The sequence below is a fragment of the Bradyrhizobium sp. USDA 4452 genome, assembly GCF_054063575.1.
This window is the reverse complement of the sequence record NZ_JBSSGK010000001.1, coordinates 2,263,297-2,377,659: the sequence shown is the minus strand read 5'-3', so window position 1 is coordinate 2,377,659 and position 114,363 is coordinate 2,263,297. Positions and strand designations below refer to the sequence as shown.

105 protein-coding genes and 1 pseudogene (2 of these 106 cut by a window edge) are annotated in these 114,363 nt (G+C 65.4%); 64 read left to right on the top strand and 42 right to left on the bottom strand.

Annotated features, from left to right (window positions below; all coding sequences use genetic code 11):
• Positions 1-16 carry the 3' portion of a phospholipid carrier-dependent glycosyltransferase gene (locus tag ACVISU_RS11355; protein ID WP_456707001.1) on the top strand. The gene continues 1,289 nt to the left of window position 1, outside the view, so only the last 16 of its 1,305 coding nucleotides appear in the window; its start codon lies off the left edge, out of view; it ends in the stop codon at positions 14-16.
• A gap of 67 nt (positions 17-83) precedes the next feature.
• Here ACVISU_RS11355 and ACVISU_RS11350 read toward each other — a convergent pair whose 3' ends face one another.
• Positions 84-716 (bottom strand): OmpA family protein, encoded by a 633-nt coding sequence (locus tag ACVISU_RS11350; RefSeq protein WP_050401711.1) that lies wholly within the window; start codon positions 714-716, stop codon positions 84-86.
• Between the two features lie 171 nt (positions 717-887).
• On the opposite strand from ACVISU_RS11350, the gene ACVISU_RS11345 reads away from it, so the two are divergent.
• From ACVISU_RS11345 to ACVISU_RS11240, 22 genes and pseudogenes are all read left to right on the top strand, one after another.
• Positions 888-2,051 (top strand): winged helix-turn-helix domain-containing protein, encoded by a 1,164-nt coding sequence (locus tag ACVISU_RS11345; RefSeq protein WP_050401712.1) that lies wholly within the window; start codon positions 888-890, stop codon positions 2,049-2,051.
• A 160-nt stretch (positions 2,052-2,211) separates the two neighbouring features.
• Positions 2,212-3,537, top strand: a complete 1,326-nt coding sequence (locus ACVISU_RS11340; RefSeq protein WP_456707000.1) for an MFS transporter — start codon at positions 2,212-2,214, stop codon at positions 3,535-3,537.
• A 342-nt stretch (positions 3,538-3,879) separates the two neighbouring features.
• Positions 3,880-4,986, top strand: a complete 1,107-nt coding sequence (locus ACVISU_RS11335) for an efflux RND transporter periplasmic adaptor subunit (RefSeq protein WP_050400661.1) — start codon at positions 3,880-3,882, stop codon at positions 4,984-4,986.
• A 121-nt stretch (positions 4,987-5,107) separates the two neighbouring features.
• On the top strand, positions 5,108-8,245 hold the full coding sequence (locus ACVISU_RS11330) for an efflux RND transporter permease subunit (protein WP_456706999.1): 3,138 nt from the start codon (positions 5,108-5,110) through the stop codon (positions 8,243-8,245).
• A gap of 21 nt (positions 8,246-8,266) precedes the next feature.
• Positions 8,267-8,875 carry a TetR/AcrR family transcriptional regulator gene (locus tag ACVISU_RS11325; protein ID WP_050400663.1) on the top strand — a complete coding sequence of 203 codons (609 nt, stop codon included), beginning with the start codon at positions 8,267-8,269 and terminating at the stop codon, positions 8,873-8,875.
• Positions 8,876-9,036: 161 nt separating this feature from the next.
• Positions 9,037-9,660, top strand: a complete 624-nt coding sequence (locus tag ACVISU_RS11320) for a flavin reductase family protein (RefSeq protein ID WP_456706998.1) — start codon at positions 9,037-9,039, stop codon at positions 9,658-9,660.
• A 267-nt stretch (positions 9,661-9,927) separates the two neighbouring features.
• A complete protein-coding gene (locus tag ACVISU_RS11315; protein WP_456706997.1) occupies positions 9,928-11,172 on the top strand; it encodes an SMP-30/gluconolactonase/LRE family protein in 1,245 nt (414 codons plus the stop codon).
• Between the two features lie 215 nt (positions 11,173-11,387).
• Entirely contained in the window at positions 11,388-13,655 is a 2,268-nt protein-coding gene (locus ACVISU_RS11310) for an acyl-CoA dehydrogenase (RefSeq protein ID WP_456706996.1), read from the top strand.
• Positions 13,655-14,938, top strand: coding sequence for an acetyl-CoA C-acetyltransferase (locus ACVISU_RS11305; protein ID WP_456706995.1), 1,284 nt, complete (start codon positions 13,655-13,657; stop codon positions 14,936-14,938). Before ACVISU_RS11310 ends, ACVISU_RS11305 begins: the two co-directional genes overlap by 1 nt.
• Before the next feature lie 2 nt (positions 14,939-14,940).
• Positions 14,941-17,037 carry a 3-hydroxyacyl-CoA dehydrogenase NAD-binding domain-containing protein gene (locus tag ACVISU_RS11300; protein ID WP_456706994.1) on the top strand — a complete coding sequence of 699 codons (2,097 nt, stop codon included), beginning with the start codon at positions 14,941-14,943 and terminating at the stop codon, positions 17,035-17,037.
• Between the two features lie 89 nt (positions 17,038-17,126).
• The gene (locus ACVISU_RS11295; protein WP_063270682.1) at positions 17,127-17,480 is read left to right on the top strand and encodes an acyl-CoA thioesterase; all 354 of its coding nucleotides are present in this window, start codon (positions 17,127-17,129) and stop codon (positions 17,478-17,480) included.
• A 166-nt stretch (positions 17,481-17,646) separates the two neighbouring features.
• Positions 17,647-17,841, top strand: coding sequence for a hypothetical protein (locus tag ACVISU_RS11290; RefSeq protein ID WP_456706993.1), 195 nt, complete (start codon positions 17,647-17,649; stop codon positions 17,839-17,841).
• Positions 17,842-17,922: 81 nt separating this feature from the next.
• Positions 17,923-18,597 (top strand): HAD family hydrolase, encoded by a 675-nt coding sequence (locus ACVISU_RS11285; protein WP_050400654.1) that lies wholly within the window; start codon positions 17,923-17,925, stop codon positions 18,595-18,597.
• A gap of 183 nt (positions 18,598-18,780) precedes the next feature.
• The gene (locus tag ACVISU_RS11280; protein ID WP_050400653.1) at positions 18,781-19,611 is read left to right on the top strand and encodes a DeoR/GlpR family DNA-binding transcription regulator; all 831 of its coding nucleotides are present in this window, start codon (positions 18,781-18,783) and stop codon (positions 19,609-19,611) included.
• Between the two features lie 336 nt (positions 19,612-19,947).
• Positions 19,948-21,492, top strand: coding sequence for a glycerol-3-phosphate dehydrogenase (glpD, locus tag ACVISU_RS11275; protein ID WP_050400652.1), 1,545 nt, complete (start codon positions 19,948-19,950; stop codon positions 21,490-21,492).
• Positions 21,489-22,577, top strand: coding sequence for an ABC transporter ATP-binding protein (locus tag ACVISU_RS11270; RefSeq protein ID WP_050400651.1), 1,089 nt, complete (start codon positions 21,489-21,491; stop codon positions 22,575-22,577). The genes glpD and ACVISU_RS11270 overlap by 4 nt, the downstream gene beginning before the upstream one ends.
• Before the next feature lie 12 nt (positions 22,578-22,589).
• On the top strand, positions 22,590-23,675 hold the full coding sequence (locus ACVISU_RS11265) for an ABC transporter ATP-binding protein (RefSeq protein WP_456706992.1): 1,086 nt from the start codon (positions 22,590-22,592) through the stop codon (positions 23,673-23,675).
• A complete protein-coding gene (locus tag ACVISU_RS11260; RefSeq protein ID WP_050400649.1) occupies positions 23,675-24,577 on the top strand; it encodes a carbohydrate ABC transporter permease in 903 nt (300 codons plus the stop codon). The genes ACVISU_RS11265 and ACVISU_RS11260 overlap by 1 nt, the downstream gene beginning before the upstream one ends.
• On the top strand, positions 24,577-25,383 hold the full coding sequence (locus ACVISU_RS11255) for a carbohydrate ABC transporter permease (RefSeq protein WP_456706991.1): 807 nt from the start codon (positions 24,577-24,579) through the stop codon (positions 25,381-25,383). Before ACVISU_RS11260 ends, ACVISU_RS11255 begins: the two co-directional genes overlap by 1 nt.
• Before the next feature lie 8 nt (positions 25,384-25,391).
• Entirely contained in the window at positions 25,392-25,718 is a 327-nt protein-coding gene (locus tag ACVISU_RS11250) for a DUF2160 domain-containing protein (protein ID WP_050400648.1), read from the top strand.
• 110 nt (positions 25,719-25,828) lie between these two features.
• Positions 25,829-27,572 (top strand): annotated as a pseudogene (locus ACVISU_RS11245) (ABC transporter substrate-binding protein).
• Between the two features lie 173 nt (positions 27,573-27,745).
• Positions 27,746-28,456: a hypothetical protein gene (locus ACVISU_RS11240; RefSeq protein WP_456706990.1), complete on the top strand. Its 711-nt coding sequence runs from the start codon at positions 27,746-27,748 to the stop codon at positions 28,454-28,456.
• On the opposite strand, the gene ACVISU_RS11235 is transcribed toward ACVISU_RS11240, so the two are convergent.
• Complete coding sequence (locus ACVISU_RS11235) at positions 28,445-29,257, bottom strand: tetratricopeptide repeat protein (protein ID WP_456706989.1); 813 nt, start codon at positions 29,255-29,257, stop codon at positions 28,445-28,447. The genes ACVISU_RS11240 and ACVISU_RS11235 overlap by 12 nt on opposite strands.
• Positions 29,258-29,330: 73 nt before the next feature.
• Positions 29,331-30,500, bottom strand: a complete 1,170-nt coding sequence (locus ACVISU_RS11230) for an FAD-dependent oxidoreductase (protein WP_456706988.1) — start codon at positions 30,498-30,500, stop codon at positions 29,331-29,333.
• A gap of 73 nt (positions 30,501-30,573) precedes the next feature.
• On the opposite strand from ACVISU_RS11230, the gene ACVISU_RS11225 reads away from it, so the two are divergent.
• Positions 30,574-31,047 (top strand): MarR family winged helix-turn-helix transcriptional regulator, encoded by a 474-nt coding sequence (locus ACVISU_RS11225; RefSeq protein ID WP_456706987.1) that lies wholly within the window; start codon positions 30,574-30,576, stop codon positions 31,045-31,047.
• 145 nt (positions 31,048-31,192) lie between these two features.
• Here the strand turns inward: ACVISU_RS11225 and ACVISU_RS11220 are convergent, their stop codons facing one another.
• The 4 genes from ACVISU_RS11220 to ACVISU_RS11205 form a co-directional block, all read right to left on the bottom strand.
• The gene (locus tag ACVISU_RS11220) at positions 31,193-32,296 is read right to left on the bottom strand and encodes an alkene reductase (protein ID WP_456706986.1); all 1,104 of its coding nucleotides are present in this window, start codon (positions 32,294-32,296) and stop codon (positions 31,193-31,195) included.
• An 86-nt stretch (positions 32,297-32,382) separates the two neighbouring features.
• The gene (locus ACVISU_RS11215) at positions 32,383-33,237 is read right to left on the bottom strand and encodes an SDR family NAD(P)-dependent oxidoreductase (protein ID WP_456706985.1); all 855 of its coding nucleotides are present in this window, start codon (positions 33,235-33,237) and stop codon (positions 32,383-32,385) included.
• A gap of 107 nt (positions 33,238-33,344) precedes the next feature.
• Positions 33,345-33,848 carry a DUF1993 domain-containing protein gene (locus tag ACVISU_RS11210; RefSeq protein ID WP_050400642.1) on the bottom strand — a complete coding sequence of 168 codons (504 nt, stop codon included), beginning with the start codon at positions 33,846-33,848 and terminating at the stop codon, positions 33,345-33,347.
• Between the two features lie 356 nt (positions 33,849-34,204).
• Entirely contained in the window at positions 34,205-35,551 is a 1,347-nt protein-coding gene (locus ACVISU_RS11205; protein WP_456706984.1) for a lytic murein transglycosylase, read from the bottom strand.
• A gap of 183 nt (positions 35,552-35,734) precedes the next feature.
• Here ACVISU_RS11205 and ACVISU_RS11200 point away from each other — a divergent pair, with 183 nt between their 5' ends.
• Positions 35,735-37,387 (top strand): ATP-binding protein, encoded by a 1,653-nt coding sequence (locus ACVISU_RS11200; RefSeq protein WP_050403996.1) that lies wholly within the window; start codon positions 35,735-35,737, stop codon positions 37,385-37,387.
• A gap of 151 nt (positions 37,388-37,538) precedes the next feature.
• Entirely contained in the window at positions 37,539-38,471 is a 933-nt protein-coding gene (gene htpX, locus ACVISU_RS11195; RefSeq protein ID WP_456706983.1) for a zinc metalloprotease HtpX, read from the top strand.
• A 268-nt stretch (positions 38,472-38,739) separates the two neighbouring features.
• On the opposite strand, the gene ACVISU_RS11190 is transcribed toward htpX, so the two are convergent.
• Entirely contained in the window at positions 38,740-39,690 is a 951-nt protein-coding gene (locus ACVISU_RS11190; protein WP_050403994.1) for an aldo/keto reductase, read from the bottom strand.
• Positions 39,691-39,926: 236 nt separating this feature from the next.
• Positions 39,927-40,298 carry a cupin domain-containing protein gene (locus tag ACVISU_RS11185; protein WP_050403993.1) on the bottom strand — a complete coding sequence of 124 codons (372 nt, stop codon included), beginning with the start codon at positions 40,296-40,298 and terminating at the stop codon, positions 39,927-39,929.
• Between the two features lie 432 nt (positions 40,299-40,730).
• Here ACVISU_RS11185 and ACVISU_RS11180 point away from each other — a divergent pair, with 432 nt between their 5' ends.
• The 4 genes from ACVISU_RS11180 (at position 40,731) to ACVISU_RS11165 (ending at position 43,300) form a co-directional block, all read left to right on the top strand.
• Entirely contained in the window at positions 40,731-41,066 is a 336-nt protein-coding gene (locus tag ACVISU_RS11180; protein ID WP_050403992.1) for a GYD domain-containing protein, read from the top strand.
• Positions 41,067-41,530: 464 nt separating this feature from the next.
• Positions 41,531-42,331 (top strand): S1 family peptidase, encoded by an 801-nt coding sequence (locus ACVISU_RS11175; RefSeq protein ID WP_456706982.1) that lies wholly within the window; start codon positions 41,531-41,533, stop codon positions 42,329-42,331.
• Positions 42,332-42,392: 61 nt separating this feature from the next.
• The gene (locus ACVISU_RS11170) at positions 42,393-42,824 is read left to right on the top strand and encodes a hypothetical protein (RefSeq protein WP_456706981.1); all 432 of its coding nucleotides are present in this window, start codon (positions 42,393-42,395) and stop codon (positions 42,822-42,824) included.
• 218 nt (positions 42,825-43,042) lie between these two features.
• Positions 43,043-43,300, top strand: coding sequence for a hypothetical protein (locus tag ACVISU_RS11165; RefSeq protein WP_063695703.1), 258 nt, complete (start codon positions 43,043-43,045; stop codon positions 43,298-43,300).
• A 3-nt stretch (positions 43,301-43,303) separates the two neighbouring features.
• Here the strand turns inward: ACVISU_RS11165 and ACVISU_RS11160 are convergent, their stop codons facing one another.
• Positions 43,304-44,746 (bottom strand): helix-turn-helix domain-containing protein, encoded by a 1,443-nt coding sequence (locus ACVISU_RS11160; RefSeq protein WP_456706980.1) that lies wholly within the window; start codon positions 44,744-44,746, stop codon positions 43,304-43,306.
• A 240-nt stretch (positions 44,747-44,986) separates the two neighbouring features.
• Between ACVISU_RS11160 and ACVISU_RS11155 the strand changes: the two genes are divergently transcribed.
• The 3 genes from ACVISU_RS11155 (at position 44,987) to ACVISU_RS11145 (ending at position 46,759) form a co-directional block, all read left to right on the top strand.
• Positions 44,987-45,196, top strand: coding sequence for a DUF4170 domain-containing protein (locus tag ACVISU_RS11155; protein WP_016839740.1), 210 nt, complete (start codon positions 44,987-44,989; stop codon positions 45,194-45,196).
• A gap of 209 nt (positions 45,197-45,405) precedes the next feature.
• Entirely contained in the window at positions 45,406-45,981 is a 576-nt protein-coding gene (locus ACVISU_RS11150; RefSeq protein ID WP_456706979.1) for a hypothetical protein, read from the top strand.
• 22 nt (positions 45,982-46,003) lie between these two features.
• Positions 46,004-46,759, top strand: coding sequence for a glycine-rich domain-containing protein (locus ACVISU_RS11145; RefSeq protein ID WP_456706978.1), 756 nt, complete (start codon positions 46,004-46,006; stop codon positions 46,757-46,759).
• Positions 46,760-46,762: 3 nt separating this feature from the next.
• Here the strand turns inward: ACVISU_RS11145 and ACVISU_RS11140 are convergent, their stop codons facing one another.
• Complete coding sequence (locus tag ACVISU_RS11140; protein WP_456706977.1) at positions 46,763-47,650, bottom strand: metallophosphoesterase family protein; 888 nt, start codon at positions 47,648-47,650, stop codon at positions 46,763-46,765.
• Positions 47,651-47,797: 147 nt separating this feature from the next.
• Between ACVISU_RS11140 and ACVISU_RS11135 the strand changes: the two genes are divergently transcribed.
• From ACVISU_RS11135 to ACVISU_RS11125, 3 genes are all read left to right on the top strand, one after another.
• Positions 47,798-48,286, top strand: coding sequence for an NUDIX domain-containing protein (locus tag ACVISU_RS11135; RefSeq protein ID WP_456710803.1), 489 nt, complete (start codon positions 47,798-47,800; stop codon positions 48,284-48,286).
• A 39-nt stretch (positions 48,287-48,325) separates the two neighbouring features.
• Positions 48,326-48,838: a GNAT family N-acetyltransferase gene (locus tag ACVISU_RS11130; RefSeq protein ID WP_456706976.1), complete on the top strand. Its 513-nt coding sequence runs from the start codon at positions 48,326-48,328 to the stop codon at positions 48,836-48,838.
• Between the two features lie 113 nt (positions 48,839-48,951).
• Positions 48,952-49,269 (top strand): EthD family reductase, encoded by a 318-nt coding sequence (locus ACVISU_RS11125; protein WP_456706975.1) that lies wholly within the window; start codon positions 48,952-48,954, stop codon positions 49,267-49,269.
• 60 nt (positions 49,270-49,329) lie between these two features.
• On the opposite strand, the gene ACVISU_RS11120 is transcribed toward ACVISU_RS11125, so the two are convergent.
• The 6 genes from ACVISU_RS11120 to ACVISU_RS11095 form a co-directional block, all read right to left on the bottom strand.
• The gene (locus tag ACVISU_RS11120) at positions 49,330-51,696 is read right to left on the bottom strand and encodes a TonB-dependent receptor (protein WP_456706974.1); all 2,367 of its coding nucleotides are present in this window, start codon (positions 51,694-51,696) and stop codon (positions 49,330-49,332) included.
• Between the two features lie 101 nt (positions 51,697-51,797).
• On the bottom strand, positions 51,798-52,220 hold the full coding sequence (locus ACVISU_RS11115; protein WP_456706973.1) for a DUF2946 family protein: 423 nt from the start codon (positions 52,218-52,220) through the stop codon (positions 51,798-51,800).
• 171 nt (positions 52,221-52,391) lie between these two features.
• On the bottom strand, positions 52,392-54,455 hold the full coding sequence (locus ACVISU_RS11110) for a hypothetical protein (protein WP_456706972.1): 2,064 nt from the start codon (positions 54,453-54,455) through the stop codon (positions 52,392-52,394).
• A gap of 1 nt (position 54,456) precedes the next feature.
• Positions 54,457-57,267 carry a DUF4159 domain-containing protein gene (locus ACVISU_RS11105; RefSeq protein ID WP_456710802.1) on the bottom strand — a complete coding sequence of 937 codons (2,811 nt, stop codon included), beginning with the start codon at positions 57,265-57,267 and terminating at the stop codon, positions 54,457-54,459.
• Positions 57,267-58,208, bottom strand: a complete 942-nt coding sequence (locus ACVISU_RS11100; protein WP_456706971.1) for a DUF58 domain-containing protein — start codon at positions 58,206-58,208, stop codon at positions 57,267-57,269. The genes ACVISU_RS11105 and ACVISU_RS11100 overlap by 1 nt, the downstream gene beginning before the upstream one ends.
• Positions 58,208-59,212 carry an AAA family ATPase gene (locus tag ACVISU_RS11095; RefSeq protein ID WP_050403979.1) on the bottom strand — a complete coding sequence of 335 codons (1,005 nt, stop codon included), beginning with the start codon at positions 59,210-59,212 and terminating at the stop codon, positions 58,208-58,210. The genes ACVISU_RS11100 and ACVISU_RS11095 overlap by 1 nt, the downstream gene beginning before the upstream one ends.
• 229 nt (positions 59,213-59,441) lie before the next feature.
• Here ACVISU_RS11095 and ACVISU_RS11090 point away from each other — a divergent pair, with 229 nt between their 5' ends.
• From ACVISU_RS11090 to ACVISU_RS11075, 4 genes are read left to right on the top strand one after another with little or no spacing between them, the layout of a single operon-like run.
• The gene (locus ACVISU_RS11090; RefSeq protein ID WP_244522230.1) at positions 59,442-60,098 is read left to right on the top strand and encodes a DUF1285 domain-containing protein; all 657 of its coding nucleotides are present in this window, start codon (positions 59,442-59,444) and stop codon (positions 60,096-60,098) included.
• A 32-nt stretch (positions 60,099-60,130) separates the two neighbouring features.
• Entirely contained in the window at positions 60,131-60,766 is a 636-nt protein-coding gene (locus tag ACVISU_RS11085; protein WP_394329917.1) for a CoA pyrophosphatase, read from the top strand.
• Positions 60,763-61,026, top strand: a complete 264-nt coding sequence (locus ACVISU_RS11080) for a DUF6111 family protein (RefSeq protein ID WP_050403977.1) — start codon at positions 60,763-60,765, stop codon at positions 61,024-61,026. Before ACVISU_RS11085 ends, ACVISU_RS11080 begins: the two co-directional genes overlap by 4 nt.
• Positions 61,023-62,279 (top strand): CCA tRNA nucleotidyltransferase, encoded by a 1,257-nt coding sequence (locus tag ACVISU_RS11075; RefSeq protein ID WP_050403976.1) that lies wholly within the window; start codon positions 61,023-61,025, stop codon positions 62,277-62,279. The genes ACVISU_RS11080 and ACVISU_RS11075 overlap by 4 nt, the downstream gene beginning before the upstream one ends.
• A gap of 132 nt (positions 62,280-62,411) precedes the next feature.
• On the opposite strand, the gene ACVISU_RS11070 is transcribed toward ACVISU_RS11075, so the two are convergent.
• The 6 genes from ACVISU_RS11070 to ACVISU_RS11045 all read right to left on the bottom strand — a co-directional run bounded on the left by ACVISU_RS11070 (position 62,412) and on the right by ACVISU_RS11045 (position 65,948).
• Positions 62,412-62,684, bottom strand: coding sequence for a YodC family protein (locus ACVISU_RS11070; protein WP_050403975.1), 273 nt, complete (start codon positions 62,682-62,684; stop codon positions 62,412-62,414).
• 111 nt (positions 62,685-62,795) lie between these two features.
• Positions 62,796-63,536 carry an HAD family hydrolase gene (locus tag ACVISU_RS11065; protein WP_050403974.1) on the bottom strand — a complete coding sequence of 247 codons (741 nt, stop codon included), beginning with the start codon at positions 63,534-63,536 and terminating at the stop codon, positions 62,796-62,798.
• The gene (gene hemF, locus ACVISU_RS11060) at positions 63,527-64,423 is read right to left on the bottom strand and encodes an oxygen-dependent coproporphyrinogen oxidase (protein WP_456706970.1); all 897 of its coding nucleotides are present in this window, start codon (positions 64,421-64,423) and stop codon (positions 63,527-63,529) included. Before hemF ends, ACVISU_RS11065 begins: the two co-directional genes overlap by 10 nt.
• 2 nt (positions 64,424-64,425) lie before the next feature.
• Entirely contained in the window at positions 64,426-64,791 is a 366-nt protein-coding gene (locus ACVISU_RS11055; RefSeq protein WP_050404001.1) for a 6-pyruvoyl trahydropterin synthase family protein, read from the bottom strand.
• A 34-nt stretch (positions 64,792-64,825) separates the two neighbouring features.
• The gene (gene queE / locus ACVISU_RS11050; RefSeq protein ID WP_456706969.1) at positions 64,826-65,458 is read right to left on the bottom strand and encodes a 7-carboxy-7-deazaguanine synthase; all 633 of its coding nucleotides are present in this window, start codon (positions 65,456-65,458) and stop codon (positions 64,826-64,828) included.
• 10 nt (positions 65,459-65,468) lie between these two features.
• Positions 65,469-65,948 carry a tRNA (cytidine(34)-2'-O)-methyltransferase gene (locus ACVISU_RS11045; protein WP_050403973.1) on the bottom strand — a complete coding sequence of 160 codons (480 nt, stop codon included), beginning with the start codon at positions 65,946-65,948 and terminating at the stop codon, positions 65,469-65,471.
• 278 nt (positions 65,949-66,226) lie between these two features.
• Here ACVISU_RS11045 and petA point away from each other — a divergent pair, with 278 nt between their 5' ends.
• From petA to ACVISU_RS11030, 3 genes are all read left to right on the top strand, one after another.
• Positions 66,227-66,757: a ubiquinol-cytochrome c reductase iron-sulfur subunit gene (gene petA, locus ACVISU_RS11040; RefSeq protein ID WP_050403972.1), complete on the top strand. Its 531-nt coding sequence runs from the start codon at positions 66,227-66,229 to the stop codon at positions 66,755-66,757.
• A gap of 72 nt (positions 66,758-66,829) precedes the next feature.
• On the top strand, positions 66,830-68,905 hold the full coding sequence (locus ACVISU_RS11035; protein WP_050403971.1) for a cytochrome c1: 2,076 nt from the start codon (positions 66,830-66,832) through the stop codon (positions 68,903-68,905).
• A gap of 203 nt (positions 68,906-69,108) precedes the next feature.
• Entirely contained in the window at positions 69,109-69,783 is a 675-nt protein-coding gene (locus tag ACVISU_RS11030) for a dienelactone hydrolase family protein (RefSeq protein ID WP_050403970.1), read from the top strand.
• 160 nt (positions 69,784-69,943) lie between these two features.
• Here the strand turns inward: ACVISU_RS11030 and ACVISU_RS11025 are convergent, their stop codons facing one another.
• Entirely contained in the window at positions 69,944-70,846 is a 903-nt protein-coding gene (locus tag ACVISU_RS11025) for a LysR family transcriptional regulator (RefSeq protein WP_456706968.1), read from the bottom strand.
• 130 nt (positions 70,847-70,976) lie between these two features.
• Here ACVISU_RS11025 and ACVISU_RS11020 point away from each other — a divergent pair, with 130 nt between their 5' ends.
• Together ACVISU_RS11020 and ACVISU_RS11015 are read left to right on the top strand one after the other, a co-directional pair.
• Positions 70,977-71,756, top strand: coding sequence for an SDR family oxidoreductase (locus tag ACVISU_RS11020; protein WP_456706967.1), 780 nt, complete (start codon positions 70,977-70,979; stop codon positions 71,754-71,756).
• A gap of 37 nt (positions 71,757-71,793) precedes the next feature.
• A complete protein-coding gene (locus ACVISU_RS11015) occupies positions 71,794-72,858 on the top strand; it encodes a glutathione S-transferase family protein (protein WP_456706966.1) in 1,065 nt (354 codons plus the stop codon).
• A gap of 56 nt (positions 72,859-72,914) precedes the next feature.
• Here ACVISU_RS11015 and ACVISU_RS11010 read toward each other — a convergent pair whose 3' ends face one another.
• Complete coding sequence (locus ACVISU_RS11010) at positions 72,915-73,913, bottom strand: VOC family protein (RefSeq protein WP_456706965.1); 999 nt, start codon at positions 73,911-73,913, stop codon at positions 72,915-72,917.
• A gap of 330 nt (positions 73,914-74,243) precedes the next feature.
• On the opposite strand from ACVISU_RS11010, the gene ACVISU_RS11005 reads away from it, so the two are divergent.
• On the top strand, positions 74,244-76,409 hold the full coding sequence (locus ACVISU_RS11005; protein ID WP_456706964.1) for an anthranilate synthase component I: 2,166 nt from the start codon (positions 74,244-74,246) through the stop codon (positions 76,407-76,409).
• A 114-nt stretch (positions 76,410-76,523) separates the two neighbouring features.
• A complete protein-coding gene (locus ACVISU_RS11000; protein WP_018273383.1) occupies positions 76,524-77,063 on the top strand; it encodes an adenine phosphoribosyltransferase in 540 nt (179 codons plus the stop codon).
• A 158-nt stretch (positions 77,064-77,221) separates the two neighbouring features.
• On the opposite strand, the gene ACVISU_RS10995 is transcribed toward ACVISU_RS11000, so the two are convergent.
• The 8 genes from ACVISU_RS10995 to ACVISU_RS10960 all read right to left on the bottom strand — a co-directional run bounded on the left by ACVISU_RS10995 (position 77,222) and on the right by ACVISU_RS10960 (position 87,147).
• On the bottom strand, positions 77,222-77,890 hold the full coding sequence (locus ACVISU_RS10995) for a hypothetical protein (RefSeq protein ID WP_456706963.1): 669 nt from the start codon (positions 77,888-77,890) through the stop codon (positions 77,222-77,224).
• 106 nt (positions 77,891-77,996) lie between these two features.
• A complete protein-coding gene (locus ACVISU_RS10990) occupies positions 77,997-78,740 on the bottom strand; it encodes a P-loop NTPase family protein (RefSeq protein ID WP_050403965.1) in 744 nt (247 codons plus the stop codon).
• Between the two features lie 164 nt (positions 78,741-78,904).
• Positions 78,905-80,146, bottom strand: coding sequence for a M48 family metallopeptidase (locus ACVISU_RS10985; protein WP_456706962.1), 1,242 nt, complete (start codon positions 80,144-80,146; stop codon positions 78,905-78,907).
• A 35-nt stretch (positions 80,147-80,181) separates the two neighbouring features.
• Positions 80,182-80,742 carry a LemA family protein gene (locus ACVISU_RS10980; protein WP_050403963.1) on the bottom strand — a complete coding sequence of 187 codons (561 nt, stop codon included), beginning with the start codon at positions 80,740-80,742 and terminating at the stop codon, positions 80,182-80,184.
• Positions 80,743-80,956: 214 nt separating this feature from the next.
• Entirely contained in the window at positions 80,957-81,952 is a 996-nt protein-coding gene (locus tag ACVISU_RS10975) for a small ribosomal subunit Rsm22 family protein (protein WP_050403962.1), read from the bottom strand.
• A gap of 125 nt (positions 81,953-82,077) precedes the next feature.
• The gene (gene smc, locus ACVISU_RS10970; protein ID WP_456706961.1) at positions 82,078-85,542 is read right to left on the bottom strand and encodes a chromosome segregation protein SMC; all 3,465 of its coding nucleotides are present in this window, start codon (positions 85,540-85,542) and stop codon (positions 82,078-82,080) included.
• A 346-nt stretch (positions 85,543-85,888) separates the two neighbouring features.
• Positions 85,889-86,545 carry a DsbA family protein gene (locus ACVISU_RS10965; RefSeq protein WP_050403998.1) on the bottom strand — a complete coding sequence of 219 codons (657 nt, stop codon included), beginning with the start codon at positions 86,543-86,545 and terminating at the stop codon, positions 85,889-85,891.
• A gap of 122 nt (positions 86,546-86,667) precedes the next feature.
• Entirely contained in the window at positions 86,668-87,147 is a 480-nt protein-coding gene (locus ACVISU_RS10960) for a DUF721 domain-containing protein (RefSeq protein ID WP_456706960.1), read from the bottom strand.
• A 135-nt stretch (positions 87,148-87,282) separates the two neighbouring features.
• On the opposite strand from ACVISU_RS10960, the gene mutY reads away from it, so the two are divergent.
• Positions 87,283-88,401 (top strand): A/G-specific adenine glycosylase, encoded by a 1,119-nt coding sequence (gene mutY / locus ACVISU_RS10955; RefSeq protein WP_050403960.1) that lies wholly within the window; start codon positions 87,283-87,285, stop codon positions 88,399-88,401.
• Positions 88,402-88,474: 73 nt separating this feature from the next.
• Entirely contained in the window at positions 88,475-88,948 is a 474-nt protein-coding gene (locus tag ACVISU_RS10950) for a PaaI family thioesterase (protein WP_347336852.1), read from the top strand.
• A 176-nt stretch (positions 88,949-89,124) separates the two neighbouring features.
• Here the strand turns inward: ACVISU_RS10950 and ACVISU_RS10945 are convergent, their stop codons facing one another.
• Positions 89,125-90,396 (bottom strand): flavin-dependent oxidoreductase, encoded by a 1,272-nt coding sequence (locus tag ACVISU_RS10945; RefSeq protein WP_456706959.1) that lies wholly within the window; start codon positions 90,394-90,396, stop codon positions 89,125-89,127.
• Between the two features lie 171 nt (positions 90,397-90,567).
• Here ACVISU_RS10945 and ACVISU_RS10940 point away from each other — a divergent pair, with 171 nt between their 5' ends.
• Positions 90,568-91,188, top strand: a complete 621-nt coding sequence (locus ACVISU_RS10940) for a glutathione S-transferase family protein (RefSeq protein WP_456706958.1) — start codon at positions 90,568-90,570, stop codon at positions 91,186-91,188.
• A 78-nt stretch (positions 91,189-91,266) separates the two neighbouring features.
• Here ACVISU_RS10940 and ACVISU_RS10935 read toward each other — a convergent pair whose 3' ends face one another.
• Positions 91,267-92,181, bottom strand: a complete 915-nt coding sequence (locus tag ACVISU_RS10935; RefSeq protein ID WP_456706957.1) for a LysR family transcriptional regulator — start codon at positions 92,179-92,181, stop codon at positions 91,267-91,269.
• 151 nt (positions 92,182-92,332) lie between these two features.
• Between ACVISU_RS10935 and ACVISU_RS10930 the strand changes: the two genes are divergently transcribed.
• Together ACVISU_RS10930 and ACVISU_RS10925 are read left to right on the top strand one after the other, a co-directional pair.
• Positions 92,333-92,776 carry a nuclear transport factor 2 family protein gene (locus ACVISU_RS10930; protein ID WP_456706956.1) on the top strand — a complete coding sequence of 148 codons (444 nt, stop codon included), beginning with the start codon at positions 92,333-92,335 and terminating at the stop codon, positions 92,774-92,776.
• Positions 92,760-92,957 carry a DUF1127 domain-containing protein gene (locus tag ACVISU_RS10925; protein WP_456706955.1) on the top strand — a complete coding sequence of 66 codons (198 nt, stop codon included), beginning with the start codon at positions 92,760-92,762 and terminating at the stop codon, positions 92,955-92,957. Before ACVISU_RS10930 ends, ACVISU_RS10925 begins: the two co-directional genes overlap by 17 nt.
• A gap of 70 nt (positions 92,958-93,027) precedes the next feature.
• Here ACVISU_RS10925 and ACVISU_RS10920 read toward each other — a convergent pair whose 3' ends face one another.
• From ACVISU_RS10920 to ACVISU_RS10910, 3 genes are all read right to left on the bottom strand, one after another.
• A complete protein-coding gene (locus tag ACVISU_RS10920; RefSeq protein WP_050403955.1) occupies positions 93,028-93,714 on the bottom strand; it encodes a glutathione S-transferase family protein in 687 nt (228 codons plus the stop codon).
• Between the two features lie 132 nt (positions 93,715-93,846).
• Positions 93,847-94,173: a hypothetical protein gene (locus tag ACVISU_RS10915; RefSeq protein WP_456706954.1), complete on the bottom strand. Its 327-nt coding sequence runs from the start codon at positions 94,171-94,173 to the stop codon at positions 93,847-93,849.
• A gap of 223 nt (positions 94,174-94,396) precedes the next feature.
• Positions 94,397-95,530: a site-specific DNA-methyltransferase gene (locus ACVISU_RS10910; protein ID WP_050403953.1), complete on the bottom strand. Its 1,134-nt coding sequence runs from the start codon at positions 95,528-95,530 to the stop codon at positions 94,397-94,399.
• 381 nt (positions 95,531-95,911) lie between these two features.
• Between ACVISU_RS10910 and ypfJ the strand changes: the two genes are divergently transcribed.
• Complete coding sequence (gene ypfJ, locus ACVISU_RS10905) at positions 95,912-96,847, top strand: KPN_02809 family neutral zinc metallopeptidase (protein ID WP_050403952.1); 936 nt, start codon at positions 95,912-95,914, stop codon at positions 96,845-96,847.
• Positions 96,848-97,009: 162 nt separating this feature from the next.
• Entirely contained in the window at positions 97,010-97,573 is a 564-nt protein-coding gene (gene moaB / locus ACVISU_RS10900; protein WP_456706953.1) for a molybdenum cofactor biosynthesis protein B, read from the top strand.
• 126 nt (positions 97,574-97,699) lie between these two features.
• Here moaB and ACVISU_RS10895 read toward each other — a convergent pair whose 3' ends face one another.
• Together ACVISU_RS10895 and ACVISU_RS10890 are read right to left on the bottom strand one after the other, a co-directional pair.
• A complete protein-coding gene (locus tag ACVISU_RS10895; protein WP_456706952.1) occupies positions 97,700-98,641 on the bottom strand; it encodes a bifunctional helix-turn-helix transcriptional regulator/GNAT family N-acetyltransferase in 942 nt (313 codons plus the stop codon).
• A 42-nt stretch (positions 98,642-98,683) separates the two neighbouring features.
• Positions 98,684-99,253, bottom strand: coding sequence for a glycosyltransferase (locus tag ACVISU_RS10890; RefSeq protein ID WP_050403949.1), 570 nt, complete (start codon positions 99,251-99,253; stop codon positions 98,684-98,686).
• Positions 99,254-99,415: 162 nt separating this feature from the next.
• Between ACVISU_RS10890 and ACVISU_RS10885 the strand changes: the two genes are divergently transcribed.
• The 4 genes from ACVISU_RS10885 to ACVISU_RS10870 all read left to right on the top strand — a co-directional run bounded on the left by ACVISU_RS10885 (position 99,416) and on the right by ACVISU_RS10870 (position 103,902).
• Positions 99,416-100,582 (top strand): PA0069 family radical SAM protein, encoded by a 1,167-nt coding sequence (locus ACVISU_RS10885; protein ID WP_456706951.1) that lies wholly within the window; start codon positions 99,416-99,418, stop codon positions 100,580-100,582.
• Positions 100,583-100,743: 161 nt separating this feature from the next.
• Positions 100,744-101,190 carry a VOC family protein gene (locus tag ACVISU_RS10880; RefSeq protein WP_050403947.1) on the top strand — a complete coding sequence of 149 codons (447 nt, stop codon included), beginning with the start codon at positions 100,744-100,746 and terminating at the stop codon, positions 101,188-101,190.
• An 80-nt stretch (positions 101,191-101,270) separates the two neighbouring features.
• Entirely contained in the window at positions 101,271-102,035 is a 765-nt protein-coding gene (locus ACVISU_RS10875; protein WP_456706950.1) for a ribonuclease HII, read from the top strand.
• A gap of 361 nt (positions 102,036-102,396) precedes the next feature.
• Positions 102,397-103,902, top strand: coding sequence for a glycosyltransferase family 39 protein (locus ACVISU_RS10870; protein ID WP_456706949.1), 1,506 nt, complete (start codon positions 102,397-102,399; stop codon positions 103,900-103,902).
• Between the two features lie 112 nt (positions 103,903-104,014).
• Here the strand turns inward: ACVISU_RS10870 and ACVISU_RS10865 are convergent, their stop codons facing one another.
• Positions 104,015-104,824, bottom strand: coding sequence for a uracil-DNA glycosylase (locus ACVISU_RS10865; protein ID WP_050406843.1), 810 nt, complete (start codon positions 104,822-104,824; stop codon positions 104,015-104,017).
• Between the two features lie 190 nt (positions 104,825-105,014).
• Here ACVISU_RS10865 and ACVISU_RS10860 point away from each other — a divergent pair, with 190 nt between their 5' ends.
• The 6 genes from ACVISU_RS10860 (at position 105,015) to ACVISU_RS10835 (ending at position 114,055) form a co-directional block, all read left to right on the top strand.
• Complete coding sequence (locus ACVISU_RS10860; protein ID WP_456706948.1) at positions 105,015-106,673, top strand: electron transfer flavoprotein-ubiquinone oxidoreductase; 1,659 nt, start codon at positions 105,015-105,017, stop codon at positions 106,671-106,673.
• A gap of 631 nt (positions 106,674-107,304) precedes the next feature.
• Positions 107,305-109,092: a tetratricopeptide repeat protein gene (locus ACVISU_RS10855; protein WP_456706947.1), complete on the top strand. Its 1,788-nt coding sequence runs from the start codon at positions 107,305-107,307 to the stop codon at positions 109,090-109,092.
• A gap of 305 nt (positions 109,093-109,397) precedes the next feature.
• On the top strand, positions 109,398-110,285 hold the full coding sequence (locus ACVISU_RS10850) for a 4-(cytidine 5'-diphospho)-2-C-methyl-D-erythritol kinase (RefSeq protein ID WP_456706946.1): 888 nt from the start codon (positions 109,398-109,400) through the stop codon (positions 110,283-110,285).
• A 439-nt stretch (positions 110,286-110,724) separates the two neighbouring features.
• Positions 110,725-111,651: an SMP-30/gluconolactonase/LRE family protein gene (locus tag ACVISU_RS10845; RefSeq protein WP_050406803.1), complete on the top strand. Its 927-nt coding sequence runs from the start codon at positions 110,725-110,727 to the stop codon at positions 111,649-111,651.
• A gap of 138 nt (positions 111,652-111,789) precedes the next feature.
• A complete protein-coding gene (locus ACVISU_RS10840) occupies positions 111,790-112,383 on the top strand; it encodes a GNAT family N-acetyltransferase (RefSeq protein ID WP_456706945.1) in 594 nt (197 codons plus the stop codon).
• A 28-nt stretch (positions 112,384-112,411) separates the two neighbouring features.
• Positions 112,412-114,055: a GMC family oxidoreductase gene (locus tag ACVISU_RS10835; RefSeq protein ID WP_050406805.1), complete on the top strand. Its 1,644-nt coding sequence runs from the start codon at positions 112,412-112,414 to the stop codon at positions 114,053-114,055.
• 157 nt (positions 114,056-114,212) lie between these two features.
• Here the strand turns inward: ACVISU_RS10835 and ACVISU_RS10830 are convergent, their stop codons facing one another.
• On the bottom strand, positions 114,213-114,363 hold the final stretch of the coding sequence (locus tag ACVISU_RS10830) for a flavin-containing monooxygenase (protein WP_456706944.1). The gene runs 1,352 nt beyond the window's last position; the window shows 151 of its 1,503 coding nt (coding positions 1,353-1,503); its start codon lies off the right edge, out of view — the gene reads right to left on this strand; it ends in the stop codon at positions 114,213-114,215.

The window sequence follows — 114,363 nt, the reverse complement described above, 5'->3', positions numbered from 1 at the left end:
CCAGAACTGGATTTGAATCTCTCTGAAAAAGGCGGAGCCTCGATTTTGTTGCGATCGGAACCGAAGCTCCAGGCCACGGGAGGTTACTGCTGCGCTGTCTTGGTATCCATATTGACGACCTGCACGCGGCGGTTGGTCGGGTCCATCGGCGCGTTCGGGTCCTTCGGCCGGGTCTTGCCGTAGCCGACGGTCACGAGATCGGAGCCGTTCAGACCGTAATGCTCGACCAGATAGGTTTTGATGGTGTCGGCGCGGCGCTCGGAAAGATCCTGGTTATAGGCCTCGCTGCCGATCGCATCGGTGTGGCCGGCGACGACGAAGGTCGAGCCCTTCATGCTGGCATCCGAGAGCGCCTTGCCGAGTTCCTGCACCGCCTGGGTCGAGCCCTTGGCGATCTCGGCCGAGTTGTAGTCGAAGTGGATCTCCAGATCGATCTTCGGCTTGTTGGCGGCGATGTCGGCGATCTCCTGGCGTTCGCCCAGCGACAGCGAGCGGGTCTGCCGGTTGCGAACGGTGTTGAGGAAGCTTGCTTCCTTGGCCGAGGCGGCCGGGTCGACCTGTGTGCCGGCGGAGAGGCCGCGGGTGGCTGACTTCGGCTTCAACGCATTGAGGATCTGGGCGGCCGGAACGGTGTCGCTGCCGGCCAGTGCGACGCCCGCCGTCATCGACAGCGCAGCGCCGATCGTCAAGAGAGACAGGGAAAACGAGCGGGTCATGGTTTTCGTCCTTAAATGTCGGGCCAGCCAATCCGGCTGCTATCGTTTTGATGCCGGGAACCTAGGACGGGTTCAAAATCCGGAATGTGATCCAGATCACGGATGATTTGGGACCTGGGTGGAACCCCATACCCTCCACAGCCGTGCGAATCTCACTACATTGCTCGGGCAATGCCCCGCGCCGCCGAACCCTTTTCCCTGGCCAATACCGCCGCCCGCCATATCTGGCTGCGTGCGCAACGGCTCGATACAACGGCACCGTTCGGGGACGGGGCATCAGCCGTGGCGGCCGCCGTCGATCATCTCGGCTACGTCCAGATCGACACCATCAACGTGATCGAGCGCTGCCACCACCACATCCTGTTCACCCGGATTCCGGACTATCGCCGCGCCGACCTCAAGCAGGCGCAGAGCCAGGACAAGAGCGTGTTCGAGTACTGGACGCACGCGCTGTCCTACGTGCCGTCCAAGGACATCAACATCTTCCTGCCGGCGATGAGGGCGCACAAGCGCGAGGGCCATAAATGGTTCTCGTCGGTGACGCCATCGGATACGCGCAAGATCATGCGGCTGCTGCGGGCCGGTCCGCTGACCATCCGCGATATCGACGACGATGTGCTGACCGAGAAGGAGCATCTCTGGCAGAGCCGCAAACCTTCCAAGCGGGCGCTGCAACTCGCCTTCTATGGCGGTGTGGTCACGATCAGCGAGCGCGCCGGCATGCTGAAAACCTACGAGCTGATGACCCGGCATTTCGGCTGGGACAGGCCGCCGAAGCCCGCACCGGCCTCGGCCAGAACAGCCTATCTGCTCGACCGCGCGCTGCGCTCGCAGGGTATCGTCAGCCTGGACTCGATCTGCCATCTCGACGCGCCGAGCAAGAAGGCGGTGCGCGGCCTGATCGAGGCGAGGGTGCGCCGCAAGGAGCTGGTGCGGATCGCGCTCGATGGCGCCGGCAAGCAGGAGCATTGGGCGCGGCCCGAGGTGCTGGAGGAGACCGGTGAGGGCGATCCAGCTTTGGTTCATATCCTGTCGCCGTTCGACCCCCTGGTCATCCAGCGCAAGCGCACCGAGCTGTTTTTCGGCTACGGCCATCGGTTCGAGGCCTATGTGCCGAAGGAGAAGCGCCAGTTCGGCTATTTCGCGTTGCCGGTGCTGGTCGGTGACGATATCGTTGCCGCCATCGACCTGAAGACCGACCGGCAGAAACGGAAGCTGCTGATGCAGAAATGGAGCTGGGTCGGCAACCGCAAGAAGCAGGCGGGGCGCAAGGAGCTGAAGCGCAGGATCGAGGAGGAGCTCGACCGCTTCGAACGCTTCCAACTGGCGGAGTAGGATTGGCTTTCTCCATTGGTCATTGCGACCCGTTGGCTCGCAATGACGAATGGAGAACGCCCCGGCTCCGGTTTGTGCTGTGCGCTGTGAGTTTTTACCATTGCCCTATGCGGGGCCACCCAATAATCCTCGAGGCAAGCAATAGCTTTGGGGGGAACTGATGAGCCAGATCGCAACCGTTGCGCCCGAGCGCGGCGCCCGCAGCGAGATCGAGACGTCCACGATCCGCGCGATTTCCTGGCGGCTGATCCCGTTCCTGATCCTGGCCTATTTCTTCTCCTATCTCGACCGCGTCAATCTCAGCTTCGCCGCGCTCACCATGAACACGGAGCTGAAGTTCTCGCCGCTTGTGTTCTCGTTTGGCGCCGGCATCTTCTTCATCGGCTATTTCATCTTCGAGGTGCCGAGCAACCTGGCGCTCGAGAAGTTCGGCGCCAGCAAGTGGATCGCCCGCATCATGGTGAGCTGGGGCATCCTCTCGGCCCTGATGGCGGCGGTCTATGACGAGCACAGCTTCTACGCGCTGCGCTTCTTCCTCGGCGTTGCCGAGGCCGGCTTCTTCCCCGGCATCATTCTCTATCTCACCTACTGGTATCCGGCCGAGTATCGCGCGCGCTTCCTCGCCGCCTTCGCGATCGCCGTTCCGGTCTCGACGGCGATCGGCGCGCCTATTTCGGGCCTTCTGCTCGGGCTCGACGGTGTCATGGGGCTGAAGGGCTGGCAGTGGCTGTTCATCATCGAGGGCATCCCCTCGGTGCTGCTCGGCATCGTCACCTGGTTCTATCTCACCGACCGGCCGGAGAAGGCCGATTGGCTCTCGGCCGAGCAGAAGGCGTGGCTGAAGGCGAGGCTCGATGCCGAGGTCGCGGCCAAGCAGGCGGCCAAGCACTTCACGCTGTTCGAGGCGCTGTCTTCGCCGAAAGTGCTGGCGCTCAGCGCGATTTATTTCGGCTTCGTCGCCTCGCTCTACGGCATGCAGTTCTGGCTGCCGCAGATCGTCAAGGCGTTCGGTCTGACCAACGCGCAGACCGGCTTCGTCACCGCGATCCCCTATGCCGTCGGCACCGTCGCGATGATCCTGTGGGCGCGCCGTTCCGACGCCACGCGGGAGCGCGTGTTTCATGTCGGCGCGCCGCTTCTGCTCACGGCGCTGGCGCTCGCGGTCTCGAGCTACATCACCGATCCGACCACGACGATGGTCGTGCTGACCGTTGCCGCGATCGGCGTGTTCTGCACCTTCGCGGTGTTCTGGACGCTGCCGACCGCCTGGCTGTCAGGCACTGCCGCCGCCGGCGCGATCGCGCTGATCAACTCGATCGGCAACCTCGCCGGTTTCGGCGGGCCCTATCTGATCGGCTGGGTGAAGGAGGCGACCGGCAGCACGTCGACCGGCCTTTTGGTGCTGTCGCTGCTGCCGCTCGCGGCCGGCCTCCTGGTGTTCCTCGGCAGCCACGAAACCAAGACCGAGTTCGCGGGCGCGAAGTAGCTGGCGTCGTGACAGCTGCGTAGCCCGGATGAAGCGAAGCTTGATCCGGGACGCTCTCGCCACTGGCATGAGCCCCGGATTTCGCTGCGCTTCATCCGGGCTACGGCTACGCCCTAGAAAAAAAATCAAAAACAACCCCATGCACAGTCCCAGATTGCGCGAAGCCACGGGCGCGCATTCGCGCGACCCGTTGCCTTCATCCGGACTACGCATCTCGAATTCCGCTCGCCAGCTCCCCCAAATGCAGCCGTTCTCACGAATTGGTTACTATTGACGAATATTGACATTCATCAGTGATAAATCGATACTCTTCATCAATCGTCAGCCTGATGGAGATTTCAGATGTTCGTTCGTTCCGTTTTGTCGAGCTATTACAGGCTCTTGACCGGAGCAACGCTGGCTTTCGCGGTATTCGCGCTGACCGGCTGCAATGAAAAAGCAGCCGAAAACGCCGATCCCGGACGCCCCGTTCTGGTGGCGACCGTCCATTACGAAGCCGAAACACCTGAGCGCAGCTTTGTCGGCACCATCAGGCCCCGTATCGAAGCCGATATGGGCTTTCGGGTCGCCGGCAAGGTGGCCAAGCGGCTGGTCGAGGTCGGACAGACAGTCGACGTCGACCAGCCCTTGGCCACCCTCGACGAGGTCGATCTGAAGCTGCAGGCCGAGCAGGCCGAGGCCGAGTTCCGCGCCGCCACCGGCGTGCTGGCGCAGGCCGCGGCTGCCGAGCAGCGCGCCAAGGATCTGAAGGCCAAGGGCTGGACCACCGACGCGGCGCTCGATTCCGCCAAGGCGGCCGGCGACGAGGCGCGCGCGCGGCTGAACCGCGCCGAGCGCTCGGTCGAACTGACCAGGAATTCGCTCTCTTATGCAACGCTGGTGGCCGACACGAGGGGTGTCGTCACAGCGACCATGATCGAGCCCGGCCAGGTGGTTGCCGCGGGCCAGGCCTCGATCCGTGTCGCCCGACTTGGCGAGAAGGAAGCTGTCGTCGCGATCCCCGAGACGCTTCTTGCTCGTGCCAGGTCGGGCGTTGCCACGGTGACGCTGTGGTCGGATGCCAAGAAGACCTATGCCGCGAAGCTGCGCGAGGTTGCGCCGCAGGCCGATCCCGCCACCCGCACCTATCTCGCAAAATTCTCGCTGCCCGACGCCGACGAGGCCGTCTCGCTCGGCATGACCGCAACGCTGACCCTGGCCGACAAGGCGACCGAGCGCGTGGCGAAACTGCCGCTGTCGGCGCTGTACAGCCAGGGCGGCGATCCCTCGCTCTACATCGTCGACGACAAGGGCGACATCGCGTTGAAGCCGGTCAAGGTGAAGGCCTATGAGAGCAACAACGTCGTCATCTCCGGCGGCGTCGACGATGGCGCCAAGGTGGTCGCCCTCGGCGTGCAGAAACTCGATCCGAGCCAGAAGGTCCGGGTCGTGTCGTCGCTGTCGTTCTGATTAACCGTCCGTCATTGCGAGCGAAGCGAAGCAATCCATCTCGCCGCAAAACAAGTGTGGATTGCTTCGCTTCGCTCGCAATGACGATTGAAGTCGAGACGATTTGGACCTGGAGAGTTCGATGAAGCGCTTCAACCTTTCGGCCTGGGCGGTCAGCCATCCGACGCTGGTGCTGTTCCTGATGATCATCCTCGGCGCCGCCGGCTTCTTCTCCTACGAGAAGCTCGGCCGCGCCGAGGACCCGTTCTTCACCGTCAAGGTCGTGAACGTCTCGGTGATGTGGCCGGGCGCGACCTCGCAGGAAATGCAGATGCAGGTCGCCGATCCCATCGAGAAGAAGCTGCAGGAGCTGCCGTTCTTCGACAAGGTGCAGACCTATTCCAAGCCGGGCTTCACGGCGATGCAGGTCTCCTTCAAGGATTCGACCTCGCCGAAGGACGTGCCCTATCTCTTCTATCTGATCCGCAAGAAACTGGTCGACGTGCAGGGCGAGCTGCCCTCCGGCATCCTCGGTCCCGTGGTCAACGACGAATTCTCCGACGTCGATTCGATCCTCTATATGATGACCGGCGACGGCGCCGATTACGCGCAGCTCAAGAAAGTCGCGGAAGGTTTTCGCCAGCGCCTGCTGAAGGTGCCCGGGGTCACCAAGATCGATCTTTACGGCATCCAGGACGAGCGCATCTTCGTCGAGTTCTCGCATGCCAAGCTGGCAACGCTCGGCATCACACCGCAAGCGCTGTTCGATTCGCTCGCCAAGCAGAACAATGTCACGCCGGCCGGGACGGTCGAGACGTCATCGCAGCGCGTGCCGCTGCGCGTCACCGGCGCGCTTGACGGCGTCAAGGCGGTTGCCGAAACGCCGGTCGAAAGCAACGGCCGAGTGTTCCGGCTCGGCGATATCGCAACCGTCAGCCACGGCTATGTCGATCCGCCGAGCTTCAAGGTGCGTCAGGAAGGCAAGCCCGCGCTCGGCATCGGCGTCGTCACCGCCAAGGGCGCCAACATCCTCGAGCTCGGCAAGGAGGTCCAGCAGGCGACCGCCGAATTCATGAAGGCGGTGCCGCAGGGCATCGACGTCAAGCAGATCGCCGACCAGCCCAAGGTGGTCGAGCACGCCGTGGGCGAGTTCGTGCACTCCTTCGTCGAGGCGCTCGCGATCGTGCTGTTCGTCTCCTTTGTCGCACTCGGCTGGCGCACCGGCATCGTGGTGGCGCTGTCGGTGCCGCTGGTGCTCGGCATCGTCTTCATCGTGATGAACGCGATGTCGCTCGATCTGCACCGCATCACGCTCGGCGCGCTGATCATTGCGCTCGGCCTGCTGGTCGACGACGCCATCATCGCAGTCGAGATGATGGTGGTGAAGATGGAACAGGGCTGGGACCGCATGAAGGCGGCGTCCTTTGCCTGGGAATCTACTGCGTTTCCGATGCTCACGGGGACGCTGGTCACGGCCGCTGGCTTCCTCCCCATCGGCTTTGCCAATTCGGCGGTCGGCGAATATGCCGGCGGCATCTTCTGGATCGTGGCGATCGCGCTGGTCGCCTCCTGGTTCGTCGCGGTGATCTTCACGCCCTATATCGGCGTCAAGCTGCTGCCGAACATCAAGGTGCACCAGAACCACGATCCGCACGCAATCTACGAGACGCGGATGTATCGGGCCTTGCGCAGCGTCGTGCAGTGGTGTGTCGATCACCGCATCAAGGTGGTGGCGGCGACCGTCGGCGTGTTCGTCGCCGCGATCGTGGGCTTCGGTCACGTCCAGCAGCAGTTCTTCCCGCTGTCCGAGCGGCCCGAGCTGTTCCTGCAGCTCCGTCTGCCGGAGGGCACGGCCTTCAACGTGACCGAAAAGGCGGTGAAGCAGGCCGAAGGGCTGTTGAAGGACGACCAGGACATCCAGACCTACACCGCCTATGTCGGGCAGGGCTCGCCGCGCTTCTGGCTCGGCCTCAACCCGCAGCTGCCGAACGAGGCGTTCGCCGAGATCGTGATCCTCGCCAAGAACGTCGAGGCGCGCGAGCGCGTCAAGGCCAAGATCGAGCAGGCCGCCGCCGACGGCGCGCTGAACGAGGCGCGGGTCCGGGTCGACCGCTTCAATTTCGGTCCGCCGGTCGGCTTCCCGGTCCAGTTCCGCGTGGTCGGGCCGGATGCCAACAAGGTGCGCGACATCGCCTATCAGGTCCGCGACGTCATGCGCCAGAACAAGAACGTCAAGGACGTCCAGCTCGACTGGAACGAGCAGTCGCCTTACCTGAAGCTCGCGGTCGACCAGGACCGGGCGCGCGCGCTCGGCCTGACCCCGCAGGACGTCTCGCAGGCGCTGGCGATGCTGATCTCGGGCGCGCCGGTCACCACGATCCGTGACGGCATCGAGAAGGTCGGCGTCGTCGCCCGCGCGGTGCCGTCCGAGCGGCTCGATCTCAGCCGGGTCGGCGATCTCACCATCACCACGCGCAACGGCGTGGCGGTGCCCCTCCAGCAGATCGCCAAGATCGAGTATGCCCATGAGGAGCCGATCCTGTGGCGACGCAACCGCGACATGGCGATCACCGTGCGCTCCGACGTCGTCGACGGCGTGCAGGCGCCCGATGTCACCAACCAGATCGCGCCGAAGCTGAAGGACATCCAGGCCCATCTCGAGCCGGCCTACCGGATCGAGCCGGGCGGGGCGTTCGAGGAATCGGCCAAGGGCAATGCGTCGATCTTCATCCTCTTCCCTGTGATGGTGATGGTGATGCTGACGCTGCTGATGATCCAGCTGCAGAGCTTCTCGCGCCTGACCCTGGTGTTCCTGACCGCGCCGCTCGGCATCGTCGGCGCCTCGCTTGGCTTGAACGTCGCCAACCAGCCGTTCGGCTTCGTGGCGCTGCTCGGCCTGATCGCGCTCGCCGGCATGATCATGCGCAACACGGTGATCCTGGTCGATCAGATCGAGAGCGACGTGGCGTCCGGCCTGACCCGGCGCGAGGCGATCGTCGAGGCCACCGTCCGGCGCGCGCGGCCGGTGGTGCTGACCGCGCTGGCAGCCATCCTTGCCATGATCCCGCTGTCGCGCTCGGCGTTCTGGGGCCCGATGGCGATCACCATCATGGGCGGTTTGTTTGTTGCGACTTTCCTGACCTTGCTGTATCTGCCGGGCCTTTACGCCCTCTGGTTCCGCAAGACCCTCGAGGAGAGCGGCCCCGAGCAAATCGATACTGCGCCGCAGCATGCCGGCGATGCGCAACGCGCATTTCCGCTTGCTGAAGCCGCTGAATAATTGAACATTGAGCAGGCCAACATGACACTGATCACGGAACATAGCGAAACCGACACCCGCGAGCGCATCCTCGTGGTGGCCGAGCGCTTGTTCCGACAGATCGGCTACCAGAAGACCACGGTCGCCGACATCGCCAAAGAGCTGCGGATGAGCCCCGCCAACGTGTACCGCTTCTTCGATTCGAAGAAGTCGATCCACGAGGGCGTGGCGCGCAGCCTGATGGGCGAGGTCGAGATCGAGGCGCAGCGCATCGCCCGATCGGAGGGGCCGGCGGCGACCCGCTTGCGCCAGATGATGACGACCATCAATCGGATGAACACCGAGCGCTATGTCGGCGATTCCAAGCTGCACGAGATGGTCGAGATCGCGATGCAGGAGGACTGGGAGGTCTGTGTCGCCCATATGGAGCTGATCGGCCAGACCATCGGCGCGGTGATCGCGCAGGGTGTGGCCTCCGGCGAATTCGAAGTCCAGGACCTCGAGGTCGCCGCGCTGTGCGCTGGCACGGCGATGATGCGGTTCTTCCACCCGCAAATGATCGCCCAATGCGCCACCAAGCCGGGCCCGACCATCGACCAGATGATCGATTTCGTGATCGCCGGCCTGTCGCCGCGCGCGCGCGCCCATTGAGCGCCGGCACTGACGCTTTCGTCAGTTGACTCTTTCCGTATAGCAGGCAAAGCGAGTTTGTAGCCCGGATGGAGCGCAGCGCAATCCGGGGTCATTTCCGCTTGTGACACTGTCCCGGATTGCGCTGCGCTCCATCCGGGCTACGGCAAGAGGGGCGCTCCGTGACCGAAAAAGACCTGCATTTCTACGAGCCGAAGAACGGCCACGGCCTGAAGCACGACCCGTTCAACGCCATCGTGGCGCCGCGGCCGATCGGCTGGATCTCCTCGCGCGACAAAGGCGGCAACGTCAACCTCGCGCCCTACAGCTTCTTCAACGCCTTCTGCTACACCCCGCCGATCATCGGCTTCTCCTCCACCAACTGGAAGGACAGCGTCGCCAACATCCAGGACACCGGCGAGTTCGTCTGGAACCTGGCGACGATGGATCTGGCGAAGCACATGAACGCGACCGCGGCGCATGTCGCGCGCGATGTCGACGAGTTCAAGCTCGCCGGCGTGACACCGATCGCCGGCAAACTCGTCAACGTGCCGCGAGTCGCCGAAAGCCCGGTGTCGTTCGAATGCAAGGTGAGCCAGATCATCCAGCTGCAGGGCGCCGACGGCAGGAAGGCCGAGGCCTGGCTGACGCTCGGCGAGGTGGTCGCCGTCCACATCGACAAGGCCTTCATCAAGGACGGCGTCTATCAGACCGGTCTCGCCCACCCGATCGTCCGCGCCGGCCGGAGAGGGGACTATTTCGAGATCAAGCCGGAAAACATGTTCGAGATGATCCGGCCGGATTGAAGCGGTCCGTGTAGCCGGCATTGCGAGCCAACGGGTCGCGCGAACGCGCGCCCGATGACAGGCTCCGCGAAGCAATCCATCCCTCCACACGTAGGATAGATGGATTGCTTCATCGCTTTGCTCCTCGCAATGACGGAAGCGGAACCACGACAATGTGAAATTCCCGCGCGCAGTGATGAAAAACCGTCACTCGCAACCTCCGAGCGAGCAGTCTAACCTCCCGCGCGCCAGGCCGGATCAACGGCCGGCCAACAGTGGGAGGATGCGATGACACGCCAAGAGCGGAGCAATCCAACAGAAGAGCGGCGCGATCCGGACGTTTCACGACGAACACTTGTCCAGGGACTGGCGGTTGCCGCGGCCGCGACCGCCGCGGGAGCCGGCAAGGCGCTGGCCCAGAACGCGCCGGCGCCGGTCGGGCCGCCGACCACGATCACCAGCCCGCCGCGCGATTTCAGTCCGCGCGGTGCGCCGACCACCTATTTCTGGGACCCCGACGTCATCGCGGTCGATCCGTCCTTCAACGATCTGGCCCAGCCCAACACCTCGATCAAGCGGCTCTATACCGGCCTGCTCTGGGCGGAAGGCCCGGCCTGGAGCTCGCAGGGCCGCTATCTCCTGTGGAGCGACATCCCGAACAACCGGCAGATGCGCTGGTCGGAGGATGACGGCCATGTCAGCGTCTTCCGGATGCCATCGAACTACTCGAACGGCAATTCGTTCGACTTCCAGGGCCGCCAGCTGTCCTGCGAACACCTCACCCGCCGGGTGACGCGCTACGAGAATGACGGCACAGCGACCGTGCTCGCCGATAATTATCAAGGCAAGCGGCTGAACTCGCCGAACGACGTCGTCGCGCATCCCGACGGCAGCTACTGGTTCACCGATCCGCCCTATGGCGGCCAGCTCTATGAGGGCGAGCCGGACGCGGCCGGTGGAGCGAGCAACGCCGCCGGCAAGCTCAATCCGCGGATCGGCCAGCCGGCGGGCTTCGTCGCCGCCAAGCGGGAGCTGCCGACCAATTGCTATCGCATCGATCCCTCCGGCCGTGTCGATGTCGTCGTGACCGAGGACCAGGTGCCGGATCCGAACGGCATCTGCTTCTCGCCCGATTACAAGAAGCTCTACGTCGTCTCGACCGGCAAGGGACCGGGCGATACCGGCCCCGGCGGCAAGGGTGACGTGTTCGTGTTCGATGTCGGCGCCGACAACAAGGTCTCCAACGGCAAGCGGTTCAGCGATTTCACGATCGACGGCGTGAAGTGCGGGCCGGACGGCATCCGCTGCGACGTCAACGGCAACGTCTGGTGCTCGAGCAATGCCGGCCGCGCGGTCGGCTACAACGGCGTGACGTGCTGGTCGCCGGAAGGCAAGCTGCTCGGCCGCATCCGGCTGCCCGAGGTCTGCGGCAACATCACCTTCGGCGGCCCCAAGCGCAACCGCCTGTTCATGGCCGCAAGCCAGTCGCTCTACGCGGTCTATACAGCGACCCAGGGTGCGGGACCGGCCTAGCCGTGAAAGGGCGGCGCCGGCACGAGCCGCCGGCGCAATCCCCGCTACGTGATTGTCGCAGCTCAGCTTTCGGAACCGGACGCGCGGCCTGCCGTTAACAAACGGCGGCTCGGCCGCGTCAATTTCGCTTTATTTGAACAGCGAAGTGTTCACCGGTGAACGGCACTTTTCGGTAAGATCACCCATCCACGCTGCCGTTGCATGAGGGTCCCACCATGAGCTTCCGCCGCGACTATGTGACAAAACCGATCTTCTCCTGGGCGCGTGGCGTGCTGCCGACCATGTCGGACACCGAGCGCGAGGCGCTGGAGGCCGGCGACGTCTGGTGGGACGCCGATCTCTTCACCGGCAATCCGGACTGGTCGAAATTGTTGGCATTCGCGCCGGCCAAATTGACCGACGAGGAGAACGCCTTCCTGCACGGCCCGGTCGACGAGCTCTGCGCGATGCTCGACGAGTGGAAGATCAATTGGGAATGGCGCGATCTGCCGCCCGAGGTGTGGGCCTTCATCAAGGCGAAGAAATTCTTCGGCATGATCATCCCGAAGGAGTTCGGCGGCCTCGGCTTCACGCCCTATGCGCATTCCGAAGTGGTGCGCAAGATCTCCTCGCGCTCGCTGACCGCGGCCGTCACCGTGATGGTGCCGAACTCGCTCGGACCGGGCGAACTGCTGATGCGCTTCGGCACGAGGGAGCAGCAGGACAAATGGCTGCCGCGCCTCGCCTCCGGCCAGGACATTCCCTGCTTCGGCCTGACCAGCCCCGAGGCCGGCTCCGATGCCGCCTCGATGATCGACAGCGGCATCGTCTGCAAGGGCAATTTCGAAGGCCGCGAGGTGATCGGGCTCAAGCTCAACTGGCACAAGCGTTACATCACGCTCGGACCTGTCGCGACGCTGCTCGGCCTAGCCTTCAAGGCCTATGATCCCGATCATTTGGTCGGCAACGAGGATGAGCTCGGCATCACGGTAGCGCTGATCCCGACCCATCTGCCCGGCGTCTCGATCGGCCACCGCCATCTGCCGGCGATGCAGGTGTTCCAGAACGGTCCGAACTGGGGCAAGGACGTCTTCATCCCGCTCGACTACATCATCGGCGGTGAGGAGCGGCTCGGCCAGGGCTGGAAGATGCTGATGACGGCGCTCGCCGCCGGCCGCGGCATCTCGCTGCCCTCGCTATCGGCCGCAGGCGCCGCCTATGCCGCGCGCACCACCGGCGCCTATGCCCGCATCCGCGAACAGTTCGGGATCTCTATTTCCAAGTTCGAGGGCATCGAGGAGCCGCTCGCGCGCATCGCCGGCACCGCCTATCTGCTCGACGCCGCGCGGCGGCTGACTTGCGCCGCGCTGAACGAGGGGCATCACCCCGCGGTGATCTCCGGCATCATGAAGCTGCACGCCACCGAGCGGATGCGGATCGCGATCGACGACGCCATGGATATCCATGGCGGCAAGGCCGTGATCGACGGGCCGCAGAATTATCTCGGCGGGCTCTACCGTTCGGTGCCGGTCGGCATCACGGTCGAGGGCGCCAACATCCTGACCCGCAACCTGATCGTGTTCGGCCAGGGCGCGATCCGTGCGCATCCCTATCTGTTGCAGGAGATGAATGCGCTCAGCGAGACCGATCGCGACAAGGGGCTCACTGCGTTCGACACCGCGTTCTGGAAGCATGTCGGCCACAGCTTTGCGACCATGTTCCGCGCCTGGGGCCGCAGCTGGGCGGGCGGTTTGTTTGCGCCGGCGCCGGATGCCGGCGATGCAACGGAGTTCTATCGCCAGCTCTCGCGCTATTCGTCGGCATTCGCGCTGTGCGCCGACATGGCGCTGCTCACGCTCGGCGGCGCGTTGAAGCGCAAGGAGATGCTCTCGGCGCGGTTCGGCGACATCCTCTCCGAACTGTATCTGCTCTCCGCCGCGCTGAAACGCTGGCAGGATGAGGGCCGGCAGAAGGAGGATCTGCCTGCGCTCGAATGGTGCATGGCATCCGGCTTCAAGACCATCGAGAACCGCTTTGCGGAAATCCTTGCCAATCTGCCGAACCGCCCGGTGGCATGGCTGCTGAAATTCCTGATCCAGCCGTTCGGCGCACGCGTCACCGGCCCGTCGGACCGCGTCGTGCATCTCTGCGCACAACTCGTGCTGTCGCCCTCAGCGGCGCGCGACCGCCTGACGCCGGACCTCGCCTTTGTCGAGGACGACGGCGGCATCCCGCGGCTGGAAAAGGCCTTCCGCCTCGTCACCGAGGCCGAGGATGCCGCCAAGCAGCTGCGCGCGGCGCGGCTGCATGACTGGAAGGATGCCGTCAAGAAAGGCGTCATCACCGAGGCCGACGGCGACAAGCTCGCCGCCGCCCATGAGGCGGTGGCCAAGGTCATCGAGGTCGATGATTTTGCGCCCGAGGCGCTGTCCCCGATTTACAAGAAAACCGCCGACGTGCATCAGTTCTTCCAGGAGCTGGGTGAGCAGAGGGCGGCGAGCTGATGGCGCGACCAGTCTTTATCGTCGACGGCAGCCGGACGCCGTTCCTGAAGGCGCGCTCCGGTCCCGGCCCGTTCACCCCGGTCGACCTCGCCGTTCAATGCGGGCGGCCGCTGCTGGCGCGGCAGCCTTTCGCGCCCACCGCCTTCGACCAGGTCATCCTCGGCTGCGTCAACGTGATCGCCGACGAGATGAACCCGGCGCGGGTTGCCGCGCTCCGGCTCGGCATGGGCGAGCAGATGGTCGCCTTCACGGTGCAGATCAATTGCGGCTCCGGCATGCAGTCGATCGATACCGGCTACCGCTACATCCGGGAAGGCATCTCCGATCTGATCCTCGCCGGCGGCGCCGAGGCGCTGAGCCACGCACCGCTGGTCTGGCCGAATTCCGGCGTACGCTGGTTTGCCGGCTTTGCCGGCGCCAAGGGCTTGGGGGCCAAGATCGCCGCGGCGCTGAAGGTGAAGCCGAGCTACTTCAAGCCGATCATCGGCCTCGAGCGCGGGCTGACCGACCCGATCACCGAGCTCAACATGGGGCAGACCGCCGAGAAGGTCGGTCATCTCTTCGGCATCACCCGGGCGCAATCCGATGCTTACGCCGCCGAGAGCCACCAGCGGCTCGCCAACGCGCAGAAGCAAGGTTTTCTCAAGGGCGAGGTCGAGACCGCGTTCTCCCGCGACGGCCAGTTCTACGACCATGACGACGGCGTCCGCCCGGACTCGACGCCCGAGACGCTGGCCAAGCTGAAGCCGGTGTTCGAGCGTCCCTGGGGCCAGGTCACCGCCGGCAATTCCTCGCAAATCACCGACGGCGCGTCCTGGGTGATCCTGGCGTCCGAGACCGCGGTCGCCAAGCACGGGCTGACGCCGAAGGCCGTCATCCTCGACAGCCAATGGTCGGCGCTCGATCCCTCGATCATGGGGCTCGGTCCGGTGCTGTCGGCGAGTGCGCTGCTCAAGCGCAACGGGATGACCTTGCAGGAGGTCGAGACCTGGGAGCTCAACGAGGCCTTTGCCACCCAGGTGCTCGGCTGTCTCGCGGCCTGGAACGACGACAAATTCTGCCGCGAGATTTTGGGACTTGACGGCGCAGCCGGCGAGATCGACCGCACCAAGCTGAATGTCGATGGTGGCGCGATCAGCCTCGGCCATCCCGTCGGCACCAGCGGCAACCGCATCGTGCTGCATCTGGTCAATGCGATGAAGCGGCTCGGCACCAGGCGCGGCGTCGCCACCGAATGCATCGGCGGCGGGCAGGGCGGCGCGATGTTGATTGAGACGGTGTGATCATGGATTCACGGATCATGGACCTTCTCGCCGACCGCGAGCTCGAACTCGGGCCGAAGCCGGTTGCCGACAGCCCGTACAGGAATTTCAAGCTGACGCGTGACGAGGACGGCATTGCCTGGCTGCTGTTCGACCGCGCCGGCACCAGCGCCAACACGCTGTCCGCCGATCTGCTCGAGGAGCTCGATGCTGTCGTCACCGCGCTGGAAAACCAGCGGCCGACCGGGCTCGTGGTGCGCTCCGCGAAAAAGAGCGGCTTCATCGCCGGCGCCGACGTCAATGAATTCCGCGGCGTCAGCGATCCCGGCGCGGTCGAGACCCAGATCGGCCGGGCCCATGCGGTGATCGACCGGCTCGAAGGGCTGCGCGTGCCGTCAGTTGCCGTGATCCACGGCTTCTGCCTCGGCGGCGGCCTCGAGGTGGCGCTGGCCTGCCAGATGCGGATCGCGATCGACGATGCCAGGTTCGGCTTCCCCGAGGTGATGCTCGGCCTGCATCCCGGCCTCGGCGGCACCGTGCGCTTCACGGAGCTGATCAACCCGATGCAGGCGATGACCCTGATGCTGACCGGTAGGACGATCGACGCGCGCCGCGCCAAGGCGCTCGGCCTGGTCGACGCCGTCACCCAGGAGCGTCATGCCCGCAACGCGGTGAAGGGCGCGGTGTTCGGCCGGCTGAAGCGCGCCAAGCCCGGCGTGCTCAATTCGATCCTCAATCTGGGGCCGGTGCGCGGTTTCCTCGCCTCCCGGATGCGCGGCGAGGCCGAGAAGGCGGCGCCGCGCAAGCACTATCCGGCGCCGTATGCGCTGATCGATCTCTGGGAGAAGCACGCCGGCAACCGCGCGGCGATGCTGAATGCGGAGAAGGCCTCGTTCGCCAATCTGATGGTCACGCCGACGGCGCAGAATCTGATCCGCGTCTTCTTCCTGCGCGAGCAGATGAAGAAGATGGCCGGCAGCGGCAACAAGGTTGAGCACGTCCACGTCATCGGCGCCGGCGCGATGGGCGGCGATATCGCTGCCTGGTGCGCCAACCAGGACATGCGCGTCACACTCGCCGACATGAAGGCCGAGCCGATCGCAGGCGCGATGAAGCGCGCCGCCGAGCTATTCGGCAAGATCATGCGCAGGAAGATCGACCAGCGCGATGCGCTCGACCGGCTGATCCCCGACATGGACGGCGAGGGCGTCCGCAACGCCGATCTGATCATCGAGGCGGTGCCGGAAAAGCTCGAGCTGAAGCAGAAGGTCTATGCCTCGCTCGAGCCGAGGATGAAACCAGGCGCGATCCTTGCGACCAACACCTCGAGCATCCCGCTGCAGGACTTGCGTACCACGCTGGCGCGGCCGGAGCGGCTGCTCGGCCTGCATTTCTTCAACCCGGTGTCGCGGCTGCAGCTGGTCGAAGTCGTCAGCCATGACGGCAGCGACACTGCGATGCTGAAAGAGGCGCGCGCCTTCGTCGGCGCCATCGATCGCCTGCCGCTGCCGGTGAAGAGCTCGCCGGGCTTCCTCGTCAACCGCGCGCTGACGCCCTACATGCTGGAAGCAATGATGATGCTGGACGAGAAGACCGACCAGCGCCTGATCGACGCGGCAGCCGTCGAGTTCGGCATGCCGATGGGGCCGATCGAGCTTGCCGACCAGGTCGGCCTCGACATCTGCCTCGATGTCGGCGACATGCTGCGCTCGAAGTTCGGCGACACCTTGCCGCCGACGCCTGCGTGGCTGCGCGAAAAGGTCGCCAAGGGCGAACTCGGCCGCAAGACGGGCAAGGGCTTCTACACCTGGAAGGACGGCAAGGCGGAGAGGGTGCCGCTGCCGGAGACCGGTCCGAAAGCCAGCGACGAGATGATCGACCGCCTGGTGCTGCCGATCTCCAATGTCTGCGTCGCCGCCCTGCGCGAAGGCATCGTCGACGATCCCGATATGGTCGACGGCGCGATGATCTTCGGCACCGGCTATGCCCCGTTCCGCGGCGGCCCGCTCAACTATGCGCGCAGCCGCGGCGTCGACAATGTGGTGTCGACCATGCAAACGCTGATGCGCAAGTTCGGCGGACGATTTGCGCCGGATCCCGGCTGGGAGACTTTCAAGTGACCGACACCCAAACGCCCAATGCTCATGTTCACGCGCCGCCGATCAGCGGCAACGAGCCGCAGGGTGACCTCTGCATCCGCACGCTGGCGATGCCGGCCGATACCAATGCCAATGGCGATATCTTCGGCGGCTGGCTGCTCAGCCAGATGGATCTCGGCGGCGGCGTGTTCGCCTCGAAGGTTGCGAAGTCGCGCACCGTGACGGTCGCGATCGAGGCGATGAACTTCCGCAAGGCGGTCTATGTCGGCGACCTCGTCTCCGTGCATGCCAATCTCGTGCGCGTCGGCCGCACCTCGATCACGGTGCATCTCGAAGCCTGGGTGCTGCGCCGCCGTGAGCAGCAGTCGATCCTCGTCACCGACGGCAATTTCACCTACGTGTCGATCGACGAGCAGGGCCATCCGCAACCGATCCAGCGCGATGGTGCGACGATTTCGACCTGACGTCTTTTGCGCGAATAACGCCGCTGATTCGGCGCGAGAGCAAACGCGTCGAAACTGAGACAGTCGTGCGATCCGGTTGCAAAAAGGGCTCGTCGTTTCGAAAATAAATCGAGGAACAATCAGACGGCGACACCGTTGTCGGGCCGGAATCAAACCGAGGCCGACTATGTCCGACTGCTGCGTCATCGAAGTGAGTTCACAGACCGCGGGTATCGTGGTGCGCGATGCCAAGGGTTACGCGTTTTTCGCCGCTTCGCAACGCTTCCAGGCCCTGGAGGGCCAGATTTTCCGCAATGCACGCGAGGCCGAGCGCGCGGCGCGGCGGCTTGTCACTGGGCAGGATTTTCAGCTGGCTTCCTGACAAGGAGCTTTGCGGCGCGGCGTTTGCGCGCGCTGCGATAGCCTGTATTGATGCATCCGAATTCACGGAAACGTTTTTCGGATGTCGCAGACACAAAACAAAGCGCTGCTGTTCGATATCGACGGCACGCTCGCCGATACCGATCCGCTGCATCTGGCAGCGTTCAACCGGGTGCTCGGTCCTCACGGACACAGCTTCGATCACGCGCGCTTCGGCAAGGAACTGCAAGGCTTCTCCAACGCGTCGATCGGCGAGCGCTTCCTCGCGCACGAGCCGGCCGAACGCCGCGCCGTCATCCTCGGCGAGAAGGAGCGGATCTTCCGCGAATTGGTCTCCGGCCAGATCGCGCCGGTGCCGGGATTGATGGCGCTGCTCGAGGCGGCCGATCGCGCCGGCGTGCCGATGGTGGCGGTGACCAACGCGCCGCGCCCGAACGCCGAGCTGCTGCTCGCGGGACTGGGCATTGCGCACCGCTTCAAGGCCGTCGTGATCGGCGATGAGCTGGCGCACGGCAAGCCGCACCCATTGCCCTATCTTGAGGGGCTGCGCCTCGCCGGCGCGCAGGCGTCGGCTTCGCTGGCGTTCGAGGATTCGCGCTCCGGCATCCAGTCGGCGACGGCGGCGGGCATCGCGACGATCGGGATGCGAACCGGGCTCAGTCATGCCGATCTGGTCGCGGCCGGTGCCGTTGCCAGCGCGGCGGCATTCGATGATCCGGAATTGATTCGCCTGGTTGCATCGGCAATGGCGTGGTGAGGAATCGCGGCGGCACTCACCGGCGCGAGATTGCTGCAATGCAGTTCTTGACCGCGCCGGTGCTTGCTCGTTGACGTCAGTGCCGATCGGTCGCACCATGGGCATGAGCATGATCCCGGAAAGGCGGAAAACGGTTTTCCGAATCGACCATGCCCGACCAATTGCCGTTTCAAGGGGGCCGCCGTGGCCGGACTCTCCCATCGCCAGACTGAAATCCTCAACATCGCACGCGCGTTCGGCCGGGTCATGGTCGAGGACCTCGCCAAGCGATTCGAAGTGTCGGCGCAGACCATCCGCAAGGACCTCAATGATCTCTGCGACGAGCGGTCGCTGACCCGCATCCATGGCGGCGCGATCATCGCCTCGGGCGTCGAGAACCTCGCCTATGAGGCGCGCCGCTTCGTCGCCGCCGAGGAGAAGAAGGCGATCGGCGCCGCCGCGGCTGCGCGGATTCCGAACGGCTGCTCGTTGTTCATCAACATCGGCACCACGACGGAAGAGGTCGCAAGCGCGCTGACCTCGCATGAGGACCTCCTGGTCATCACCAACAACCTCAACGTCGCGATGCTGCTGTATCGCCATCCGCGGATCGAGGTGGTGGTGGCCGGCGGCACGGTGCGCCGCGCCGACGGCGCGGTGGTCGGCTCGACCGCGACGCAGCTGATCGGCCAGTTCAAGGTCGATTACGCCATCATCGGCGCGTCCGCGATCGACGAGGAGGGCGCGCTGCTCGACTTCGACTATCGCGAGGTGCAGGTGGCGCAGGCGATCATCGCCAATGCGCGCAACGTGATGCTGGTGTCCGATTCGACCAAGCTCCGCCGCAGCGCGCCGGTGCGCATCGCGCATATGAGCCAGATCCAGACCTTCGTCACCGATTCGCCCTTGCCTGCGGGCCTCGCCAACATCTGCCACAGCCGCGGCATCGAGGTGGTGGTGGCGATGGACAAGCCGGCCGTCGACATCGACGACAACGGCGCCGACGCCGCACCCGCGACGCTGCGCAGCGCGTAATTCCGGACTCTCTGATCAAAGCGTTCACTATCAGACCCGTCACCCTGAGGAGCGCGTAGCGCGTCTCGAAGGGTCGACGGCCACTGCTCGGGCCGCGCACCCTTCGAGGCTCGCTCCGCTCGCGCCTCCAGCGACAGCGGCGAAGTCGCTGCGCGGGGGTGACGGGTCTTGTACTGGATGGGCCGAGGGAAAGGTTGCCCCTGCCGCGGTCACCTCGCCCAAAAAATCCCCAGCAGAAGTTCCCCATTTTCACTTTGCTTTCGTTTTTGGTTGTGATCTACTCCAATCCGAAAGTAAAACCGTCAAAGCGAAGGCGGTTGCCGGGGGAAGCGTTCTTTGGACCGAATTTACGACCTCGCCATCATTGGAGGCGGCGTTAATGGCTGCGGCATCGCGCGCGATGCGGCGGGCCGGGGCAATTCTGTTTTCCTCTGTGAAATGAATGACTTGGCCAGCGGGACGTCGTCCTGGTCGACCAAGCTCGTGCATGGCGGTCTGCGCTATCTCGAGTATTATGAGTTTCGTCTTGTGCGCGAGGCGCTGATCGAGCGCGAGATCCTCTGGCAGATCGCGCCGCATATCATTCGCCCACTGCGTTTCGTTTTGCCGCACCACGCGGGCCTGCGCCCGGCCTGGCTGCTGCGGCTCGGCCTCTTCCTCTACGATCATATCGGTGGCCGGCACCTGTTGCCGGCGACGCGCTCGCTTGATCTGACCCGCGACGTGGTCGGCAAGCCGCTGATCCCCGGGCGCTACACCAAGGGCTTCGAATATTCCGACTGCTTCGTCGACGACGCGCGGCTGGTCGCGCTGACTGCGCGCGATGCCGCCGATCGCGGCGCCGAGATCCGCACCCGCACGAAGGCGGTCGAGATCAGGCAGGTCGACGGCGTCTGGCACGTCACGGTGGAGGACACGGCCACCGGTTCGCGTGAGACGATCAAGTCGCGCGTGCTGGTCAACGCCGGCGGCCCCTGGGTCGAGCAGGTGCTGGCGTCGGGCGCCGGCGTCAACGCGCGGGCCAAGGTACGCCTGGTGCAGGGCTCGCACATCGTGGTGCCGAAGCTCTACGACCACGACCGCGCCTACATCTTCCAGAATGCCGATGGCCGCATCATCTTCGTCATTCCCTACCAGAACGATTTCTCCCTGATCGGCACCACCGATCGCGACTATGACGGCGATCCGGCCGCGGTGAAGGCGACGCGCGAGGAGATCGAGTACCTCTGCGCCTCCGCCAGCGAATACCTCGCCAAGCCTGTGAGGCCGGAGGATGTGGTCTGGAACTACTCCGGCGTACGACCGCTTTATGACGACGGTGCGAGCGAGGCCAAGGCCGCGACTCGCGACTATGTATTCGAGCTCGATACGCCCGGCGGTGCTCCGCTGCTGTCGATCTATGGCGGCAAGATCACCACCTATCGCCGCCTCTCCGAAGAGGCGCTGGAGCGGCTGTCGCCCTATCTGCGCGGCGCGAAGGCGCAGGAGGGCTGGACCGGCAAGGCGCCGCTGCCCGGCGGCGACATGGATGTCTCCGCGGTCGCAGCGTTGAGCGCCGAGCTGGTGCGCAACTATCCGTTCCTCGCGCAGTCCCACGCCAATCGTCTCGCGCACGCCTATGGCACGCGCGCCGGCAAGGTGTTGGGCAACGCAGCATCGGCCGAAGATCTCGGCCGCTCCTTCGGCGCCACCTTGACGGAAAGTGAAGTCCGGTACCTGATGGCGAACGAATGGGCTCGGACTGCGGAAGATGTCGTCTGGCGACGATCCAAGCTGGGCTTGCGGATGACGGCGGGTGAAATCGCCGCGCTCGACGAGTGGATGGCCGCCAACCGCGTGTCCGGTGAACGTCCCCTCCGCGAAGCGGGAGGACGGGCATGAGCGTTACCCTGCAGAATGTCACGCGAACCGTGGATGGCGTGGCGACCATCCGCGATGTCTCGCTGACGCTGGAGCGTGGCACGCTCAGCGTGCTGCTCGGGCCGACGCTGTCGGGCAAGACCTCGATCATGCGGCTGCTCGCCGGCCTCGACAAGCCGGCCACCGGCCGCGTGCTGGTCGACGGCAAGGACGTCACCGGCGCCGATGTGCGGCAGCGCTCGGTCGCGATGGTCTATCAGCAGTTCATCAACTATCCCTCGCTGACGGTGTACGAGAACATCGCCTCGCCGTTGCGGGTGCAGGGCAAGCCAAAGGCCGAGATCGAGAAGCGGGTGGCGGAGGCGGCCGCCCTGTTGCGGCTCGAGCCCTACCTCAAGCGCACGCCGCTGCAGCTTTCCGGCGGCCAGCAGCAGCGCACCGCGATTGCGCGCGCGCTGGTCAAGGGCGCCGACCTCGTGCTGCTCGACGAGCCGCTCGCCAACCTCGATTACAAGCTGCGCGAGGAGCTGCGCGCCGAGCTGCCGCGGATCTTCGAGGCGTCGGGTGCGATCTTCGTCTATGCCACCACCGAGCCGTCGGAGGCGCTGTTGCTCGGCGGCGACACGGTGTGCATGTGGGAAGGCCGGGCGTTGCAGACCGGCGCGACGCCGAAGGTCTACCGCCATCCCGACACGCTGCGCGTCGCGCAGGTTTTCTCCGATCCGCCGCTCAACATCATCGGCATCGAGAAGAAGGGCGACCGGGTGGTCTATGCCGGCGGCGAGCAGGCGCCCGCGGCCGGGCTCTACGCCAAGCTGCCTGACGGCATGTACAAGATCGGCTTCCGCGCGCACCAGCTCGAGGTCGGGAACGTCGCGCCCGATCGCCACAAATTCTCCGCTGCCGTGACGGTGACCGAGATCACCGGCTCGGAGAGCTTCGTCCACGTTCATGTCCACGGCTCGAACTGGGTCGCGGTGCTGCATGGTGTGCACGAATATGAACCCGGGCAGGTGCTCGACGCCGCGCTCGATCCCGACGACATCTTCGTGTTCGACGCGGCCGACCGCCTCGTCGCTTCACCCGCAACAAATTTCTCGAAGTGAGGGAGATGCTTCATGGCCCGCATTGACCTCGTCGATCTCGCGCAGTCCTACAACGGCAATGACGCGCCGCTGGAATCCTTTGCGCTGAAGCCGGTCACCATGACCTGGCGGCAGGGCGGCGCCTATGCGTTGCTCGGGCCGTCCGGCTGCGGCAAGACCACGCTGCTGAACCTGATCTCCGGCATCGTGACGCCGTCGCGCGGCAAGATCCTGTTCGATGGCCGTGACATCACCCCGCTGTCGACGCAGAAGCGCAACATCGCGCAGGTGTTCCAGTTCCCTGTCATCTACGACACCATGACGGTGGGTGAGAACCTGGCCTTCCCGCTGAAGAACCGCGGCGTCGCCAAGGCCGAGGTCGATGCGCGGGTCAGGCAGATCGCCGATCTGCTCGACCTCACGCCGTATCTGAACCGCAAGGCGACGCGGCTCACCGCCGACGCCAAGCAGAAGATCTCGCTCGGTCGCGGCCTGGTGCGCTCCGACGTCGCTGCCGTGCTGTTCGACGAGCCGCTCACGGTGATCGATCCCGAGCTGAAATGGCAGCTGCGCTCCAAGCTGAAGGCACTGCATCGCGAGCTCGACCTCACGATGATCTACGTCACCCACGACCAGACCGAGGCGCTGACCTTCGCTGACACCGTCGTCGTGATGCATGACGGCCGCGTGGTGCAGAGCGGCACGCCGGCCGAACTATTCGACAAGCCGGCGCACACCTTCGTCGGCTATTTCATCGGCTCGCCCGGCATGAACATCGTGCCGGCCGAAGTCTCCGGCCACGAGGCGCGGATCGACGGTCACGTCATCGGCCTGCATCGCAACTATGGTGTCCTGCCGGCAGGCAAGAAGATCGAAATCGGCGTGCGGCCTGAATTCGTCGACGTCGCGGCGCCCGCATCGGGGCTGCTGTCGGCCACCATCGAGCGGATCGACGATCTCGGCCGCATCCAGTTCGCCCGCGTTCGTGTCGGCAACACCAAACTCGCGGCGCGTGTGCCGCCGGGCTTCTCGGTCTCCGGCGATACCGCCGGGCTGATCTTTAATCCCGCTTACGTCCACGTCTATGCCGACAGCCATTTGGTGGAAGGGGTCGCCTGATGGACAAGACCATCAACCAAAAAGCCTGGTTCCTGGTGCTGCCGGTGTTCCTGGTGGTGGCGTTCTCGGCGGTGCTGCCGCTGATGACCGTCGTGAACTATTCGATGCAGGACACCTTCGGCAACAACCAGTTCTTCTGGAACGGCGTCGGCTGGTTCAAGGAGCTGCTCGATCCCTCGACCGATCTCGGCGGCCGCTTTCTGGCCTCGCTCGGCCGCAACCTGTTCTTCTCTGCCGTGATCCTCGCGATCGAGGTGCCGCTCGGCATCGTCGTCGCGCTGTCGATGCCGCGCGAGGGCTGGAGCGTTGCGGCCTGCCTCGTCATCCTGGCATTGCCGCTCCTGATTCCGTGGAACGTGGTCGGCACGATCTGGCAGATCTTCGGCCGGCCCGATATCGGCCTGCTCGGCTATGTGCTGAACCATCTCGGCTTCAACTACAACTACGTCTCCAATGACGTCGATGCCTGGGTCACTGTCATCGTGATGGACGTCTGGCACTGGACCAGCCTGGTCGCGCTGCTGTGCTATGCCGGCCTGAAGTCGATCCCCGACGCCTATTACCAGGCGGCCCAGATCGACGGTGCGTCGCGCTGGGCGGTGTTCAAGGCGATCCAGCTGCCGAAGATGAACCGCGTGCTGCTGATCGCGGTGCTGCTGCGCTTCATGGACTCGTTCATGATCTACACCGAGCCGTTCGTGGTCACCGGCGGCGGCCCCGGCAACTCGACGACGTTCGTCTCGATCGAGCTCGTCAAGATCGCGCTCGGCCAGTTCGACCTCGGCAAGGCCGCGGCGCTGTCGCTGGTCTACAATCTGATCATCCTGATCGTGTGCTGGGTGTTCTACACCGTGATGACCAATGCCGGCTCCGAGCGTCCGGTCAAGGAAGGAGCGGCGTGATGCATTCGATCCCCGACCGCCGCCTGATCATGGCCCTGTTCCTGATCTTCCTGCTGTTGCCGATCTATTGGCTCGTCAACATGAGCTTCAAGACCAACGCCGAGATCGTCTCGACGATGACCTTGTGGCCGCATACGCCGACGCTGCAACACTACAGGCGCATCTTCACCGACGAGAGCTGGTATTCGGGCTACATCAACTCGCTGGAATATGTCGTCATCAACACCGTGATCTCGATCGCGGTGGCGCTGCCGGCGGCCTATGCGTTCTCGCGTTATCGCTTCCTCGGCGACAAGCACCTGTTCTTCTGGCTGCTGTCCAACCGCATGGCGCCGGCGGCGGTCTACGCGCTGCCGTTCTTCAACCTGTATTCGGCGATCGGCCTGTTCGATACGCCCTGGGCGGTGGCGCTTGCGCACTGCATCTTCAACGTGCCGCTGGCGGTGTGGATCCTCGAAGGCTTCGTCTCCGGCGTGCCGCGCGAGATCGACGAGACCGCCTTTCTCGACGGCTATTCGTTCCCGCGCTTCTTCATCAAGATCCTGGTGCCGCTGATCGCGAGCGGCATCGGCGTCGCCGCGTTCTTCTGCTTCATGTTCTCCTGGGTCGAGCTGCTGCTGGCGCGCACGCTGACCTCGGTGCAGGCCAAGCCGATCGCCGCGATCATGACGCGCACGGTCTCGGCCGCCGGCATGGACTGGGGCCTGCTTGCCGCGGCCGGCGTGCTCACCATCATCCCCGGCGCGCTCGTGATCTGGTTCGTCCGCAACTACATCGCGCGCGGCTTCGCGCTCGGCCGGGTCTAGGAGGGCTCATGGACAGCATCGCATGGATGGCATGGACCTGGCCTACCGCGGTCTTCTTCGTGCTGCTTGCCTCTACGCTCGGGATGATGACCTGGCTCGCGATCGCCTATCCCGAGGCGGAGCGGGTCGGCGTGCTACGCATTCCGACCACGCGCGGCGACCGTCTGTTCGTCTCGCTGGTGCTGGCGGCGGTGATCCATTTGCTGTGGATCGGGCTCGTCGGCACCGATCCGATTTTCACCCTGCCGATCGGGGAGGGCGTCGAGATTTCGAGCCTGTGGCTCGGAACGGTATTTTCGCTTCTTGCAGCCGTGGTGATCTTTCGCACCGTCTGAAGAACGCGAAAAAAGAGCAGATCCGGGGTCTACCCGGGCCTGGATTTAGTCGCTGCAACCGGAGGAATCACATGCGACATTTACGAATGACTAAAGATAAGCTTTTGACGATGACCAGCGCGGTCGCGCTCGTCGCAGCATCGGTCACTCTTGTCGCGCCGGCCCGCGCCGACGAGGCGGCCGCCAAGAAGTGGATCGACAGCGAATTCCAGCCGTCGACCCTCTCCAAGGACGACCAGATGAAGGAGATGCAGTGGTTCATCAAGGCCGCTGCCCCCTTCAAGGGCATGGAGATCAATATCGTCTCCGAGACCCTGACGACGCACGAATATGAATCCCGCACGCTCGCCAAGGCGTTCGAGGAAATCACCGGCATCAAGGTCAAGCACGACATCATCCAGGAAGGTGACGTCGTCGAGAAGATCCAGACCCAGATGCAGTCCGGCAAGAACGTCTATGACGGCTGGATCAACGACTCGGACTTCATCGGCACCCACTTCCGCTACGGCCAGGCCGTCGACCTGACCGAGTGGATGAAGGGCGAAGCCAAGGACGTCACCGATCCGATGCTCGACGTCGACGACTTCATCGGCAAGTCGTTCACGACGGCACCGAACGGCCACCTCTATCAGCTGCCCGACCAGCAGTTCGCGAACCTCTACTGGTTCCGCTACGACTGGTTCACCAACCCGGAATACAAGGCCAAGTTCAAGGCCAAGTATGGCTACGATCTCGGCGTGCCCGTGAACTGGTCGGCCTATGAAGATATCGCCGACTTCTTCACCAACGACGTCAAGGAGATCAACGGCGTTAAGGTCTACGGCCATATGGACTACGGCAAGAAGGACCCCTCGCTCGGCTGGCGTTTCACCGACGCCTGGCTGTCGATGGCCGGCAACGGTGACAAGGGCATCCCGAACGGCCTGCCGGTCGACGAATGGGGCATCCGCATGGAAGGCTGCCGTCCGGTCGGCTCCTCGGTCGAGCGTGGCGGCGACGTCAACGGCCCGGCGGCGGTCTATTCGATCGTCAAGTATCTCGATTGGATGAAGAAGTATGCCCCGCCGCAGGCGCAGGGCATGACCTTCTCCGAGTCGGGCCCGGTGCCCTCGCAGGGCAATATCGCCCAGCAGATCTTCTGGTACACCGCCTTCACCGCCGACATGGTGAAGCCGGGCATCGCCGTGATGAACGCGGACGGTACGCCGAAGTGGCGTATGGCCCCGTCGCCGCATGGTGCCTACTGGAAGGACGGCATGAAGCTCGGCTACCAGGACGTGGGCTCGCTCACGCTTCTGAAGTCGACCCCGGTTGATCGCCGCAAGGCGGCCTGGCTCTACCAGCAGTTCATCGTCTCCAAGACGGTGAGCTTGAAGAAGAGCCATGTCGGTCTCACCTTCATCCGTGAATCCGACATCTGGGACAAGTCGTTCACCGAGCGCGCGCCCGAAGCTCGGCGGCCTGATCGAGTTCTACCGCTCGCCCGCGCGCGTGCAGTGGACCCCGACAGGCAACAACGTGCCTGACTATCCGAAGCTCGCTCAGCTCTGGTGGCAGAACATCGGCGATGCGTCGTCCGGTGCGAAGACGCCGCAGGCTGCGATGGACGCGCTTGCCGCGGCCCAGGATTCGGTGATGGAGCGTCTTGAGAAGTCCGGTGTGCAGGGTGCCTGCGGACCGAAGCTGAACAAGAAGGAAACCGCCGAGTACTGGTACAAGAAGGCCGAGAAGGACGGCACCATCGCTCCGCAGCGCAAGCTCGCGAACGAGAAGCCGAAGGGCGAAACGGTCGACTACGATACGCTGATCAAGTCGTGGCCGGCGAGCCCGCCGAAGCGCGCCGAAGCGAAGTAAGACGGCTGGGCTTGACCGCCCACGCCATCCGCAGACTGCAAAAGGCCGGGAGCAATCCCGGCCTTTTTTGCTGGATCGGTGGCTGTGGAGACCAGGTCGGGATTGTGCTCAAATGACGCGATGAGGTCATCATGCGTCTGCTTGTCGTCGCATCATGACCGGGGAGTTTCGCCATGCGCATGACTTTTCGTTGCGATCCGCGGCTCGCGGATCATCTGCCGCGCCCGTTTCCGGCCCGCAGCGCGTTGCCCGACTGGCTGCGCGCGATGCCGGCGAAGGCGCATTCCGACATCCACGATCGCGAGATCCGCACGGTCAAGCAATGCCCGCCCTTCGTCGATGCGATGGCCCATGGGGTCATGGTCCCGCTGCCCTGCGATGTCAGGGTCGAGCGCGGCGCCTTCGCGTGGGACTGGGACATTCCGGAGCCGGCGACGCAGGGCCATCCGCGCGCGCCGCTCAGCTTCCATCCCGTGGCGCAATTCGCCGGCGCGCCGTTCGCCAACGGGCAGGCTGCGCTCAAATTCAACAGCTTCTGGACCATCGAGCTCGAGCCGGGCTGGTCGCTGTTCGCGACCCATCCGGTCAATCGCGACGACCTGCCGTTCCGCGTGATCTCGGGGCTGGTCGACGCCGACCGGTTTCACGATGGCGGGATCAATTTCCCGGCGATCTGGACCCGGCCGGATTTTGCCGGCGTGCTGCCGAAGGGGATGCCGGTCGTGCAATGCTTCGCGGTGCCGCGCGCGACCCCCGAACTTGTGTTCGAGCCGTTCGACGATGCGCATCGCGAAGCCTATTCGAAAGTCGTCGGCGAGGTGTTGGCCGCGCCCAATGTCTACCGCAAGCATTTCCGCGCCAGGCGCGGGCGCCTAACCACCTAGCGCCATGCGCAGCGCGCGCTCGTCGAGCCAGAGGCGGCCGTGCGGGGCCGAGGTCATTGCCATTGCGATCGATCCGAACAAACGCGGGCGCAACGCATAGGCGTGCGCGAAAGCCTGCATCGCGGCGTCCGGCTCGCCGCGCTCCTGCAGCGTGATTCCGAGATTGAGCGCGGCTTCGGCGTAATCCGGCCTGATCTCGAGCGCCTTGCGATAGGCGCGTGCAGCGCCGTTGTGATCGCGCAGATCCTGCTTTGCGACGCCGAGATCGAACCACACCGAGGCCGGCGCCGCGCTCCCAACGGCGCGCTCGAGCAGGCTCACCGCATCGGCGAGATTGCCATCTTCCCAGGCCAACCGGCCAAGTCTTGCATTGGCTTCCTGATGCTCGGGAATGGCCTTGAGGATCGCCTGCCAGGCCTCGCAGGCCTGCGCCTTGCGGCCGGCCAGTTCCAGCGTGCGTGCCTTCTCGACGAAGGCCTCGCGCTGCGGCTTGAGCGCGATGGCGCGGTCGAGATGCGCCAGTGCCGCATCGAATTCGCCGCCGCTGCGGGCAAGGCGCGCCGCGAGCAGCTGCGCCGCCGCATTGTCCGGGCGCCGCGCCAGGCTGGTCTCGACATGCCTTCGCGCCGGCGCTATCTCGCCCTTGGCGAACAGCAACGCGGCCAGCAGATGGCTCAGCATCGCCTCGCCGGGCTGGCGCGCGAGCCCGCGTTCGCAGAGCTCGATCGCCTCGCCATGCCGGCCGGCATTGAAGGCGACAGTGGCGCGTCGAACGATATCCTCGGCGTTGTCCTGGCTCATTTCCGCGTGCGACCGTGTTCAGGCTTGCTCGATGCGGTCCATGCTATGCGGCGCCGGAGTTCATGACCAGCGCTTACCGCGCCGCAGTGTGCCCGGACGCCGCGCGCGTCTGCATGTGCGCGTAATGGTGCGCCAGCGTCAGTTCTTGGCTGATATGCGACAGCTCGGTCGCGGCGGCTTCGGCAGCCTCGCTTGCGGGTTGGGTGACGCGTACGAACATCCCGGCCTCGTAGGCGCGAACGGCCTCGCGCCAATCCTTTGATCCCAGCAGATGCGCCGCCAGTTCCACCGCATCCAGCATCGCGGCGTTGACGCCTTCTCCGCCGAACGGCGACATCAGATGCGCGGCGTCGCCGAGCAGGGTGATGCCGGCGCGGTTGGTCCAATGATGCCCGACAGGCAGCGCGTGGATCGGCCGGAGCGCGAATTGATCGTTGCTGGCGCGGAGGAGGTCGAGCAGGGCATCGGCCCATCCCGCGAATTCGCCGAGCAGCGCGTCACGCATCGCGGCGGGCGAGCTGACGTCGAACCGCCGCTCGGCCCATTCAACGGGCACCCGGAACACCGCATAGCCGCGCAGATGGGCATTGCCGTTGCGCAGGACCATCAGGCTGCGGCCGGCGCACTCTGCGCCCATCTTGCCGCGGCCGACCAGCTGCGACAAAGCAGGGTGCCTCGTGTCGACATCGTCGATGCCGAACTCGATGAAGGTCAGGCCGCTGTACTGCGGCTGATAGCGCGACACCAGCGGCCGCACCCGGGACCAAGCGCCGTCGGCGCCGATCACGAGATCGAACGGCCCTTCGTGCGTACCGTCGAAGACGAGATCGTAACGGCCGTCGTTCCGTGGCGCGACCTCGCGTAGGCAACGCGCCCAGGCGACGGCATCCGTCGGCAAGGATTGCAGCAGCAGGTCGCGCAGCGCCGTGCGGTCGACCTCCGGACGGTCGCCGGTCGTGTCGTCATCCGCGAGGAGCAGCCGGCCATCGCTCGTGTAGAGCCGGCTGCCCTGATCCTCGTAACGTGCGATGCGCAGGAAGCCGTCGGTGAGCCCGGCGCGCGCCAGCGCCAGCTGACCGCTCTCGGTGTGCAGGTCGAGCGTTCCGCCCTGTAGCCGCTCGGTCGGGCTCGTCTCCCGCTCGAACACCGTGGTGCTGATGCCGGCAACATGCAGCAGCCGGGCAAGCGTCAGTCCGCCGGGGCCGGCGCCGACAATGGCAATGCGAATTGGATCTGAACTCATGGACACCACGATTACAACAGGATACATAGGTACCTATCTAATATGAATAGGTACCTATGTAAATGGTGGGATCGTGACCGACTGGGACCTGTTCGATCGTCCGGCGCCGCTGGTCAACATGGCCTCGCGCAGCTTCCTCAGGCTCGGCGAGCGGCGCGTCAAGCCGCACGGCTTCAGCATCGGGCAATTGCCGGTGATCTATCTGTTGCGTGACGGCAAGGCGATGTCACAGCGCGATCTCGCCCGCGCGGCGAAGGTCGAGCAGCCGTCAATGGCGCAGATATTGGCGCGGATGGAGCGCGATGGCCTCATCCAGCGCACGCCGATGCCGGGTGACGGCCGCAGCCAGCTGGTCTCGCTGACCAAGGCGGCAAAGGCCAAACTGCCGGCCGCACGCAAGGCGTTGCATCGCAATCAGGACGAGGCGCTGGCCGGATTCAGCGCGGCCGAAGCCGCAACCCTGCTCGACCTGCTGCGGCGGCTCAATCGAAACCTCGACCGCATGGTCGCAGAGGAGGTGGAGAGCGGCGAGGCCGTCGAGGCATGAAAATCCGACCGCACAATGAGCAAAGGCCGGGATTGCACCCGGCCTCGTTTCTCTTGTCGCAATTCCAGCACTCCTCTTTCGTCATTCCGGGTCTGCGCCCGGCGGCGCATCCCGGAATGACGATGTGGAGAGGAGCGGACCCGTGTTACTCCGCCGCTTCGGTCGCCTTGAGCGTCGGATAATCCGTGTAGCCCTTGGCGCCGCCGCCGTAGAAGGTCGCCTTGTCCCACTCGTTGAGCGGGGCGCCGGCCTTGAGCCGCTCGACCAGATCGGGATTGGAGATGAACGGCTTGCCGAACGCGATCAGGTCGGCGGCACCGGCCTCCAGCACCTTCTCCGCCAGCGCGAAGTCGTAGCCGTTGTTGGCGATATAGGCCTGCTTGAAGCGCTTGCGCAGCGATGCGTAATCGAACGGCGCAATGTCGCGCGGGCCGCCGGTCGCGCCCTCGATGACGTGGATATAGACCAGCTTCAGCGCATTGAGATTGTCGACGATGTAATCGAACAGCGGTTGCGGATTCGAGTCGGAAACGTCGTTCGCCGGGGTCACCGGCGAGATGCGGATGCCGGTACGGTCGCCGCCGGCTTCGCTGACGACAGCCTTGGAGACCTCCAACATCAATCTGGCCCGGTTCTCGATCGAGCCGCCATAGGCATCCGTGCGCTTGTTGGTGCCGTCCTTGGCGAATTGGTCGAGCAGATAGCCGTTGGCGCCGTGGATCTCGACGCCGTCGAAGCCGGCAGCCAGCGCATTGGCGGTGGCGCGCTTGAAGTCGTCGATGATCCCGGGGATCTCCGACAGTTCGAGGGCGCGGGGCTCGGAGACGTCGGCGAAGGTGCCGTTGACGAAGGTCTTGGTCTTGGCGCGGATTGCGCTCGGCGCCACCGGCGCGCCGCCGTTCGGCTGCAACGTGACGTGCGAGATGCGGCCGACATGCCAGAGCTGGATGTAGATATGGCCGCCGCGCTCATGCACGCGATCGGTCACCTTGCGCCAGCCTTCGACCTGCTCCTTCGAATAGATGCCGGGCGTGTCCTGGTAGCCTTGGCCCTGCTGCGAAACCTGGCTCGCTTCGGTGATCAGCAAGCCGGCAGAGGCGCGCTGGCTGTAATATTCCGCTGCGAGCGGGCCCGGGACGAAGCTCGGCGGCACAGCGCGATTTCGCGTCAGCGGCGCCATCGCCAGGCGGTTCGGCAGTGTCGCTGCGCCAAGCTTGAAGGGCTCGAAGAGTTTGGTCGTTTGGCTCATGAGGAATGTTCCAGGAAATGACGGATGGGGGAGAGTTGTGCATTGCGGCGAGAAGCGCAATGGCCGGGCTATTCGCAGTTTGCAGACTAGCCGCGCACAATTCCGCCCATGTGGCCGGCATCGAGGAACAAGGTGTGTGCGTTCACGTAGGAGGATTCGTTCGAAATCAGGAACAGCGCAGCATAGGCGACCTCCCAGCCGGTGCCCTGGCGGCCGAAAGGCACCGTCAGGGCGCGGTCCGACCGCCTGCGGCTGGCATCGCGGCCCATCGGCGTGTCCATGAAGCCGGGCGCGATCACGTTGCAGCGAATGCCCTTGTCCTCGCCGGCCCGCGCGATCGCCCGTCCCAGCGCGATCTGCGCCGCCTTGGAGGATTCATAGGCCGGGTTGCGGCCCCCGGCGCGCTGGCTCGCCATCGAGGAGATCAGGATGATCGCGCCGCCCGGCGCCATCACCTCGAGCGCCTTCTGCGCGAACAGCATGTGGCTGCGCACGTTGACGGCGTAATCGCGGTCCCAGGCTTCCGCCGTCATCTTGGGCAGCGACAGGCCGGAGGAAATGCCGACATTCAGCGCCAGCCCGTCGAGCCCGCCGAGCCTCTCGGCGCAACGTTCGACCGCCGGCGCGATCGCCGCGACCTCGGAGACATCGACCACATCGGTGAAGGCCTTGCCGCCTTCGCTCGTGATCTGCGCGACGGTGTCGTCGGCGGCGTCCTTGTTAACGTCGAGGCACGCGACCGCGGCGCCCTCGCGCGCGAACAGCACGCTCATCGCGCGGCCGTTGCCGATCGGCGGCGCTTCGTCCACGGTTGTGCGCTGTCCGGCCCCGACCACGATGATGCGTCGTCCGGCCAGGCGGCCGTGGTTCTTGGCCAGCCCGAGCGATTCCGCGTGCAGCGAGGCGGACGGATCGATGGCTTTCGGTGCGTGGGTCGACATGGCGTGCTCCCTGACGTCTTGTTGTTGTCAGGGAGCAGTAGCATGGCTGTGCGTGTGACGCGACTTGTCGCACCGAAGCGGGAAATCCCGCCGCGGGGAATATCGCGTCAGCTGACGCCGAGGAAATCGCGCTTGCCGACCTCGACGCCGTTGTGGCGCAGGATGCCGTGCGCGGTGACGGCGTGGAAATAGAAGTTCGGGAACGAGAAGGCGCTGACGAATTGCTGGCCCTTCAAGGTCATGGTGCGATCGGGGCCGATCGGGAAGGTGACGTCCTTGGTGTCGCCGCCGTCGAACTGCTCGGGCTTGAACGACTTCACGTAGTCGATCGTCTTCGCCAGCCGCTGCTTCAGTTCGCCGAAGCTCTTCTCGGTGTCGGGCGTCGACGGCACCTCGCTATGGGTCAGTCGCGCGCAGCCGCGTGCGGCGTGATCGCAGACCAGCTGGACCTGCTTTGTCAGCGGCAGCATGTCCGGGTAGAGCCGCGATCCCAGCAGCACCTCGGGTGCGATCTTCTTCGCTTCGCAATGCGCTTCGGCCTTGGTCAGCTCGCCGCTGAGGCTGTTGAGGATCTGCAAATAGGCCGGGACGACGGCGTCATGAAAGGACATGTGATGCTCCCTGTTCTGATGAAATCCGGATGTTACCGAACGGCGATGCTGCAAGTGGGGCCGCGAAGGGAAGAATACAACTGCGGGGAGCTTTAGCACTTGGTCAAATATTTCCCACGGAGCCGGATGTTGATCCGTCATCCTGAGGGGCGAGCCCTTGCGAGCCTCGAAGGATGTACGGCCCGGTCAGAGGCCGCCGTCGACCCTTCGCGGCTCGCTGCGCTCGCACCGCAGGGTGACGGACACGAGGCTGCGTAGCCCGGATGGAGCGTAGCGTAATCGGGGCCTGCATCCGCGGAGGGACCGTCCCGGATTTCGCTTCGCTGCATCCGGGCTACGGAAAATAGGCGGCGAGACTACCGCATCCCCGGCGCCGCGGCATCCGCGGCCGGCTGGGTGCGGCCACCGCCGCGCATCCGCGCCAGCAGCTCCGCGGTCGGCCAGGAATCCGCCGGCAGGCCGTATTTCATCTGCATTGCCTTGATCGCGCTGCGGCTCGCCTGGCCGAGCACGCCGTCGATCTTGCCGACGTCGTAGCCGGCGCGCGCCAGCAGCGACTGCAGCTCCTTGATCTCGCCGAACGGCAGTTGCGTCACCGGCGCATGCGGCCGCTGCATCGGCGGTGCGCCAGCGATGCGGCCGGCGAGATAGCCGGCGGTGGTCGAGTAGATCAGCGAGTTATTCCACTCGGTATACGCCGCGAAGTTGGGGTAGGCGAGGAACGCCGGACCCATCCGGCCCATCGGCAGCAGCAGCGAGGCCGGCATCTCGTCATTCGGCAGCTCCTTGCCGTCGGTCAAGGTGACGCCGAGCGCTGCCCATTTCGAGCGCGGCAGCTTGATGGTGAGGTCGGCCTGGTCCCAAGGAAAGTTCGCGGCCTGCGGCACGCGCACCTCCTGCAGCCACGGCTCGCCGCGCCGCCATTTCAATCCGTTGGCGATGTAGTTCGCGGTCGAGCCGATCACGTCGGGGCCGCCGGCGAGCAGGTTGCGATGGCCGTCGCCGTCATAGTCGACCGCATAGTTGAAGTAGTGCGTTGGCAAGAATTGCGTCTGACCGAGCTCGCCGGCCCATGAGCCGATCATCTCGTCGGGCGAGAGGTCGCCGCGCTCGATGATCTTCAGCGCCGCGATGGTCTCGCTTTGGAACATCTCCGAGCGGCGGCAATCATAGGCCAGCGACACCAGCGATTTCAACGTCGGCAGATTGCCCATCTGGGCGCCGAAATCGCTCTCCAGTCCCCAGAACGCGGCGATCACCGCCGGCGGCACGCCATACTCCTTCTCGGCGCGCGCGAACGCGGCCGCATAGGTCCGGATGTATTGCTGGCCCTGCTGCATTCGGTAGTTCGCGGCCATGCGGCCGGCGAATTGGGTGAAGATCTGCCCGAACACGCGCTGGCCGCGGTCGCGGTTGACAATACCCTGGTCGTAAACCAGGTAAGGCGCGGCCTCGGCGATCGTGCGCTGCGAGACGCCGGCAGCGACCGCCTTCTGCTTCAGATCGGTGAGGAAGCGATCGAAGCTCTGCCCATTATGGCAGGACGCAGCCCTCGGCGATGCCACCGCGGCCGGCCGCGCCCTGGCCGGGGCCGGCCCAGCGGAATTGGGCAGCAGCTGCTGCGCCAGGGCGGTCGTCGAGAGCGCCAGCGCTGCCGCAAACACAGCGATCACGATCGGGGCGCGGGGGGAAGATGCTGGCATCGATATCACCGGCTTGAATAGGGGCATAAGACCTGCCCTGCATACACCAGGGCGACACCGGACAACAACGGGGGCGCCCCCGTTTGACCAATTGGGCTTCGGCAGAGTGAGTCGTCGCCGCTATGATCGGCAGATGATTCGCGGGCAGGGGTGTTAGCGGATCGATCACGCCCGGAGGGACCCATGTGGAGTTTTCTCGAGCGTCTGTTGGATTCGTCGACGTTTTCGCCACACGGCATCTGCCTGTTGTGGGAGCCGGAGCTGATCTGGCTGCACGTGATTTCAGACGCGATCATTGCCGCTTCGTATTTCTCGATCCCGTTTGCGCTGGCGATCCTCGTCTCCAAGCGGCGCGACTTCCAGTTCGGCTGGATGGCCTGGCCGTTCGCTGCCTTCATCCTCGCCTGTGGCCTCACGCATGTGTTCTCGATCTACACGCTGTGGGTGCCGATCTACGGTCTCGAAGGAATAGTCAAGGCGCTCACCGCCGTCGCCTCGATCTTCACCGCGGTGCTGCTCTGGCCGCTGATCCCGAGAATGCTCGCGATCCCGACCGAGGCACAGCTGCGCGAGGCGCATGTCGCGCTCGCCGAGGAGGGCCGGCAGCGCCAGCGCTCGGAAGTCCTGCTCGAGCGTTTCCGCGAGGCCGAGGTCAATGAGAGCAAGATCCGCCAGGCGCAGAAGATGGAAGCGGTCGGCCAGCTCACCGGCGGCATCGCGCACGACTTCAACAACATCCTCACCGTCATCACCGGCACCATCGATATCCTGGCCGAGGCGGTCACCCATAATCGCCAGCTCACCGAGATCACCAGTCTGATCCGCGATGCGGCCGAGCGCGGCGCGTCGCTGACGCGGCATCTGCTCGCCTTCGCGCGCAAGCAGCCGCTGCAGCCGAGCGACGTCGACGTCAATGCGTTGATGGTCGACACCATCGAGCTGCTGCGGCCGACGATCGGCGACCATGTCGATATCGATTTCCGGCCGATGCCCGATCTGCCGCGCGCGCTGGTCGATTCCAACCAGCTCGTCACCGCGATCATCAATCTCGCGCTGAATGCGCGCGACGCGATGCCGAAGGGCGGCCGGCTGCGGATCGAGACCCGCACGGCCGAGCTCAAGCCATCAGACGTGCACGGCCATGACGGGCTCGCTGCCGGCGACTATGTCGCGATCGCTCTGATCGACAATGGCCAGGGTATCGCGGAACCCGATCTGGCAAAAGTGTTCGAGCCGTTCTTCACCACCAAGGACGTCGGTAAGGGCACCGGCCTCGGGCTTTCCATGGTCTACGGCTTCGTCAAGCAGTCCAACGGCCACATCGCGCTCGACAGCGAGGTCGGGCGCGGCACCAGGGTCATGCTCTATCTGCCGCGCGCGGCGGAGCTCTCGCCGGCCGCCGTACCCGAGCGGCGGCAGCCAGAGGCACGCGGCGCGCAGGAGATCGTGCTCGTCGTCGAGGACGACAGATTGGTGCGCTCCTACGTACTGACCCAGATCGAGAGCCTCGGCTACACGACGTTGTCGGCCAACAATGGCGGCGAGGCGCTCGCCGTGCTCGACAGCGGCGCGCCGGTCGATCTGTTGTTCACCGACGTCATCATGCCCGGCGCGATGAACGGACGCGACCTTGCCACCGAGGCGCAGAAACGGCGCCCCGGGCTGCGCGTGCTGTTCACGTCGGGCTACACCGAGAACGCCATCGACCAGGACGGCAAGCTCGAGCAGGGCATCCTGTTCCTGGCAAAGCCCTACAGCCGCGCCCAGCTCGCCCGGATGCTGCGTGTCGCGCTGCGCGAGGAGGAGACCGCGCGCGCCCAGGAGCCGGCGGAGTAACGAGGGCTACCGATTGCCTCTGCAGATGACCAATCGTTAATCCCCGCCGCGTCGCTGCGACGCACGCCTTCCCCTTGCGGCTTCGGCCGCAAAATCCCTACCTCAGCGGCGTCAGTTGTGGCAGCATTCCGCTCGCCGTGAGGGAACAACGATGAATTATTTCCGCACCGCGCTCCTGCTTGCCGGTCTCACTGCGCTGTTCATGGGGGTCGGCTATCTGATCGGCGGCGGCACCGGCGCCGTGATCGCGCTGATCGTTGCTGCTGCGACAAATCTGTTCACCTACTGGAACTCCGATCGCATGGTGCTGTCGATGTACGGCGCCCATCAGGTCGATGCGCGTTCGGCGCCGGACCTCTACAATCTCGTCGCCGAGCTCGCGCAGCGCGCCGGCCTGCCGATGCCGCGCGTGTTCGTGATGGACGAGGCGCAGCCGAACGCGTTCGCGACCGGCCGCAACCCGGAGAACGCCGCGGTTGCCGTCACCACGGGCTTGATGCAGCAGCTCAGCCGCGAGGAGCTCGCCGGCGTGATCGCGCACGAGCTCGCGCATATCAAGCATCACGACACGCTGACCATGACGATCACGGCGACGATCGCCGGCGCGATCTCGATGCTCGCGCAGTTCGGCATGTTCTTCGGCGGCAACCGCAACAACAACGGGCCCGGCATCGTCGGCTCGATCGCGATGATGATCCTGGCGCCGCTCGGCGCCATGCTGGTGCAGATGGCGATCAGCCGCACCCGCGAATACGCCGCCGACAATTATGGCGCGCGGATCGTCGGCCAGCCGATGTGGCTGGCGTCCGCGCTCGCCAGGATCGAGAATGCCGCGCATCAGGTGCCGAACATGGAAGCCGAGCGCAATCCTGCCACCGCGCACATGTTCATCATCAACCCACTGTCGGGCCACGGCGTCGACAATCTGTTCGCCACCCATCCCTCGACCGCGAACCGGATCGCCGCGCTGCAGCAGCTCGCCGCCGAGCTCGGCACCCAGACCGCGCCGCGCCCCGCCGGCGCGGGCTACCCGCCGCGTAGCCCATGGGGCGGTGCCTCGGGCCAGCGCGGGCCGTGGGGTTAGGGCGGGGTGAGTAGCGGCCGCAAAGGCGACGTGCTCCCTCGCCCCGTTCTTACCGGGTCGAGACGAGCGAAGCTCGCTCTTAGAGGTTGGGATGAGGGGCTGTCTCCGCGAATTCGGTGACAGCTGTATTTGCGGAGGCTCCCCCTCACCTGGAAACGCATCTAACGATGCGTCATAACCGAAGCTCCGCTTCGGCGTTCTTGAGAACGGCCGCCAAAGGCGGCCTATGCCTCTCCCCGCACGCGGGGCGAGGTGAAGCGCAGCACCGCTACGCGCTCGCTGCGTCCAGCCGCTCGACCTGCGCCTTGCTCAGCTCGAGCTTCGCCGCCGCGACCAGCGTTGCGACCTGCTCGGGCTTGGTGGCGCTGGCGATCGGTGCGGTGATGCCGGGCTTCGCCATCAGCCAGGCCAGCGCGACCGCGGCCGGCTCGGCGCCGGTCTCCGCGGCGACCTCGTCGAGGCCGGCGAGGATGCGCATGCCGCGCGGATTCATGTATTTGGGAATGCTGCGCGTGCCGCGTGGGCTCTTGGCGAAGTCGCTCTCCGAGCGGTATTTGCCGGTCAGGAATCCGGCGGCGAGGGAGAAGAACGTGATCACGCCGACGTCATTCTCGACACAGACGCGTTGCAGCGCGCCCTCATAGCTCGACCGCTCTGCCAAGCTGTATTCGGGCTGCATGCTCTCATAGCGTGGCAGCCCATTCGCCTTGGAAATATCCAGCGCGCTCTTGAGCCGCTCGGCCGAAAAATTCGAGGCGCCGATCGCCCTGACCTTGCCGGCCTTGATCAGTCTGTCGTAGGCCGCGAGCGTCTCTTCCTGCGGTGTCGTCTCATCATCCTTGTGGGACTGGTAGAGGTCGATGCGGTCGGTCTGCAGCCGGCGCAGCGAGTCCTCGACGGCGCGGGCGATGTAGTCCGGCTTCAGCCCGATATTGCCGCCGCCCATGTCCATGCCGACCTTGGTGGCGAGGATGATGCGGTTGCGGTTGCCGCGCGCCTTCATCCATTTGCCGATGATCGTCTCGGACTCGCCGCCGTGATGACCCGGCACCCAGCGCGAATAGACGTCGGCCGTATCGAGGAACGTCAGTCCATGTTCCAGCACGGTATCGAGCAGCCGGAAGGACGCAGCCTCGTCCACCGTCCAGCCGAACACATTGCAGCCGAAGCAGAGGGGAGGGACGGTGAGGCCGGAGCGGCCGAGCGCGCGATGCTTCATGCGTGTTCTTTCTCTTGTTCTTAACGGGAGGCGCGGGAGACTGAGGCAGATCGGCCTTGATTGCAAGGCGCTGGCTGCGGATTGCGCTGCTGTTTCCGGGCGGTTGCGACCAGAGCCAGTCGCAAGCCGCAACGCTGCTCGCCAGCCTGGTGAGCAACGTTGCGTGTCATTTGTCACCGAATCCGTCAGCACTCCATGGTCGGGTTGCCGATGGATGACCGCGCAGACCTCGTTGGCTACTTGCGCTCGACGAATATCGCCTTGCAGTCGTCGCCGCTGATGTTCTCGGCGGTATGGGAGACCACGATCGGTCCGGCAAACGGCGTGCCCACCTTGCTGGGGCTGTCCCGTGTGGTGCCGTCGGCATTGTGCAGGCGAATGGTGCAGTCGGTCAGCGGATAGACCACGAAGGGCACCGGGTGGGAATGCGGCTTGTCCGTCGTTCCCTTCTTCCAGGTCGCGGCGATGACGCGGAAATTCTGATCCTCGAAGATGACCTTGTAGGTGTCGGGATCGCCTTGATAGCTCGGCGGAGCGTCCGCAGCCGCCGTCGCGGAGACCGCCGCGAACAATCCAACAATTGAAAAGCCAAATGCACGGAAAGTCATGTCTGAAAACTCCTAGTTCAATCGGGCTACACGCTCGGCAATGAGCGCGGGTGACACTTACCACAGGACGTTTATCGCCACGAGACCTGGTGCGTCTTGTCCGCCGAGGCGTCGTGCTGCATGCGTTAGGCGCCGCCCTCCGAGACATCCGGCCGTGTTCGCTCGCCCGTCAGGTCAGGCGGGCTGCCCTTCACGGTCGGTTATGACAGGGTGATTTTTCCGAAGCCGCGAAACGCAATTTCATTTGCCTGTCATTTGGTGTAGATTGCGGAGCGAGCTGCCACCGGTTACGCCGAAATCCGGAGAATGAGCGGCAGCGCTCATGGCCATCGGCAGGCCTTACGGTCTCAATTTTCAGTACGAAAAACCTTCTGCCTGGGTCACGCCCGGGTGACTGTCTGTTTTCATGTTCAGCCAAATGGAGCGATTGCCATGCACTTCTGCTTCTCAGGTGAATACACCCCGCGTTCTATCAACAACATTCTGGAAAACCCCGCGACCAATCGCTACGAGGCCGCCAAGAAGCTGATCGAGTCGGGCGGCGGCAAATTGATTTCGATGTACAGTACGGCGATTGACGGCCCCGGCGTGATGGTGATCTTCGACGTGCCGGATCCGAACGTGGCACCTGCCATTGCCGGCGTTGTCGTGGCGGCCGGTGCCATGCAGAACGTGAAGCTGGTCCGGCTGTTCACGCAGGACGAGATCAAGGTGGTGCGTCAGCACGCGGGCAAGCTCAAGGCTGCCTATTCGCCGCCCGGTAGCTAACGGGCGGGCGATCAAAAACGACGCAGAATGATCTGACCACCGCTGTCACTCTCGCGCGGCGGCGCTTCGCAGCGTCCCGCGCGGAGGCGAGGGCCGTTCCGCGCCGCTGATCCGGGGCGCGGTCAACGGCGGGTAGTCGCTCGGGCGGACGTCGCGCGCGCATGCTGGCTCGCATAGCCCCGGCCGGCTGTGCCGTCGCACGACGTCCGCCGCCCTCGTTCGATATGTCCTCGGCGCGGCGATTCCGGCACCCGCGCCACCACCGCTCACGAGGGCAATCATGGAAAGTCATCGTTTCACGTTTCGATGCATCGACCGACTGTCTTTTGCTCGAAGCGTTCTCGCGCACGTCTCGTTCGGCGGGTCTTCATCCATCCTTGAGTACGGTGTATGTACAGACATTGCCTGCAAGCGATTTGCGTGACGACGTTGAAGGGCGGGTTGGGGTTTGAGGGGGGCATCACTTGGTTTCGATCCTGGGCGCGGCTCCGACGGCGCGCGCGAAATTGCTTGTCCGCATTGTCCGGCTGGCCTGCAGTATCGCGATCGGCTGGGCTTTCAATGGCATTACGCCGGACGGGGCTGCGGCTCAGGTGCCATTCTCCCCATTTCAACCGGCGCGACAGATCGAAGCGGCGAAGCCGCTGGCGCGTGACGTCACCGGCCCGCCAGCCGTCAGCCAGCGACTCGACGGCACCGCCTTCTTTGTCGACGACCTCGGACATATGCTGACCGCGCGGCATGCGGTCGTAGACTGCGCCCGCATCATCGTCAGCAAGGAGGGCAGGTCTATTGCAGCGCGCGTGGTGGCGCTTGCCGCGAGCGACATTGCATTGATCAAGGTGCCCCGCACGCTGGGTCTCGCAGCGGTGTTCCCGCGCGTGAGCACGTCCGCCGCCAACGACATGGTGTTTGCCGAGGCCTATGAGCGCCTGAAGCTGATGCTGGCGCATGGCGGGTCGCTCGGCAATGCGTTCGTCGACGCCACGCTGCGCGATCCCGAGCACCTCGTGCTGCGCTCGAATGTCACCTTCGGCACCAGCGGAGCGCCGGTGCTGGATTCCCGCGGCCTCGTCGAAGGCGTGGTAAGCCGCAGGACCACGATCGATCGCGTGCTGGCGGTGGATGCCGCGCACGCCAAATCCTTTCTTGGCGCGCATGGTGTGCGCTTCCAGGAAGACGACCGGCCGCAGATGAGCGGCACTGCGTCCCGCGCGCATCGCGCCGCCAGCATCTCGGCGCGCGTCACATGCCTGCAACAATGAGCGACTAGTTGCTGCGTTGTCCTGTCAGCCGGCTGTCCGCGGTCAACCCTTGTCGAGAACCATGCTCATCTTGCGGGGCACGCTCGTGCTCTCGTTCGGCCTCTTGATCCTGTCCCCAGCGCCGGGCCACGCTCAGGACGCCAATTTTCGCAATCCCGAACAGGCGCCGCCGTCATGGGCCCAGTTTGCCAAGCTGGTCAAATACCGGTTCGAGGAGTGGATCGCCGCCGATGAGACGGTTGCCAATCGCTTCCGGAACTGGGTCATCGAGCATTCCGGCAAGGAGAACGGGCCGCCGCCGACGCTCGTGGTGCGGGCCTGGCTCAACCCGGATGGCACCGTCGAGCGCGTCACGTTTCCCGCGTTCAATGATGCCGGTGCCACCGAGGATCTGCGCACCATCCTGAAGCGCGGCAATGTCGGCGAGGCGCCACCGCCGGAAATGTTGCAGCCGCTCAACCTGCGCTTCTCGCTCAACCTGCGCAAACCCTGAGCTGTTCACTTGGGCTTTTCCTCGTCATTCCGGGGCTCGCGAAGCGAGAGCCCGGAATCCATTGATCCGCGCGTTGTGCGGCATGATCGATTCCGGGTTCGCGCCTAGGGCGCGCCCCGGAATGACGTGGGAGTGCCGTAACGGCGAGTTCCGTTTACAATGCCTGCCGCGACGTATCGGTCCTTGCTTCCGCCGGGACGACGCATGGGGTGAACACCATGGCCAAACAACCGTCTGAACGTTCGCGACGCGCGTTCATCGCCGTTGCCATCGCAGCAATTCCCGCGGCACTTCTGCCGCGACCTGCCGCAGCCTCCGACAAAATGACAAAACCTCAGGCGGAATACCAGGACACGCCGAACGGCATCTACTCCTGCGGCCTGTGCACGCTGTTCGTCGCGCCCGACGGCTGCAAGGTGGTGGACGGCGCCATCAGCAAGGACGGCTGGTGCAAGGCGTTCGCCGCGGTGGATTGATCTTTACAGCTCCCGCGCATTGGAGAACGCGAACGACGACACCCGCCGCGTGGTCTCGTCCAGGATCAGGGTGCGCGTGATCGGCGGCTCGGCGCGCTGGCTGCAATTCTCGCGCTCGCAGAGCCGGCAGTTGACGCCGATCGGCGTGCCCTCGACCTTCTCCAAATCCATGCCGGTCGCATAGACGAGCTTGGCCGCATGACGGATTTCGCAGCCGAGCCCGATCGCAAAGCGCGGCTGCGGCTGCGGATAGGGCGCCACCGGCCGCCGCACCGTCTGCGCGATCGAGAAATAGCGCGTGCCGTCCGGCAGCTCGATCACCTGGCTGAGCAGGCGGTCGGGCATGTCGAAGGTCGAATGCACGTTCCAGAGCGGGCAGGTGCCGCCGAATTTGGAGAACGGGAAGGTGCCGGAGGAAAACCGCTTCGACACGTTGCCGGCGTTGTCGACCCGCAGCAGGAAGAATGGCACGCCGCGCGCGTTCGGCCGCTGCAGCGTAGTGAGGCGGTGGCAGACCTGCTCGAAGCCGGCATTGAAGCGCTGCGCCAGCACGTGGACGTCGTAGCTCAAGGCTTCGGCCGCGGAGTGAAACGCCTGGTAGGGCATCATCGCGGCCGCCGCGAAATAATTGGCGAGCGTGATGCGGTACAGCCGGCGCGCGGTGTCGTCGAGCGGGCCGGCGCGGCTGACGATGGCGTCGATCGCAGCGCCGCATTCGACGAAGCCGATCTGCAGCGCGAGCTGGAAGCTGCGTCCGGCACTGTCGACCAGTTCGGAGATCAGGATCTGCCGGCGATGGCGGTCGAAACGGCGCAGCGTCTCGCGCATCACGTCGACCGGCATGACGCGGGCGACGATCGAATGCTTTTCCCGCAACCGCGTGGCGAGCGCCGTGAACAGGCCTTCGGTCGGCACGCTGAGCTCGTCGCGCAAACTCTCCGCCGCGGTCTCGAGCTCCGGAAAATAATTGCGGTTGGCCTCGATCAGGTCGCGCACCCGCTCGATCGGGTTGGCGTCGAACTGCGAGCCTTCGCGATCAGCCATCTGCGCGGCGACCAGCGTCTCGCCGCGGCGCGCCTCGGTATAGGCGGCATAGAGCCGCTGCAACGCATGCGTCACGCCGGGGCAGAGCTCGGCGAGGTCGCGCAGCTCCTGCTTCGGCAGATCGATCTGGCGGAACAAGGGATCGGAGAAGATCTCGTTGAGTTCGGCGAAGAAGCGGTCCTCGTCGGCGGTGGCGAGGTCGCGCAGATCGAGGTCGTAGGTCTCGGCCAGTCGCAACAGGATTTGCGCGGTCACCGGGCGCTGGTTGCGCTCGATCAGGTTGATGTAGGACGGCGAGATGCCGAGTCCCTCGGCGATCTGGGTCTGCGACAGCCCCAATTGCTGACGGATTCGCCGGAACCGCGGACCGACGAACAGCTTCTTTCCGGACTCGCCCGGCATGGCAGCCTTCCTGACCCGTATTGTGACAAAATTTACAAATCGACATTTATTACAAGTTCAGATGTTACATGACATCACAAATAAAAGACAAGCCATCTGTACGAACTTCCCGTTTTCGCGTTTATCTCCTGACACGCACTTCGCGATGCTTTGTCAAGAATGTCGGTAAAGCGAGCGATCGCGAGGATCAGAATTTCGGGCGGCTGAGCAAAGGCAACAAGATTTTAGCGGAGACTGACGATGAGCAAGGGCAGCAATTTCTGGGTGATCGGCGGCGAGTTCGGCTCGATGAACTTCCACAAGCTCGTCGAAGGCTCCGCCCAGGTCCGTGGTCCGTTCAAGACCCGCAAGGAAGCCGAAGAGTGCTGGAAGGAAGTCTCGGAAGAGAGCCGCCACAAGGCCGGCGTGCGCTTCTCGATCGTCGAGGAGCCGTCGCGGGTTTCGGCCTGACGCCAGAATTATCTGAGCTAAGAAACGTCCAAGGACGGCGGCCCCATCCGGTTCATCCGGGTGGGGTCGACCGCTTTGGGACGGTGCCGGGAACTTTCAGCTGGGGATAAGTGGTCACCTAAGTGCTTGGGAACCAACGTCCTTTGCGGACGCCATGGTTGCTGATAGGTTAATGAGCGAGGCAACCCGTCAGCACGAGGCCGTAAGGCATGTCCGATCCGCAGAACACCGGCAGCGAGGCGCGCGAGATGCGGCCGACGCTGCGAGAGGCGCTGCGGCGGGCGCGGATCGAGGCGGCCGATCGCACCGGCGTCGTCGTCGAGTTGCGCGACGCCGAAGTGGCGCGGCTCGAGATCCTCAACGATGCGCTCGATCCGCTGTTTGCGCAGGTGCCGGAGAAGGTCGATCTGTTCGATCGCGGCATCAGCCAGGGCGAGACGCCGCGACTGTGGATCGACGTCGTCGCCCACGTGCTGATGGGCCGCGGCAAGCGCATCTATCGCTTCGTGCAAGACACGAGGTTCGGCCGCATCGTGCTCGCCGAATCGCACGATGTGCCCGTGATCGTCGATGCGGTCACCGACTATGTCGCGCGGCGCCTGATCGAGCGCGAGCACGCGATGGTGGCAACGCCGCTTCCGGTTGCCGAGCCGCCGGCACCCCCGCCCGTGCCGGTGGTGGCGCCGAAGCGCCGCGGCGGGGTCGGTATGTTCGTGCTCGGCTTCATCCTGGGCGCGCTGGCGCTGTTCGGCTTCGCGCTGCTGGCGAGTTCGCAGAACTTTTAGCCGCTGACCGGCGGGGGGCATCGTGGTCATAACACCCGCCTCGGCATTTTTCGGCGTGCTCGCCGCGGCCGCGGTGGTCGGGAGCGCCGTGCTGTTCGGCAAATGGCAGACGCTGCGGCGCGCCGAATATATCCGCACCTTCAAGTGGCCGGCGGGCCTGCTGGCCCGGCTCGAGAGGCATCACCCCGGCTTCGCCCGCAAGGACAGCGCGCTGGTCTCGCGCGGCTTGCGCCAGTTCTTCCTCGCTCATCTGATGAGCGGCAAGCGCTACGTCTCGATGCCGTCGCAGGCGGCCGACGACCTCTGGCACGAATTCATTCTCTACACCCGCGAATACGACGCGTTCTGCCGCCGCGCCTTCGGATCCTTCCTGCATCACACGCCCGCGGTCGTGCTGGTGAAGGAGCAGCGCCGGAGCAATGAGGGGCTGCGGCGGGTCTGGTGGTACTGCTGCAAATACGAGAACATCGATCCGGTCCGGCCGACGCGGCTGCCGCTGCTGTTCGCGCTCGACGCCAAGCTGAACATCGCGAACGGCTTCATCTACCACACCGACTGCGAAGCGCTGCGCCGCAGCGGCATCAGCGGCAGTAGTCCCTATTGCGGCGGCGATTTCTCGGATTCGTCGATCGACGGATCGTCGGCCGGATTCGGCGATGCCGGCAGCGATGGAAGCAGCGGCGGCGATGGCGGCGACGGCGGTGGTGACGGTGGAGGTGGCGGCGACAGCGGAGGTGGCTGCGGCGGTGGTTGTGGCGGCGGCGGGGGCGGGGACTAGCGGTTAGGACAACCGCACTTGCTTCAGCTCACGAATGCCGTCGTGCGCGCCGAGGCCGCGCACGGTCTGCTCGCAGCGCCAGCCATTGCCGTCGCGCTCGATCGAGAACAGATTGTAGGCCGCCGCCGGATAATGCTTGCGCGCCAGCGCCGATGCGGACGGCACGCCGATCGCCGGGATCTTGCGCTCGGGGCCGTCGAACCACATCGTCGAATGGATGTGGTCATGGCCATGCAGCACCAGCTCGACGCCGTGCTGCTTGAGCAGCGCCAGCAGCTGATGCGAATCGGTCAGCCGCTTGGCGCGCCCGTCGGAGTGCAGCGGGTGATGCACCAGCAGGACGCGGAAGGCATCCTCCCGCGACAGCCGCGCCAGGATCGTATCGAGCGCGCCGAGCTGCGCGTGGCCGAGCCAGCCGGTCGCCATCAGCGGCGGCGTCGGCACTGCCGAGGAGACGCCGATCAGCGCCACCGGGCCGCGCCGGCGCACGAACGGAAAATGCGTCGCCGCGCCATCGGCGTCGCCGCGCAGATAGTCGCCGAAATGACTGACGAAGCGATGCCGGGTCGCGCGCACATAGGCGTCGTGATTGCCGGGGACCACGGTGACGTCGGCCGCGCCGCCGAGACCTTCGAGCCATTGCCGCGCCGGATTGAACTCGGCATCCAGCGCCAGATTGACGAGGTCGCCGGTCACGGCGACGTGGTCCGGCTGCTGCGCCTGCATGTCCGACACCAGCATGTCGAGCACGTCGCGGCGATGATATTTGTGACGGTTGCGCGTCCAGTTCAGGTAGCCGAAGGCGCGCTTGCCGGCGAGATCGCGCAGCCGCGCCGCCGGCAGCGGCGGCAGATGCGGATCCGACAGATGCGCGAGGCGGAACGCCGCCATCACGCGATTCCCTTCGGATTGTCGGTGAAAAGTGGCCGGCCACCGGTCATGTCGTGCTATCCCGAACGTGCTGCCCTGTATTGGCAAGAGCTGCGCAGCCGCGCAAGGATCAAAGCATGGATCAACCACCATGATGTCGAGGGTTCAGTGACGGTCCTTGAGGATTTGCGCAGGCGCTGCGAACCGCAGATCAGGCGGGTGTTTCATTTCTACTGGCGCCTGGCCCGCGGCATGACGCTCGGGGTCCGCGCCGTCGTGCTCGACGCCGACAACAAGGTATTCCTGGTTAAGCACAGCTATGTCCATGGCTGGTATCTGCCCGGCGGCGGGGTCGAGGTTGGTGAAAGTTTTATCGATGCGCTGCGGCGTGAGCTGGAGGAGGAGGGGCGGATCGAGCTTGCCGGCGAGCCGGTGCTGCACGGCATCTTCCACAACAGCCACGTCTCGCCGCGCGATCATGTCGCGGTCTATGTCGTCAGGACGTACCGGCAGGACCGCCTGCCGGGGCCGAATCGCGAGATCGTGGCCTGCGGCTTCTTCGATCCGGCCGATCTGCCTGACGACACCACCCCCGGTACGCGGCTGCGGATCGCTGAGGTGCTCGAAGGCAAGCCGCCGCCGGCCACATGGCGGTGATGGACCGCGCCCGCGCCAGATGCTATCCCGCGCCCCACAATGACCGAACTGTCCCTGACCATCCTGCCCGAGACCCCGAAAGACGCCCAGGCGATCGAGCGCCTGCACGAGCGCACCTTTGGGCCCGGTCGCTTCGCGCTCAGCGCCTACCGGCTGCGCGAGCATGTCGATCATCTGCTCGATGTCTCCTTCACGGCGCGGATCGGCACGCTGCTGGTCGGTTCGGTGCGTCAGCTGCCGGTGTGCATCGGCGATACGCCGGCTTTGATGCTCGGGCCGTTGACGGTCGAGCCGCCGTTTCGCAGCCGCGGCGTCGGCCGCGCGCTGCTCGAACGCGCGATCAACGACGCCCGCGCCAAAGGCCATCGTCTGATCGTGCTGGTCGGCGACGAGCCGTATTATGCGCGGGTCGGCTTCAAGCCGGTCCCGAAGGGACGGATGACGATGCCCGGCCCGGTCGACTACGGTCGCCTGCTTGTCATGGAACTGGTCGACGGCGCGTTCGAGGGTGTATCCGGGCCGATCCAGCCGGACTGGAGCAAGGCGATCTGACATTGCTGCGAGCAATGGCGGAACGGTTGCGCGCACTCGGAAACTGAAGCACAGTTGAAGCAAGCGCCGGGACAAGACCGGCGCATGTCATATCAACAGGGAGAGTGCGCGCCATGATCAAGGTCAGTGTGATGTATCCGAACAATCCAGGCGCACGCTTTGATCACGAGTATTACCGCGACAAGCACATGCCGCTGGTGAAGGCGCGCCTCGGCGACGCTTGCAAATATTACACCGTCGACAAGGGCCTCGCCGGCGGCGCACCGGGGACGCCCGCGACCTATGTCGGAATGTGCCACATCTTCTGCGACTCGGTTGAGGCCTTCGGGGCCGCCATGGGCAAGCACGCCCAGGAGATCATGGGCGACATCCCGAACTACACCGATCTGCAGCCGGTGATCCAGATCAGCGAAGTCGTCGTCGGTCACTGAAACGGCGCGACCGTCAAGGCACCATCCCTCTGCCGCTGATGGCAGAGGGATACGCTTGTCTCAGAACTTCAAATTGGCAAAGGCCCGCACGCCGAGGCCCGGCATCAGCACCTCGTCCTTGGTGTAGGACACCGAGTTGCGGATGTTCTGGTTGAGCAGGTTGTTGCCGACCAGGCCCAGCGTCATCTCGCGCGCGCCGATCCATGACTGACTGAGCTTGGTGTTGTAGGTGATCTCCGCGTTCAAGAGATTGTATCCTGCGGTCGGGGTCTCGCCGATCACGGCGATGTCGTTCTGCGCGAAGGCGTGCACCAGGTTGATGCGGGTGAACCAGTTGCTGTCGCGCCAGTACACGCCGCCGCCGAGCCGCACCGGTGGAATCCGCGGCACGTTGCTGCCGTCGGTGAAGGTGGCGCGCACCACGTCGAACTGGTTCTCGATGCCCCAGATGCCGCCATTGAGCGGGCCGATGTCGAGCTGGCTCTGGAACTCGGCGCCGCGGAAGACGGCGTTGCGCTGCGAATAGACCGCCTGTCGCAACTCGTTGTCCGGCTCACCATTGCCGCAGGAGTCGAAATCGCTGCCGCACATCACGCCGGTCAAGCGGCGATAGATGAAATTGTTGAAGAAGGTGTAATAGCCGGTGGCTTCGAACCGGAACGGTCCGGTAGCCTTGCGCAAACCGACCTCGACCGATTTCGCCGTCTCGATGGTCAGGTTCGGATCGCCGATGTCGAAGGTCGCGGTCGCGTCGTGTCCGCCGCGCGAGAACAACTCGGCCGGCTTCGGCGCGCGTTCGACATATTGCGCCGTGATGCTGCCGACGAGATCGCCGGGCAGATTCTGGATCAGCCCGACGCTGCCGCTGACCGGTGTGAAGGACGGATTGCGTCCGATCGAGGCTTGCGGCGAGCCGTCCGGCAGGAAGTCCGCCGGGAAATCCGGCGTCGAGCCGTGCAACTCGACATGCTCGATGCGAGCCGCGATCTGCGCCTTGGTCGCTTCCGTGAACTTGAATTCGTTGAAGACGTAACCTGCGACGCGGTTGTTGTTGTTCGGATTCCAGAGGCCGTTGAACAGCGAGCCGGGATCGTCGGGGCTCGGCGCCGTCAGCTCCTGATGGCCGCCCTGCAGGCCGAACGCGGTGGTCACGGTGGCGAAGCGCGCGTTGAACGGCATCAGTTGCACCTCGACGCGGGCCTCCTGCTCCTTGTTGGTGAAGGTTTGCCGCACGCCGTCGCTGGTCAGGTCGGCCGGATCGGCAAGGCCGAGCTCGTTGTGGCGGTAGTCGGTTGCGCCGACCCAGAACCGTACGGCGTCGATCGCCGCGGAGTCCGGCCGGTACTCGCCCTTGACCGCGATCTTGGTCTGGTGCGCGTCGATCCGGGTATGGTGATCTGCGCCGTCGATGCCGGGGATGTGATAGAGCGAGTCGTTCTGGGTGATCGCCGCGCCGAGATAGCCGCCCGTGAAGAAATAGGAGGCGCCGACCGACGCGCCGTCCGACTGCGTCGCGGAGTTGGGCTGGCGGCCGCCTACCGGCCGGGTCTGATCGAACAGATACGGATAGCTCGGGATGCTGTAGTCGCTGGTGGTGCGACCAAAGACGTCGGCATGCACGGCGACATTGTTGCCGCCGGCGTCCAGCAGCATGCCGCCCTCAACGCCGCGATTGACCGAGCTCACGGAGGTGCGGGTCTCGACATTGAGGCAGCCCGGGCCGCCCGCATCGGAGAGCGGGGCCTTCACCGGTAATCCGTAAGTCTGGAACGGCGTCGCCGCGCAGGTCGGCATGGCGTCGGGAATCCGGTTGTTGGTGGCGCTCACCACGCCGCCGATCGAGGTCGAGCCGTAACGCAGCGCCGCAGGTCCCCGCACCACTTCGATCTGGTTGGTCGAGAACGGATCAATCGGAACGAAATGATCTTCGCCGAGATCGGAGGCACCTCCACCGGGTAGGCCATTCTCGACGATGCCGACGCGATTGACGTCGAGGCCGCGGATGATCGGCCGGCTCGATGCGCCGGGCGCGAAGCTCGAACCGGTGATGCCTGGCTTGGAGAACAGGAGATCGCCGAGCGTGGCGCCGCCGGAGCGCCGCAGTTCCTCGTTGGGTACCACGGTAACCGTTGCGAACTGGTCGGTGACGACGGGCAGCACCCCCTGCTGTGGTGCCGGCGCCGGGGGCGCGGGTGCCGGTTGCGCTGCGGCGGCGCGTTCGCGGTTGCGGCCAGTTGCAGCCCGGACGGCGTGAACCGGCGCGCGGGTCGGCACGGTGCGATGCCGCTGGATCGGGCTTGGCGCCGTCACTGTGATGTCAGGGAGTTGCGTCGGCGTGTCATCGGCCAGCGCGCCGCTATGCATTGCGCCGAGCAACAGCCAGCTCGCGCCGCCGATGTGGAATGCTCGTTTCTTCTGAAGTGTCATTGTCCCGATCCAGGCCCCGTCGACATGACGGATCGATTCCGATTCGCCCCGCGGGAGCAGGCCACGCGGCCGTCCGCTCAGGGCGTGCAGCAATCAGTCGGTCAGGACAAAGGTGGTGCGCGGGAGTGGAACGCTGCAGGCGCCGACTTCAGATGGACGAATTCGGCGTTGGTTGTGCGGAACAGAAGCTCGATGGCTTCCGGCAGCAACAGCACCGGCGGCGCCATGAACAGCGTGCTGCTCGCGAGCGAGATGACGGCGCAGATCGCGCAATTGTCGGCCGGATGCCGGTCATTGTCATGTTTGGCGGGCGGTTCGGTCGCGGTCACCTGGACCGCGAGGTCCGGCGTCGCCGAGGTCCCGATATAGGCGAGATCGAGCAGCGACAGACCGGACTGGATTGCGGGCGCCGCTTGCGCGGCGGCAATCGGGTGGAAATGCCCGAACGACAGCACGAACTGGATGGCGAGCGCGAACAGCGCCAGCCGCGAACCAGTCCTGATATGTCTCCGGAACCACTTCACGCCGATTGAACCCCACCATCGGGGCGGCGCTCATTCCCCGGCCATCCGATGTTACATTATAACATCGGAGGGTGACCGCGATGTCAACGGTGGTTCAGACACATTGTGTCGATCCATTGCTGGTGTGTGATTGAAGCAACGGGACCGATCGGAAATAGAGCGCTCCTGGTCTCAGCGTCCCTCGCGCAGCCACGTTGCCGCGAACGCGCCGAGCAGCAGCAAGAGGCCGACCAGGCCGGCGAACATCGGCAGCACGCCAACGCCCTTGACCACGCTGGCGTCGCGCATCTTGACGCCGAGCCAGCCGTCGCCGCGGAAGATCGTCGACGCGCGCACCGGCACGACGCGCGGCATGTCGAGGCTCGATCCGTCGACGACGCGCCGTGCGTCGCCGCCGGTCGCCTGCGCCAGCGGCTTCAGCATGTCGGTGGTCGAGGTGACCTCGGAGAATTCCTTCGGGTTGGTCGGGCCGACATTGATCAACGCCTTCAGCGTGCCGTCGGTGGCCTGCCACAGGCCGAGCTCGCTCGCGGGCAAGGTGGCGCGCCACTCGCCGGGATCGCCGGCGGTCAAGGCGAGCTCGTGCGTGGCGCCGCTTGGGGAGGTCACGGTGACCGGCGCGACGGTGTCGGCCATGGTCTGGCGCACCACCGCGAGGTCCTTGCCCTGCACCTGCATGCGCAGCGCCTCTTCGTCGAGGTCGGGCTGCTTCATCAGCCAGTGCGACACCCGCCGCAGCAGATCGAGATGCGGGCCGCCGCCTTCATAGCCGCGCGCCCACAGCCAGATCTGGTCGGATAGCAGCAGCGCGACGCGGCCTTCGCCGAACCGCGACAGCAGCAGCAGCGGCTTGCCGTCGGCGCCGGTCATCACCGGCGGGTTGATCGCGTTGCGAGTGTCGACGGTGCGGAAGAACCGGCTCCAATGCGGCGGCTCGGCATTCGAGCCTTCCAGCCCGCGCGTCACCGGATGGCGTTTCCCGGCATCGCTCAGATGCGCGTAGAACGGCTTCTCGGTGACGCCGACCGGCTCGGCCGGCAGCACCGAATCCAGCGGCGTGCGCCAGATGCTGGTGGTCGAGGCATAATCGGGACCGGCCGACACCAGCACCGCGCCGCCGGAACGGACATAGCGCGCGATGTTGTCGAAATAGGCGATCGGCAGCACGCCCTGGCGGGCATAACGGTCGAAGATGATCAGCTGGAATTCGTTGATCTTCTGCTGGAACAGCTCGCGGGTCGGAAACGCGATCAGCGACAGCTCGTTGATCGGCGTGCCGTCCTGCTTCTCCGGCGGGCGGAGAATGGTGAAGTGGACGAGATCGACGCTGGGATCGGACTTCAGGAGGTTGCGCCAGGTGCGCTCGCCGGCATGCGGCTCGCCGGACACCAGCAGCACGCGCAGCTTGTCGCGCACGCCATCGATCGCCACCACGGCGCGGTTGTTGACCGGCGTCAGCTCGTTCTCGAGCGGCGAAGCCTCGATCTCGACGATGTTGGGACCGGCATGCTTGATGTCGATGTCGACGCTCGAGGTCTGGCCTGAGGTCAGCGTGCGCTCATTGATCACCTCGCCGTCGCGGCGGATCGTGACCTTGGCGCGCTCGCCGCTGACGCCCTGGTCGTCGAGCCGGAAGGTGATGGTCTGGGTCTGGCCGACGATGCCGAAGCGCGGCGCCGCTGTGATCGCGATGCGGCGGTCGCGCTCGTCCTTGCGGCCGGTGATCAAGGCGTGCACCGGGGCCTGGAATCCAAGCGCCTGCGCGTTGGCGGGAATATCGTGCACGCGGCCGTCGGTGATCATGAACGCGCCGGCGACGCGCTCGACCGGAACGTCCGACAGCGCCGACGTCAGCGCGCCGAACAGCTTGGTGCCGTCGGTTTCGCCGTCGGCCTGGCCGGCCTCGACGACGCGGACCTCGAGGCCCTTGATCTGCTTCAAGCTGTCGACCAGCGCCTGCCGCGCCTTGTCGGTCTCCTGGTTGCGCGTGCCGAAATTCTGGCTCGGGCTCTTGTCGACCACGACGGCGACAACCGAGGATAGCGGCTCGCGGTCCTCGCGGGTGAAGGAGGGATTGGCCAGCGCAAGCAGGATCAGCGCCAGCGCGGCGACACGCACCGCGGCACCGCGCGGGCGCGACAGCAGCAGCAGTGCCGCGATGACGACGATCGCGCCGAGCCCGACCCACAGCACGAGTGAGGGAACCAGCGGTGTGAACGCGATACCGTAGTTCATATTATTGTCCCAGCCGCTCGATCAAGGCAGGCGCGTGCACCTGGTCGGCCTTGTAGTTGCCGGTCAGCGTGTACATCACGATGTTGACGCCGGCGCGGAAGGCGAATTCGCGCTGGCGCGGCTCGCCCGGCGTCAGCGGCAGCATCGGTTGCCCGTCGGGGCGGATCGCCCAGGCGCCGGCGAGGTCGTTGGACGTGATGATGATCGGCGAGACGCCGTCGCCGCCGCGTGCCGGGCGCTGCGCGCTCTCCTCGTCGTCCTCGCGCGGCAGCGCCTCGACCCAGGTCTGGCCCGAGTTGAAGCGCCCGGGGAAGTCGCGCAGCAGATAGAACGTCTTGGTCAGCACGTGCTCGCGCGGCACCGGCTCGAGCTCGGGCACGTCGAGGGTCGACAGCAGTTCGCGGAGCGTCTGCATGCCCGGGGTCTGCGACGAACCGTTGTCGCCCGGCGGCGCCTCGACGGCGTCACGGGTATCGAAGATCACGGTGCCGCCCTGCTTCATGTAGGCGTCGATCTTGTTGATGGCGTCCTGCGGCGGCTTCGGCGCGCCCGGCACGATCGGCCAGTAGATCAGCGGGAAGAACGCCAGCTCGTCGCGCGCGGGATCGATGCCGACGGGATCGCCGGCTTCGAGTGCAGTGCGCTGGCCGAGGAACAGCGTCAGGCCGGACATCCCGGCCTTGACGATGGAATCGACGTCGGCATTGCCGGTCACGACATAGGCCAGCCGCGTCTGCGACACCGCCTTGATGGCGAAATCGTCGCTGCTGGCGTTCTGCGCGCGCGTCTGCGACGGCACAATCATGGTCGCAAGGACGAAGGCCAACGCAAGCACCGCTGGTGCGGCGCGCCGTCGGATCAGCGCCGCAAGGCTGCCGCCGAGCATCGCCACCACGATCGCATCGAGCAGGAACAGCGCCAGCGCCGTCGACAGCATGATGCCGCGCAGGTCACGCGGCTCGGTGTTGGTGTAGGTCGCATGCTTCGCGCGCAGGCCGGAGGTGTCGAGCGGCGCGATGCGGTCGGCGGAGGCCAGCGTGTTGACCGCGATCGGGCTCTCGGTGGTGCCGTAGAAGCCGGGCGGATGGTCCGCCGTTCCGCGGTCGCGATAGTCCGCCGACATCGGCTTGGCGGTCGAGGGCGGCGGGCCGAATGTGCCGAAGCCATCGAGCGTGCGCAGCGGCGCCACCGTCTCGGCGGTGGGATCGCTGGCGACGCCGGGGCCGGGCTTCGAGGTGTAACCGGACATGTCGATCAGCCGGCGCAGCATCTCGACGAAAGTGCCGGACATCGGCAGATCGGACCAGCGCATGTCGGCGCCGACGTGGAACAGGCTGACCACGCCCTTGCCGCGATGCTCGCCGGTGACGAGCGGCGTGCCGTCCTCCAGCGAGGCCCAGCTCTTGGTCGCGAGCACGGCGTCGGGCTCGGCCAGCACCTGGCGGCTGACGGTGATGTCCTTCGGCACAATGAGGCCGGTGAACGGGCCGTCGGCGGCGAACGAGGCCATGTGCTGCGGCTTCTCCCAGGTCAGGCTGCCGCCGAGCGTGCGTCCGCCGCGGCGCAGCTTGACCGGAACGAGGTCGTCATCGGCCTGGGCGAGGCGGGGACCTGCGAAGCGCACCAGCACGCCGCCTTGCTCGATCCAGGCGTTGAGCCGGTCGCGGATCTCCGGCGACAGCGTGCCGACATCGGCCAACACGATCATCGGCAGCCGCTGATCGAGGAACTGCCCGATCACCTGCTGCGGCGCGCCACGATCGCCGAGCCTGACGTCGGCGAAGGGTGACAGTGCGCGTGAGAGATAGAAGGTCGACGCCAGCAGCGGCTGCGCGGTGTCGTTGCTCGCACCGGAGACCACGCCGATGGCGCGGCGGCGCCAGCGCCGGTCGAGCAGCTGCACGGCGCCGGCCGAACGTTCGCCGGCAATTTCGAGCCGCGCGATGTCGTTGCGCAATTCGACCGGAAGATCGAAGGCAGCTTCGGTCTCGCGCTCCTGCGGGCCGAATGCGTAGCGGGCCTCGCCGATCGGCGAGCCCTTGGCGTCGACCGCGCGCACCGTTCCCGCCGCGATGCCGCTCTCGGTGCGCAGCACCTTGACGGTCATCTTGGCGGCGGCGTTCTCGGCCGCGACCAGCGCCTGCGCCGATTGCGCACCGCCGGCATAGATCGTCAGATTGCGGTTCTCGATCACCCTGCCGAGACCTTCGGTGAATTCGCTGCCGCGGCCGGTGTCCACGCCGTCGGACAGCCAGGCCATGTCGCAGTCGCCGGTCGATTTGAGGAAACGTTCCAGCGTCGCCAGGGTTTCAACGCGATCGATCGAGTAGGGCTTTGGCGCAAGCTGGCGCAGCGCGACGCGCGCGGCACCGGCCGGCATCAGCGTGATGTCGCGCGCGGGCTCGGACAGCGGCACCAGCGCGACGCCGCGGCGGTCGCTGTCGGCATTGGTGACCAATTCGTCCGCCGCCTTGATCCGCGCGTCCCAGCTCGAGGCCGCGCTCCAGCCGTCGTCGAGCAGGATCACCAGCGGCTGCTTGCCGGCGGCAACGCCGGTCTGCGGATTCCAGATCGGTCCGGCGGCGGCGAAGATGACGAGCGCAGCGGCGGCGAGCCGCAGCAAGGTCAGCCACCACGGCGTGCGCGACGGCGTCTCCTCCTTGGGCGCGATATCGAACAACAGCCGCGTCGGGGGGAATTCGATCCGGCGCGGCCGCGGCGGCATCACGCGGAGCAGCCACCACAGTACCGGCAGGCTGACCAGCCCCAGCAGCAGCAATGGTTCGGCAAAGGAGAGCGGGAGGCCTGCGATCATGCGCTGCGTCCCGCCTTGACGGTTGAGCGGCCGCCGCCCTTGCTCACCATCATGCCGGCATGCAGGAACAGCAGCAGTTCGGCCGCGGAGCGGCTGGTGGTGTGGGTCGAGAACAGCCAGTCGAGCCGGTTGGTCTCGCTGCGGATCTCGTCGCGATGCAGCGCGACGCGCGCGACATAATCACTGGCCCAGCTCTCGGCGCGGCCCGCGGTGATGACGCTGCCGGCCTCCGGCTCGACGAATTCGACGCGGCCCGAATAGGGGAAGGTCTCCTCGGCGGGATCGACGACCTGGATCATGGTGCCGTGCGCGCCCGAGGATGAAAGCCCGGCCAGCATCGCCGTGATCTCCGCGATCGGCGACCAGAAATCCGACAGCACCACGATCTCGGCCAGCGACGACGGCACGAAGGACGGCGGCAGGCTCGCGCGCGTCGTCTCGTCGTGCAACATCGCTTCCGCCATCTTGTCGATCACGTTGAGGCTTGCGGTCGGGTTCAGCAGGCCGGGAATGCCGACGCGCTCTCCGCCGGCAACGAGCAACTCGGCCAATGCGAAGGCGACGATCAGTCCGCGCTCCAGCTTGGAGTCGCGCGCCTCGCGGGAGGCAAAGGCCATCGAGGACGAGCGGTCGGGCCAGATCCACACGGTGTGCGCGGCTTCCCATTCCTGCTCGCGGACATAGAGATGGTCGTCACGCGCCGAGCGGCGCCAGTCGACGCGCTGCGACGGCTCGCCGGAGACGAAGCGGCGGTATTGCCAGAAATTCTCGCCAGAGCCGGCGCGGCGGCGGCCGTGCAGGCCATGGATGACGTTGGCGGCGACACGGCGGGCCTCAAGCACCAGACGCGGCAGCGATGCGGCGAGCGTTCGGCTTTCGCCATCGGCACGTCGAACCGCCAGGATCTCCTCGTTCTGGTGCCTGTTGTCTGCCGCCATCAACCGATCCGCGTCTTCAACTGCTTGATCACGTCAGGAATGGTGCGGCCCTCGGCGCGCGCCGAGAAGGTCAGCGCCATGCGGTGCTTGAGCACGGGCTCGGCGAGATCGAGCACGTCGTCGATCGACGGCGCGAGCCTGCCGTCGAGCAGCGCGCGGGCGCGCACCGCGAGCATCAGGGCCTGGCTGGCGCGGGGACCGGGTCCCCAGGCGATCAGCTTGCCGGCCTCGCCGCCTTCGGTGCCGGGGCGCGCGGCACGCACCAGCGTCAGGATCGCCTCGACCACGGAATCGCCGACCGGCAGCCGCCGCACCAGGCGCTGCGCCGACAGCAGCGTCTCCGCGTCCATCGACGGCTTGGCATGCGCCTCTTCGGCACCGGTGGTTTCGAACAAGATGCGCCGCTCGGCGTCGCGATCGGGATAGTCGACGTCGATTTCCATCAGGAAGCGGTCGAGCTGTGCTTCGGGCAGCGGATAGGTGCCTTCCTGCTCGAGCGGGTTCTGCGTCGCGAGCACGTGGAACGGCTTCGGCAGATCGTGCCGCGCGCCGGCAATGGTGATGTGCTGCTCCTGCATGGCTTGCAGCAACGCAGATTGAGTGCGCGGGCTGGCGCGGTTGATCTCGTCGGCCATCAACAGCTGCGCGAACACCGGACCCGAGATGAAGCGGAAGGAGCGCTTGCCGGCCGAACTCTCGTCGAGCACTTCTGCGCCGAGAATGTCCGACGGCATCAGGTCGGGCGTGAACTGGATGCGCTTGGCGTCGAGACCGAGCGTGACGCCGAGCGTCTCGACCAGCTTGGTCTTGGCAAGGCCGGGGACGCCGATCAACAGCGCATGGCCGCCGGACAGGATCGTCACCAGGGTGTTTTCGATCACCTGGTCCTGGCCGAAAATGACCGTGGAGACCGCTTCCTTGGCGGCCTTGATCTGGCCCGCGACCTGTTCGGCCGAACGGACGATCACATCCTCCAGTTTCTCGACGCTGTCTGCACCGGCCATTCGATCCGCTCCTTCTCGACGATGCGCTCGATTCTCGCGTCGTCACTACATGGCTTGCATGCTAAACCTGTGCGAAGGCCATGTATTCGTTGAATTAAACTATCCCCACCTTATCGGTATTTCAGGGTATGAACGGCATCACGATGTGGCGAGAATGACATCCCGACCACATCTCAGGATACGTGCACCAAATGTGCCAGATTGAGGGTGGGAAACTTCAGGGCAAACAATGGCGAAGCAAGGGCAGAGCGATTCCGGCAGTGAAACTACGGGCCCTGAAACGAGGGGTCTCGGAGGCAAGGGCCTCGAAGGACTGACCACTGCCGCCAATCAAGCCGCGACATCGGGTCCAGCCGGACGCAAGGGCCTGCCGCCGGTTCATCTGTGGAATCCGCCGTTCTGCGGCGATCTCGACATGCGAATCGCGCCCGACGGCACCTGGTTCTACATGGGAACGCCGATCGGCCGCCCCGCGTTGGTGCGGCTGTTCTCCACGATCCTGAAGCGCGAGGACGGCAAGCACTTTCTCGTGACACCGGTGGAGAAGGTCGGCATCCGCGTCGATGACGCGCCGTTCCTTGCCGTGGAAATGCAGACGGAGCAAGACGCGCGCGGCCGTTTGCTCCGGTTCCGCACCAATGTCGACGACTGGGTCGATTGCGAGAAGGGCCACGGCCTCAGATTCGAGGCCGCCGCGGACGGCGGATTGACGCCCTATCTGCACGTCCGCGCCGACCTGTGGGCCAAGGTCACCCGCGCGCTCTACTACGATCTGGTTGACATGGGCGAGGAGCGGATGGTCGATGGTCAGGAGATGTTCGGCATCGAGTCCGGCGGCGAATTTTTCGCGATGGCCGATGCCAGCCAGGTGAGGGGCGCACTTTGAACGAGCCGTTGCTGAAGGTGAAGCCGGCGACGATCAGCTCGACGGAATTCTTCGCGCGAGCCCGCACGCGGCTCAATTTCGAAGTGCCGCCGGGCCTGGTCGATCCGCATATCATTCCGCGCACCGGAGATTCCGGCAACGATCGCATGCTGGAGATCGTCGCCCAGGAGCAGCCGGTGCGGCCGGCCGCGGTGCTGATCCCGGTGGTCGATCATCCCGAGCCGACCGTGCTGCTGACGCAGCGCTCGCCCAACCTGTCGAGCCATGCCGGCCAGATCTCGTTTCCCGGCGGCAAGATCGACGCCACCGACGCCTCGCCGCTCGATGCGGCGCTGCGCGAAGCCTGTGAAGAAGTCGGGCTGAAGCGGGAATTCATCGATCCCGTCGGTTATCTCGACCTCTATGGTACCGCATTCGGCTTCCGCATCCTGCCGACGGTCGCCAAGGTGAAGCCGGGATTTGCGCTGGAGATCAACGAAGCCGAGGTCGTCGATGCGTTCGAGGTGCCGCTCGCCTTTCTGATGAACCCGGAGAATCATCAGATCCACACCAAGGAATTCCGCGGCATGGACCGGTCCTACTATGCGATGCCGTTCGCCGAGCGCTACATCTGGGGCGCGACCGCGGGCATCCTGCGGGTGCTATATGAGCGGATCTATCTGTCATGATCCGCACGGTGTTGACCGAGATCGGAATCTTTCTGATCCCGTTCGCGGTCTATGCCATCTTCCTCATCGCGACGCGGTCCGGCGTGACGCTGCCGGCATCCTGGCCGCTCGACATGATCGCGAAGCTGACGCTGGCGGCGCTGGTGATGGTCATCGTGAGCTTCGTGCTGCTTGCCGAATTGACCGGCGCGCCGCCGAACTCGACCTACGTTCCCGCCCATATCGAGAACGGCAGGCTGGTGCCGGGAGCTGAGAAATGAGCGAGGTGCGCCTGTTGTCCGACGCGCCATGGCTCGCTTCGGGGCCGGCGGCGCGCGTGCTCGGCCTGCTCAATGCTGACGGCGAGGAGGCGCGGGTGATCGGTGGCGCCGTGCGCAACGCCTTGATGCGGCTTCCGCTCGCCGACATCGACATCGCCACCACGGCATTGCCGGAGGAGGTGATCCGCCGCGCCAAGCGGGCGGGCATCAAGAGCGTGCCGACCGGCATCGAGCACGGCACCGTGACCCTGGTGGTCGACGGCCAGCCCTTCGAGGTGACGACGCTGCGCGAGGACACCGAGACCTATGGCCGCAAGGCCAAGGTAGCGTTCGGGCGCGACTGGGTACGCGACGCCGAGCGGCGCGACTTCACCATCAACGGCCTGTCGGTCGACACCTCGGGGGTCGTGCATGATCACGTCGGCGGCCTCGCCGACATCGAGGCGCGGCGCGTGCGCTTCATCGGCGATGCCGCGCAGCGGATAGCCGAGGATTATCTACGCATCCTGCGCCTCTTCCGTTTCCACGCCGCCTATGGTGTCGGCGAGGTCGACCGCGCCGGCTATCTCGCGTGCATCAGCGGACGCGCCGGACTTGCCGGCCTGTCGGCCGAGCGCATCCGCATGGAGATGCTCAAGCTCGTGGTCGCGAACGGCGCCGCCGGCGCGGTGGTGGCGATGGGCGACGGAGGATTGCTGCTGCCGCTGTTCGGCGGCGTCGCCTATACCGGGCCGTTCGCGGCGATGATCGAGATCGAGCAGTTGATGGCGCTCAAGCCGAGCGCGACGCGCAGGCTGGCCGCGCTGACGGTTGCCGTGACCGAGGACGCGCGGCGCATCGCGAGCCGGCTGCGGCTCTCCAACGCCGAAGCCAAGGCGCTCGATTCGATGGGCCATCGCTGGTGGCGCCTGCCGGGCATGGACGAGGCACGCGCCAAGCGCAGGCTCTACCGGCTCGACGAGGAGCCTTATCGTGACCGGCTGCTGCTCGCCTGGGCGCGAACCGGCGCGAACCGCGACGTCGAGCAGTGGCGCGCGCTCGCCACGTTGCCGCAACGCTGGCGCGCCCCTCACTTTCCGTTGAGGGCGTCGGATTTCATCGCGCGCGGGATCGCCGAGGGACCGGCGCTCGGGCATGTACTGACCTTGGCCGAGGATGCCTGGCTAGCCGCGGATTTTCCGCTCGATCCGCAGGTGTTGTCTGGCATCGCCGACCAGACCGTCTCCCGTTTCACCCGCGATCATCGGCTGTGAGTTTCCGCTGAATGCCGGCACCTCGATGCCGCCGCTCATCGGCGGCACGGTGACGATTGGCTGAACGACGATTGAACGTCGGGTGGAGACGATGCCGCCAGCATCCGCCAGGCAGCATCGCGCCAACGGAAATCAAGCCGCCTTGCGCTTCTTCTTGCGGTCGCCGTCCTCGTCCTCGTCGTCCTCTTCTTCCTCGTCGTCGTCCTCGTCCTCGTCGTCTTCCTCTTCATCGTCTTCCGGATCGATCTCGGTCGATTCGAGTGCGACGAGCGGCAGGGTTTCGCGGAACAGATCGCCGTCCGTCCCCATCCACAGGCACTCCACCTTGTCCTCGTCGACGTCGACCACCGTGATCGGATGGCCGCCGGATTTCAGCATGACGACGTCGCCTGGTTTCAGTTCCATGATTTTCCCTCCGCGCTGGATGACGCGGACGGCAAGCTAGCGACCGGTGATGACAGTCAAATCACGATCGGCGCCTGGCGCGGTGGATTTGCTGTGAAAACCGCTGCTGCATTATTGCCGCGCGGCCGGAACCAGTTCGGTCAGCGAGCGGATGATGCGATCGGGCTTGATCGTCGAACCCTCCGGCAGGCCGACGCCGTGCACGTCCATCCAGATCGCGTAGATGCCAAGCCGCTGCGGCGCCACGACTTCCCATTCCAGATTGTCGCCGATCATCCAGGTGTCCGATGCGGTGACGCCGAGCGCCTGCATTGCGTGCAGATAGGCGCGCTCCTCGGGCTTGCCGAAACCGTGCTCGCCCTCGATCTGGATATGATCGAAGCGATGGCCGAGCGCGAAGCGCTCGACCTTGGCGCGCTGCATGTCGGCGGCGCCGTTGGTGACCAGCGCGAGCTTGATGCCGAGCGCCTTGAACGCATCGATCGCCTCATGCGCGCCGGGGAAGACGAACATCTCCTCCTCGCGATAGGCGGTGAAGCGATCGGCGATGCGGTCTGCGAGATCGTCCGGCAGCGCACGGTGGCCGGCCGCCGCCAGCTGAGCGAAGCCGCCCTTCACGGTCAGCCGGCGCGCCTCGCCGAGCCTGATCCGCCAGATCGGCTCGGCGGTCGACCAGAATTGCCGCGCGTAGGCCAGCAGCGCGGTCGCGACCATCTCCGGGGGCAGGGGAGCGAGCTCCGCGGCGAATTCGGCGGTGATCGTGTTCCAGGCGATCTCGGGGCGTCCATAGGCCGACAGGATGGTGTCATCCATGTCGATCAGCATCGCGCGTGGCAGGTTCATTACGGCCATTTCACCTCCGGCGGCAGCGACGACAGGATCGAATCGACATTGCCGCCGGTCTTCAGGCCGAAGATGGTGCCGCGATCGTAGAGCAGGTTGAACTCGACATAGCGCCCGCGGCGGACCAGCTGCTCGTCGCGATCCTCCGCGCTCCAGTCGCTCGCGAAATTGCGCCGCACCAGCTCAGGATAGATCTTCAGGAAGCTGCGCCCGACGTCCTGGGTGAAGGCGAGATCGGCCTCCCAGTCGCCGCTGTCGTGCCAGTCATAGAAGATGCCGCCGACACCGCGGGCTTCCTTGCGATGCGGCAGATAGAAATAGTCGTCGCACCATTTCTTGTACTTGTCGTAGTCGGCGACGCCGTTCGGCCCGCTGCAGGCTTCTTTCATTGCGGCATGGAAGGCGACCGTATCGGGGTCTTCCTGGGAACGCCGCCGGTTCAGCACTGGCGTCAGGTCGGCGCCGCCGCCGAACCAGGCCTTGGTGGTGACGACGAAGCGGGTATTCATGTGCACGGCAGGCACGTTCGGATTGCGCAGATGCGCGATCAGCGAAATGCCCGAGGCCCAAAAGCGTGGATCGTCGGCGGCGCCGGGAATCTGCGCGCGGAATTCGGGGGCGAACTCGCCATGCACGGTCGAGCAGTGTACGCCGACCTTCTCGAACAGCCGGCCCTTCATGATCGACATCACGCCGCCGCCGCCGGGCTTGCCGGTGTGATCGGTGCGGTCCCAGGGGGTGCGCACGAACCGGCCGGCATTGCCGGGATAGAGAGTTGCGGAGGCATCGTCCTCGAGCTTCTCGAAGGCCGCGCAGATGTCGTTGCGCAGCGCCTCGAACCAGCCGCGCGCACGCGCCTTGCGGTCTTCGATGATGGCGGGGTCTGTCGGCAGCATGGCTAACCCTGTGGGCCGAAATAGGTGCAGCTCTCGTTGCAGCTGTCGCGATGGACGCTGACGCGGGTCAGCTTGCCCGCGTGCTGCAACCGCTCCCAGATGAAGCGCGAAAGATTCTCCAGCGTCGGCACGCCGATCGCCTCGATCTTGTTGAGGAACTTGTGGTCGAGCGTCTTCTGCACCTCAGCCATCGCGCGTTCGAGCAGGCCGAGATCGATCACCATTCCGGTTTTCGGATCGGGCGTGCCGCGCACCGTGACTTCAGCGCGGAAGGAGTGACCGTGAATCTCCTCGCTGGCGGTGCCAAAGGTCGTTCCGGACAGCGCATGCGCAGCCTCGAACCGAAACGCTTTCGTCAATTCCCACATCTCGTTCAACAATCCAGTTCTGCTCAGGTAGGGTTCATCTAATGCCGAGCGTCTTGTGCGTCTGCACGCTGAGCCGCCATTGCGGGTGCTTCAGGCAGTATGCGATCGCAAGCTCGGTGTTCGCGATCAGGTCGGGGCCGTCCATCGGCTGCAGCGAGAAGCGCTCGAAGGCGAGCCCCGCAAAATCCTCCGGCGCGTTCTCCGGTTGTGGATAGACCAGCTTGAGCTCGTGCCCCTTGCGCACCACGAGCTCGGACGCGGCCTTGGGGCTGACGCAGATCCAGTCGAGCCCGTCGGGCGTGGCGATGGTTCCGTTGGTCTCGATCGCGATCGCAAAGCCGTGGCCGTGCAGCGCCGCGATCAGGGCCGTATCGACCTGGAGCAGCGGCTCGCCGCCGGTTAGCACCACGTAGCGATCGGCCTCGCCCCCGGTCCATTGCGCGGCAATGGTGCCGGCCAGCTTGTCGGCGGTCGCATAGCGGCCGCCGAGCGTGCCATCGGTGCCGACGAAATCGGTGTCGCAGAACCGGCAGACCGCGCCAGCGCGGTCCTGCTCGCGACCGCTCCAGAGGTTGCATCCGGCGAACCGGCAGAACACGGAGGCCCGGCCCGCATGGGCGCCTTCGCCCTGCAGGGTGAGAAAGATCTCCTTGACCGCGTAGCTCACCAAAAATCCCTCAAGTTGCAGAACCGGCAAGTCCTGAGCCGGCAAATCCTGTCTGCCGCAGCGCCTCACCGACCGCCATGGCCGCGGTGACCGCCACATTGAGCGAGCGCAAACTCGGCCTGATCGGAATCACCAGCCGCGCGTCCGCGGCGGCCACCACCGCGTCGGTCACCCCTGCCGTTTCGCGCCCGAACAGCAGGACATCGGAGGCCGTATACGCGAAATCAAGATAGGATTTCGCCGCCTTGGTCGTGAACAGGACCAGCCGGCATCCGGCCTCGGCCCGCCATTCCTCGAATTTCGACCATGAGTCGTGACGCTTCAACCGCACATGGTCGAGATAGTCCATACCCGCCCTGCGGAAATTCCGGTCCGAAGTGTCGAATCCCGCCGGTTCGATGATATGGGCTGACACGTCAAGGCAGGCGCACAGGCGCAGAATCGTCCCTGTATTCTGGGGGATGTCGGGCTGGAACAGCGCGATCTGCATGGTGCGGACGACCCGTGAAATCCGGATGAAATTGTCTCAATAAAACATCGCTCGGCGCGGATTTCGTGCATTGCACGTGTGCGAGCCGATAGCGGGCTTGCGCTCGTCCGGCAAGGGTGCCAATAGAACGATTCTGGACTGCTGTTCCGCCATTTGGGGTGGGGAATAGTGGTTTTCTGCCGCCGCGGGGGCCGCGGGCGCCGGCAGCCTTTCTTGGGGCGCTTCCCAGCGTCTCCGGGGCGGTTCCACCGGCTGCAGAAAAGAAAGGGCTAGGAATCGTGACGACAGCGTCTTCGGCGGACCATCCGACACGCCGTGATTTTCTCTTTGTTGCAACCGGAGCTGCCGCCGTGGTCGGCGCAGCCGCCACCGTCTGGCCGCTGGTTGCCCAGATGAACCCGGATGCCGCGACGATCGCGGCCGGCGCGCCGATCCAGGTCGACCTGGCGCCAATCGCCGAAGGCCAGGACATCAAGGTGTTCTGGCGCGGCAAGCCGATCTACATCAGCCACCGCACCAAGAAGCAGATCCAGGAGGCCCAGAGCGTGGCGCTCTCGAGCCTGCCCGATCCGCAGCCCGACTCGGCCCGCGTCAAGGCAGGCCACGACCAGTGGCTGGTCGTGATCGGCATCTGCACCCATCTTGGCTGTATCCCGATCGCCCATGAGGGCAACTACGACGGCTTCTTCTGCCCCTGCCACGGCTCCCAGTACGACTCCTCCGGTCGTATCCGCCAGGGGCCGGCGCCCGCCAACCTGGCGGTGCCGCCCTACGCCTTCCTTACCGACACCAAAATCCAGATCGGCTAAGTCCCGGACATCACGGGATTTCGGCTTCCCCTTGGACCCATCGCGTCGTTTTTCTTCTTCAGGATCGCATCAATGAGCGGACCATCTGATTTTCAACCGAGCAACCCCGCCTTGAAGTGGATCGAACGGCGCCTTCCGATCTTCGGCCTGATCCACTCCTCGTTCGTGGCCTACCCGACGCCGCGCAACCTGAACTACTGGTGGACCTTCGGCGCCATCCTTTCGATGATGCTGGCGCTGCAGATCCTGACCGGCGTGATCCTGGCGATGCACTACACGCCGCACGCCGATCTCGCCTTCAAGTCGGTCGAACTGATCGTCCGCGACGTCAATTACGGCTGGCTGCTGCGCAACATGCATGCCTGCGGCGCGTCGATGTTCTTCTTCGCCGTCTACATCCACATGTTCCGCGGTCTCTATTACGGGTCGTACAAGGAGCCGCGCGAGGTGCTGTGGATCCTCGGCGTCATCATCTACCTCCTGATGATGGCGACCGGCTTCATGGGCTACGTGCTGCCGTGGGGCCAGATGAGCTTCTGGGGCGCTACCGTCATCACCAATCTGTTCTCGGCCGTGCCGTATTTCGGCGAGAGCATCGTGACCCTGCTGTGGGGCGGCTATTCGGTCGGCAACCCGACCTTGAACCGCTTCTTCTCGCTGCACTATCTGCTGCCGTTCGTGATCGCCGGCGTGGTCGTGCTGCACGTCTGGGCGCTGCACGTCGCGGGTCAGAACAACCCGGCCGGCGTCGAGGCCAAGACCGAGAAGGACACCGTGCCGTTCACGCCGTATGCGACGATCAAGGACGCCTTCGGTGTGTCGTGCTTCCTGATCTTCTTCGCCTGGTTCATCTTCTACATGCCGAACTACCTCGGCGACGCCGACAACTACATCCCGGCGAACCCGGGCGTGACCCCGGCGCACATCGTGCCTGAATGGTACTACCTGCCGTTCTACGCGATCCTGCGCTCGATCCCGAACAAGCTCGCCGGCGTCGTGGCGATGTTCTCGGCGATCATCATCCTGTGCTTCCTGCCCTGGCTCGACAGCGCGCGGACCCGGTCGTCGAAGTATCGTCCGCTGGCCAAGCAGTTCTTCTGGATTTTCGTGGTGGTCTGTATCCTGCTCGGCTATCTCGGCTCGCAGCCGCCGGAAGGCATCTATGTGATCGCCGGCCGGATACTGACGGTGTGCTACTTCGCCTACTTCCTGATCGTGCTGCCGCTGCTCGCCCGCATCGAGACGCCGCGCCCGGTGCCGAACTCGATCGCTGACGACGTGCTGGCGAAGAGCAAGGGCCGTCCGCAGCCGATGGTCTCGACCATGATTGCAATCATGGTTGCAGGCGGGCTCGTGTTCGCCGGCAGCATCCAGAGCGCCAAGGCGGAGGAGGGCGGCGATGCGCCGCCGGCCCAGAAGTGGTCGTTTTCCGGCCCTTTCGGCAAGTATGACCGCGGCTCGCTGCAGCGCGGCCTGAAGGTCTACAAGGAAGTCTGCTCGGCCTGCCACAGCCTGAACTACGTCGCGTTCCGCAATCTCGCCGATCCCGGTGGTCCCGGCTATTCGGAGGCGCAGGCAGCCGCGTTCGCGTCCGAGTACAAGATCAAGGACGGTCCGAACGACCAGGGTGAGATGTTCGAGCGTCCGGGCCGCACCGCGGATTATTTCCCGGCACCGTTCCCGAACGAGCAGGCCGCAGCCGCGGCCAACGGCGGCAAGGCGCCCCCGGACCTGTCGCTGATGGCGAAGGCGCGCTCCTACAAGCGCGGCTTCCCGCAGTTCGTGTTCGACTTCTTCACCCAATACCAGGAGCAGGGCCCGGACTATGTCGACGCCATCCTGCAGGGCTTTGAGGACAAGCCGCCGGCGGGCGTGACCGTTCCGGAGGGGACCTACTACAACAAGTACTTCCCCGGCCACGCCATCAAGATGCCGAAGCCGCTGTCCGACGGCCAGGTGACCTTCGACGACGGCTCGCCCGCGACCGTCAAGCAGTACGCGCATGACGTCACCACCTTCCTGATGTGGGCCGCCGAGCCGCACATGGAAGCGCGCAAGCGGATCGGCATGCAGGTGTTCTTCTTCCTGGTGGTGTTCGCCATCCTGATGTACTTCACCAAGCGCAAGGTCTGGGCCGACGCTCACTGAGCTCGATCGTCGCGAGTTGGAAAAAGCCCCTTCGGGGGCTTTTTTGTTGTCGTCATTGCGAGCGCTACGAAGCAATCCACCCGTCCTTGTGCGGAGATATGGATTGCTTCGCTGCGCTCGCAATGACGGCTAATTGATTGCGTCCGCCACCGAGTACGGACAAAATGCCGGCCAATCAGCCGGCAAACATTGCGGAGGAACTCATGGGTACCACCATCAACTTCAAGCGTCCGGACGGCAAGGAAGCGTCGGGCTATCTCGCCAATGCCGCGCGCGGCAACGCACCCGGGGTCGTCGTGATCCAGGAATGGTGGGGGCTGCAGGACCAGATCAAGGGCATGTGCGACCGCTTCGCGCGGGCCGGTTTCGATGCGCTGGCGCCCGATCTCTACAAGGGCAAGGTGGTGCCGTATCACGACACCGACGCGGCCGGCAAAGAGATGAACTCGCTCGACTTCATGGACGCCACCACGCAGACCGTGCGCGGCGCCGCGCAATATCTCGCCAAGAACGGCGCCAAGGTCGGCCTGACCGGTTTCTGCCTCGGTGGCGCGGTGACCATCATCGGCGCCACCAAGATCCCGGAGCTGACGGCCGGCGTGGTGTTCTACGGCATTCCGCCGGAGCAGGCGGCCAAGCCCGCGGACGTCCGGATTCCGCTGCAGGGCCATTTTGCCACCAAGGATGACTGGTGCACGCCGGAACTGGTCGATGGTTTTGAAAAAGCGATGAAGGCCGCCGGCAAATCGCTGGAGCTGTACCGCTACGACGCCGAGCACGGCTTCGGCAACGAGCAGCGCCTCTCGGTGCACGACCGGCAGTGTGCGGAGCTCGCCTGGGACCGCGCGACGGAGTTCTTCAGGAAGCATCTGGGTTAGGCGGCGCTCGCGGTCACCATTCTGGTCCCTGCGAAAGCAGGGACCCATACGCCACGGCTGCGGCCATGGCACGCTGGCAGTCATCTCGCCAAACAACCGCACCCTGTGGTTATGGAGGCCCGCTTTCGCTGAGACGACCGAGAGCTCATAGCGACTGCCCCTATTCCCACGGTGGCGTGCCGCGAAATGCTTCGGCCAGAAAATCGATCATTACGCGAACCTTGGCGCTGAGGTGGCGGCGGCTGGGATAGACTGCCAGTACATCGGTTTCGGCCATGTGGTAGCCGGTCAACAGTGGCACCAGCCGTTTCCGGCGCAAATCCTGTCCGATCAGGAATGTCGGCTGTCGGACAATGCCAAGGCCGGCCAAGGCTGCTGCGCGGGCGGTGTCACCGTTGTTGGTGCGCATGATCTGACGCACCGCGACGGAATGCTCCTTGCCCGCATTGTCCAGCAGTCGCCAATCGTCAACTGAATCCGAATAGACATAGGCAATGCAGGCATGTTCCTTGAGATCCTCGGGTCTCGTCGGCGCGCCGTGTCGTGCGAGATAGTCGGGAGATGCGCAAATCAGGTGGCGCGCGGTCGCGAGCTTGCGGCTGACAAGCGCCGGTGACCCGCCACGCGAGATGCGGATTGCCAGATCGTAGCCCTCTTCGACGAGATCGACGACCCGATCGACCAGACTGACGTCCAATTCGATGTCCGGATAGCGCGCGCAGAAGCGCGGCCAGAGCGGTGCCAGATGAAGAATGCCGAAACTCAATGGCGCGTTGACCCGCAGCCGTCCGCGCGGCTGCATCGCGGCGGTAGAGGCGATTGCTTCGGCTTCGGCCACGTCCTCGAGGATGGCGAGCGCCCGTTCGTGCAGCATCCTTCCGGTCTCGGTCAGCGACAGCCGCCGCGATGTGCGGTTGAGCAAACGGGCGCCGAGCGACCCCTCCAGTTCGTTGACGTATCGGGTGACATTCGCGGGGGAGGTGTCGAGCTTGTCCGCGGCGCGGGTGAAGCTGCCTTGGCCGACAACAGCCGCGAAAACCTCGAAAGCCCGCAATCGGTCCATGTCTCACCTCGCACCATTCATAAAAGCTGAACAATATAGCCAGTTTTCGTGCCTTCTTTCAATTTCGCGACGGGTTTACCTAAGAATCACCCGGCCGCGATTGACGCGGCCCCGAAAAGGAGAAAGGGACATGGCCCAACAGCAAACAGGACGTCTTCAGAACAAGGTCGCGATCATCACCGGCGCGAGCTCCGGCATCGGCCGGGCCACGGCCAAGCTGTTCGCGGCCGAAGGCGCCAAGGTCGTCGTCGGCGCGCGGCGGGAATCCGAACTTGCGAGCCTCGTGGACGAGATCAAGGCGACCGGCGGCACAGCGGTGGCGCTGGCCGGGGATGTGCGCAACGAAGCCTACGCCCAGGCCCTCGTAGCGCTCGCCGTCAAGACATTTGGCAGGCTCGACATCGCCTTCAACAATGCCGGCACGCTGGGCGAAGGCGGCCCCTCGACTGGCGTTTCCGAGGCCGGCTGGAACGATGCCATCGCCATCAATCTCACCGGCTCGTTCCTCGGGGCGAAGCATCAGATCGCCGAGATGGTCAAGCATGGCGGCGGCTCGGTGATCTTCACCTCCACCTTCGTCGGCCACAGCTCGTCATTTCCCGGCGTCGCCGCCTATGCCGCGAGCAAGTCGGGCCTGATCGGACTGACGCAGACGCTGGCTGCCGAGTTTGGCCCGCAGAATGTTCGGGTCAACGCGATCCTGCCGGGCGCGGTCGATACCGACATGTATCGCGAGATGAACGACACCCCAGACAAGGCGGCCTTCGTCACCAATCTTCATGCGTTGAAGCGGGTCGGCCGATCAGAAGAAGTCGCGCGATCGGTCCTCTATTTGGCATCCGACGACTCGAGCTTCGTCACCGGCACCGCATCCCTGATCGACGGTGGCCTTTCCATCACCCGCACCTGAGCAGGACTCGACCACGCAGGGCAATGAGGAGGCTGACATGGGACTTCTGGTCGAAGGCCAATGGCGCGACGCCTGGTACGACACCGCCGCAACGCGCGGTCGCTTCGTACGCAAGGACGCAGCGTTCCGCAACTGGATCACGGCCGATGGCAGCGCCGGCCCAAGCGGTCGCGGCGGCTTCGAGGCGGAAGCCGGCCGCTACCATCTCTACGTCAGCCTCGCCTGCCCTTGGGCGCATCGCACGCTGATCATGCGCGCGCTCAAGGGGGTCGAGGACATGATCTCCGTCTCGGTGGTGCATTGGCTGATGCTTGAGAACGGCTGGACCTTCGCGGACGGCCCGGGCGTCATCCCGGATAGTGTCTTCCGTGCACGGTTCCTGCATCAGATCTACAGTGGAGCCGATCCACACTATACCGGTCGCGTCACTGTTCCGGTGCTCTGGGACAAGCATGCGCGCACGATCGTCAGTAACGAATCGTCCGAGATCATCCGTATGCTGAACTCGGCCTTCGATGCGATCGGTGCGAAGTCCGGCGACTATTATCCGGAAGGGCTGCGTGCGGAGATCGATGGGGTCAACGCCCGTATCTATGACACGCTGAACAACGGAGTCTACAAGGCCGGCTTCGCGACGACGCAGCAAGCTTACGAGGAGGCCGTCGTCCCGCTGTTCGACACGCTCGATTGGCTAGAGCAGCGGCTTGCCGACCGCAGGTTTTTGCTAGGCGACAGCCTCACCGAAGCCGATATCCGCCTGTTCACGACACTGATCCGCTTCGACGCGGTCTATGTCGGGCATTTCAAGTGCAACATCCGCCGCATCGCCGACTATCCCAACCTGTCGGGCTATGCGCGCGACATCTATCAATGGCCCGGCATTGCCTCGACCGTGAATTTCGAGCATATCCGGCGGCATTATTACCAGAGCCACCGCTCGATCAATCCTACCGGAATCGTCCCCGTCGGCCCTCTGCTTGATTTCATGGCACCGCACGGACGCGAGAGCCTGGTTAGGCGCGGCACACCGGCTTCGCCGGTTGGCGCGCATCCCGGTCTACCGCCTGATTGTCCGGATCGCACGTCGGCGGCGCTCGAGTAGTTCTCTCCGATCAGAAGGCCGTCCCGGAGTGCGCTGCGCTTCATCCGGGCTGCGCTTCAACTCTCCGCCCTGACCCCGTCCCACCACGGGCAGGTGCCCGACATCAGCTTGAAATTGCCTTCGATCACCTGCACGGGTGCGCGCTTGCCCTCGGCCGCGGCGCGCATCCGCATCTCGCGCGCGACCGCCCGATCCTGCGGCGACAGCCAGACCCGCTCGTGGCCCCACAGGCTCGGGCCGTCGTACATTTCGAACGGCGTCCAGTTCGCAGGGTCGATCTCGCGGCCGCCCCAGCCGCACTCGACCATGAAGGCCGACGGCGATTTTGCGTAGAACGACGTCATCAGGTCGTTGGTGTGACGGCCGAGCGTGACGTTGACCCGGTCTTCCTTCATCGCGATGTCGTAGGCCTGACCGACATCGTCCAGCGAGAACAGCTCCACCATCAGATGGTGCATGCCGTTCGTGCCGGTCTCGATCAGCGCGAGTGAGTGGTGGCGGGCATTGACGTGGAAGAAATAGGCGCGGAACGGCTTTTCGATGAAGTCGCTGAGGCCGAAGCCCAGCACGTCGACATAGAAGCTCATCACGGGTGCGATGTTCTCGACGGTCAGCACTGCGTGGCCGAGCCCGAGCGCGCCGGTGCGAAAGCCGGAGATCGAGCGCCCCGGCCGGAACGGCGTGTCGTCGATCTCGGGGCCGTGGAACGCCTCCAGGCGGTTGCCGGCCGGGTCCTGGAACGAGATCAGTTCGCGGACCCGCCGCGCGTCGGCGAGCCCCTGCGGCTCGGTGGTGACAGGCATGCCGGCCTGCTCGAGCCGTACCGCCAGCGCGTCCAGCGCTGCGGCATCCGCCACCTCCCAGCCGAAGAACCTTGTGCCTTCGCCCTGGGCGCGGTCGATCACGATGCGCTGCTTGCGGTCGTCCATCCGGAAGGCGAGCAGCGAGTTGCCGCGCTCGACCGCCTGCAGTCCGACCAGGCCGGTGCCGAACTGCCGCCACTCGTCGAGCGCGTCGGAGCCGAAGCCGGCATATCCGAGACCCAAAATCGCCATCTGCGCCTCCGCCATCTGTCTGTTTTTTGGGCGGCCGATCGGCCGCCATTTCGACAAATCCTACGCGGATTCCAGTGCCTTCAAACCCCGAAAGTGGCGTCCCACCTCGGGGCAGGGGTGTCGGGCCGTCCCTTGACACGGCGCGCGGCGGGTGGTGTGTAACGGCCATGAGCACCGTTGCCAGTCCATCCCGTCGTTGGTGGCCCACCTTCTCATAGGTGGCCGGTGCGTTTCATTTCCCAAAAACGTCGAAGGTCGCCATCGCAGTGCGACGGTCTCCTTCGTTTGTCCTGTGTGGCGCTCTCTTCCCAAGTCTCGTAAGAGGATCACATGAACAGGACAGTCTTCTCCCTGCCGGCCAAAAGCGAATACCTCACCAATGGCGGCCTTGCGGTCGCGCGCGTGGTCGAGCAGTTCACCGGCGGCGCCAATCGTCTCGACGATCTGATCGCGCTGCTGGACCGCCGCCGCGGCGTGGTGCTGTCCTCGGGCACGACGGTGCCGGGCCGCTACGAGAGCTTTGACCTCGGCTTTGCCGATCCGCCGCTGGTGCTGGAGACCTCAGGCACCGATTTCTCGTTGCAGGCGCTGAACCCGCGCGGCGAGGTCCTGATCGCTTTCCTCGGCGACGTGTTGCGCGAGCCCTGCGTCGTGATCTCGGAGCGGAGCGCCACGCGGCTCGCCGGCCACATCATCCGCGGTGCGGCGCCGGTCGAGGAAGACCAGCGCACCCGCCGCGCCAGCGTGATGTCGCTGGTGCGCGACATGGTGGCGGCGTTCACCTCCAATGCCGATCCGCTGCTCGGCCTGTTCGGCGCCTTCGCCTACGACCTCGTGTTCCAGATCGAGGACCTGGTGCAGAAGCGCGCCCGCGAGGCCGACCAGCGCGACATCGTGCTCTACGTGCCGGACCGGCTGCTGGCCTATGACCGCGCCACCGGCCGCGGCGTGGCGCTGAGCTACGAATTTTCCTGGAAGGGCAAATCCACCGCGGGCCAGTCGCACGAGACCGCGCCGAGCGTCTACGCCAAGACGGGGCGGCAAGGTTTTGCCGATCACGCCCCGGGTGAATACCAAGCGACCGTCGAAGTCGCCCGCGCGGCGTTCGCCCGCGGCGATCTGTTCGAGGCGGTGCCCGGGCAGCTGTTTGCCGAGCCCTGCGAGCGTTCGCCGGCGGAAGTGTTCCAGCGGCTCTGCCGCATCAATCCGTCGCCCTATGGCGCGTTGATGAATCTCGGTGACGGCGAATTCCTGGTCTCGGCCTCGCCCGAAATGTTCGTGCGCTCCGACGGCCGCCGCGTCGAAACCTGCCCGATCTCGGGCACCATCGCGCGCGGCTCTGACTCGATCGGCGATGCCGAGCAGATCCGCAAGCTGCTGAACTCGGAGAAGGACGAGTTCGAGCTCAACATGTGCACCGACGTCGATCGCAACGACAAGGCGCGTGTTTGCGTGCCCGGCACCATCAAGGTGCTGGCGCGGCGGCAGATCGAGACCTACTCGAAGCTGTTCCACACCGTCGATCACGTCGAGGGCATGCTGCGGCCAGGCTTCGATTCGCTCGACGCCTTCCTGACCCATGCCTGGGCGGTGACCGTGACCGGCGCGCCGAAATTATGGGCGATGCAGTTCGTCGAGGATCACGAGCGCTCGCCGCGGCGCTGGTACGCCGGCGCGATCGGCTGCGTCAATTTCGACGGCAGCATCAACACCGGCCTCACCATCCGCACCATCCGCATGAAGGATGCCCTCGCCGAGGTGCGCGTCGGTGCAACCTGTCTGTTCGACTCGGATCCGGCGGCCGAGGACCGCGAGTGCCAGGTCAAGGCGGCAGCGCTGTTCCAGGCGCTGCGCGGCGATCCGCCGAAGCCGCTGTCGGATTTCGCGCCCGACGCCACCGGCTCCGGCAAGAACGTGCTGCTGATCGATCACGACGACAGTTTCGTGCACATGCTGGCCGACTACTTCCGCCAGGTCGGCGCCAACGTCACCGTGGTCCGGCATATCCATGCCCAGGACATGCTGAAGCAGCGCGGTTGGGACTTGCTGGTGCTGTCGCCCGGTCCGGGCCGTCCGGAGGATTTCGGCATCGCGAAGACCATCGACACCGCGCTGGAGAAGAAGCTGCCGATCTTCGGCGTCTGTCTCGGCGTGCAGGCGATCGGCGAATATTTCGGCGGGCAGCTCGGTCAGCTCGGCCAGCCCGCGCATGGCCGCCCCTCGCGCGTCCTGGTCCGCGGCGGGCGCTTGATGCACAATCTGCCCAATGAGATCGTGATCGGTCGCTACCACTCGCTCTATGTCGAGCGCGACAGCGTGCCCGAGGTGCTGGCGGTGACCGCGACCACCGAAGACGGCGTCGCGATGGTGATCGAGCACAAGACCCTGCCGGTCGGCGGCGTGCAATTCCACCCGGAATCGCTGATGTCGCTCGGCAACGAGGTCGGCCTGCGCATTGTCGAGAATGCATTCCGGCTTGATCCGGGGACGAATTGATTTGGACCGTCATTGCGAGCGCAGCGAAGCAATCCATTTCTCCTCCGCGGAGAGGTGGATTGCTTCGTCGCTTGCGCTCTTCGCAATGACGATGCGGTGAAAGCGAGAGATCAAATGACCTTCGACCACGACATCAAGGCGACCGTTCGTACCATCCCGGACTATCCGAAGAAGGGCATCCTGTTTCGCGACATCACGACCTTGCTCGCGGATGCGAGAGCCTTCCGCCGTGCCGTCGATGAGCTGGTGCACCCCTGGGCGGGAGCGAAGGTCGACAAGGTCGCCGGCATCGAGGCCCGCGGCTTCATCCTCGGCGGCGCGGTGGCGCATCAGCTCTCGGCTGGCTTCGTGCCGATCCGCAAGAAGGGCAAGCTGCCGCACACCACGGTGCGGATCGCCTATTCGCTGGAATATGGCATCGACGAGATGGAGATGCACGCCGACGCCGTGCAGCCCGGCGAGCGCGTGATCCTGGTCGACGATCTGATCGCCACCGGCGGCACCGCGGAGGGCGCGGTGAAGCTGCTGCGCCAGATCGGCGCCAACGTGGTCGCCGCCTGCTTCATCGTCGACCTGCCCGATCTTGGTGGCGCGGCCAAGCTGCGCGCGATGGACGTGCCGGTGCGCACGCTGATGGCATTCGAAGGGCACTGAACTTCTCTTGCCTCGCCCAGCTTACGGGGAGAGGCCGGATCGCATGGAATGCGATCCGGGAGAGGGGGAGGCTCCGGGCGCTCCAATGCTGATTGAGGCTGCGGAGCCGGCTCTTCACCCCGACCCGCTCCCCGCAAGAGCGGGGCGAGGGAGCAGAGCTATCCCCGCTGCAGCAGTATGCTCAGCTCGAGATCGCGGAACGTGGTGTAGTTCTTCCGGATCCACTGATGCAGCTCGGTCGATGAATCCTTCTCCTGCCGCAGATAGCCGGTGAAGGAGAAGCTCAGCCGGTCGATATAGGTCTTCAGGAACACCGGCAGCGCGCGGAAGCGCAGCACCCGGCTGGCGGTCATGACCGGCGGCAGTTCGCCGCGCACCACGAACTCGTTGTCGATGACGATGAGCGCGTTCGGCGGGATCATGCCGGCCAGCGTCTGGTAGCCGTGCACCGAGGCGCGGTCGGTATCGGCGACATACAGGATGACAGGCGAGACGCGGCGGCGCAGTGCCTCCTTCATCAGCCCGATCTGGTCGCACATTTTGAAGAATTCATCGAAGGCGTGGTAGCCGAGGTCGATCACCTTGGCGATGCCGTCATTGACGATGACACGGTCCATCAGCTGCATCTTGCCGTAGGTGTCGATCACGTCGGCGGTTTCCGTGATCCGCGGCAGATAGTCGAGCAGCGACGGCTCCTTCAGGTTGATGTCGTAGCAGACCACGTCGCCGTTCTTGAGCAGCAGGAATTCGCCGAGCAGCCGTGCGATCAGCGTCTTGCCGACCTGCGGGCGGGGCGAGCAGATGATGTAAACGGGCGTGGACGACATCGCCCGCTATATCAGGCCAAATTTTCGCCCAATCCAGCCCCATCGCCGCCTCGGGCGCGACTTTTTTCGCTGCCGGGGGCGAGCTTTTCACTGCCTTCGCGCGCGACTATTTTTCGCCCTTGGCCGCCTTGGCGCCGACCAGGTCGGTGAGCTTGATCCGGTCGTACTCGCTCCAGACATTGGCGAGCCAGTGCCGGACATAGCCGCGCAGCACGAAGGAGTAATTCGCTGCGTCGTCGTTGATGCCCTTGTTGGCGACGAATTTCAGGAACGGAACCGAGGAGACCTCGACCTGCTCATAGGCCATTTCGTTGAGCTTCGGGATGGTCAGGTCGACGGCATCCTTGATGCGGTGGAAGTAGGAATTATAGGTCGCCTGGTCCCACTGGAAGAACTGGGTGTCGTTGATGAAGTTCTTGACCAGGAAATATTTCGCGCCGCCCATGAAGTTGGCGGTCTCGGCGATCTCATCCAGCGAGGCGATCGACGGGCCGAGGATGTGGAACACGGCGAAGGTGATCTGGCCGGAGCGCGCGGCGTCGAGGAAGCCGATGTCGCGCAGCGAGGCCAGCGCCGGCGACAGCAGGCCGGCGCGGACGTCGATCACGGTGACCGCCGGGCCCGAGTTCAGCGTATCGAAGATCTTCATCTGGTCCGCGGTCGTCGTCATGTCGACGATCTCGGTGATCTCGGGATGGAAGCGCTTCAGCGTGCCGCGCGGCGATTCGGTGTCGAACGCCCGGGTCTGCACGTTGTTGGCGCTGAAATAGTCCAGGAGCGTCCGCGAGACGGTGGTCTTGCCGACCCCGCCCTTGTCGGCGCCCACCACGATCACAACCGGCTTTGCCATGGAAATCCCTTGAAAGCGCGCTCCCGACCGCGATGGCGATCGGCAAGTCCCCACACTGCTTTGGGCGCGAACATGGCAGAAACGAGGGAGAATTCAATTCCTTAACGCGCCCACATTGGCTTTGGTGGGGATTTCCTTAATGGACTGAGTGACCTAGGGCACGATCAGCGGTGCGGGCCCCAAGGACCTTGAAGTGGGCCTTGGAGCGGTCCCTGGAGCGGACCAAACGGTCCCTGCCTGGGGGCAGTGCCGGGCAGCGGCGGCGGATTGTTCGGTTGTGCCGGCGGCGTGTCACCCCACGGGCCATGGGTCACCGGCGGGGGCTGGTCGCCTGCCGTGGGCGGCTGGTCCTGCGGCTCCGTGTCATCCGGCAGCCCCAGCGGTCCGGGGTCGTGGCCGCCGGCATATTTCACCAGGGCATCGACCCGGGACTTCACCGACGGATGGGTCGCGAACAGGTCGGCAAAGCCCTCGCGCGGATTGTCGACGCAGAGTTCCATCACCGCCGAGGTGGCGCCCGGCAACTCGCCGCGGTTCTCGATCTTGCGCAGCGCCGAGATCATCGCATCGGGATTCTTGGTCAGCTCGACCGAGCCGGCATCGGCGAGGAATTCGCGCGACCGCGACAGCGCGAGCTTGACCACCTGTGACAGCAGCCAGGCCAGCATGATCAATGCGACCGCGATGATGATGACGATGATCGCGCCGCCGCCCGAACCCTTGCTGTCGCGGTCCGAGGAGGACGACGACGATCGGGAGGATGACGAGGACGACCCGCCACCTCCGCTGCCGCCGCTCCACGACAGATTTGTGAACAGGCGAAAGAACAATTCGCCGAAGAAGCCGACCACGCCGGCGATGATCACCGCGACCACCATCAGTTGCACGTCGCCGTTCTTGATATGGGTGAGCTCGTGGCCGAGCACAGCCTCGATCTCCTGGTCGTTCAGCGCTCTCAGAAGTCCGTTGGTGACCGTGATGGCGTACTGCCGCGGGTTCAGTCCGGTCGCGAACGCGTTCAGCGCCAGGCTGTCCATCACCTTCAGCTTCGGCATCGGGATGCCGCGCGAGATGCAGAGGTTTTCCAGGAGATTGTAGAGCCGCGGTTGCTGCTGGCGCGTCACGCTTTCGCCGCCGGTGACGGCGTCGATCACCTTCTGGTGGAAGAAATAGGCGATCACGATCCAGGCCAGTGCAGCGATCGTCGCCCATGGGAAGGCCGAGGCCAGATCGCGCGCGGCATGGGTCAGATAGTAGTCGGCCGTGCGGCCGCCATCGGTCATCACCTCCGCGACCAGCGCGCCGGCATAGACCAGCACGTAGATCAGCAGGAACAGGCCGGCGAGCAGCAGCATCGAACGAAACTTGTTCGATGCGATATGCGTGTAGAGACCATAGGCGGCCATGACGGAGCAGCCTCCCGCCGGCGCGCGTTGCGCCTTTAGAACTTCACGCTCGGTGCCGCCTCGACCTCCGTGCGGCTGGCGCCGAGGTCGAAGAAATCCTTGCGGGTGAAGCCGAACATGCCGGCGAACAGCGCGGCCGGCATCTGCTGGATGCCGGTGTTGTATTCCTGGACCGCGTTGTTGAAGAAGCGGCGGCTGGCGGCGATCTTGTTCTCGAGATCGGAAAGTTCCGATGCGAGCTGCTGGAAATTGGCGTTGGCCTTGAGGTCCGGGTAGGCCTCCGACAGCGCGATCAGCCGGCCGAGCGCACCGGAGAGCTGGTTCTCAGCCGCCGAGACCTGGGCCGGTCCCTGTGCCGAGATCGCCGAGTTGCGTGCCTTGATGACGTCGTCGAGCGTGCCGCGCTCATGCGCGGCATAGCCCTTCACGGTCTCGACCAGGTTCGGGATCAGGTCGTGGCGCTGCTTGAGCTGCACATCGATGTCGGCAAACGCCTGGCTGACCCGCTGGCCGAGCGCGACGAGGCGGTTGTAGGCGCTGAACGCAAACAGCACGAGAAGGACGATGACGCCGATAACGATCCAGCTGGTCGACATGACAGGGCAGCTCCTGATGGACGAGACGGCGGCACCGTAGCCCAAGATCGGGGCGCAGGGCAGCCCGCCGCGAAGAGGTGGGCATGGGTTGGTCGTAGATCGGCCGAGACCGGTTCAACATATTCGTCGTCCCGGCGAAGGGGACCCATTGCCACCGCTATGTGCAGTGAGAATTCGTTGGGCCCCAGCTCGCTTCAACGACGCATTTCGGTGGTTATGGGTCTCGGCCTTCGCCGGGACGACCAATTACCGCATCGCCCCAGCGCCATTTGCGGGCGCGGGCGTATTCGGCCTTGGCGCGCCGGGGCACTTTTGTGACAACGACGCCATCGACCGTGCAGAGCTTGGCCGCAACCTCGACCTTGCCGACATCCGGCTGCGCCAGCACGCGCGGTGGCCGGTTCTCAACGCGCGCGCGGCTCAGCGCGACATAGGCGAAGCGCTCGTCCTCGAACGGGGCGTCGGCGCCCTTGACCTGCTTGTGTGCGCGCGAGCGTTGCAGGCGCTGCGAGAAATGACACCAGTCCGGCGCGACCAGCGGGCAGGCGCCGTCATGCGGGCAAGGGGCAACTACATGCGCGCCGGCGGCGATCAAGCGTGCGCGGAGCGCGATGATCCGCGCATAGCCCGCCGGCGTGCCGGGTTCGACGACCAGCAGCGTGTCGCGCGCCTTGGACCACATGGCATCGGTCAGTGCCGCGCGTTCGGCGTCACCAAGTTCGCCGATCATGTAGCTGGCGACGACGAGGTCGGCGGGGTTGGCCTTGTCGATCAGGGCGTGGGCCTGGCCGAGTTGATAACTAGTGTCGTGCAGGCGGATGCTGCCGTGAAACAGCCCTTCGGCGAGCGTTCGCAACGCGGCGTTGGCGTCGAGCAGGGTGAAGCCTTGCAGAGAGGTGAACGTCTCAGCGGCGGCCCAGGTCGCGGTTCCCGGACCGGCGCCGACATCGAGCAGGCTCGCCGGCGCGAAGTCCGGCCTGATCTCCGTCAGCGCATTCAGGCTCGCCATCACGGCCGCATAGGTCGCCGGCATCCGCGCCAGCGCGTAGGCCAGCGCATCGGTCTCGGTCCTGATCGTCGCGGAGTTGCCGCCTTCGCGATAAGTCCGCGAGATCACCGCCGCGCGGCCGGCGGCGTCGCTGCGCGATAGGCCTTCGAGGTGGCTGTTGAGCGCCGCGCGCAGTTCGGCGGGAAGATCGGGAGAGGTCATGCGACGCACTATCGCATGTCATTGCGAGCGAAGCGAAGCAATCCATCGCGCCGCTTGCCGAGACATGGATTGCTTCGCTGCGCTCGCAATGACGGAGCGGAAGCGGGTGCGCGAGCGTCAGCCCCTTACGCCACGTTCTGGTCGAGGATGTCGACCGCGCCCTGCAGGTCGACCGACACCAGCTGCGACACGCCGCGCTCGGCCATGGTGACGCCGAACAGCCGGTTCATCCGCGCCATCGTGATCGGGTTGTGCGTGATGATGATGAAGCGCGTGTCGGTCGAGCCGGTCATTTCGTGCAGAAGGGTGCAGAACCGTTCGACGTTGTGGTCGTCGAGCGGCGCGTCGACTTCGTCCAGCACGCAGATCGGCGACGGGTTGGTGAGGAACACCGCGAAGATCAGGGAGAGGGCGGTCAGCGCCTGCTCACCGCCTGACAGCAGCGACAGTGTTTGCGGCTTTTTGCCGGGCGGCTTGGCGATGATCTCGAGGCCTGCCTCGAGCGGATCGTCGCTCTCGATCAGATGCAGCGCGGCTTCGCCGCCGCCGAACAGCTCGGTGAACAGCCGCTTGAAATGGTTGTTGACGGTCTCGAACGAGGTCAAGAGGCGCTCGCGCGCTTCGCGGTTGAGGCTCTGGATGCCCTGCCGCAGCCGCTTGATCGCCTCGACCAGGTCGTCGCGTTCGGTGGTCAGCGCAGTGTGCTGGGTCTCGACTTCCTTGAGTTCTTCCTCGGCGCGCAGGTTGACGGCGCCGAGCCGCTCGCGGTCGCGGCGCAGCTTCTCGAGCTCTTCCTCGACCTGTGTGACTGGCGGCAGCTCCTGGCCGGGCTCGATCTCGGCGAGGCCCACGACCGCGCTCGGCTCGACCTCGAGCATGTCGTGGATCTCGCGCTCGATGTCGGCGAGGCGGCGACGGGTGCCTTCCATGCGCTCCTCGGCGCGCGCGGTTGCCTCACGGGAATAGGAGAGGGCTTCGAGGGTCGCCTTGGCGACGCGGTCGGTTTCCGCCATCGCGGCTTCCGCGGTCGCGAGCGCGTCGGCGGCGATGCGGCGATCGCCCTCGGCGTGCTCGATCTCCGTGATCAGTGCGCTGCGCTTCTCGGCGAACACCTCCGGCGCGTTTGCGAGTTCCTCGCGCTCGGCCGACACCTCGGCGATGCGGGCCTCGACGGTCTCGACCTGCGAAGCGGCGCTGGTCTTGCGGTTCTGCCACTCATTGCGCTCGGCGACGATCGCCTGGACGCGGCGGTCGGCGAGTTCGGCCTCGCGGGCCAGCGCCTGCGCCTCGGCGCGAACTTGCGCCGCGGCACGGCGCTGGTTGTCGATCTCGGCGCGAACCGCGGCGAGCTGGGCCTCGGTCTCGACACCAGGTGGCAGTTCGGACAGCGCGGCAACAGCGTTCTCGTGGGCCGCTTCGGCCTCGGCGCGGTCGGCGGCGACGCGGCTGTGCGCCTCGGTCAGCGCCGACCTGCGCGCCGCGTGACGGTTGATCTCGCGCTCCATCGCGGCATGGCGCTCGCGCGCGGCGTCGGCCTCGCGGCGGGCGGCGCGCACGGCTTCGCGCGAGGCGCTCTCGGCGGCGGACGCAGAGTGCAGCTCTTCCTCAGCCGTCTCCAGCGCCTGGCGCTTGGCGGCGGCATCGATGCGGGCCTGCTCCAGCTCATGCTCGATATCGACCAGGCGGGCGCGCTCGGCGAGGCGGCGCGCTGCGCCGGTCGGGGCATGGGCGTCGGCGACAAAACCGTCCCAGCGCCAGACGTCGCCTTCGAGCGACACCAGCCGCTGGCCGGTCTTCAGCTGCGACACCAGCTCAGCGCCGCGTTCCTTGGCCACCACGCCGATCTGGGCCAGGCGGCGCGCCAGTTCCGGCGGTGCCTGGACGTGATCGGCCAGCCGCTCGACGCCGTCAGGCAGCGACGGATCGCCCGAAAGTTCACCGACATTGGTCCAGCGCATCGGCGCGGAGGAATCCACCGGTGCATCGAGGTCGTCGCCGAGCACGGCGCCGATCGCCTTTTCATAGCCCTTGGCGACCGTGATGCCGTCGATGATCGGCGGCCACAGATTCTTGGTCTCGCTGGTGACAAGCTTGGAGATGGTGCGGGCTTCGGTCTCCAGCCGCTGCACGCGCTTCTCGGCCTCGGCGAGCGGATTGCGGGAGGACTCCAGTGTCTGCCGTGCGGCGGCGTGATGGGCTTCGCTCTCCTGCACGGCCGCCTCGGATTCGGCGAGCGTCTGCTGTGCCATCTCCATGGCAGCGGCGAGCGCGTCGATGTCGCCGAGATTGCCGGTCTCCTGCGCGAGCTTGGTTTCCTCGGCCTGGACGTTGGCGATTTCCTGATCGAGCCGCGCCAGCCGGTCGCGATGGGTGCGCACGCCGGCCTCGAGCTGGTTGCGCTTGGCGGTGAGATCGGCGAGCTGCGTGGTCAGCTCCGAGAACTGGCGCTCGGTCGCGGCCAGGATCTCCTCGGCCTCGGAGACACGCTCGTCAACGCCGGAGCGCTTCTCGACGCGCGACTTGATCTCTTCCTTCAGCTCGGCGTCTTCGGTGTCGAGCCGCTGCAGCGCGATGTCGGCATCCGAGGTCTGCTGCTGCTCGCGCGCGATGTCCTGGGCAAACTGGGTCAGGCGGCGATCGAGTTCGCCGACCCGCTCCTTGGCGCGCTGCTCCTCACGGTCGAGCATCTCGCGGGCGTTGGTCAGGCGCTGCAGGCCCGCGGCGGCGCGCGCCTCGGCATCGCGCAGCGCCGGCAGTTCGGTGGCGCGGATCGCCTGGATACGCGCGGCTTCCGCCTGATGCTGGGTGCGCTCGGCCATCTCGCGCACGGCGAGATCATGGGTCTGCGCGGCGTCGTTGACGTCGGCGTTGGCCCCGATCCAGCGCAGATGGAACAGCATGGCTTCGGACTTGCGCACCTTGGCCGCGACCTCGCGGTAGCGGATCGCCTGGCGCGCCTGCTTCTTCAGGCCTTCCATCTGGCCAGTGAGCTGGCCGATCACGTCCTCGACGCGGGTGAGGTTGGTTTCGGCCGCCTTCAGCCGCAGTTCCGCCTCGTGGCGGCGTGCGTGCAGGCCGGCGACGCCGGCGGCGTCTTCCAGTACGCGGCGGCGCTGCTCCGGCTTGGCCTGGATGATCTCGCCGATCTTGCCCTGGTGAACCAGCGCCGGCGAACGCGCGCCGGTGGCGGCATCGGCGAACAGGATCTGCACGTCGCGGGCGCGCACGTCGCGGCCGTTGATACGGTAGACCGAGCCGGCCTCGCGCTCGATGCGGCGGGAGATTTCGAGGATCTGGCTGTCATTCATTGCGGCCGGCGCGGAGCGATCGGAATTGTCGATCGTCATCACGACTTCGGCGTGGTTGCGCGCCGGACGGTTGCCGGAACCGGCGAAGATCACCGCATCCATGTCGGCGGCGCGCAGCGACTTGTGCGAGGTCTCGCCCATCGCCCAGCGCAGCGCTTCGACCAAATTGGATTTGCCGCAGCCGTTCGGTCCAACAACGCCGGTCAGGCCCGGCTCGATCATGAAATCGGTGGGTTCAACGAACGACTTGAAACCGTGCAGGCGGAGGCGCGTGAGCTTCATGTACACAAATCTCGCTTGGCCGGGCGCGAATCTCCCTGCCGTGACAATACCATGGATGGCAATGTCGGTGTCTGGGGTGAATAGCTGCGTGCAGCTCTCATGAGCGGCGACAATGGCGATGCGCGTGCGTCAGGGCAACCGCTTGACCAAGCTTTTCCCAAGGGATTTGCAAGGGATTTGCAGGGGTTTTGCGACCTCTGCATGGCCTTGAAGACTCGCATCGCGCGAATCGGGTTTTCAACAACCAAATTATGCGAAGGCGGCACACCGTGATCGCAAATCATCCACAATTATCGTGCCGCGACTCGAACGCGGGTACGACGGCGTCGAGTTCACCCGCGTGCGATCAGCTCTTCAGCAGCGGATCGATGTGCTTGCTGAACTCCTCGAACGAGGTCTCGCCCTTCAGCATCTCGCCGTTGACGAAGAAGGTCGGCGTCGAGTTCACCTTCAGCACGTCGTTGGCGTATTTCTGGTCTGCGGCGATCTTGTCGAGCAGCGTCTGATCCTTCAGGCAGTCCTCGACCTGCTGCTGGCTGAGGCCGGCCTGCTTGCCGATCCGCGTCAGCGTCTCGGTTGTGTTCTTGACCACCCAGTCGTTCTGCTGGCGGAACAGCAGGTCGATCACGGCGAAGAATTTCGGTGCGTCGTCCTTGGCGATGCAGCGCGCCAGCATCGAGCCGGCGGCGGCCTTGATGTCGAGCGGGAATTCGCGGAACACGTAGCGGACCTTGCCCGAGTCGATATAGGTCGACTTGATCTTCGGGAACACGGTCTCGTTGAAATTGGCGCAATGCGGGCAGGTCATCGAGGCGTATTCGATGATCGTCACCTTGGCGTCCTGGGGACCGAGCCCCATGTCCGGCAGCGACTGCGGCTTGGCGACCTCGGCGGCGGTCTGCGCGAACGCGTCCGTGATCAGGCGCAGCGGCGACAGCCCGGCGAGGGCGGCAAGCCCGGTCAGCGAGAGAGCGGTGGTGAAAGCGCGGCGCGTGATGATCAAGGTCAGCTCCCGGATTGGCGCGTTCACGCCAGAATGAAGGGGGTCCCGAAAAGAAGCCTTCGCTAGCTTGAAACGACCATTGTGGCAATGCCGGGGTCTTGCGGCGGAGCCTGCGAAAAGCGTCAATTTCGCTTGATCGAGGCACCCAGCCGGGCCAGCGCCGCGCGCAGATCGTCGTCTTCGACGGCCGCAAGATTGGCCGCCTCCCGGGCCAGCGCTTTGGCGTCCGGCGGGCGCGGCCGGGCCGGGCGGCTGCGGCGTGTCAGCGGCGCCTGCCGGATCGTCAGGCGGCCGACCGCGTGCCAGCCGAAGAATCGGTTCACCCGCTCCAGGATGACGTCGGAGGAGTGCTGGATCTCCAGCGCCATCGGCCCCTCGACCCGCAGCACCAAGGTCGCCGGCTCCTGCGGCTGCCCCTCTACCGGCCGGGGCCACTGGATCTTCATCGGCTCGCAATAGGCCGCGATCCGCTCGCCCGCGATCTCGGTCCACCGCGTCACCAGTTCGCGCGCGGCAAAGCCCTGCTTGGCATAGGCGTCGGTGAAGACATCGCTGAGCAGGATCGACAGGGGCTTTGCGCTGATCGGGCCGGGTTTGGACATGGGCGGGACTATAGCAGCGGTAGCGATGGGGCCGAAACCGTGTTCATCAATGTGGTCGCGCTTCCATCCCAGGACAAGAAAGGCGTGGATGCCCGGGTCAAGCCCGGCATACCGTCGCGGGATGTGCCTTAAGATATGTCCATGAGCTCTCGCGCGGCCGCCAAAACCAATCGGACCGACCAGCAAGCCAGCCGCCCGGCGCGGCTGCTCGCCTGGTATGACCGGCATCGCCGGCGGCTGCCGTGGCGTGCCGAGGCGGGGGAGCGGGCCGATCCGTACCGCGTGTGGTTGTCCGAGATCATGCTGCAGCAGACCACGGTCAGGGCGGTCGGGCCGTATTTCGAGAAATTCGTGGCGCGTTGGCCCGATGTGACCGCGCTCGGCCGGGCCTCGCTCGATGACGTGCTCCGGATGTGGGCCGGGCTCGGCTATTATTCGCGGGCGCGCAACCTGCATGCCTGCGCGGTTGCGGTGCTGAGCGACCATGGCGGGGCCTTTCCGGACACCGAGGGGGGCCTGCGCGCGCTGCCCGGCATCGGCCCCTACACCGCGGCGGCGATCGCCGCGATCGCGTTCGACCGCCGTACCATGCCGGTCGACGGCAATATCGAGCGCGTGGTCAGCCGGCTCTACGCCATCGAGGAGCCGCTGCCGCAAGCCAAGCCGCTGATCAAGCAGATGGCTGCGACATTGCTCGGCCCGTCCCGTGCCGGCGACGAGAACGCTCGCGCCGGCGATAGTGCTCAGGCGCTGATGGACCTCGGCGCCACGATCTGCACGCCGAAGAAGCCGGCTTGCGCATTGTGTCCGCTGAATGACGATTGCGCGGCCCGCATCCGCGCCGATCAGGAGACATTTCCGCGCAAGGCGCCGAAGAAGACCGGCGCGCTCCGCCGCGGCGCCGCTTTCGTCGTGACACGGGGCAGCGAGCTGCTGGTGCGTTCGCGTCCTGAAAGAGGCCTGCTCGGCGGCATGACCGAAGTGCCGGGATCGGAGTGGCTGGCCGGGCAGGCGGATGCCGCCGCGCTGGCGCAGGCGCCGCAGCTCAAGGGCGTCGCGCGCTGGCATCGCAAGACCGGCGTCGTCGCCCATGTGTTCACGCACTTTCCGCTGGAGCTCGTTGTCTATACGGCCAGCGTGCCGCCGCGGACCCGCGCGCCGGAGGGGATGCGCTGGGTGCCGGTGGCGACGCTGGACGGCGAGGCGTTTCCCAACGTGATGCGCAAGGTCGTCGCGCACGGACTGGACTTCTGACGCCGGCTCATTTTTTTGAGCATGATCTCTTCGGAAAACCGGTTCCCACTTCTCCGGATCATGCTCTGATCTGCTGACACCATGCTGGCGGCAGGTCCCGGCTACGACTTCCAAAACGGAGGCCGCGATGATCGCAACCGCTCTCGACCGCATCCCGATGCCGCCCGTCGCAAAGCTGCTGGGTTGGCGCGTGGCTGATGCACGTCCGCAGGACGGCTGGATCAGGATCGTGTTCGACGGCAAGCAAGATTTCTGCAATCCGGCCGGCTTCATCCAGGGCGGCATGCTGTCTTCGATGCTCGACGACACGATGGGGCCAGCGGCGTTCATCATGACCGAGGGCAGGCTCTTCACCACCACCATCACGATGACCGTGAATTTTCTCGCGCCCGCCAGGCCCGGGCCGATCACCGGCGAGGCGACCGTAACCCAGCTTGGCAAGACCATCGCCTTCGTCGAGGGCCGGCTGACCGCCGCCGACGGTACATTGCTCGCCACGGCGAGCAGCAGCATCCGTCTGGTCGAAGCGGCGCGGGCATTGCGATGATGCCGCGCACACTGCAATTTGGTCCGTCACCCCCGCGCAAAGGCTTTGCCTTTGTCGCTGGAGGAGCGCGCACGCGCGCGGTCTCGAAGGGTCGACGGCCACCGGCCGGGCCGTGCATGCTTCGAGACGCCGCTTCGCGGCTCCTCAGCATGACGGAGATGGAGTTCGCGCTCCGTTCAAGAGGCTCCCACCCGCGGCACGATCGGCGGCTTGGCGTTCAGCCCCTCGACCTGGAAGCCGGCGACGCGCTTGTAGTTGGCGGCGATGTCTTCCAGCTCCTGCTGCGACAGCACCTCGGTGACGATGCCAAAACCGTTGGGCGCGCGCTCCTCGACCAGCTGCATCACCTGCTCCGGACCGTTGCGGCGGTTGAGCATCACGAGATCGGTCGTCGCCGGCCGCCGTTCGGCCTCATAGGCGGAGAGCGCCGCCTGCGTTGCACCATGCGCCAAAATCTCGCGCGTCAGGGTGCGGGCATCGAGGATCGCCTGCGAGGCGCCGTTGGAGCCGATCGGGTACATCGGATGCGCGGCGTCGCCCATCAGCGTGACGCGGCCGAAGGTCCATTGCGGGATCGGATCGCGATCGACCAGCGGATACTCGTAGGCATGCGGGCAGTTCCGGATCAGGCCGGGCACGTCGAGCCAGTCGAAATCCCAGGTCTCGAACCACGGCAGGAATTCGTCGAGCTTTGCGGTGCGGTTATAGTCCTCGCGGCGCCACTGATAGGTCGGCGGCATGTGCCGCTCGGCGACCCAGTTGATGTCGAACTTGCCGTCGGGGCCGGCTTCCTTCGAGATCGGATAGCAGACGAATTTCAGGATCTCGTGGCCGGCCATGATCATGGTGCGGCCGGTCAGGAAGGCGTTCGCCCGGGTGATGCCGCGCCACAGGATACGGCCGTTCCAGATCGGCGGTCCTTCCTGCGGATAAAGCTTCTCGCGCACCGCCGAATGGATGCCGTCGGCGGCGATCAGCACGGTCCCCTCATAACTGCCGGCGGGCTTGCCGGTCGCCTTGTCGATGAAATCGGCGCGGACGCCGTCGGCAGTCTGGGTCCAGCCGGTGAGGTGATGGCTGGTCAGGATGTTGTCACGTCCCAGCCGTTCGGTCGCGGCATCGAGCAGCAGCTGCTGCAGCCGGCCGCGATGGATCGAGAATTGCGGCCACTTGTAGCCGGCCTCCAGTCCGCGCGGCTCGCTCCAGATCGGCTTGCCGTGCTTGGAGAAATAGGCGAGCTCGCGGGTGCGCACGGCGGTCGCGTCGAGCACGTCGTGCAGGCCGAGCTCGATCAGTTCGCGCACCGCATGCGGCAGCACGTTGATGCCGACGCCGAGCGGCCTGAGCTCGGGCACGCTTTCGAACACGCGGCAGGGCACGCCGATCTGGTGTAGGCTGAGCGCCAGCGTCAGCCCGCCAATTCCGCCACCTGCAATGAGCACAGTCATGAAAAGCCTCCCGGTTGGCCAAGGTCATCGCATGGCGGCCCCGCCGCGGGCAAGGTCCGCGGCACGGCGCAGGGTGGACGGCAAGGAGGGCTGCCGCTAACGTCCGCCGCATCTCATAACAAGCCAGGCCGGGTTCGCAACGAACCGACAAGGCCCGCAGAGGACAACGACATGCTCAAGCTCTACACCGCCCCCGGCACCTGCGCCCTCGCGTCCCACATCGCACTGGCGGAGGCCGGCGCGCCCTATTCGGTCGAGCGGCTCGATTTCAAGATCAACCAGCAGAACAGCCCGGAATATCTCAAGATCAATCCGAAGGGCCGCGTGCCGTCGCTGGTGACCGACCACGGCGTGCTGACCGAGACGCCGGCGATGCTGGCCTACATCGCGCAGACCTATCCGCAGGCGAAGCTTGCGCCGCTCGACGACGCCTTCGCATTCGCGAAGCTGCAGGCCTTCAATTCCTATCTCTGCTCGACCGTGCATGTCTGCCACGCCCACAAGATGCGCGGCGCGCGCTGGGCGACGCAGGAGACGTCGTTCGCCGACATGAAGGCGATGGTCCCGAAGACCATGGGCGCCTGCTTCAACCTGATCGAGCGCGACATGCTGAAGGGTCCGTGGGTGATGGGCGAAAACTACTCCGTGGGCGACGCCTATCTCTACACCCTGACGCTCTGGCTCGACGGCGACGGCGTCGACATCGCGACCCTTCCGAAGGTGAAGGCGCATCGCGCGGCGATGGAGCAGCGGCCTGCGGTGCAGAAGGTGCTCGCGGAGCAGAAGGTGTAAGGCAGAAAGCGAAGCGGAAGCCAAGAACTCGCTGTCGTGCCGGCGCAGGCCGGGACGACGTGCGGTTGGAGTGTACCGTCACACCTTCCGCGTCTCCAGCTCCCGCCCGGTCTCCAGCATCAGCCGGCGCAGCCAGATCGAACCGGGGTCCATCTGGGCCCGTGTCGGATAGAACATGTGCTGCTCGTCGATCCCCGGATCGAGCGGCGGCGTCACCGTCACCAGCGATAATTGTTTTGCCAGCGCGGAGATCAGCCGGCGCGGCACGAAGGCGACGAGGTCGGTGCGGGCGGTGACGTGGAGCGCCTCGATATAGCCAGGCACCACCAGCGCGATTCGCCGCTGGATGCCCTTGGCGCGCAGCCAGGTGTCGATCAGATCCTCGTTGTGGCCGCGGATGATCACGGCGACGTGCCGTGCCGCGAGGAACGCCTCGCGTTTCCGGAGCTTGCTGCCGACGGGATGGCCGCGCCGCACCGCCAGCGCATCGATGTCAGTGTAGAGCCGCTGGCGGTGAAATCCCTTGAAGGAATTGCCGATCGAGATCACGAGATCGATGGTGCGGGCGAAGTCGGGCGTGAAGATCGTGGAGCTGCGCCACGGCACCACGTCGATGGTGACGTTGGGCGCGAGCCGCGTCACCTTCTCCATCAGCGGCGGCATCAGCAGCTCTACCGCGAGGTCGGGCATCATCAGGCGGAAATGCCGCTCGCTGCGCGCCGGATCGAAATCATCGGAGACGAACAGCGTGCGCACCTGATCGAGCGCCTGCGCCAGCGGCGAGCGCAGCGCCTGCGCCCGCGGCGTCAGTTCCATCCGCGCGCCGTTGCGCACCAGCAGCGGATCGCCGATCAAATCGCGCAGCCGCTGCAAGGCGTGGCTGGTCGCCGGCTGCGACAGATTGAGCCGCATCGCGGCGCGGCTGACATTGGCGTCGCGCAGCAGGGCGTCGAGCGCGACCAGCAAATTGAGGTCAAGCGAATTCAAATTCATCAGGTGAATATATATCATACCACCTATCGATTGGAAGAATGCGCACCGGAGCCGCAGGATGGGGCGGCAAGGCGTTTTGACGCGAAGCGGTTATCGGTTCGCGTGAGCAAACGCGTGACATCAAAGCCACCCCATCTGCAAGGAGACGCGCATGAGCGCAACCGACAACAAGAAACTGGTGCAGGAGATGTTCGTGATCGCGGGCAGTCCCGATCCCGCGGTGCGTGAGAAATCGCTGTTCATGGCGACGCTTGCCGACGACGCGACCTGGACCGTGACCGGGCAATATTCCTGGTCGCGCACCTTCACTGGCAAGCAATCCATCATGAGTGATCTGCATGGCCATGTCCGCTCACGACTGGTCGAGCGCGGCCGCACCATTGCCCATCGCATCATCGCCGACGGCGACATCGTCGTGGTCGAGGCCAAGGGCAACAACCTCACCAAGGAAGGCCAGCGCTATGACAACGACTATTGCCTGGTGTTCCGCTTCGCCGACGGCCGGATCAAGGAGGTGCGGGAATATTGCGACTCGGTGCTGACCGAGAAGGCGCTCGGTCCGTTTCCGGCGGCCGCGGTTGGCGCGGCGGGTTGAAGCGCTGACGGTCGCAGCCGCGGCAGCGCTGGCTTCGATCCGGCGGTGGGGTGAGGACCGGCGCGCATGGCGGAAACTCGCTGCCATGAGCGAACGCGAGCTGCAGGACATCGGCGTCTGCCGCGCCGACATCGTCCGTGATCGTCGTGATGGGAAGGGCAGTCCGTACTGGCCGCCGTGAGATGCGACGAGAAAAATGCGCGGGGTTGGCCACGCGTCGGCGCCCACCCCGCGCGGCGTTCAAGGGCGGCTTACGCCACCTTGTTCTTGAGGTGGCCGAACATGATGTCGCGCGCCGCATCGTCCATCTCGGCCTTGAAGGTGTGCTTGTCCTTCAGCGCGATCGCGCGCGCCGCCGCCGGGCGCGCCGAGATTTCGTCGACCAGCCGCTTCACGTTCGGATATTTGGCGTAGCCTTCCTCGCCGAGGATGAACGGCGCCATCCGCGCCCAGCCCCAGAACGCCATGTCGACGATCGTGTAGCTGTCGCCGACCATGTAGCGCTGTTTCGCGAGGTGATCGTCGAGGATCTTGTAGTGGCGATGCGCCTCGTACTGGTAGCGGTTGTTGGCGTAGTCGAGATCCTTCGGCGCGAAATGCTTGAAATGCACGGCCTGGCCGGAATAGGGCCCGAGGCCGGTTGCGATGAACATCAGCCAGGACAGCGTCGCGGCACGGTTGGCCGGGGTGTTGGCGGGCAGGAACTTGCCGTGCTCCTCGGCGAGATAAAGCAGGATGGCATTGCTGTCGAACACCAGCACGCCATCATCGTCGATCGCCGGCACCTTGCCGTTCGGGTTGACCTTGAGGAAATCCGGCGCGAACTGCTCGCCCTTGCGGGTGTCGACCGGAATCGCCTCGAACGGCAGGCCGGATTCTTCCAGGAACAGTGCAACCTTGTTCGGGTTCGGCGCGCCATTGAAATAGAATTTGATCATGAAGGGACTCCCTTGGTTCTGTGACCGGCAAATCGGGACGCGGCGGGGCAAGGCCGCATGGCCCCTCATGCGCAAAATTCGCTGCAATGCGCAAGCGACGAGTTTGTGAATCAGGGTCGCGTGCCGCGCCGGTCAGCCGGCCCAGAGGAAGCCCAGGATACCCGCGACGACCAGCGCAACTCCCGCGACCTCCAGCACGGCGGCGGAGCGGGTCGCCGCATGCAGGTTGGAAAGCTGCGTCGCGCGCTCGGAGCCGCGGGCATAGCCGTGCACGATGACCTCTTCATTGAATTCGCCATGTGCCTCGAGGGCGAGCGTCAGGCCGACGCAGACCAGCAGGATGCCGAAAATGATCAGGCCGAAGAATCCGAGCAGGCCGATCAGCAGCATCGGAAACATGCCGAGCAGGAAGACCGGCAGCAGCGGCACCAGCAGCAAGGTCTCGGATTGTCTTCGCATCGGGCGACCAATCGAAACGGCGAGTGACGGAGGCCAATGTAGGCTCGCCCCGACGGCGCAACAAGGCGGCCCGGGTTCAAGACGGCGTCATCTTTCTCGTCATTCCGGGGCTCGCGCAGCGAGAGCCCGGAATCCATTGGACCGCAGAACAGGTGGATGAATGGATTCCGGGTTCGGCGCTTTGGGCGCCCCGGAATGACGAGGAAGGTGAATTCCGCCGGCCTCAGCCCACCGCCATCTCGGAACGGATCTCGGCGCGTAGCTCGTCGATCAGCCTGAGGCCGGTCTTGGTCTCGACGTGCCAGAAGGTCCAGCCGTTGCAGGCGCCGGAGCCTTGCGCGACGGCGCCGATGCGGTGGATCGAGCCGACCTTGTCGCCGAGCATGATGGCGCCGTCGGCGCGCACCAGGGCGCCATGGCGCTTCTTGGCATCTACCAGCTTGGCGCCGGGCGTGATCATGCCGCGCTCGATCAACTCGGAGAACGCCACCCGCGGCGCCTCGCGCGCCGTCATGAACGGCGCCAAGGTCTCGGCCGGCAGCGGCTCGATCGCGGCGATGCGCGCTTCCGCTGCGGCGGCATAGGTCCGGTCGCGCTCGAAGCCGATATAGTTGCGACCGAGCCGTTTGGCGACCGCGCCTGTCGTTCCGGTGCCGTTGAACGGATCGATCACGAGATCGCCGGGTTTCGACGACGACAGCAGCACGCGGGCGAGCAGCTGCTCGGGCTTCTGCGTCGGATGGACCTTCTTGCCGTCTTCGCCCTTGAGGCGTTCCTCGCCGGTGCACAGCGGGATCAGCCAGTCGGAGCGCGCCTGCACGTCCTCATTGGACGCCTTCAGCGCTTCGTAATTGAAGGTGTAGCCCTTGGCCTTCTCGTCGCGCGCGGCCCAGATCATGGTCTCGTGCGCGTTGGTGAAGCGACGGCCGCGGAAATTCGGCATCGGATTGGACTTGCGCCACACGATGTCATTCAGGAGCCAGAAGCCGAGGTCCTGCATGATCGCGCCGACGCGGAAGATATTGTGATAGGAGCCGATCACCCACAACGTCGCCGACGGCTTCATCACGCGGCGGCAGGCCAGCAGCCAGGCGCGGGTGAAATCGTCATAGGCAGCGAACGACGAGAACTTGTCCCAGTCGTCGTTGACGGCATCGACATGCGATTCGTCGGGGCGCTTGAGATCGCCCTTGAGCTGCAGATTGTAAGGAGGATCCGCGAAGACTAGGTCGACCGAGCCGGCCTGAAGCTTCGATAATTCGGCCACGCAATCGCCAATGACGATGTGGCTCGACGGGGCACTCTCAAATTTAGTGCGGGGCGCCCTTGCAGACGCCCCGCGACGCGACACTACCATGACTCAAGAACTCTGACTCAGGCGACGCTGTCGGCGACGCGGGACTAAACAACCGACTGGCGTCACATTGACCCGGCAAAGTAAAAATCGACTTAATTGGAAATGTTCATGCAAAAGATTGCTGCATCTTTTGCGTGACGTGGCGCGGTGTCGTTGGCGTTGTGCTGCAACATCAGCGCGTTCGGCGAAAAATTTTGCGGATCATCAAACGGGCACGATTCGGCCGGTAAATTGCCCGCCGCTTGCACTCTTCGCGGCGCGCAGGATGCGCGTCCAACGGACTAGGCAATTTTTGCCGGGCAGGATATTGATTAACAGAATGGAAATTTTAGGTTGGTGTGTCCCGCATTGGGGCGCCGACCGGAATGAAGGGAAACCGCCATGCGCTATGATGATTTCCGCCGCAGCGACGACATTGAAGATCGTCGCGACGACAGTGGTGGCGGCGGCGGTGGTGGCTTCGGGATTCCGATGGGCGGCGGTGGCGGGCTCGGCATCGGCACCATCATCGTGCTCGGCCTCCTCGGCTATGCTTTCGGCATCGATCCGCGCATCCTGATCGGCGGCGCCGAGATTCTCACCGGCGGCGGCCAGGCGCCGACCTATCAGACCGACCGGCAGGCGTCGGGCGGCCAGGTCAAGCGCGGCGCGCCGACCGACGAGATGGGGAGTATGATCTCAGGCATCCTGGGCGAGATCGACGATCGCTGGAGCGAGATCTTCCAGGCCTCAGGCCAGTCCTACACCGGTCCGAAGATCGTGCTGTTCCGCAACGCCACCAATGGCGGCCGCTGCGGCATGGCGCAGTCGGCGATGGGACCGTTCTACTGCCCGCCGGACAAGACCATCTTCCTCGACACAGGTTTCTTCCGCGAGGTCGAGACGCGCTTCCGCGGCTGCTCGGGCAACGCCTGCAAGTTCACCGCGGCCTATATCATCGCGCATGAGGCCGGCCATCACATCCAGAACCTGCTCGGCATCATCCCGCGGGTGAACCGGTTGCAGCAGCAGGCCGGCAGCAAGGCCGAGGCCAACGCGCTGCAGGTCAAGGTCGAGTTGCAGGCCGATTGTCTCTCCGGCGTCTGGGTCAACCGCGAGGAGAAGAAGCGGCCGGGCTTCCTCGAGGCCGGCGACATCGACGCCGCGCTGACCACCGCGAACGCGATCGGCGACGACACGCTGCAACGGCAGGCGACGGGCAGGGTGGTGCCTGATTCCTTCACCCACGGCTCCGCCGCGCAGCGCAAGCAATGGTTCATGACCGGCTACCAGCAGGGCACGGTGCAGGCCTGCAACACGTTCGGCGGCGGTGCGTAGCTCTACGTCGCGTCATCCCCGGATGAGCGCGAACGCGCTCACTCGGGAGGTGCTCGCCTCTTCGGCGAGCCTCGAAGGATAAAACGCCCGTGGCCCATCCTTCGAGGCTCGCGAGCGCTCGCACCTCAGGATGACGTCTGTGGGTTTGGAAAGAGGTGTGAGATGTCCTCGATCGACGAATCCAAAACTTTCATCCCGCTCAACATCGCGGTGCTGACGATTTCCGACACCCGCACGTTGGCGGATGACAAATCGGGCACCACGTTGGCCGACCGTCTCACCGCGGCCGGCCACAAGCTCGCGGCGCGCGAGATCGTCACCGATGACGTCGAGGCGATCCGCGCGGTCATCCGGCGCTGGATCGCGGACGCGGGCGTCGATGCCGTCATCACCACCGGCGGTACCGGTTTCACCGGCCGCGACGTGACGCCGGAGGCGGTCGAGCCGCTGTTCGAGAAGCGGATGGACGGCTTCTCGATCGTCTTCCACATGTTGAGCCACGCCAAGATCGGCGCGTCGACGATCCAGAGCCGCGCCACCGCCGGCGTCGTAGGGGCGACGTTCATCTTCTGCCTGCCCGGTTCGCCCGGCGCCTGCCGCGACGGCTGGGACGGCATCCTGGCCGCGCAGCTCGACTACCGCACGCGGCCCTGCAATTTCGTCGAGATCATGCCGCGGCTCGACGAGCACCTGCGCCGCGCCAAGGCGAAGGGCGCGAGCGCGTAGTCTCCATCGTCATTCCGGGGCGCGCGAAGCGCGAGCCCGGAATCCATTTTGCCGCAGGTTTTGTGGCCCGATGGATTCCGGGCCTGCGCCTGACGGCGCATCCCGGAATGACGGGGATGTGGTGTCCTAAAGCTCCATCTCCCAGGTCTCCCCGACCAGGTCGACGCCAAAACTGTGGTGCTTCTCTTCCTTGACCCGCTCAAAGCCCGCGCGCGCATAGATGCCGCGCGCGGCGACCAAAATGCTCTGGGTCCACAGCGTCATCTTCCTGTAGCCCATCTCGCGTGCCGAGCGGATGCACTGGTCGACCAAAGCGCGGCCGACGCCGAGCCCGCGGGCCTTCTCCTCGACCGCCAGCAGCCGCAGCTTGGCGATCCCGTTGCCGCCGTTGACCAGGAAGACCGAGCCGACCGGTTCGCCGTCAACCTCCGCGATCCAGCAATGCTCACAGGCCGGATCGAACGATCGCAGAAACTGCGCGCAGATCTCGGCCACCAGCGCCTCGTAGCTGATATCCCAGCCATACTCCTCCGCGTAGGCGCGTCCCTGTTGCGAGATCACCCAGCCGATGTCGCCGACGCGGTGGCTGCGCAGCAGGAAGGCCGCCGGCTTCTCGGCCGGTGGCTCCAGCGACTGCTCGATCGTGCCCATCGCGCGCACCACGGCTGCGCGGCGGTCGCCGTCCATCTGCTTCAAGAGCGCCCCGACCTCGCTGCGCGAGCGGCGGTCGAGATCGGCGGCAGCGGTGCGGCCCTTGGCGGTGAGCGCCACCTCGTTGACGCGCTTGTCGGCCTTCGACGGCTTGCGCGTCACGATCTTGCGGCGTTGCAGCGCCGTCAGCGTGCGGCTGACGAAGCCGGCATCGAGGTCGAGATCGCGCACCAGATCGGTCGCGGTGCAGGTCTCGCGGTGCGCGAGCTCGTAGATGATCCGCGCTTCCTGCAGCGTGAATGTCGAGTGCAGGAGCTTCGGCTCGATGATGCCGAGCTTGCGGGTGTAGAACCGGCTGAAGCCGCGGACCGCGGCGACCTGGCTCTCGAGCGCGGTGTCATTGGAATTTGATTTCATCAAACATATTATTTGACGGAATCAAATAAACTGCAAGCGATTTTACGCGACCATGATCCGGCTGCGCAGCATGGTGCGGGATGAGCGGCCGAGCCGGCGCAGCAGCCGCGCCTCGGAGCGGCGGGCATCCGGCCGGTAGCCGCCGATCCGCTCGTAATGCTCGCGCGCGATCAGAAGGCCCTGTTCGGCCGAGGGCCCGGCGATAATCCGGGCGACGAATTTGAGGCCGTCGCGGAGGCCGGGGTCGGTATAGGGGGCGCGCGCGTAGCGGAAGATGCCGGCGCGGTCCTTGCCGCTCGCCGCCACCATCTGGATGAACTGGGTGGTCTCCTCGATCCAACCCGCATCGAGCACCGCGCCCGGATGCAGGAACATCAGCCAGGGTGAGCGCGCCTGCCGTGCGCCCGCCGCAAGCGCCGCGGCGCGCGTGCCCTTGAAGCGCAGGAAGTGGCAGCCGGCGACGTCGGCGACGCGCTCGATCACGTCGGTATCGGTGCGGTCGACCAGCAGCACCTCACGGACGACGCCGGCGGCCGCGCCCGGCACCAGCGCTGCGAGCGTCGCGACCGCGGTGCGCTCGACTCCGTCGGTTGGAATGATCACGCTCAACATGAACTTTGAGGCTTCGATGGCTCAAACTGGAGAACTCAGGCCGTGTTATCACCTTGTCATATTCAAAGCAGCCTGTTCGCCTGCAGATTTTTACGCCATTACTTTGTGGATTTTCTCGGCTCATGTTCTTGATTTGTTCTAAAGCTATGTTAGCTTCAAAACATGAGCCGAGCATCCTCTCATGCCCTCAAGCACCCGCCGGTAACGGCGCCCTCCGATAACCCGGCGGGTGCACCCCCTCCCTTTCCCGAGCTTGCGGTTGCGATCGAGCGCGAGCGACGGCGCGGTCGCGGCGCGCAGTCCAACGCCAGTGGCCGCTACGAGGCCGAGGCGCGGGTTGCCTTCGACGACGGCTGGCAGAGCCTCGAGGACCTGCCGCCGTTTTCGACCAGCGTGGCGCTCGACACCTCGCGCAAGGTGATCACCCGCAACGACTCGCCCGACATCGGCTTCGACCGCTCGATCAATCCCTATCGCGGCTGCGAGCATGGCTGCGTCTATTGCTTCGCGCGGCCCACCCATGCCTATCTCGGCCTGTCCCCGGGGCTCGACTTCGAATCGAAACTGTTCGCCAAGCCGGACGCGCCCGCGCTGCTCGAGAAGGAGCTGGCGGCGCCCGACTACGAGGCCCGGATGATCGCGATCGGCACCAACACCGACCCCTATCAGCCGATCGAGCGCGACCGGAAGATCATGCGCGGCATTCTCGAGGTGCTGGAGCGCGCCGGGCATCCGGTCGGCATCGTGACGAAGTCGGCGCTGGTGACCCGCGACATCGACGTCCTGGCGCGGATGGCCAAGCGCAATCTTGCCAAGGTCGCGCTCTCGGTGACGACGCTCGACCCGAAGCTCGCCCGCACCATGGAGCCGCGCGCCGCGACCCCGCCGAAGCGGCTCGAGGCGATCAAGCGGCTCGCCGATGCCGGCATCCCGACCACGGTGATGGTCGCGCCCGTGATCCCGGCGCTGAACGATTCCGAGATCGAGCGCATCCTCGATGCCGCAGCCCATGCCGGCGCCAAGGAGGCGAGCTACGTGCTGCTGCGGCTGCCGCTCGAGGTCCGCGATCTGTTCCGCGAATGGCTGATGGCGAACTATCCGGATCGCTATCGCCACGTCTTCACGCTGATCCGCGACATGCGCGGCGGCCGCGATTACGACTCGCAATGGGGCACACGGATGAAGGGCACTGGCCCGATGGCCTGGATGATCGGCCGCCGCTTCGAGATCGCCTGCGAGAAGCTCGGCCTCAACAAGCGGCGCACCAAGCTGACCACCGATCACTTCGCCAAGCCGAAGCGTAGCGGGGAGCAACTCAGCTTGTTTTAGGTGAGACCCGTAGCCCGGATGCAGCCAACGGGTCGCGCGAACGCGCGCCCGATGACAGGTTCCGCGAAATCCGGGGTCTCGTGTCTGCGGCCAGAGCTTCCCCGGATTGCGCTTCGCTGCATCCGGGCTACGAAGAAGAAGTCAAAACAGCGAGTGCGACCATGAGTAACGCCCCGACCGCCCGCTTCACCGTCCTCACGCTCGGCGTCAGCGACATGCGCGCCAGCATCGCCTTCTACGAATCGCTCGGCTTCACCAGGAAGATGCGCGCGACCGGCGAGGAGGTCGCCTTCTTCGACACCGGCGGCAGCGTGCTCGGGCTGTTCCCGTGGCATCTGCTCGCCGACGACGCCGGACTGTCCGATCAGCCGCGGCCGGCCGCATTCCACGGCGTCTCGATTGCCTGGAACTGCAATGACGATGCCGAGGTCGATCGCGTGATGGCGTTCGCGCTGTCGAAAGGCGCCAAACTGCTCAAGCGCGCGCAGCCGACCAGCTATGGCGGCTATTGCGGTTATTTCGGCGATCCCGACGGCCACGCCTGGGAAGTGGTGCGCGCACCGGGCTTTGAGGTTCTCGAAAACGGGCGGGTATCGATCCCGGATTAGAGAGAGATATGGATTGAATAGCGGGGAAGGGAAGCGGGTTCCCGGTTGCGTCGGCGGCCTTGCTTGATCACGATCCCCGTATGATTCGGGATAAGTCCAAAAGCGTGTCGAAGAAGAAGTCGGCTGAACCGGCCGCGCCGGGCAAGCGCGTGATCGCCGTGACGCGGCCGAGCTTTCGGCGCGAGCGGGCGCTGATCAAGCGCGGCGTCTGGCCGGTCGCGGGCTGCGACGAGGCCGGGCGGGGCCCGCTGGCAGGTCCGGTGGTCGCCGCTGCCGTGGTGCTCGACCCCAATCGCGTTCCCAAGGGCCTCGACGATTCCAAGCGGCTGACCGCCGAGCGCCGCGAGGAGCTGTTCGAGGAAATCTGCGCGACCGCGGCGTTCTCGGTCGCGGTGGCCTCGCCGGCGCGAATCGATCGCGACAATATATTGCGTGCCTCGCTGTGGGCGTTGGCGCGCGCGGTGCATGCGCTGCCGGAAATGCCGAAGCACGTCTTCGTCGACGGCCGCGACAAGCTCGCCACGCCCTGCGACTGCGACGCGGTGATCGGCGGCGACGGCATCGTGGCCTCGATCGCTGCGGCCTCGATCATCGCCAAGGTGACGCGCGACCGCCTGATGTGCGCGCTAGCGCTGGATTGCCCCGGCTACGGGTTCGAGCAGCACAAGGGCTATGGCGTCCCCGAGCATCTCGAGGCGCTGGACCGGCTCGGCCCCAGCACCCATCACCGCAGCTTCTTCGCACCGGTCGTCGCCGCGCGGCTGAAACATTTCCCGGTGTCAGCCGAGCCCGACCTGTTCACGGTGGATGCGACAAGCGAGGCCGCGGCATCCGAAGCGGCGTAGCTTGCCGCAGCGCGGGCTACGACGTGCGCCATCGCTTGCAGCACCCCTCTCCCAACCCTCCCCCGCAAGGGGGGAGGGAGCCCTTCCGCCAGTGCCCCACTCACATTCGCTAAGGAGCCAGAAGAAAAGGGACGCAACACCTCGATGCCGTGACCCGCGGTGAGGTGAGCACGCCGGTTTGGCTCCCTCCCCCCTTGCGGGGGAGGGTGGGGAGAGGGGGCCGCGAGTAGCGCTGGTCGTTCGCACGGAGAGAATCCCCCACGCCGTTCACCGTTGCCTCCACCGCCGCCGCCGTTTATCAAAACCTTCGGGATCAGATGGCGCCGCCGGATCGGCGTGGCTGGGGCATTTCAGGCGTTTCATGCGGTTTACCTCCCTGGTTGTCGAACTGATCCGCGCCCGGCCGCGCCTCGTGGTGTGGGTCGTGGTGCTGGTGCAGGCCGCGATATGGCTGCTCTTGCCGCTGATCTTCTACGGCAGCCCGCCCGGCAATCTCGCCACCGTGCTCGCGTTCGGCCGCGAATATCAGGTCGGCACCGACATGGGGCCGCCGCTTTCGTTCTGGCTCGCCGACATCGCCTTCCGCGCCGCCGGCAATCACGTCTTCGGCGTCTATCTCTTGGCGCAGGTCTGCGAGATCGTCACCTTCATCGCCTTCTACCAGCTGGCCCGCGCCATCGTCGGCGGCCCGCAGGGCGTGCTGGCGGTGCTGTTGTCGATGACAGTCGTGGTGTTCTCCTCGCCGAGCGTCGAGTTCGGCCCGCTGATCCTGGCGCGTCCGCTGTGGGCGCTGTTGCTGCTGCATTCCTGGCAATTGATCGGGCAGAACCGGCGCGCCGCCTGGTTCGCCTGGTCGATCGATTGCGGCCTCTTGCTGCTGACGACACCGGCGGCGCTCGGCATGATCCTGCTCGTGGTCGGCTTTGCGGTCGCAACCGAGCGCGGGCGGCGCACGCTGCGCGCGGTCGATCCGCTCTATGCCCTGCTCGTCATCATCGTGCTGGCGCTGCCCTATCTGATCTGGCTGATCCGCGCCGACGCGCTGGCGCTGCCGCCCTTGCCTGTGCTCGCCGAGCTCAAGGCGCGCGCGCTGCGCTGGGGCGTCGTGCTCGGCGGGCTGATCGTGGCGACCGCAGCGATCGTCGTGCTGGCGCTGCTCAATTCGCGCTGGTTCGCCCGCGACCGTGAGGATGCCCCGATCATCTACCGTCCGCCGGTCAGTCCGCTGGCGCAGCACTTCGTCTATTTCTTCGCGTTCGCGCCGGCGATCGTCAGCAGCTTCGTCGCCGGGCTGTTCGATCTGGATCGCGCCTTCGGCGGCGCCGGCGTTGCGCTGTTGATGTCGGGGCTCGCGGTCGTGGTCGCGACCGGCGATCTGATCCATCTCAGGCGGCAGCGGCTGCTGCGCTCGGTGTGGGCGTTCGCTGTCGCTGCGCCCGCCGCGGCCGCGCTGGCGACGGCGCTGTTCCTGCCATGGACCAGCACCACGGAGGTCCCGACCTCGCTGCCGGCAGCCGCGATGGGACGCTTCTTCGACGACAGCTATGAACGCCGCACCAACCAGCGCCTGCGCGCGGTCGCCGGCGATCCCGAACTCGCCAGCCTGATCGCGATGAACGGGCGCCGTCCGCATCTGTTGCTCGACGCCGCGCCGCAACGGACGCCCTGGCTGTCGGTGGCGAAATTCAACGAGACCGGCGGCGTCGTGGTGTGGCGCGCGCAGGACACCGCCGGCACGCCGCCGCCCGAACTCGCGCAACGCTTCCCCGGCCTCGTGCCGGAAGTGCCGCGCTCGTTCGACCGGCTGGTCAATGGAAGGCAGCCGGTGCTGCGGATCGGCTGGGCGATCGTGCGGCCGAAGGGGTAGGGATCAGTCGGTCTGTAGGATGGGTAGAGCGCAGCGAAACCCATCCATTCACGCCGGCTGCGCTAATGATGGGTTTCACAGCGCTCTACCCATCCTGCGAAGCAGCACCTTCCTACGAAGCGAGCACCTTCGCGATCGCGCGCAAGTCCTGCCACGACAATCTCTTGTAGGACGGTGAGCGCAGCAGATAGGCCGGATGGAAGGTCGCGACGGCGCGGATCGTGCGCGTGCCGGTGTCGTAGTCGATCCATTTGCCTCGCGTGCGCATGATGCCCTCGCGGGTGCCGAGCAGCGCCTGGGTCGAGGGATTGCCGAGCGTCACCAGCACGTCGGGATCGACCAGCTCGATATGGCGCTGGATGAAGGGCAGGCACACCTGCGTCTCCTGCGGCGTCGGCGTGCGGTTGCCCGGAGGCCGCCACGGGATGACATTAGCGATATAGGCCTTGCTGCGATCGAGCCCGATCGCAGCGATCATGCGGTCGAGCAGCTTGCCGGAGCGGCCGACGAACGGCAGCCCCTCGATGTCCTCGTCGCGGCCCGGCGCCTCGCCGACGAACATCACGCGCGCCTGTGGATTGCCGTCGGCGAACACCAGCCGGGTCGCGGTGTGCTTCAGCGCGCAGCCGTCGAACGTCTCCATCAGCGTGCGCAAGGCTTCAAGTGTCGGAGCGGTGCGTGCGGCCTCGCGTGCGGAGGCGATCGCCGCGTCCGGCGCGATGGTGATTTCGCTGCGCGGAACGGCAGGCATCGGTGGCGGGCGCAGCGGATTGAGCGCGGCTGGACGCGGCGCGGCCGGGGCGGGAACTGGCTCGGGCTCTTCCAGCCGGTTGATCGGCTCGTCGCCGAGCGCGCAATCGACCCCGGCCTCGAGGTAAAAGGCCAGCAATTGCTGCAGTGTAGGGGTGGGCTCGGGCATCAGGGCCATCGGCGCAATCTAGAGCATGGTGGAGAAAAGTGGAGGCTCGATTTCGGAAAAGATTATTCTCCTGAGGTATCCGGACCGTGCAAAGGCGGCGAGGCGCAATTCCATGGTTGTCCTTCCGCCAAAAATCGGAAACAACGACTTTTGAAAAGCTTAGAAGCGTTCTCAATGGGCTGAGACCAAGATCATGAGTGCTGAAGACCTTCCCCCGCGCGAGTCTATGGAATTCGATGTCGTCATCGTCGGCGCCGGCCCGTCGGGCCTGTCGGCCGCGATCCGGCTCAAGCAGCTCAATCCCGAGCTCTCGATCGTCGTGGTGGAGAAAGGCTCCGAGGTCGGTGCGCACATCCTGTCGGGTGCAGTGATCGATCCGGCCGGCCTCGACAAGCTCATCCCCGACTGGCGCGAGGATGCCGATTGTCCGCTCAAGACACAGGTCACGAGCGACCGCTTCTACTGGGCGACGTCGCAGGGCTGGTTCCGGATTCCGAACTTCATCATGCCGCCGTTGATGCACAACCATCACAACTACATCGGCTCGCTCGGCAATGTCTGTCGCTGGCTGGCGCCGAAGGCGGAAGCGCTCGGCGTCGAGATCTATCCGGGCTTTGCCGCCGCTGAAGTGCTCTATGACGACAAGGGCGCGGTGCGCGGCATCGCGACCGGCGACATGGGCATCGCCAAGGACGGCAGCCACAAGGATTCCTACACCCGCGGCATGGAGCTGCTCGGCAAATACACGCTGTTCGCCGAAGGCGCGCGCGGCTCGCTGTCGAAGCAGCTGATCGCGAAGTTCAAGCTCGATGCCAACTCCGAGCCGCCAAAATTCGGCATCGGGCTCAAGGAGGTCTGGCAGATCGATCCGGCGAAGCACAAGAAGGGCCGGGTGCAGCATACGCTGGGCTGGCCGCTGAACGACAAGACCGGCGGCGGCTCGTTCCTCTATCACTACGACGACAACCGCGTCGCGGTCGGCTTCGTCGTGCATCTGAACTACAACGACCCGTATCTGTCGCCGTTCGACGAATTCCAGCGGATGAAGACGCATCCCGATATCCGCGAGCTGTTCGAAGGCGGCAAGCGGCTCGCTTATGGTGCGCGCGCCATCACCGAGGGCGGCTACCAGTCGGTGCCGCGGCTCTCCTTCCCGGGCGGTGCGCTGATCGGCTGCGCGGCCGGCTTCGTCAACGTGCCGCGCATCAAGGGCATCCACAATGCGATGGGCTCGGGCATGCTCGCCGCCGAACATGTCGCGGCCGCGCTCGGTGCCGGACGCGCCAATGACGAGCTCGTCGAATACGAGAATGCCTGGCGCTCGTCCGCGATCGGCAAGGACCTGTTCAAGGTCCGCAATGCCAAGCCGTTGTTGTCGAAGTTCGGCAACCTGCTCGGCATGGCGCTCTCCGGCTTCGACATGTGGTGCAACACGCTCGGCTTCTCACTGTTCGGCACCCAGTCGCACGCCAAGCCGGACCGCAAGACGCTCGATCCTGCCAAGCAGCACCAGCCGATTGCCTATCCGAAGCCGGACGGCAAGATCACGTTCGACAAGCTGTCGTCGGTGTTCCTGTCCAACACCAACCATGAGGAGGACCAGCCGGTCCATCTCAAGGTCGCCGACATGAACCTGCAGAAGACCTCCGAGCACGACGTGTTCGCCGGTCCCTCCAACCGCTATTGCCCGGCCGGCGTCTATGAGTGGGTCGAGGAATCCGCAGGCCCGCGTTTCCAGATCAACGCCCAGAACTGCGTCCACTGCAAAACCTGCGACGTGAAGGACCCCAACGGCAACATCACCTGGGTTCCTCCGGAGGGCGGCGGCGGTCCGAACTACGAGGCGATGTAAGGTCAAGGGTAGGGCCAAGGGTAGGGCGAGACGGCCGACCACATTTGCGTGAGGCGGGGACAGCCGGTCCCTGCACCCCTCTTCGCCTCTCCCTTGTGGGAGAGGCATAGGCCGCCTTTGGCGGCCGTTTCTTGAGCGCGCCGAAGCTTTGCTTCGGCTATGTTGCATCGACAGATGCAATCCGGGTGAGGGGTACCGGTCCATCGAGGGCCTTCGATCGACGGATTGAGCTGAACCCCTCACCCGGAATTCAAGCTTTCGCTTGAATTCCGACCTCTCCCACGAGAGGAGAGGTGGAACTGGCCGTGTGGCGGGCCTCCCGAGACGCTTTTTGCTTCCGCCCGCGAATATGCCGGGCCCGGTCACGATACCGCCATAGTGGGAGCGTCTTGCGGTGCGGCTGGCTGGATCGGCGTGCGTAAGGGCCTAATCTGCCGATTGATTCGGCATGGGTTACCTCCGGGCGATCCTTGCGGATAAAAGCCAAAAGCGGCATTGTCGCTCGCCATGATGCCGCCGCTTGGGTTCGCATTTTGAGACTGATCGCAGGATCTTGTCGCGAAGATCTCGTCGCGAAGATCTTGGCCGTAAATCCTTCGTGGCCTTAAACCCCTGGAGCAAGGCGACCGTGATGCTGTCCACCCGTTTCAACCGCCTGACGATTGCCGTTCTAGCTGCCGCGGCGCTTGTCGTGCCTGCGCAGCTGGCGGCGCAGACGCCCGACCATCCGACCGACAATGCCGCGCAATTCCCGTCCAAGACGGACCTGAAGTCGCTGACCACGGCCGGCAGCTATCTCGCCGCCCGCCACGCCAGTGTCGAGCGCGATGCGGCCTCGGCTGCGGCGTTCTACCGCTCGGCGCTGCGCACCGACCCGAAGAATTCCGAGCTGCTCGACCGCGCCTTCATCTCCTCGCTCGCCGACGGCGACATCGATGAGGCAGTGAAGCTCGCCGACCGCATCCTGACTCAGGACAAGGCCAACCGCGTCGCCCGCCTCGTCGTCGGCGTGCGCGACCTCAAGCTGAAGAAATACGCCGCCGCGCAGTCCAACATCAACCAGTCGGTGCGCGGCCCGATCACCGATCTCGTGGCGACGCTGCTGTCGGCCTGGGCCGCCTATGGCGCCGGCGACAGCAAGGGCGCGGTCGCCTCGATCGACAAGCTGACCGGCCCCGAGTGGTATCCGATCTTCAAGGATCTGCACGCCGGCATGATCTACGAGCTGTCCGGCAAGGAGAAGGATGCCGGGACCCGCTTCGAGAAGGTCTACAAGCTCGACGATTCGATGCTGCGCTCGGTCGACGAATACGCGCGCTGGACCTCGCGCAACAAGGATGCCGCCGCCGCGACCGCGATATACGAGGCGTTCGACAAGAAGCTGCCGCGGCATCCGCTGGTGCTTGAAGGCATCAAGGAGACCAAGGCCGGCAAGAAGCTGCCGCCGCTGGTCGATTCACCGCAGGCCGGCGCCGCCGAGGCGCTGTACGGCATCGGTGCGACGCTGACCCGCCGCGGCGGCGAGGACCTCGCGCTGGTCTATCTGCAGCTCGCGCTCTATCTGCAGCCGAACCATCCGCTGGCGCTGCTGTCGCTCGCCGATCTCTATGAATCGGTGAAGAAGCCGCAGATGGCGATCAAGGTCTATGAGCGGATGCCGGCGTCCTCGCCGCTGAAGCGCAACGCCCAGATCCAGCTCGCGACCAATCTCGACGCCGCCGACCGCAGCGACGAGGCGATCAAGATCCTCAAGGAAGTCACCGCCGATCAGCCGAAGGACATCGAGGCGATCCTGGCGCTCGGCAATATCGAGCGCGGCCGCAAGAAGTTCGCCGACTGCGCCACCACCTATTCGCAGGCGATCGACGCGCTGCCGGCCGCCAGCGGCGACAAGAACGCCTGGGTCACCTACTACTACCGCGGCATCTGCGAGGAGCGCTCCAAGCAGTGGAACAAGGCCGAGGCCGACATGCGCAAGGCGCTCGAGCTGCAGCCCGAGCAGCCGCATGTGCTGAACTATCTCGGCTATTCCTGGATCGACCAGGGCATCAACCTCGACGAAGGCATGAAGATGATCAAGCGCGCCGTCGATCAGCGTCCTGACGACGGCTACATCGTCGATTCCCTCGGCTGGGCCTATTATCGCATCGGCAATTACGACGAGGCGGTGAAGAATCTCGAACGCGCGATCGACCTGAAGCCGGAAGATCCGACCATCAACGACCATCTCGGCGACGCGTATTGGCGTGTCGGCCGCACCCTGGAAGCCAAATTCCAGTGGGCGCATGCCCGCGACCTCAAGCCCGAGCCGGAAGAGCTGCCGAAGATCCAGGCCAAGATCGACAACGGCCTGCCGGACGACACCTCGAACGCCGCCTCCGCCGACAAGAAGAAGGACGACGACGGCAAGGGCGGCTAGGGTCCGGTATAGCCGCCAGGGTGCATTGCCAATTGAGACGTGATGCCTGGGCCTTGTCCCGGGCATCGGCGTTTCCAAATCGTCATGGCCGGGCTTGACCCGGCCATCCATCCGCTTCGTGACCATCCATCCCCTTCGCGAGATGAAGTTTCGGTTGATGGATGCCCGGGTCAAGCCCGGGCATGACGGTGGGTGTGCTTCAGGCGCATGCCAAAACCGCGGAATTTCTATCCAAACAAAGGGATAGGATCGTGTGGCGATTTACGCTAATCGCACACGATGTTTGTTTTTAGGGGTTTATCGCCGTGCCGGCGCTGATTGAAGAAGGGCGTGCCAAGGTCAACCTGACGCTCAGGGTTGTCGGACGGCGCGTCGATGGGTTTCACGACCTGGAGAGTGTGGTCGCGTTTGCCGATTGCGCCGATCGTCTCACGCTGGAGCCGGGCCCCGAGCTGTCCCTCGCGATGCTGGGACCGCTGGCCGATGCCTGCGGCGATACATCTGACAATCTGGTGCTCAAGGCCGCACGCCTGCTCGGCGAACGCGTCGCGGATCTCGAGGTCGGCCACTTCACGCTGGAGAAGGTGCTGCCCGTTGCGGCCGGCATCGGCGGCGGCTCGGCAGATGCCGCGGCGGCGCTGCGGCTTTTGGCGCGGCTCAACGAGCTCTCGCTCGACGACAGCAGGATCATGGAAGTCGCGCTGCAGACCGGCGCCGACGTGCCGGTGTGCGTCGCCTCGCGCGCCTGCGACATGACCGGCGTCGGCGAGGGCCTGCTGCCGCTCGATCTGCCGAAGATGCCCGCGGTGCTGGTCAATCCGCGCGTGCCGGTTGCAACCAAGGATGTTTTCAATGCGCTCGGCCTGCGCCATGGCGAGCTCCTGATCGGCGCTACCGATGTGATGATGCAGGCGCAGGATTGGCCAGAGGCCGGCCGGGCGGTCGACGACTGGATCGCGGCGCTGTCGCGCGGCACCAATGATCTCGAAGCCCCGGCCGCGCGCATCGAGCCGGTCATCAGCGACGTCCTGTCCGCGCTGCGCGCGACCACGGGCGCTCGTCTGGTGCGCATGTCGGGCTCCGGCGCGACCTGCTTTGCGGTCTTTGCCACCGATGCCGACGCGGAGGCCGCCGGCGAACAGCTCCGCGCCGGGCATCCCGGCTGGTGGGTGCATGCCGGCTCGCTGAGCTAGCGCGATCGCGGTGCCGCGACCTTCCTCTCCATCGTCATTCCCCGGTGCGCAATTCTGTGGCCCAATGGATTCCGGGCTCGCGCCAAGTGGCGCGCCCCGGAATGACATCTGGAGAGATGCGACAAGAACGCTAAGCCGCGTCCCCAACTTCAACTGTCATCGCCCGGCTCGACCGGGCGATCCAGTACGCCGCGGCTTCTCGGTTCAAGCACTGCCGTCTCTGGAATACTGGACCACCCGCTTTCGCGGCTGATGACACCGCTGGCCATTCTGCATGATGCCGAGCGGCATTGCAGCGCTTCCCACCGCAACGCCGGGCAGCGTTGCGCCCCGGATTGCTTGGCAAGCCAAACCCTCTTTGCCATAACAGCACGAAACAACAGCATTGCGCGTGCGGGACCGTTCGGAATCCGCCTGCACAACGAGCCGGGAGGATGCCATGGCCAATATCCGAGTTCTCGCCACCGATCTGGAATTTCCCGAAGGTCCCGTCGTGATGCCCGACGGTTCGGTCGTGCTGGTCGAAATCCGCGGCCAGCGGCTGACCCGGGTCTATCCCGACGGGCGCAAGGAGATCGTCGCCAAGGTGCCGGGCGGCCCGAATGGCGCCGCGCTCGGCCCCGACGGCAAAATGTACATCTGCAACAATGGCGGCTTCTCCTGGATCCCGACCAAGAACTTGATCATGCCCGGACCGCAGCCGGAGGATTATCTCGGCGGTTCGATCCAGCGCGTCGATCTGCAATCGGGCAAGGTCGAGACCGTGGTGACGAAGTGCGGCGAGCACGAGCTGCGCGGGCCGAACGATCTGGTGTTCGACAGACACGGCGGCCTGTGGTTCTCCGATCTCGGCAAGCGCCGCGCCCGCGAGATGGACGTCGGCGCGTTCTATTATCTGAAGCCCGGCATGAACGAGATCGTCGAGGCCGTGCACGGCATCCTGCCGGCCAACGGCATCGGCCTGTCGCCGGACGAGAAGACCGTCTACATCGCGGAGACGCCGACGGCGCGGCTGTGGGCCTATGAAGTGTCCGAGCCCGGCACCATCAAGCCGCGCGACGTCATCTATCGTGGCGAGCGCGGCAAGCCGATCGCCGGCCTCGGCGGCTACCAGATGTTCGACTCGCTCGCGGTCGAAGCGTCGGGCAATGTCTGCGTCGCGACGCTGATCTCGGGCTGCATCTCGGTGATCGCACCCGACGGCACATTGGTCGAGCAGGTGCCGACCGGTGACCGCGTCACCACCAATATCGCATTCGGCGGCCCCGACCTGAAGACCGCCTACATCACGCTGTCGGGCAAGGGCGAACTGATCGCGATGGACTGGCCGCGGCCGGGATTGCCGCTGAATTTCTTGAACAAGTAACGTAAGAACGTCATTGCGAGGAGCTCGTGACAAAATTGCAACGCAATTTTGCACTGAAGCGACGAAGCAATCCATCGCGCCGCATCTGAGGACAGATGGATTGCTTCGCTTCGCTCGCAATGACGGAAAGGATCGAAAATGCCCTGGCTCGAACCTGTCACCCTTCGCGGCGCGCATGCGCGGCTCGAACCGCTTTCGCATGATCACGCCGCCGGCCTCATCGAGGCTGCGAAGGACGGTGATCTCTGGAAGATCTGGTACACCGCGATCCCGAAGGCGGAAACCATGGGCAAGGAGATCGACCGCCGGTTGGGCCTGCAGGCCGCAGGCACGATGTTGCCGTTCACGGTATTCGACGCTGACGGCCGGATCGCGGGTATGACAACCTACATGAACGTCGACGCGCCGAATCGCCGCGTCGAGATCGGCTCGACCTGGTACGCCAACCGTGTGCAGCGCAGCGCGCTCAATACGCAGTGTAAGCTCCTGCTGTTGACGCACGCCTTCGAGACACTTGATTGCATCGCGCTCGAGTTCCGCACGCATTTCTTCAATCACCAGAGCCGGCGCGCCATCGAGCGCCTGGGTGCGAAGCAGGACGGCATCCTGCGCAGCCATCAGATCGCGCCCAACGGCACGTTGCGCGACACCGTGGTTTACAGCATCATCGCCAGCGAGTGGCCGACGGTGAAGGCGCATCTGAACTATCAACTCAACGAAAAGCCGCGCTGACATTTCGGTCGGCGCCAGAAACGAGACGATGGAAACGTTCGATTATGTGATCATCGGCGCGGGTTCCGCCGGGAGCGTGCTGACCAACCGGTTGAGCGAAGACGCAGGCGTCAGGGTGTGCGTGCTCGAGGCGGGGCCGAGCGACTGGCATCCCTACATCCATCTGCCGGCCGGCTTCATCAAGACCTTCCACATGAAGAGCGTGAACTGGGCCTACCAACAGGAGGTGGGTCCCTATACCGGCGGACGCAGCATCTACGCGCCGCGCGGCAAGACGCTCGGCGGCTCGTCCTCGATCAACGGCCACATCTACAACCGCGGGCAGCGCCAGGATTTCGATACCTGGGCGCAGCTCGGCAATCGCGGCTGGGGCTATCCCGACGTGCTGCCCTATTTCCGGCGCATGGAGCGGCGTATCGGCGAGGGCGACGACACCTATCGCGGCCGTGACGGCAATCTCACGGTCACCACGATGGACTGGCAGGACCCGCTCTGCGAGGCCTTCATGGCCGGCGCGGTCAGCCTCGGCATCCCACGCAATCCTGATTACAACGGCCAGATCCAGGAGGGCGTGTCGTACTGCCAGCGCACCATCCTGAACGGCCGCCGGGTCAGTGCCGCGACTGCATTCCTGCATCCGGCGAGGAAGCGGCCGAATGTGGACGTGCGCACGCATGCGCATGTCACCGGCATCATCTTCGAGGGCAAGCGCGCGGTCGGCGTGCGCTACAACCGCGGCGGCAAGCACGGTGATCCCTTGGAGATCCGCGCCACCAAAGAGGTCATCCTCTCCGGCGGCGCCTACAACTCGCCGCAGCTGCTGCAGCTCTCCGGCGTCGGCTCGCCCGAGCTGTTGCGGTCGCACGGCATCGAAGTGCGCCATGCGCTGCCGGGTGTCGGTGAAGGCCTGCAGGATCACTACGCGCCGCGTTCGGTGGCGCGGGTCAAGAACATCCGGACCATCAACGAGCTTCGCCGCGGCTTCAGCCTGTGGGGCGAGGCGATCAAATGGGCGACGACGCGGCGCGGCCTGCTGTCGTTGTCGCCGACCATGGTCTACTGCTTCTGGCACTCCGGCGAGACCACCGAGAGCTCCGATTTGCAGCTCACCTTCACGCCCGCGAGCTACAAGGAAGGCGTGCAGGGCCAGCTCGAGGACGAGCCCGGCATGACAGTGGCCTCATGGCAACAGCGGCCGGAGAGCCGCGGCTATGTCCGCATCCGCTCCGCCGATCCGTTCGCGCCGCCGATCATCCAGACCAATTATCTCGCCGAGGAGATCGACCGTCGCGTCGTCGTCGCCGGCATGAAGCTGGCGCGTCGGCTGCTCGCCTCCGAGCCGCTCAGTCCGTACTACGCCTATGAGGACTTTCCGGGTCCGAAGGTGCAAAGCGACGACGAGTTGCTCGCGGCCGCGACCCAGCGCGGCACCACCACCTTCCATCCCGGCTGCACTTGCCGGATGGGCCCGGCCGACGCGCCCTGGGCCGTGGTCGACGACCAGCTTCGGGTCCACGGCATGGAGGGCCTGCGCGTGATCGACGCCTCGATCATGCCGCGGATGATCTCCGCCAACCTCAACGCCTCGACGTTGATGATCGCCGACAAGGCCTCAGACATGATCCGCGGCAAGGAGCCCGAGGCCGCCGCGAAGCTGCCGGAGTATGCGTGAGGAGGCTTGCTTACCTCGCCCCGCTTGCGGGGAGAGGTCGAAATTCGCGGGACGCGAATTTCGGGTGAGGGGGGACTCTCCGCGCATTGAACTCGCGGAGAGTGCCCCTCATCCCGACCTTCTCCCCGCAGGCGGGGAGAAGGGGAAGAAGAGGAACTCAGCCGTAGACGAACGCCTTGTCCTTGAGGTCGATCGCCGGGAATTCGTCCTTCTCGGCCCAGTAGTCCTGGTTGTGCTGCCACTCCGGCTTGTCGCCGCGCTTCGGCAGCAGGTGCATGCCGCGCATCATGTAGCCGGGGTTGAAGTTC

Coding starts and splice junctions, on each gene's coding strand:
- ACVISU_RS10845 (WP_050406803.1), top strand. CDS start 110,725: ATGGCCAATATCCGAGTTCTCGCCACCGATCTGGAATTTCCCGAAGGT.
- ACVISU_RS11170 (WP_456706981.1), top strand. CDS start 42,393: ATGCTCATCTTGCGGGGCACGCTCGTGCTCTCGTTCGGCCTCTTGATC.
- ACVISU_RS11325 (WP_050400663.1), top strand. CDS start 8,267: ATGACACTGATCACGGAACATAGCGAAACCGACACCCGCGAGCGCATC.
- ACVISU_RS10860 (WP_456706948.1), top strand. CDS start 105,015: ATGAGTGCTGAAGACCTTCCCCCGCGCGAGTCTATGGAATTCGATGTC.
- ACVISU_RS11015 (WP_456706966.1), top strand. CDS start 71,794: ATGGGACTTCTGGTCGAAGGCCAATGGCGCGACGCCTGGTACGACACC.
- ACVISU_RS11265 (WP_456706992.1), top strand. CDS start 22,590: ATGGCCCGCATTGACCTCGTCGATCTCGCGCAGTCCTACAACGGCAAT.
- hemF (WP_456706970.1), bottom strand. CDS start 64,423: ATGCTGCCGACAGACCCCGCCATCATCGAAGACCGCAAGGCGCGTGCG.
- ACVISU_RS10870 (WP_456706949.1), top strand. CDS start 102,397: ATGCGGTTTACCTCCCTGGTTGTCGAACTGATCCGCGCCCGGCCGCGC.
- ACVISU_RS11000 (WP_018273383.1), top strand. CDS start 76,524: ATGACCTTCGACCACGACATCAAGGCGACCGTTCGTACCATCCCGGAC.
- ACVISU_RS11020 (WP_456706967.1), top strand. CDS start 70,977: ATGGCCCAACAGCAAACAGGACGTCTTCAGAACAAGGTCGCGATCATC.
- ACVISU_RS11035 (WP_050403971.1), top strand. CDS start 66,830: ATGAGCGGACCATCTGATTTTCAACCGAGCAACCCCGCCTTGAAGTGG.
- ACVISU_RS11240 (WP_456706990.1), top strand. CDS start 27,746: ATGCGCATGACTTTTCGTTGCGATCCGCGGCTCGCGGATCATCTGCCG.
- ACVISU_RS11255 (WP_456706991.1), top strand. CDS start 24,577: ATGCATTCGATCCCCGACCGCCGCCTGATCATGGCCCTGTTCCTGATC.
- ACVISU_RS11125 (WP_456706975.1), top strand. CDS start 48,952: ATGATCAAGGTCAGTGTGATGTATCCGAACAATCCAGGCGCACGCTTT.
- ACVISU_RS11230 (WP_456706988.1), bottom strand. CDS start 30,500: ATGAGTTCAGATCCAATTCGCATTGCCATTGTCGGCGCCGGCCCCGGC.
- ACVISU_RS11330 (WP_456706999.1), top strand. CDS start 5,108: ATGAAGCGCTTCAACCTTTCGGCCTGGGCGGTCAGCCATCCGACGCTG.
- ACVISU_RS11190 (WP_050403994.1), bottom strand. CDS start 39,690: ATGAAGCATCGCGCGCTCGGCCGCTCCGGCCTCACCGTCCCTCCCCTC.
- ACVISU_RS11075 (WP_050403976.1), top strand. CDS start 61,023: ATGAGCGAGGTGCGCCTGTTGTCCGACGCGCCATGGCTCGCTTCGGGG.
- ACVISU_RS11215 (WP_456706985.1), bottom strand. CDS start 33,237: ATGTCGACCCACGCACCGAAAGCCATCGATCCGTCCGCCTCGCTGCAC.
- ACVISU_RS10895 (WP_456706952.1), bottom strand. CDS start 98,641: ATGAAATCAAATTCCAATGACACCGCGCTCGAGAGCCAGGTCGCCGCG.
- ACVISU_RS10995 (WP_456706963.1), bottom strand. CDS start 77,890: ATGTCGTCCACGCCCGTTTACATCATCTGCTCGCCCCGCCCGCAGGTC.
- ACVISU_RS10915 (WP_456706954.1), bottom strand. CDS start 94,173: ATGCGAAGACAATCCGAGACCTTGCTGCTGGTGCCGCTGCTGCCGGTC.
- ACVISU_RS10935 (WP_456706957.1), bottom strand. CDS start 92,181: ATGAATTTGAATTCGCTTGACCTCAATTTGCTGGTCGCGCTCGACGCC.
- ACVISU_RS11045 (WP_050403973.1), bottom strand. CDS start 65,948: ATGCAGATCGCGCTGTTCCAGCCCGACATCCCCCAGAATACAGGGACG.
- ACVISU_RS10985 (WP_456706962.1), bottom strand. CDS start 80,146: ATGGCCGCCTATGGTCTCTACACGCATATCGCATCGAACAAGTTTCGT.
- ACVISU_RS11030 (WP_050403970.1), top strand. CDS start 69,109: ATGGGTACCACCATCAACTTCAAGCGTCCGGACGGCAAGGAAGCGTCG.
- ACVISU_RS10920 (WP_050403955.1), bottom strand. CDS start 93,714: ATGATCAAATTCTATTTCAATGGCGCGCCGAACCCGAACAAGGTTGCA.
- ACVISU_RS11130 (WP_456706976.1), top strand. CDS start 48,326: ATGACCGAACTGTCCCTGACCATCCTGCCCGAGACCCCGAAAGACGCC.
- ACVISU_RS10930 (WP_456706956.1), top strand. CDS start 92,333: ATGAGCGCAACCGACAACAAGAAACTGGTGCAGGAGATGTTCGTGATC.
- ACVISU_RS10890 (WP_050403949.1), bottom strand. CDS start 99,253: ATGTTGAGCGTGATCATTCCAACCGACGGAGTCGAGCGCACCGCGGTC.
- ACVISU_RS10910 (WP_050403953.1), bottom strand. CDS start 95,530: ATGGTAGTGTCGCGTCGCGGGGCGTCTGCAAGGGCGCCCCGCACTAAA.
- ACVISU_RS11010 (WP_456706965.1), bottom strand. CDS start 73,913: ATGGCGATTTTGGGTCTCGGATATGCCGGCTTCGGCTCCGACGCGCTC.
- ACVISU_RS10855 (WP_456706947.1), top strand. CDS start 107,305: ATGCTGTCCACCCGTTTCAACCGCCTGACGATTGCCGTTCTAGCTGCC.
- ACVISU_RS11165 (WP_063695703.1), top strand. CDS start 43,043: ATGGCCAAACAACCGTCTGAACGTTCGCGACGCGCGTTCATCGCCGTT.
- ypfJ (WP_050403952.1), top strand. CDS start 95,912: ATGCGCTATGATGATTTCCGCCGCAGCGACGACATTGAAGATCGTCGC.
- ACVISU_RS11160 (WP_456706980.1), bottom strand. CDS start 44,746: ATGCCGGGCGAGTCCGGAAAGAAGCTGTTCGTCGGTCCGCGGTTCCGG.
- mutY (WP_050403960.1), top strand. CDS start 87,283: ATGTCCATGAGCTCTCGCGCGGCCGCCAAAACCAATCGGACCGACCAG.
- ACVISU_RS11090 (WP_244522230.1), top strand. CDS start 59,442: ATGGCGAAGCAAGGGCAGAGCGATTCCGGCAGTGAAACTACGGGCCCT.
- ACVISU_RS11210 (WP_050400642.1), bottom strand. CDS start 33,848: ATGTCCTTTCATGACGCCGTCGTCCCGGCCTATTTGCAGATCCTCAAC.
- ACVISU_RS11305 (WP_456706995.1), top strand. CDS start 13,655: ATGGCGCGACCAGTCTTTATCGTCGACGGCAGCCGGACGCCGTTCCTG.
- ACVISU_RS11340 (WP_456707000.1), top strand. CDS start 2,212: ATGAGCCAGATCGCAACCGTTGCGCCCGAGCGCGGCGCCCGCAGCGAG.
- ACVISU_RS11065 (WP_050403974.1), bottom strand. CDS start 63,536: ATGGCCGTAATGAACCTGCCACGCGCGATGCTGATCGACATGGATGAC.
- ACVISU_RS10875 (WP_456706950.1), top strand. CDS start 101,271: ATGATTCGGGATAAGTCCAAAAGCGTGTCGAAGAAGAAGTCGGCTGAA.
- ACVISU_RS11310 (WP_456706996.1), top strand. CDS start 11,388: ATGAGCTTCCGCCGCGACTATGTGACAAAACCGATCTTCTCCTGGGCG.
- ACVISU_RS10990 (WP_050403965.1), bottom strand. CDS start 78,740: ATGGCAAAGCCGGTTGTGATCGTGGTGGGCGCCGACAAGGGCGGGGTC.
- ACVISU_RS10980 (WP_050403963.1), bottom strand. CDS start 80,742: ATGTCGACCAGCTGGATCGTTATCGGCGTCATCGTCCTTCTCGTGCTG.
- ACVISU_RS11350 (WP_050401711.1), bottom strand. CDS start 716: ATGACCCGCTCGTTTTCCCTGTCTCTCTTGACGATCGGCGCTGCGCTG.
- ACVISU_RS11285 (WP_050400654.1), top strand. CDS start 17,923: ATGTCGCAGACACAAAACAAAGCGCTGCTGTTCGATATCGACGGCACG.
- ACVISU_RS10885 (WP_456706951.1), top strand. CDS start 99,416: ATGAGCCGAGCATCCTCTCATGCCCTCAAGCACCCGCCGGTAACGGCG.
- ACVISU_RS11180 (WP_050403992.1), top strand. CDS start 40,731: ATGCACTTCTGCTTCTCAGGTGAATACACCCCGCGTTCTATCAACAAC.
- ACVISU_RS11335 (WP_050400661.1), top strand. CDS start 3,880: ATGTTCGTTCGTTCCGTTTTGTCGAGCTATTACAGGCTCTTGACCGGA.
- ACVISU_RS11005 (WP_456706964.1), top strand. CDS start 74,244: ATGAACAGGACAGTCTTCTCCCTGCCGGCCAAAAGCGAATACCTCACC.
- ACVISU_RS10975 (WP_050403962.1), bottom strand. CDS start 81,952: ATGACCTCTCCCGATCTTCCCGCCGAACTGCGCGCGGCGCTCAACAGC.
- ACVISU_RS11300 (WP_456706994.1), top strand. CDS start 14,941: ATGGATTCACGGATCATGGACCTTCTCGCCGACCGCGAGCTCGAACTC.
- ACVISU_RS11070 (WP_050403975.1), bottom strand. CDS start 62,684: ATGGAACTGAAACCAGGCGACGTCGTCATGCTGAAATCCGGCGGCCAT.
- moaB (WP_456706953.1), top strand. CDS start 97,010: ATGTCCTCGATCGACGAATCCAAAACTTTCATCCCGCTCAACATCGCG.
- ACVISU_RS11150 (WP_456706979.1), top strand. CDS start 45,406: ATGTCCGATCCGCAGAACACCGGCAGCGAGGCGCGCGAGATGCGGCCG.
- ACVISU_RS11250 (WP_050400648.1), top strand. CDS start 25,392: ATGGACAGCATCGCATGGATGGCATGGACCTGGCCTACCGCGGTCTTC.
- ACVISU_RS10840 (WP_456706945.1), top strand. CDS start 111,790: ATGCCCTGGCTCGAACCTGTCACCCTTCGCGGCGCGCATGCGCGGCTC.
- ACVISU_RS11200 (WP_050403996.1), top strand. CDS start 35,735: ATGTGGAGTTTTCTCGAGCGTCTGTTGGATTCGTCGACGTTTTCGCCA.
- ACVISU_RS11185 (WP_050403993.1), bottom strand. CDS start 40,298: ATGACTTTCCGTGCATTTGGCTTTTCAATTGTTGGATTGTTCGCGGCG.
- ACVISU_RS11025 (WP_456706968.1), bottom strand. CDS start 70,846: ATGGACCGATTGCGGGCTTTCGAGGTTTTCGCGGCTGTTGTCGGCCAA.
- htpX (WP_456706983.1), top strand. CDS start 37,539: ATGAATTATTTCCGCACCGCGCTCCTGCTTGCCGGTCTCACTGCGCTG.
- ACVISU_RS11270 (WP_050400651.1), top strand. CDS start 21,489: ATGAGCGTTACCCTGCAGAATGTCACGCGAACCGTGGATGGCGTGGCG.
- ACVISU_RS11295 (WP_063270682.1), top strand. CDS start 17,127: ATGCCGGCCGATACCAATGCCAATGGCGATATCTTCGGCGGCTGGCTG.
- ACVISU_RS11055 (WP_050404001.1), bottom strand. CDS start 64,791: ATGTGGGAATTGACGAAAGCGTTTCGGTTCGAGGCTGCGCATGCGCTG.
- ACVISU_RS10835 (WP_050406805.1), top strand. CDS start 112,412: ATGGAAACGTTCGATTATGTGATCATCGGCGCGGGTTCCGCCGGGAGC.
- ACVISU_RS11260 (WP_050400649.1), top strand. CDS start 23,675: ATGGACAAGACCATCAACCAAAAAGCCTGGTTCCTGGTGCTGCCGGTG.
- ACVISU_RS10960 (WP_456706960.1), bottom strand. CDS start 87,147: ATGTCCAAACCCGGCCCGATCAGCGCAAAGCCCCTGTCGATCCTGCTC.
- ACVISU_RS11080 (WP_050403977.1), top strand. CDS start 60,763: ATGATCCGCACGGTGTTGACCGAGATCGGAATCTTTCTGATCCCGTTC.
- ACVISU_RS11220 (WP_456706986.1), bottom strand. CDS start 32,296: ATGAGCCAAACGACCAAACTCTTCGAGCCCTTCAAGCTTGGCGCAGCG.
- ACVISU_RS10880 (WP_050403947.1), top strand. CDS start 100,744: ATGAGTAACGCCCCGACCGCCCGCTTCACCGTCCTCACGCTCGGCGTC.
- ACVISU_RS11120 (WP_456706974.1), bottom strand. CDS start 51,696: ATGACACTTCAGAAGAAACGAGCATTCCACATCGGCGGCGCGAGCTGG.
- ACVISU_RS10940 (WP_456706958.1), top strand. CDS start 90,568: ATGCTCAAGCTCTACACCGCCCCCGGCACCTGCGCCCTCGCGTCCCAC.
- ACVISU_RS11205 (WP_456706984.1), bottom strand. CDS start 35,551: ATGCCAGCATCTTCCCCCCGCGCCCCGATCGTGATCGCTGTGTTTGCG.
- smc (WP_456706961.1), bottom strand. CDS start 85,542: ATGAAGCTCACGCGCCTCCGCCTGCACGGTTTCAAGTCGTTCGTTGAA.
- ACVISU_RS11110 (WP_456706972.1), bottom strand. CDS start 54,455: ATGAACTACGGTATCGCGTTCACACCGCTGGTTCCCTCACTCGTGCTG.
- ACVISU_RS10945 (WP_456706959.1), bottom strand. CDS start 90,396: ATGACTGTGCTCATTGCAGGTGGCGGAATTGGCGGGCTGACGCTGGCG.
- ACVISU_RS11095 (WP_050403979.1), bottom strand. CDS start 59,212: ATGGCCGGTGCAGACAGCGTCGAGAAACTGGAGGATGTGATCGTCCGT.
- ACVISU_RS11155 (WP_016839740.1), top strand. CDS start 44,987: ATGAGCAAGGGCAGCAATTTCTGGGTGATCGGCGGCGAGTTCGGCTCG.
- ACVISU_RS11290 (WP_456706993.1), top strand. CDS start 17,647: ATGTCCGACTGCTGCGTCATCGAAGTGAGTTCACAGACCGCGGGTATC.
- ACVISU_RS11345 (WP_050401712.1), top strand. CDS start 888: ATGCCCCGCGCCGCCGAACCCTTTTCCCTGGCCAATACCGCCGCCCGC.
- ACVISU_RS11140 (WP_456706977.1), bottom strand. CDS start 47,650: ATGGCGGCGTTCCGCCTCGCGCATCTGTCGGATCCGCATCTGCCGCCG.
- ACVISU_RS11100 (WP_456706971.1), bottom strand. CDS start 58,208: ATGGCGGCAGACAACAGGCACCAGAACGAGGAGATCCTGGCGGTTCGA.
- ACVISU_RS11315 (WP_456706997.1), top strand. CDS start 9,928: ATGACACGCCAAGAGCGGAGCAATCCAACAGAAGAGCGGCGCGATCCG.
- ACVISU_RS11235 (WP_456706989.1), bottom strand. CDS start 29,257: ATGAGCCAGGACAACGCCGAGGATATCGTTCGACGCGCCACTGTCGCC.